We start from the raw sequence: 115343 nt of genomic DNA on the forward strand, positions 1-115343 counted from the left end.
GGACTTTTTTCCGCGAGAGCCAATGCGGCGGCGCAGATATCCGCCGTGCCGCGCATTGCCATCGTCGGGCGCGGCTTTTCCGGAATGATGATGGCGATTGCGCTGATGAAGGCGGTGCGCACGCCCTTCCACCTGCAGCTGTTCGACCCGAATTCGTCGGTCAGCGGCGGCCAGGCCCTGTCTTCGGCCCGTTCCTCCACGATCCTCAACACCCGCGTGCGCGATCTTTCGGTCTCGCTCGGCGACAACGACGATTTCAACGACTGGCTCTGTAGCAACGCCGCCTTCCGTGCCGCCGTGCCGGCCGCCATTCCCGGCTTCCGGCAGATCTTCGTGCCGAAGGAGATCTTCAGCGACTATGTCTACCAGCGATTTTCGGAGGCGCTTGCGGCCCGCAGGGATATTACCGTCCAGGTCTGCAACGATCCCGTCGTGGCGATCCGCAGGAGCCACGGCAACCGCTTCCTGCTCGAAAGCGCCAATCCCGCCAATCCGCTGTTCGATACCGTGATCCTCGCGACCGGCTACGGTATGAGCGATCAGGATGCCGGCGAACAGGAGCCTTCGCCGATCCGCGCCCAGCGCCTCGTCGCGCGGCCGCACACCGTGCTGCTCGGCAGCGGCATCCGCGTCGTCGACCAGCTGCTGCAGCTGCGCGATTCCGGCTATGCCGGCCAGGTGACGATCATTTCCCGGCGTGGCTTCCTGCCGCAGAGCCATACGCCGAATTCCGCCGATCCGGTCTTTCCGGCCGAAGCGCTGCCCGAGGGCTTGCCCGACATCGTGCGCTTCATCCGCCAGGCTTGCCGCGAGGCGGAGGAAGAGGGCCGGAGCTGGCAATCGGTGATGAATGGCTTGAGGAAACATGCCCGCTCGCTCTGGCGCTCATTGCCGGCACGCGAGAAGCACCAATTCAACCGGCATCTGCGGGCAATCTACGACAGCCATCGCAACCGGCTGCCGGAAGCTATGCACCTGCGGCTGGAACGCGAACTTGCCGAAGGCCGCACGCTGCTGCGACGCGGCCGGGCTGGCCGCCGGGGGCTGAGCGGCCTGTTCTTCACGCCGGCCGGCTCTTCCGTCGAAGAGATCATTCATGCCGAGCGCATCATCGATTGCCGCTGCCGGGCGCCCGATCTTTCCGCGCCGCTGATGCAGAGCCTGCTTTCCGCCGGCCTCGCCGTGCCGGATGAGCTCTCCCTCGGGCTTGCGGTCAATGCGCATGGCGAGCCCTTCCTCGAGGATGGTTCGACGGTCGCCGGTCTCTTTGCCGTCGGCCCGCTCGGCCTTGGCAGCCTGCCCGATATCGATCTCGTGCCCGAAATCGTCTCGCAGGCCTATGCCGCCGCAGAGCGTGTGGGCGAGCGGTTTTACCCTCAGGTCAAGGCCGTCTGAAAAAGTCCGATTTTTCCGGAACCATCCGCCTGCAGCCGCGTTATGTGCGCTGGTAACGCAGAGGGGCAGATGGAAGTGCTGGAGCGACATGACACGTCTCTTACCGAAGAGGGACGTTTTCGCCTTTTGGTCGATGCCATCACCGACTACGCCATCTATATGCTCAGCCCCGAAGGCATCATAACCAGCTGGAATACCGGAGCGCAGCGCTTCAAAGGCTACAAGCCTTCCGAAATACTGGGTGATCATTTTTCCCGTTTCTATCCGAAAGAAGACCGCGCCGCAGGCGTTCCGGAGCGGGCTCTCGCGACGGCGGCGGAGACCGGCCGGTTCGAAGGGGAGGGCTGGCGCGAGCGCAAGGATGGCAGCCGCTTCTGGGCTCATGTGATCATCGACCCGATCCGCCACCCCTCCGGCGAGCTCATCGGCTTTGCCAAGATCACCCGCGACCTGACCGAACGCAGGGCGGCCGAAAACGCCATTCGCCAGAGCGAGGAACAGTTCCGCCGCCTGATCCAGGGCGTTTCGGATTACGCGATCTACATGCTCGACCCAAAGGGCAATGTCAGCAGCTGGAATTTCGGCGCCGAGCGCATCAAGGGTTATCGGCCGGAAGAAATCATCGGCCGGCACTTCTCGACCTTCTATACCGAGGAGGACAAGGCAGCCGGTGTGCCGGAAACTGCGCTGAGCGTCGCGCGTGCCGAAGGCCGGTTCGAAAGGGAAGGCTGGCGCGTCCGCAAGGATGGAACCCGCTTCTGGGCCAGCGTCGTGATCGACGTTATCAGGGACGATGACGGCCATGTGGTCGGTTTTGCGAAGATCACCCGCGACATCACCGAAAAAATGGAAACCCAGAAGGCGTTGGAGCAGGCTCGCGAAGAGCTGTTCCAGTCGCAGAAAATGGAGGCGATCGGTCAACTGACCGGCGGCATAGCCCATGATTTCAACAATCTGCTGATGGCTATATCAGGCAGTCTCGAAATCCTGAGGAAACGCATGCCGCAGGATCTTGCGCTGACCTCGCTGGTCGACAACGCCATGCAGGGCGCTCAGCGCGGAGCGGCCTTGACGCAGCGCATGCTTGCCTTTTCCCGCCGGCAGGAACTGCATGTGGAGCTGATCGACGTTTCCGGCCTGGTCCGTGGCATGATGGATATGCTGAGCCGTTCGCTCGGCCCCCTCACCATGATCGAGACCTCTTTCCCCGTCAGGCTGCCGACGATCCAGACAGATCCGAACCAGCTGGAGATGGCGATCCTGAACCTCGTCGTCAACGCTCGCGACGCCATGCCGGCGGGCGGCAGGATCGTACTGCGCGCTTCCGAGGAAGCGGTGGCGTCGGGCAAGAGGCCTCTGTCGCCCGGCCGCTATATCAGGATCGCCGTGATCGACGAAGGCGAGGGCATGGATGCCAAGACGCTGGAACAGGCGGTGACACCCTTCTTCACCACCAAGGGCGTCGGCAAGGGCACCGGCCTCGGCCTTTCCATGGTGCAGGGCCTCGCGACCCAGTCCGGCGGCTGCCTCTTCCTGAAGAGCACGCCCGGCGAAGGCACGACGGCGGAATTATGGTTTCCGGTCGTGGCGGCCGAGCAGGCGATGGACGTCAACGCCGAACTGCAGCAGCGTCAGCAAGACGTGACCGACCGGCTGCGCGTTCTCGCCGTCGATGACGACGGTCTGGTGCTGATGAATACGACGCTTATGCTGGAAGATCTCGGCCATACCGTCCTCGAAGCAATGGCGGGGGCGGAGGCGCTCGACATCCTGCGCAAGGAGCAGGTCGATCTGGTGATCTGCGACCACGCCATGCCGCGCATGACGGGTGCCCAGCTTGCCCTGGCGATCCGAGAGGAGTGGCCGGAAATGCCGATCATCCTTGCGACCGGTTACGCCGAGCTTCCGGAAGGCGCCGGCATGATAAACCTGCCGCGCCTCGGCAAGCCTTTCTCGCAGGCTCAACTCGCCGAGGCGATCAATCGGGTCGCTTCTTAAGGAACGTGAATGAGGTGAGCGACTGCCGGCGCTCGATTGTCGGAAGCGTTCGAACGCTCGGGAACGCTGGAGAGCCTCTGCGCTATGCGCGAAGCTTCCCGTCGCCGTCATCCCGAATGACCTTGCGGCCGGCTTCCTCTATCGTGGCAGAAGGTGCGCCGCTGAGAAGGCGCTTTTCGGTCTCCTGCAGGTCGAGGATCGCCTGTTCGATCCTCGCGGCCGGAGCTTCCAGGGAGACCAGGCGCCACCGATGATGCTGCCAGAAGGTGACGAGCAGGCGCCGGCTCGGGACTTCTACCGTCTCATGGAGGAACCATGCTCCTCCCACTGCAACGAAAAGCGCTGCCGCGATGAGCGCCGGTTCGGGCATCAGGGTTTCAAAAGCCCGGTGGACGAGGAACATGATCGGGACGTGGAAAAGATAGAGGGAGAAGCTGATCGCCCCCAGAAACCTGACGGGTGCGGCCGCCAGGATATGGGATGCGATAGGAGCTTGCCGCGCGACCAGCGCCACAATGACGGCTGCGGCGAGCGCGCTCTGCAGGCCCCAGAATTCGGGGGAAAAATTCGCCAGGACATGTCTGTAGGTGAAGAACACCGCCAGAAGGACGAGAGTGAAAATTCCCGTCAGGGCGGATGGCGTCCATCTGTCCCAATAGGAATGCATCTTCCCGGCAAGCGCGCCGAAAAGAAAGTAAGGGAGCTTGGAAACGAGCAGGATTCCAGGCCCCGGCAATCCAAGCAGACCATCCACGACGACAGCCACCGCGAAGCCTGCGATCAGGCCGCCATAGCGGTCGGGGCGAGCCAGGCAGAGCCATAGGACCGGGAAGAGCAGATAGAATTGAATTTCGGGCGGAATCGACCAGAAAACGCCGCTCGAGCCCAGAAGAAAGACATGGCGCATAAAGTCCATGCCGCCGGTGATCGGCTGGACGAAATTCAGACCCTGTATGGCGGACAGCATCGCCACGAGCAGGACGGCAGCCAGATAGACCGGATAGATGCGGGCAAAGCGGCTCACAAGGAAATCCAGGACGCTTTCCCGGGTCACCGGGCGTGAACCGTAGAGATGGGCCATCAGAAAGCCGCTGAGGGCAAAGAACAACCCAACAGCCTCACTGCCCATCGTCATCAAATGCTGGGCTGTGCTCGGAAAGACAAGGCCGATATGGGCTTGAACGACCAGAAGCGCGGCGACACCGCGCAGGCCATCAAGACTGGGGATGTAATCCGGCCGGCTCATGTGCAGCTTTTGTATATTCTGGTCAGGCAAGCAGTAGCGGACATCGCTTTACAAGAGATTAATCCGCGGGGTCCAAGCCATCGCGGCGCGACGGCCGCCACAGCTTGCCTTATTCGCGCCGGCCTCTTCCGATCTCGCCGCGAAGGATGAACACCAGCAATGCCAGCACCATCGCCGCCAGCCCATACCAGGTGACCGCATAGACGAGGTGGTTATTCGGAAAATGGATGACCGTGAGGCCGCCGACGGGCAGGCCGCCCGGATTGGGTGTGGCGTCCGCGTCGATGAAATAGGGTGCGACCGCGTTGACGCCGCGTTTCTGCGCGATTGCCGCGACATCGCGCGAATACCAGCGGTCGGCGGCGATATCGTTGGCTTGCAGCAGCGACCCCTTCGGCTCGGTCATCCTGATAAGCCCGGTGATCTCGACCTGGCCCGGCAATTCGCCTTCGCGGCGCGAGGCCGTATCGCGCCTGTCGGTCGGCACGAAACCGCGATTGATGAGAATGGTTGCTCCGTCGGCAAGCATCAGCGGCGTCATCACCCAGTAGCCCGGGCCGAGCGCGGTCGAGGCATAGACCAGCGTTTCCTTGTCGTTCGCCAGCGTCCCGGTTGCCGTCACCCGCCGGTATTCGTCGCCGGCGGCATTGATTTTGCCCCAGTCGGCGGCCGGCGGGGCGGGCACGGGCACGGGCACCGCATGCACCCGCTCGTCGACGCGGGCGATGAGGTCGCGCTTCCAGGTGAGCCGCTGCACCTGCCAGGTGCCGAGGGCTGCGAGCGCCGCGGCCAGCAGCGCCAGGCAAAGGCAGAAGATCGCGACTTTCGCCGGCGAACGCTGTCTTTCCGATTTTTCCTGGAGAGCCTTGCTCATGTGCAGAACCGCCAAGGGCGGCGTTGCCGCCGCCCTTTTGCTACGATCACGGCATGTTTTTCATCATCTCGGGGCTCATCGGCATCATGTTCGTGTTGAGATGATGCATGACCCAGAGGGAGCCCGACAGCGCGATGGCAACGATGATGATGGTGAAGATCAGCGCCATCATCGTCCAGCCGCCCTCGCTCCTCGGGTTCATATGCAGGAAGAAGACCATGTGGACGACGATCTGGATGGCGCCGAGGCCCATGACCAGCACCGCCGTCACCGCCGGGCTTTCGAACACGCCCGACATGACGAGCCAGAAGGGAATGGCGGTCAGGATGACGGAGAGCACGAAGCCCGTCATATAGCTGCGGAAGGTGCCGTGGCCGGCCTGATGGCCGTGGCTGTGGCCGTGATGGGCCTCGTGGGCATCCTCATGCGCGGGTGCTTGCGAACTCATCCGAGAACTCCCAAGAGATAGACGAAGGAAAAGACGCCGATCCAGACGACGTCGAGGAAGTGCCAGAACATCGAAAGGCACATCAGGCGGCGGCGGTTGGCTTCGATCAGCCCGTGCATCGACACCTGCACCATGAGCGTGACCAGCCAGATGATGCCGAAGGTGACGTGCAGCCCGTGCGTTCCGACCAGCGTGAAGAAGGAGGAGAGGAAGGCGCTGCGCGTCGGTCCGGCGCCTTCATGGATCAGGTGGATGAACTCATAGAGTTCGAGCCCGATGAAGGCGGCGCCGAACAGGCCGGTCACGGCGAGCCAGAACAGCGTTTCCGCCTTGGCGTTCCGCTCCATCTGCAGCATGGCGAAGCCATAGGTGATGGAGGAGAAAAGCAGCATCGACGTGTTCAGCGCCACGATCGGCAGATCGAAGAGATCGGCGGGCGACGGCCCGGCGGCATAATTGCGCCCGAGCACGCCGTGCGTCGCAAACAGCACCGCGAAGATCAGGCAGTCGCTCATCAGGTAGAGCCAGAAGCCGAGATTGGTGCTGTTCTCCGGATGATGATCTTCCGTCAGGTAGAATTCAGGCTTTTCGGCCGTGTCGACAGTATGATCGCTCATGGTCTTACACCTGCTCGGCAAGCAGCGTCGTGCGCTTGCCTTCCGTTTCGGTGACTTCGTCGGCGGGGATGTAGAAGTCGCGCTTGTAGTTGAAGGTATGGCCGATCGCCACGACGATCAGGGCGACGAAGGAGACGACGACCAGCCACCACATGTACCAGATCAGGCCGAAGGCGAGTGCGACGCTGATGGCCGACAGGATCGCACCGGTGCCGGTATTCTTCGGCATGTGGATCGGCTTGAAGCCACCGAGCGGACGCTCGTAGCCGCGCCTCTTCATGTCGTACCAGCTGTCGTGATCGTGCACGACGGGCGTGAAGGCGAAGTTGTAATCCGGCGGGGGCGAAGAGGTCGACCATTCCAGCGTGCGGCCGTCCCAGGGGTCGCCGCTGTCATCACGCAATTCCTCGCGCTTCATGAAGCTGACGACGAGCTGGATCAGGAACGCGGCAAGGCCGAGCGCGATCAGGGCGACGCCGAAGGCGGCGATGATGAACCAGATCTGCAGCGACGGATCTTCGAACTGGCTCATGCGGCGGGTGACGCCCATCAGGCCGAGCACATAGAGCGGCATGAAGGCGAACCAGAAGCCGATCTGCCAGAACCAGAAGCTCATCTTGCCCCAGAACGGATCGAGCTTGAAGCCGAAGGCCTTGGGGAACCAGTAGTTCACGCCGGCGAACATGCCGAAGAGCACGCCGCCGATGATGACGTTGTGGAAGTGGGCGATGAGGAACAGCGAATTGTGCAGCACGAAATCGGCGGGAGGAACGGCCAGCATGACGCCGGTCATGCCGCCGATGACGAAGGTCACCATGAAGCCGACCGTCCACAGCATCGGCACCTCGTAGCGGATGCGGCCGCGATACATGGTGAAGAGCCAGTTGAATATCTTCGCTCCCGTCGGGATGGAGATAATCATCGTGGTGATGCCGAAGAACGAGTTGACGGAAGCGCCCGAGCCCATCGTGAAGAAGTGGTGCAGCCAGACGATGTAGGACAGGATCATGATCACGCAGGTGGCGTAGACCATGGAGGCGTAGCCGAAGAGGCGCTTGCCGGAGAAGGTGGCGACGACTTCCGAGAAGATGCCGAAGGCCGGCAGGACGAGGATGTAGACCTCCGGATGGCCCCAGATCCAGATGAGATTGATGTACATCATCGGATTGCCGCCGAGGTCGTTGGTAAAGAAGTTCGTCCCGGCATAGCGGTCGAGCGACAACAGCACGAGCGTTGCCGTCAGGATCGGGAAGGAGGCGACGATCAGTACGTTGGTGCAGAGCGCGGTCCAGGTGAAGACCGGCATCTTCATGAAGGTCATGCCCGGCGCGCGCATCTTGACGATGGTGGCGATCAGGTTGATGCCCGAAAGCGTCGTGCCGACGCCGGCCACCTGCAGACCCCAGATATAATAGTCGACGCCGACCCCGGGACTATAGGCGGCCCCCGACAGCGGCGGGTAGGCGAGCCAGCCGGTCTGGGCGAATTCGCCGATGAACAGCGACAGCATGATGATGATCGCGCCGGCCGTCGTCATCCAGAAGGAGAAGTTGTTCAGGAAGGGGAAGGAGACGTCGCGCGCGCCGATCTGCAGCGGTACCACGAAGTTCATCAGGCCGGTGACGAACGGCATCGCCACGAAGAAGATCATGATGACGCCGTGGGCCGTGAAGACCTGGTCGTAGTGGTGCGGCGGCAGGTAACCCTCCGACCCGTTGAAGGCGATCGCCTGCTGGATGCGCATCAGGATCGCGTCGGAAAAGCCGCGCAACAGCATGATGACCGCCAGGATCACATACATGATGCCGATCTTCTTGTGATCGACGCTGCAGATCCAGTCGCGCCAGAGCGGACCCCAGAATTTGAAATAGGTGATGGCGCCGAGCACGGCGAGACCGCCGATAACGACGCCGATGAAGGTCACGACCAGGATCGGCTCGTGATAGGGGATGGCATCGAGGGTCAACCGGCCGAAGATGAACTTCAGGAGGTCAGGATTGGAAAACATGGAACAACCCGTTCATTATGTCTTGCGACGCAAAGCGCCAGGTTAATTGTTGTTGTTGAGCTGCGCCGGCGCCGGATCGGCGCCATTGCTCATGCCGGGCATGGAATGACCCTCATGCTGCATGTCCTGCATCCCTGGCGTGCTTTGCATGCCGGGCATGTCGTGCTGCATGCTGCTGCCATCGGAATTGCGAGGCGGCTCGGCTCTTGCCGGAGCACCGGTCGCCGGCACGGTGGCCGCAGGCGCCACGACGCCTTCGTCGGCATGGCGGTTATCATATTGCAGCTTCTCGCGGTTCTCCGCGCTTTCCTTGCCGGCGCCGCCCATCATGTCGATATGCATCATCTCGTTCATGCACATCTTGCCCGGCGTGGCGCACATGTTGAGAATGGCGTTGTAAAGGTCGGCATCGGCGCCGGCGTAATAGCGCACCGGTTCCTTCTCGCTCGGCTTCTCCAGCTTCAGATAGGCGTCGCGGTTGAGCATCGTGCCCTGCTGCTTAACCTGCGCCACCCAGGCGTCGAAGCCTTCGCGGTTGAGGCCATGGAACTTGAAGCGCATATGGGAGAAGCCTGCGCCGCTGTAATTGGCGGAGAAGCCCTCATATTCGCCTTCCTTGTTGATGACGGCATGCAGCTTCGTCTCCATGCCGGGCATGGCATAGATCTGGCCGGCAAGGGCAGGGATGTAGAAGGAGTTCATCACCGAGGAGGCGGTGATCTTGAAATTGATCGGCACGTCGACCGGGGCCGCGAGTTCGTTGACGGTCGCAATGCCGAGCTCGGGATAGAAGAACAGCCACTTCCAGTCGAGCGCCACGACCTCGACGATCAGCGGCTTGGCGTCTGCCGGAATGGCGCGCTCGGCGTCGAGACGGTCGAGCGGACGATAGGGATCGAGCTTATGCGTGGAAATCCAGGTGACCGCGCCGAGCGCAATGATGATGGCGAGCGGTGCGGACCAGATCACGATTTCGAGGCGTGTGGAGTGATGCCATTCCGGCGCATAGGTCGCCGCCGTATTCGAGCGCCGATAGCGCCAGGCGAAAAACAGCGTGAGGAAAATCACCGGGACAATGATCAGCAGCATCAGCACCGTCGAGATGACGATGAGATCGCGCTGCTGCGCGGCGATGTCGCCGGAAGGCGCCATGACCACCATGTTGCATCCTGCCAGGAAAAGCAGCGGCAAGACGGATAGAAGGCGGGAAAACTTCGCGAGTTTTGGCACGTCTCTAAGCTCTTGTTGTTTCGTTTGTTCCGCGACTAAAGCACTGAACCCGATAGCGACATGAGGCGGAAGGTCGCAGTGCAGCATGCATGCCGCACTGCGGCAGAAATCATATGAGGCTACCGCCTTGAAATCCTGATGAAAACAGAAAGGATTTTCAGGGGCGCACGGTCGTTGCGATCAATATACCCGCAAGCACAGGACAGGCCAGCTTTCCCGGGAAAAATAGCCGGCCGGCGGCGCTATTTTTCCCCTCAGCCTGATTTTCAGCCGTGATGATGAACTATTTACATCTGACGGGCTTGATAAGCCTGCGGGTTTGATCAAGATCAGGCTGAGGCGCCTTGCCGGAAGCGCCTTAACGAGGAGGCGTTTCATGGCAACAGCATCACATTACGGACCGTCGTCGTCGTCGCTGGAACGCGATGCGCGGCGCATTCACGACGACAAGCCGGTTTCCCCGGGCAGCATCGCCATCGGCGTGGTGATCGGGCGCATGTCGGAATTCTTCGATTTCTTCGTCTACGGCCTCGCCTCCGTCCTGGTTTTTCCACAGCTGGTTTTCCCCTTCGCGCCGGACAGGCTGACGGCCACGCTCTATTCCTTCGCCGTCTTCTCGCTCGCCTTCCTGGCCCGCCCTGTCGGCTCCGTCGTCTTCATGACCATCGACCGGATGTACGGACGCGGCACGAAGCTGACGATCGCGCTCTTCCTGCTCGGCGGTTCCACGGCCTCGATCGCCTTCCTGCCGGGTTATAACGAGATCGGCGTCTGGTCGATCGCGCTTCTGGCGCTCTTCCGTCTCGGCCAGGGCTTCGCGCTCGGCGGCGCCTGGGACGGTCTTGCCTCGCTGCTCGCCCTCAATGCGCCGGCCAATCACCGCGGCTGGTATGCGATGATCCCGCAGCTCGGCGCGCCGATCGGCTTTGCGCTGGCGAGCATCCTGTTCGGCTATTTCGTCGCCAATCTTTCCAGTGAGGATTTCCTCTCCTGGGGCTGGCGCTATCCGTTCTTCGTCGCCTTCGCGATCAATGTCGTGGCGTTGTTTGCGCGTTTGCGTCTCGTCATGACTAAGGAATTCGGCACGCTGCTGGAGCAGCACGAGCTCGAAGCGGCCCCGATCCTGGACGTGCTGCGCATTCACGGCCGCGACATCCTGATCGGCGCCTTCGTGCCGCTCGCGAGCTTTGCCATGTTCCACCTCGTCACCATCTTCCCGCTCGGCTGGATGAGCCTCTACGGCAACCAGCCGATCGGCGCCTTCATGGTGGTGCAGGTGATCGGCGCCATGGTCGGCGTCGTCGCCATCATCACATCGGGCCTGATCGCCGATCGCATCGGCCGGCGTGCCCAGCTTGCCGTCTGCGCTGTCATCATCGCCATCTTCAGCTTTATCGGGCCGGTCCTGATCGCCTCCGGCAACAGCGGCCATGACGCCTTCGTCATCATCGGCTTCGGCGTGCTCGGCCTTTCCTTCGGCCAGGCGACGGGCTCGATCTCGTCCCGCTTCGGCCGCGGCTATCGTTATACCGGTGCAGCCTTCACCTCGGACCTCGCCTGGCTGATCGGCGCCGGTTTCGCACCGCTGGTGGCGCTCAGCCTCTCCAGCCGCTTCGGCCTGACCTTCGTCGGCTACTACCTGCTCTCCGGCGCCATCTGCACACTGGCGGCACTCGCCTTCAGTAAGGCGCTGGAACAGCGCGAATAGGCCGGCTTGAATGCGAAGCTTGCATGGGAAACCATGCAAGCTTCAGCTTGTTGGCTGCATCTCAATTATTGGATGCATTGCAATCTATAATTAATTGCATATGATCGCCATCAGCGAGGATATGCCCATGACCCCGGAAACCATCGATCATTCGACCCTTTCCCGCCTCGTCGAAGCAGGAGCGGTCGATGCCGCGCATGTCGTCGGCAAAACCGGCGGCTGGTCCGTCGTCATCCGTTACGGCAAGGCCGAGCGCCCGCTCGCCGCCCAGCGCAGCCGGCAGGTGCGTCTGTTCAAGCGCATGGATACCTTGGTTTCCTATCTCAAGGATGTCGGCATTTCGCACTTCGATGTCAATGCCGCCGATTACGCTCCCGAGACAGCTTCGCGGCCGGATCGGGCCGCCGCGTTGCGTCGGACCCATGAGGCGGCGGAATACGACAAGTGGTTTCGGGAACAGGTCGAGGAAGCGATCCGGGAAGCCGATGATCCGAATGCGGTCTGGATCAGTGCGGAGGATGCCGAAGAGCACATGGATAAGCTTCGGGCCGAACTGCTCGCGCAGCTGCAATCCGGAGATAAAGCTTGATTGTCAGATGGCTGGCGCAGGCTCTTGTGGATCGGGAAAGGCAGATCCGGCACATCTTTACCCAGAATCCAAAGGCTGCAATCGCACTGGATGATATCATCCGTCATCAGGCAAAAATGCTCGTCGATCACCCCGAAGCAGGACGCGCCGGCCGTCTCGAGGGAACGCGGGAACTGGTCATTCCACGTACCGCATTTCTGCTGATCTATCGCCTCGACAGACATGCGCGGAGAGTGGAAATACTGCGCCTTCTTCACGGCGCCCAGCAATGGCCGCCGAAACCCTGAAAGGCGTTTTACTGGGCCATCTGCGGCTGCTTTGCCGCCCGGGCTGCGGTCAGTTCCGCTGTGGTGTGGTTCAGACGGTCGGCGAGCACGCGCATGATTTCGACCGCCATTTCGGGGAAATCGCTGAGCAGCTTCAGGAAGTGCTCCTTGCTGATGCGCAGCACTTCGAGCGGCGAGGTGGCGCGCACCGTGGCCGTGCGCGAGACGTCGCAGAGAATGGCGATTTCGCCGACGATGGAATTGAGCTCGACATCGGCGACCTTGATCTCGCCAGCAGGCGAGGAGACGATGATGTCGGCGCTGCCGGAGAGGATGACATAGGCGGCGTCGCCGACGTCGCCCTGGTGAAAGAGATCCTGACCGGCCTTGTAGGTCATGCGATCGGAGGTGAAGGCCAAAAGCTTGAGCTTGGCCGGTGCAATCCTTGAAAAGATCGGCACCCGCCGCAGCATTTCGACTTCGTCTCTCAACAGCATGAGCGTTTCAATCCCCTGACATCGGGCCGCGAGACCAGACGCCTTCAAACTCCGGCATTCCCCCGGGAACACCTACCATCGCCGCCCCAATAGAATATTACGATAACAGTTCCTTGAACATACCGTTTTTCTCGGAAAGTTCCGGATAGTTGCCGGCTTCCGCCAGACCGCCGCGGTCGAACAGCAGGATCCGGTCGAACATCTCGGCGAGCCGCGCATTGGTGAGCACCCAGATGATCGCCGGCCGTTGGCCTTCCTCATGCAGGTCTTCGATGATGTTGCGGGTGATCTGATCCTGGACGCGCTGGTCGAGCGCCGAAAGCGGCCGGTTGAAGATGAAATAGTCCGAGCGCTTCAAAAGCGCGCGGGCGAGATTGAGCTTCTGTCGCTGCACCATGGTCAGCCGCTTGCCGCCGGAGCCGACGTCGAATTCGAGGCCGATCGACAGGACATCGTCATAAAGGTCGAGCGCGTCGAAGAGTTCGCCCATGATGGCGCGGATGCGGTCGGAGGCATCGGCCTGCTGATAGGCGATACGGCCGAAGAGCACATTGTCCATCAGGCTCGCCGAGGGCGTGAAACGTTCCGCGTCGTAGCGCTCGATCAGCTCGGCGAGGTCGGCCGGAATATGCTCGTGGAACTGCTTGCGGGCGCTGACGATCTTGTCCGTCAGCTCGTTCGTCAGCAAGCCGAAGCGGTGGCGCGGTTCGATATAGGCAAAGCTCAGCCGGATGATGGCGGAGCGTTCCTCCGGCGTGGCGTCCTCGAAGCGGCGGCTCTGCAGCTTCTGCAGCAGCGCCTGATAGGTCGGAATATCGTCCGCCGTCATGAAGGTCAGCTGCTGGAAGAAAGGATGGTCCGGCGGCAGGTCGTGGAAGAGTTCCACCGCGTTCTCGGCGATCTCGAGGCCCATGGCGTAGAGATCGGTGCTCAAGCCCGTCTCACGGAACAGCTGCTGGAAATAGGGATGCGCGGCCAGCCTGCGATTGGTCATCAGGGGCCGCTTCATCGTGCCGAAGAGCAGGTTCTCGCCAACCGTCGCCTGGGCGTTGTAGGCGTCGAAATCGAAAGGCACAACGATCCCGTCGAGCCCCTCGTCGCGCAGCCGGTCCCTGAGCGAGGCGCGCAAGGCCACGACATGGTCGCTGACGGCCACATGCACGTCGGTATTGACGTTCGAGCGCAGCGCCAGGTCGAGGATGTCCTGCGAGATCAGAACGGCGTCGAGCACCGGCCGGATCGCTTTCAACAGGTCTTCCGGCCCGCTGGCGCCGGCCGCCTTGTAGTCCACCCAGTCGCTGTTGAGGTCGAGCGTCGGATTGCCTGCCTTCACCGCCTCGGCGGAATGCCATTTATATTCCTGCGCTTCCTTCTCGTCATAGACGGGGTCGGTCATCGGCGCGTGCTTGAGGCCGTAGAGCAGGTTGCTGGCGAGCGAGCCGTGGAAGAAGAAAGTGTCGGCCGAAGCATAGGAGATGCGCCGTCCGGTGATCGATTCCGGCATATCGAGGAGATCGCGCCCATCGATGGTGATGCGGCCGGAATCCGGCCAGACCATGCGGCCGAGGGCTTCGGCGAAAGCTTCCGCGCCGCTGCCGTTCGGGCCGACGATCGCAACCGTTTCGTTCGGCTTGATCTCGGCGGAAACATGATCGACGAGGCGGGCGCCGCTGTCGTCGGAGACCGAGAGGTTGGTGACCACAAGCGCGCTCGTCAGCGCCCCGACCGGAGCCGTCTCGAGTTCTTGGATCTGGCTGTCGATCAGCGGCTCGACGTTGAATTGCTCATAGACCTGCTGGTACTTCACCTGCACGTCCTGGCGCATCTGGTCCCAGTCGATCAGTTCCTTCAGCGGCCCGGGCAGGTCCTTGTAGGCTGATATGACGGCGACGAGCTGGCCGATGTCGAGGCGGCCCTGCAGCGCCAGATAGCCGCCGATCGCGTAAAACAGGAAAGGCGTGACCTGGGCGAGGAAGTTGTTGATGAACTTCACCAGGAATTTCCACTGGTACAGGTCGTAGCGGATCGAGAAGATGCGGCCGAGCCGCCAGGCGATGTCGGCACGTTCGAGGTTGGACGTGTCGTTGCCGTGAATCGTGCCGATGCCATCGACGATCTCGCCGACGCGGCCGGAAAGCTCTCGCGCCGTCAGCTGCCGCTGGCGGCCGAGGTCCAGCAGGCGTTTCCGCATGCGCGGAATGACGACCGCCTGGACGCCGACGATGCCGGCGGCGATCATGCCGAGCCAGAAATTCTGCACGATGATGAAGGCAAGCGCGGTGATCGCCTGGCCGCCGAGGAGGGCGGGCGAGACGAAGGCATCGCCGGTGAAGCCGCCCATCGGCTCCACCTCGTCCTTGATCATGGTGGCGATCTCGGCTGATTTCACCCGCTTGAAATGAGCGGGCGGAAAACGCAGCACCCGGTCGATCAGCTCGAAGCGGATGCGCCGCAGCATGCGTTCGCCGAGCCGGCCCTTATAGGTGTTGATATAGAATTTGAAGAGGCCGTTCAGCACCACGAGCGCCAGGAACACCAGGCTGAGCGCCATCAGCATCTGGAAGCGGTTGAGCTCCAGGCCTTGAAAGAATTCGACATGGCCGATCAGCGGAATGTCGTAGGCGATGTGCATGAACTTCTGCGTGGCGCCCGGTCCCTCGAATCCATCGCCCTGGATCGGTCCGTTGACGATCTGCTTGGGCAGATCGAAGGACAGGAAATAGGGAATCATCGAGGCGGCGACGACAGCCAGGATCCACAGCTGCTGCAGCCGCGTGTTCTTCCAGATGTAGCGGGCGAGGCTTTTTTCCATGGCTAACCGTCAGCTTGCTGGGAAATTCCGGGGGCCGGGATGAGGAGGAATTCTGAGAACAGTACCATGCAGCCGGACCGCCGATATCGCAATGAATACAAGGCAAAGCGACCGGCTGCAGACGTGCCGATTCTCGCCGGAACATTGCTTATATCACAGGATTTTTGGATTGCAGCGCCGCGCGTCGGAAAAGACGCGCAAAAGAGGCGGCAAGGCTTGCAATTGCTGGATAATTTTATCCCCGAGTCGGTCTGCAATCATGCCGGGAACAACGCTGCGAGAAAGAAACCCCGGAAAATAATCCGGGGGCCGGTTATTGGTTCGGGCGGTCAGGTTCAAGCCGCGACGTCGCGAAGCACGGTATTAGGATCGGCATGGCTCATTGCTTCCGCGATCATATCGGCATCCTCATCGCCGATGCCGAACAAACCGAAGCGGAGCTGATAGCCCCAATTGGGGCCGACCCTCGTGAAGGCGAGCCGGCCGAGCAGCGACCGGATCGGGGTTTCCTCCGCAGGCTGCCAATCGACATCCCGCCGCCAGGGCCTGAAACCGCTTTCCATCTCCACCTGGTAAGGCACCCCGTCGCGGGCCGTGCCGATCGCGGTAAAAGCCTGAAGGCGGTCCTTGCCGCCAAAGACGGCGGTGGGCGAATAATAGATCACGCGATCCCCAGGCGTGATCCGCCTGAGGGGTGATGCCTTGCCGTGACAAACCTGCATGAAGCCGGCTTGACGGCCGATGCGGACATGCTCTGCGGAGGCGACGGCAACCCAGGCTTTGGCCATGGCTCAAACCTCCTCGGCCATGGTGTAGACGCGCAGGCGATGCCCATCGGGATCGGCGGCGACGAAGCTTCGGCCGAAATCGAGATCGGTCGGCGCCATGACAATATTCGCGCCCTTGGCCTGCCAGTCGGCGTGAGTCGCATCGACCTTGTCGGTCGCGGCGACCTTGAACCCAATTTCGGAGCCCCCGCCCGCCGCTGCCGGCGCGGGCTCGACGCCCGCCTTGCCCCAGAGACCGAGCCCCAGGCCGGAGGGCAGGATGAACATGGCGAAGGTCTCGCTTGCTTCCACGGGCTCCTTCCCGAGCAGCTTGGCGTAGAAGCGGGCGCTCGCCGGCGCGTCGTTCACGTAGAGAAGAATGCTGTTGCTGGCGGTCATAAGGGTCTCCCGTTGTTCGTTGGACAGCCGAACCTTATGACCTGACACTGCCAAATTCTGGCAGTATCATACGTCTCGATGCGATATTCCCTGGCTCTCGCGCCATTGTTTTAGCAGCGTCTGCCGGCGCTTCGGATAGCGCGCATCGAGCGGTTGCGCATGAACGATTCGATCCGTGCGAAACGAGCGGAAATCCTGACGGAGTTCGCACCAGCCGAGGAGGACGCGCACCTGGTCGAAAAAGGCGAGCGCGAACGGCCACACCACGCGCTCCGACGCCACGCCGGCGCCGTCGTTATAGGACAGGGAGAGCTTGCGTTCGGTGCGGATCGCCTTGCGCAGAAGCGCCGGATCGACCGAATCGATGGGGATTTTGGCGCCGGGCCCTACCAGAAGGGCGGATGCATCCAGTGCCTCGCGCAGTTCGGGCGGCAGCACGGCAGCGATCCGCGCCAGCGCATTTCGCGCTGCATCGCGCAGATGATCGTCGCCTCTGTCCGCTACCCACCGGGAACCGAGCACGAGAGCTTCTATCTCTTCCGGCGGAAACATCAGCGGCGGCAGGAGAAATCCAGGTTTCAGGACATAACCGACGCCCGGTTCGCCCTCGATTGCCGCGCCCTGGGCCTGAAGGCTGGCGATATCCCGATAGAGGGTGCGGATGCTGACGCCGATCTCGTCGGCCAGCACCCCGCCGCTGACCGGCCGGCGGTGGCGGCGCAATACCTGGAGAAGGTCGAGAAGGCGTTCGGAGCGGGACATGGGGTAAGCTTATACAGGCTTGCTGCTGCCAGATACTGGCAGGATGAGACTTGCCCGGCTTTGCCGAAACCTTGCGCCCACTTCTTTAGCCGCCTGCGCTCATTGAGATTCCCAAACCTTCGAATTGCCGGCCAGCATGGAGCGAATGATGCCGGCGGTTTTCTCGGCCCCGTCGAGATCGAGCGATACCGTGCCGCGCCCTGGCGCTGTGAGCGCCTTTTCGACGGCTTCCTTGACATGGCCGGACGTCAGTCCCGTTTCCGGCAGGATGTCGGCGAGATCGAGTGCCTGGAGCCGTTCGGCGCGCACCGTCTGCTCGGTCTCGCCGCCGGCGACGAAGGGAATGAGGATTGCCCGGCATTCGGTGCGCAAGAGGTCGCCGACCGTGTTGTAGCCCGCCTGCGAGATCGAGACCCTGGCGCCGCGCAGCAGCGAGGGAAAGTCCTTGCGGAAGCGCACCAGCCTCACATTTGGGGCCGCGTCCTGCGACAATGCGGCGAAATCGGCCTCCGGCAGGTTGGGGCCTGATATCAGCAGCCAGCGAAGATGATCCGGCAGCATCGCTGCCGCCTGTTTCGCCGCGCCGATCAGCTCGGCGCCGACCGCGCCGCCGCCCGCCGAGGCGATGATATCGAATGTCTCGCTCGGCTCCGGCGCCGGCGGCGGCGCGACGAGGCCGGTATAACGCAGCCTGTCGGCGATCTCGGCCGTCAGCGGGAAGGTGTCCTCGAGCCTGACAAAGTCCGGGTCGCCGTGGACCAGCACGGCGTCGAAATGGTCCCTGACCAGCGCGACCGTCTCGGCGTCGCGGCCGGCCTTGCGGTTTTCCTGCAGGATGTCGCGCACCGAGCTCAAGAGTTTCGGCCGCGGTTCGGCCTTGTCGATCGCCGCAAGCAGCGGCAGCAGTTCGAAGCGCATCTGCCGTCGGCCGAAGGGAAAGGCTTCGATGATCACGACATCGGGCCTTACGGCATGAAAGGCGTCGAGCAGCAGATCGCGGCGGGCCGCAAGGAAATCCTCGCCGGCCGGCCAGCCGTCGGCATCGGCAAGGCCGGAGAAACCGGCATTGCTGGCAACGACGGCCGGGAGCGCCACGGTCTTCACGCCTTCGCCCGGAAAGCCCGGCACCGGCAGGCCGCCGGTCACGACCGTGACGTCGAAACCGTCGCTGACAAGCGCATTGGCGATGCGGCTGGCACGGGCGATGTGGCCGATGCCGAGCAGGTGCTGGACATAAAAGAAGATACGCGGTGCCGTCATGACGCCTTCTGCCATTCGGCCTCGAACAGGCCGGTGAGCTGTCTGATGCTGGAGTGATAGTCGAACTCTTCGCGCACCCGTCTTTCGGCCGCATCGCCGAGACGCTTGCGCAACGCCGGATCGCGGATCGCCGCTTCCAGGGCTTTCGCCAGCAGCGCTGGATCCTCTGGCGCCACCACGAGGCCGTTTTCGCCGTCCCTCAGCAGTTCCGGCACGCCGGATACTTCGGTCGAAACACAGACGAGCCGCTGGCTCGAGGCTTCCACCAGCACGTTCGGCAGGCCGTCGCGATCGCCGTTGGCGGCGATCCGGCAGGCGAGCGCGAAGAGGTCGGCGCGGCGGTAGTGATCGAGCACGTCTTCCTGCGCCAGAGCGCCCTTCCAGGCGATGCGGCCGGAGAGGCCGAGTTCGCCGGCCAGCGCCTTCAGCTTCGCCAGCGCCTCGCCGCCGCCGATATGATCCATGCGCCAATGGAGGTCGGCGGGCAGGAGGGCGAGCGCGCGCAGCAGCACGTCGTAACCCTTTTTCTCGACGGCGCGGCCGACGCTCAGGATGAGGGCGGGATCGTCCGGGTCATTGCCGGTGCGCTGCGAACGCTCGCCGGCAAAGTGGCCGAAACGGGCGAGATCGAGACCGTGGTAACTCAAATGCACCGCATCCTTGCGCGATGTCAGCAGGCGCATGTGCTCATAACCCGTCCGGGTGCAAGTGACGGTCCAGCGGGCGCTTTTCAGCTTTTCAGTGAGCTCCCAGTCGGGCGACGTCCATATGTCCTTGGCATGCGCCGAGCAACTCCAGGGTGTTCCCGTCAGCATGCTCGCATATTCCGTCACCGAAGCCGGCGTATGGATGAAGTGGGCATGCAGCCACTCGCCTCCATCCGGCCATTCGCGCGCCAGCACCAGCGCCTGTCCGAGCCGGCGGAAGCGGTTGCGGGAGAGATCGCGCTTGAGGTCGGCGAGAAAGCGCTTCATCAGGGCGTTGAAGCCCGGCTTTGAAAAGCCGGCGATCAGGCCTTTCAGCACGCGGATCGGCTCCTCGTGCAGATATTCCGGCAGATAGACGACTCGCGCCTTGATCTCGTCATGTACGGGATGGCGCTTCTTGTCGGTCGGCCGGCGCATCGAAATCAGGGTCAGGTCAAAGCCGGCCTTTTCGAGGCCGAGCAGTTCCTGAGCGATGAAGGTTTCCGAAAGGCGGGGATAGCCTTTCAGCACGACGAGAATCTTGCGGCGTGGCGGCAAGGCTGTGCCCTATTCTGCGCCGACGAGGGCAAGGTGGCTGCCGCGCCCGTCGAGCCACCGGCCGACGGTCTGCGAAATGTGATCCAGCCCTTCGAGATGCATATTGCTGCCGCTCTTCGACGGCGGCAGGCGGGAGGGCAGACGCTTCAGCGCCTCGGCCATGACAGCCGGATCGGCAGATTGTTCCGGCAGCAGCATATCGATGAGGCCGAGCTCGCTGGCGCGTATGGCGCGCAGCAGCTGCTCCTCGCGCGGCTTGACGCGCGGTACGATGAGGGCCGGCTTGTCGAAGGAGAGGATCTCGCAATAGGTGTTGTAGCCGCCCATGGCGACGACGCCGGTCGCGCTGGCGATCAGCTCCTCCATGTGATTGTCGAACTCGATCACCTCGATATAGGGAATGGCTTCGCCCTTCTGCACCAGCTTGGCACGCTCGGCCGCCGGCATATAGGGGCCGAGCACGACGAGCGCCTTCTGCGTCAGCGTCGGATCGGCCTCGTAGGCGTTCATGACGTCATGGACGAGGTCGGAACCGTCGCCGCCGCCGCCAGTCGTGACGAGCAGGTAGTTGTCCTTGCGGGCGTTGATCGAGCTCTTGCCCTTGGAGACGCTGCGCTGCAGGAAGCCGACGAAATCCATCTTCCGGCGCAGGCTGGCCGGCACGTCGAGACCGATCAGCGGGTCGTAGAAGTCGGGCGGACCGTAGACCCAGACGCTGTCGTAATACTGGTCGATCTTCTGCATGATGCTGTTCTTTTTCCACTCGGCCTCGAGCAGATGCGGCGCATCCATGATCTCGCGCAGGCCGAGCACCAGCACCGTGCCGCGGGCCTTCAGATAGGCAAGCGTATCCTCGACCTCTCCCTTCAGCCCCATCGGCTCCTTGTCGACGATGAAGATATCGGGCTGGAAGGTCTCGGCCGTGTGGCGAATGCTGGATTCGCGCATCTTCAGCGTTTCGTGCAGGTCGATGTGGCTGGCGAGCGACGTATATTCGCCGTTGCGCAGCTTGATGACGCTCGGGATCTTCACGAAGTCGACGCGGGCGCGGTAGTCGAAGGCGCCGGCGATCGTGGCGCCCGAAATGATCAGGATATTGAGGCCGCGATAATCTTCCACCAGCGCGTGGGCGATGGTGCGACAGCGGCGCAGGTGGCCGAGCCCGAAGGTGTCGTGGCTGTACATGAGGATGCGTGCATCTTCGAGACGTCTGGCCATAGGCGTTCCCTCCGGGGTGAACAACATTGTTAGCACCCCCACCGTCCGGAGGCCACGAGGCGGGGGCGGTGCCGGAAGGCGCCGCCGAGCTTTCTGCTATTTGTAGGGATCTGCCGCATCACGCAAGCCGTCTCCCAGAAAGTTGAATGCCAAAATGACAAGAACAACAGGAATGATCGGAAAGAGCAGCCAAGGATAGAAGGCGATGACACTGACGCTTTTTGCTTCGGTCAGCAGGATGCCCCAGCTGGTGATCGGCGGGCGAAGGCCGAGGCCGAGGAAGGAGAGGGCAGTCTCGCCGAGAATCATGCCGGGGATCGAAATCGTCGCCGAGGCAATGAGATGCGACATGAAGCCAGGTACCAGATGCCGGCCGATGATGCGCGGCGTGCTGGCGCCCATCAGCTGTGCGGCCTGCACGTAATCCTCCTCGCGCAGCGCCAGCAGCTTGGAGCGCACGGCGCGGGCAAGACCCGTCCAGTCGATGATGCCGAGGATGACCGTTATGCCGAAATAGATGACGATTGGGCTCCATGTCACCGGCATGATGGCGGCCAGCGCCATCCACAGCGGCAGGCTCGGCAGGGACTGCAGCACCTCGATCAGGCGCTGGACGATGAGATCGAAAACTCCGCCCCAATAGCCGGCAAGGCCGCCGATGACGATGCCGAGGACGAAGCTGATCGCAATGCCGATGAGGCCGATCGTCAGCGAGATCCGCGCGCCGTAGAGGATCCGCGAAAGGACGTCACGGCCGAGCCGGTCGGTGCCGAGCAAGAACATCTGGCCGCCGATCGACGGGCAGACCAGATGATAGTTCGAAGCGGCGAGACCCCAGAACTTGTAGGAATCGCCGCGGCAGAAGAAACGGATCGGCTGCACGTCGTTCGGCCTGTCGGTATAGACGCGATGCAGCGTATCGAGATCGAGCGTCATGCTGCGGCCATAGACGAAGGGGCCGACGAAGCTGCCCTTGTCGAAGAAATGGACGCGCTGCGGCGGCGCATGGATGAAGTCGACGTTGCGGGTATGCAGGCCGTAGGGCGCCAGGAACTCGACGATCAGGATCATCAGATAGATGACGGCGAGAAAGATGCCGGAGATCAAGGCCAGCTTGTGCTGCTTGAACTTCCACCACATCAGCCGCTTCTGCGAAGCGAGATGGATGCGCGACTGCGCCGCCGTCATGGTTTCGGTGGCGTGCGGATCGAAAGGCGCGGTCGAGACGTAATGCGGAAGCGGCGCGCCGGGTGCGGGAAGGGGCGACATTATTTGGTGCTCCTGCCTTGCAGGCGGATGCGGGGATCGAGGAAGCCGAGCGCGATGTCCGAGATCAGCACGCCGATGACGTTGAGGAAGGCGAGGAACATCAGGAAAGAGCCGGCGAGATACATATCCTGGCTCTGCAGCGCCTTGATGAGCATCGGTCCCGTCGTCTCCAGCGACAGCACGATGGCGACGATCTCGGCGCCCGAAATGATCGAAGGCAGGATCGAGCCGATATCGGCGACGAAGAAGTTGAGCGCCATGCGCAGCGGATATTTGACCAGCGCCCGCATCGGATGCAGGCCCTTGGCGCGGGCGGTCGTCACATACTGCTTCTGCATCTCGTCGAGCAGGTTGGCGCGCAGCCGCCGGATCATGCCGGCCGTTCCGGCGGTGCCGACGATGATGACGGGAATCCAGAGATGGGCGAGGATCGACTTCGCCTTTTCCCAGCTCATCGGCGCGTTGAGATATTGCTGGTCCATCAGGTGGCCGATCGAGAGCCCGAACCAGACATTGGCGAAATACATCAGGATCAGCGCCAGCATGAAGTTCGGGATGGCGATGCCGAGCAGCCCGAGGAAAGTCAGTCCGTAATCGCCCCAGCTATACTGATGCGTGGCCGAATAGATGCCGATCGGAAAGGCGATCAGCCAGGTGAGCAGGATCGTCGTGAAAGAGACGAGGATCGTCAGCCACAGGCGGTCGCCGACCACGTCGGAAACCGGCAGCTGATATTCGAAGGAATAGCCGAAATCGCCGTGCAGCATGCCGCCGACCCAGTAGAAATAGCGCACGATCTCCGGCTTGTCGAAGCCGTATTGCTGGCGCATCTCCTCGATTTCCTGGAGGTTGGCGGTCTCGCCGGAGGCGCGCAGCTCGGCGATCTGGCTCTCGAAGAAATCGCCGGGCGGCAGTTCGATGATGGTGAAAACGAGCGCCGAAATGACGAAGAGCGTCGGCACCATGGCGGCGATGCGCCAGAGAATGTATCTGAGCACGCCTCAGGCCTCCTTGTACCAGAATGCATCCGGCATGTAGACGCCGAGATAGGAGGTGGGATCGAAGCCGTAGAGGGCTTTCGCCGGCAGGTTCTGCAGCTTGGCGGCGCGAAGGATCGGCTGCAGCGTGCTGTTGATCAGGCCGATCGAGAAGACCTGCTGCGTATAGAGCGCCAGCATCTTGTGCCAGATCACCTGACGCTCCTCGAATTTCGCCGTCGAGCCCCATTGCTTGAGAAGATCGACCAGTTCGGCCGCCTCCGGCAGATCGGGTGCCACGCCTTCTTGGCCCGCGGAGAGGTAATGCATGCCCCAGAGCGGCCATTGCAGCTGATCGTCGAGCGTCGGCGCAAGCCCGGAGGGCGACATGTCGGCGGTCGGCACGCCGTTGTCGAGGCCGTACCAGATCGACATCATGATCGTGCCGCTCATGGCGCGGTTGCGGAAGACGTCGCGCTGCGAGGTGCGGGTATAGAGCGCCAGGCCGACATTGGCCCAGTGATCGTGCACCAGCTCCAGCACGTCGGTATCGAGATTGCTCTCGCCGGCCGTTTCGACAGTGATCTCGGCGCGCCGCCCGTCGGGCAGCAGCCGGATGCCGTCATCGCCGCGCTTGGTCAGGCCGAGTTCGTCGAGCAGTCGGTTCGCCTCGTCCTGATCGAACTTCACATAGGCGTCGGCATATTCCTGCTTGAAGAGCGGGCTGTCGGGCAGGACCGTATCGGCGCTCGGCGTGCCGAGACCATAGAACGCGACCATGTTGATCTCGTGCCGATCGATCGCCAGAGACAAAGCGCGGCGCATGCGCACGTCGCGGAACAGGCCGCGCCACGCCTCGTCGGCGCAGTTGAGGTTCGGCAGCAGGGTGATGCGCGAACCGCGCGCGAGTTTCCAGAGATCGACCTTGACGGGGAAGCGCTTCTCCGCCTCCTTCAGGAAGGTGTAATCGTTGAAATCGATGCCTGTTGCCTGCAGGTCGGCTTCTCCCGCACCGGCCTTGGCGGCGATGATCGACGAGGAGGAAACGTTGAGAACGAAACGGTCGAGATAGGGAAGCTGCCTGCCGTTCTCGTCGACGCGGTGGAAGAAGGGATTGCGCTCGAAGACGAATTGTTCGGCCGGCAGCGCCGTCGTATTGCGCCAGGGATCCAGTGTCGGCAGGTTCGGATTTTCGGGGCGGTAGGAGCGTGCCATCTTGATGTGCAGATCCTGCCACTTCTTGACGCGGTAGGTCTTCATCATCTGTTCCATCTTCGCCTCGTCCGGCTGGAACTTCTTGTGAAACTGCTTGAGGTAATGTCCCGGGCCGAAGATGACGAGCGGCTGCGGGCCCGCCAGGCTCGGCAGGAACATCGGGTTGGGCTTTTCCCAGCTATAGCGCACGGTCAGCGGATCGAGCATCTCGAAGCGCGGCAGGTTGCCGTGCGGGCGCAGCTCCAGCGCGCCGCCGCCCGGCGTCAGCTTGTCGTTGAGGATGACGTCTTCCCACCAGTAACGGAAATCGTTGGCCGTGAACGGTTCTCCGTCGGACCATTTATGGCCCTCGCGCAGCGTGAAGGTGAAGACCGTGTCGTTCTCGGAACGGAAATCGGCGAGGATATCAGGCTGGAATTGCAGATGCTTGTCATAGCCGATCAGGCGGGAATAGCCGTAGATCGTCATGAAGCGGATGTCGCGCTGGCTGCCGATGATGGTGCGCACCGTGCCGCCATAGGCGCCGGGGGCAAGTCCCATCTCCGTCAGGTTGACCACACGCGGGCGCAGCGGAAGGCGCTCGGCCATACCAGGCAGGCCGCCGGCGGCGAGCCGCTCCTTCAGGAATTCCGGCTCGCCGATCTGCTCGGCCCGAAGCACAGCGGGTGCGATTGCCGCGCCGACGAGGCCGCCGAGGAAGGTGCGACGCGTCACCATCAGCGCAACTCCTTGATATCGGCGCCCTTGCGGGCGCGCACCAGATGGCCGTCGCCGAGGTCGGCATAGGCGAGTTCGGCCGCGTCGTCATGCTCTGCGGTGAAGGTCTTGCCCCAGTTCTGCTTGTCGGCGGCGCCGTTTTCCCGGAGCGCCTTGAAATCGAGCGGCCGGTCGAGATCGGGAAAGGGGACGGCGGCGAGCAGCGATTTCGTATAGGGATGCACCGGATCGCGCAGGATGATTTCGCGCGGCGCGATCTCGACGATGCGGCCCTTGCACATGACAGCGATGCGGTCGGCCATGTAATCGACGACCGCGAGATTATGCGAGATGAAGAGATAGGTCAGCCCCAGCTCCTTCTGCAGGTCCTTCAACAGGTTGAGGATCTGCGCCTGCACCGAGACGTCGAGGGCCGAGACCGGCTCGTCGAGGATCACGAGCTTCGGACCCAGCGCCAGAGCGCGCGCGATGCCGATGCGCTGGCGCTGGCCACCGGAGAAACTGTGCGGGTAACGGCTGAGATAACGCTTGTCGAGGCCGATCGCGCCCATCAGTCCCTCGACCTTGCGCTTGCGCTCGTCGCTGTCGCCGCGGTCGTGGATTTCGAGAGGTTCGCTCAGGATGTTGCGCACCGTCATGCGCGGCGAAAGCGAGGAGACCGGATCCTGGAAGACCATCTGGATCTTGGTGCGCATGTCCTGGAGTTCGGCGCCCTTGACGGAGAGGACGTCGATCACATCCTTGCCGTCGTTGAACACCACCGCGCCGGTATCCGGCGTGACGGCGCGCATCAGGATCTTGCTGAGCGTCGTCTTGCCGCAGCCGGATTCGCCGACCAGCCCGAGACATTCGCCGCGGCGGATGTCGAAGCTGACATCGTCGACCGCGTGCACGACGGTGGCTTCCTGCCTGCCGAGGAAACTACGCTTGCGCGTCTTGTAGGTCTTGGAAAGATTGGCGACCGAAAGCAGCACGCCGGGCGCTTCGGCCTGGACAGGTTTCTTCTTGCCGACGAGGGTTTCGAGATTGACCGGCACGTCGCGCAGCGCCTTCAGGCGCTCGCCGGGCTTCATGTCGAAATGTGGAACGGCGGCCATCAGCGCCTTGAGATAGGGATGCTGCGGATTGCGGAAGATGGCGTCGACCGGCCCAGCCTCCATGATCTCGCCGTGATAGATGACGACCACTTCGTCGGCCATGTTGGCGACGATGCCGAGATCGTGGGTGATGAGCAGCATCGCCATGCCGAGCTTGGCCTGCAGGTCGCGCAGCAATTCCAGGATCTGTGCCTGGATCGTCACGTCGAGCGCCGTCGTCGGCTCGTCCGCGATCAGCAGCGCCGGCTTGCAGATCAGCGCCATGGCGATCATCGCGCGCTGGCGCATGCCGCCGGACAGTTCGAACGGATACATGTCGTAGGTGCGGTGCGGATTGGAGAAGCCGACGAGGCCGAGCATCTCCTCGGTCCTGTTGCGCGCTTCCTCCTTGTCGACCTCCGTATGAATCAGCAGCGCTTCGCTGATCTGGTTGCCGACCGTATGCAGCGGCGAGAGCGAGGTCATCGGCTCCTGGAAGATCGTCGCCATGCGCCGGCCGCGCAGATCGCGCATCTCTTCGCTGTCGCGCGGCAGCGACAGGATATCGGTCGCGCTGCCGTCGAGCGGGTCGGTGAAGAGGATACGGCCGGAGGCCTTGGCCGGATTGGGCAGGATGCCCATGACGGCCTGGCTGATCACCGATTTGCCGGAGCCGGATTCACCGACGAGAGCGGTAACCTTGCCCGGAAGGATGCGGAGATTGGCTTCCTTTACGACACGGAGACGGTCGCCGAAAACCGAGAAGGAGACGTCGAGGTTCTCAATACGCAACAGATCGGCAGCAGACGCCATACCAATGAAATTCCCCAGTCTTCTATGTTCCCGTTAAGGCACACTATCGTACCGCAAACGGGGTGTCTAGTTGATGACAATCGCAGGGGAAACCACCGCGTTCCGCCGAAGTTCCCGGGGCGGAGCGCGCTCATTGGCAGGGGTTGCAGCTCTTACTGGATGAACTTCTCCATGGTTGTACGGCTGACCTGTTTCTTGGCGTCGCGATGCAGGAGAATGACCTGCTCCGCTTCGGAAAGCCCATTCTGTCCGGCCTCGCGGAAACTCTCGCCGGCGCTGATCTCGGGAGCCGGCGCGCGCGGCTGCAGCACCGTCACCTTCTGGCGGATGCCGCGCAGCTTTTCCTCGCCGAGCGTCGTCCATTCGCCGCCGCAATAGCCGGCGAAGGCCTGGCTGGCGACGACCTCGCGGCCGTATTTCTTGGTCAGGATCTGCAGGCGCTGGACCTCGTTGACCGCCGAGCCGAAGGCGGAGAAGGTCAGGCGGTCCTTGAGCCCGACATTGCCGAACATGACGTTGCCGACATGCAGGCCGATGCCGTAGCCGATCCTGGAGAGGCCTTTCTGCTCGCGGTCCCTGTTGAGCTCGGCGACCCGCGCCTGCGCCTGATGGACGGCCGAAAGCGCCGCTTCGCAGGCGATCTTCGAAGGGTCCTTATGGCGTCCGCATGGATAGACGGCGAGGAAGCCGTCGCCGAGGAAGCTCAGGATCTCACCGCCATTGCGGTTGAAGGGGGCGGCAATCGCGTCGAAGAACTGGTTCAGCGTGTCGATATAGGCCTGCCGGCCTTCCTTTTCGGCATACATGGTGGATTCGCGCATGTCGCCCATGACGAGGGCCGCGCGGATCGTCTCACCGTCGCCGCGGCGGATCTGGCCGTTCAGCACCCGCTTACCGGCGTCGCCGCCGAGATAGGTGGTCAGCATGTTGTTGGCGAGCTTGCCGAGCACGGCCATTTTGGCCGCGACCGCCAGATGGTCCTGCATCCGCAGCAATGCGTCGATCATGTCGTCGGAAAAGCCGTTGTGGTGGTCCGTCGACCATGAGCCCATCATGCCCTGCACCGAACCGTCGCCGAAAGGCTGCACGAAGGCGAGGTAGTCGGTGATGGCGTCCTTGCGCAGATCCTCGAAGATCGGGAATTCATTCGGCCCCTCCTGCATCAGCCGGCGGCGAATGTGCTGCAGGTTGTTGTCGAGCAGATAATAGTAGGGGCTTTGTAGGAAACGATCCGGCTTCTGGCCGGCGGGCATGCGGAAGCCTTCGATGGTGACGCCGCTGGCGCGCCGCCAGGTGAAGCTCAAGGCATCGTAGAGCGGGTGCAGCATCGAAAAACTGAGATGGACGCGCGCGATCGGCAGCCCCGCCGCAGCAATCCTCTCGCAGAAACCGCGCACGATGTTTTCGAGATCGTCACCTGCCAGCGAAGAGTTCGTCAGCCATTCGGCGACCCGGTCCAACAGGATGGAGGACACGCTGGATTCGATCGTGCTCATTCTCGGTATGATCCTCATAAAGCACGCCATCCCCAAGAACCAAAAATTCCTCTGCCGGCACATTTTCATGCGCAGGACACAAGGAAATCAGGATGTACGAGCGGTATTATTGTGTCAACGATCTGCCGGGAGCCCGGCAGCAGCACCCCTCAGCTCCCCGGTCGGAGATCGGACGGGCAGTCCTTTCATGGCGGTTTATTATCAAAAGTCAAAATAGGGATGCTGCAAGTGCGAAACAATGGGAGACGGAATTTTTTGTGCGCTCTAGTTGCAACAAAGGATTGTACCGGGGCATTTCGGCCACACCCGCCTAAGGGTCTTGGGAGGCAACCGACGCTGTTGCCGCAGGGGAGAGGAGGACCCCGGGTTTAATTCACCGCGATCATGCATTAGATCAGCTTCCTGAATGTCCCATTTGAAAGATCCCGCCTTGGCCACCTCCACCTTCGATACGCTTTTGCAGAAGATCGAAACCCGCGCGGCGCGCGCCGGCATCATCGGGCTCGGCTATGTCGGTCTGCCGCTGGCGATTGCCCTGGCGCGCAGCGGCTTTGCGGTGACCGGCTTCGACATCGACCCCGGAAAGATGGTGGCTCTCGAGGCCCGCCGTTCCTATATCGATGCTGTCAGCAACGAGGCGCTTGCCGTCGAGATCGATGCGGGCCGCTTCCAGGCGACCACCGATTTCGCCGGTCTTGCCGCCTGCGACGTCATCATCATCTGCGTGCCGACGCCGCTCACCAAACATCGCGATCCCGATCTCTCCTTCGTCGAGGCGACGTCGCGCTCGATCGCCGCGCATCTGCGCCCCGGTCAGCTCATCGCGCTGGAATCGACCACCTATCCCGGCACGACCGACGATATCGTCAAGGTCATTCTCGAAGGCACCGGGCTGAAATCCGGCTCCGACTTCTTCGTCGGCTTCTCGCCGGAGCGCGAGGACCCAGGTAATCAACACTATCATACGGCCACGATCCCGAAGGTCGTCGCCGGCGACGGTGCAGAGGCGCTGGCGCTGATGAAGGCTTTTTACGGTGCTGCGGTCTCGACCGTCGTTCCGGTCTCCTCGAATGCGACGGCCGAGGCGGTGAAGCTCACCGAAAACATCTTCCGTTCGGTCAACATCGCCCTCGTCAACGAGCTGAAGACCGTTTATGCGGCCATGGGCATCGATGTCTGGGAAGTGATCGATGCGGCCAAGACCAAGCCCTTCGGCTACATGCCCTTCTATCCCGGCCCCGGCCTCGGCGGCCACTGCATCCCGATCGATCCCTTCTACCTCACCTGGAAATCGCGCGAATACGAGCTGCCGACCCGCTTTATCGAGCTCGCCGGCGAGATCAATTCGGCGATGCCGCGTTATGTCGTCGGCAAGCTCGCCGAAGCGCTCGACATCCGCGCCGGCAAGGCGCTGAGCCGCAGCAAGGTGCTGGTGCTCGGGCTCGCCTACAAGAAGAACGTCGCCGATATAAGAGAAAGCCCGTCGCTGCGGCTGATCGAGATCATCGAGGAACGCGGCGGCCGGGCGGATTATCACGATCCCTTCGTCGCCGAGATCCCGCCGACGCGCGAATACCAGGCCCTGAAGGGCCGCAGATCGGTGGCGCTGACGCCGGAGGTTATAGGCGGCTATGATGCGGTGCTGGTCGCAACCGACCATGATAAGGTCGATTATGCGGCGCTTTCGAAAAGTGCTTCGCTCATCATCGATACACGCAACGTTTTCAACCGGCTCGGCCTCTCGGCCGATCATATCATCAAGGCGTGACCGATACGGCGGAAAGCGACTTGCCGGTCATCCGGCTGGCGGCCACGGCATAGCCGCCGGCCGCACCGTCGATGAAATGCATGTGGTCGCGTGAAATCGGCGTCGGCACGAAGCAGGTCATCAGCGCCGAGGACTGCCGGTGCAGGCCGTAGCGGGCGATGCCCTTCGCCCGCGCCTCTTCCAGCAGCGTCTCGATCCGCTTCAGGTGTGCGGTGTCGACGTCGACGGTCATTTTCAGCCCGTCGTCGAATTTGCGGAAATCGGAATTGCCGGCCACGTCGCGCTTGTAGCGGCGGGCGTCGAAGCGGCCGAGCGGGATGCCGAGCCGGAAGCACACCACGGTGATGGCGAGCTGCAGCAAGATGATGAACTTCTGCCGCAGCCGCCGGCCGGCCGGCGCGGTGGCCTTGGCCTCACGATTGATGCCGTGCAGCGAGAAGGCAAGATCCGGCCCGTCCGCCGGCACCGGATGGCTGTCGCGGTTCTGCTCGGTCGTGATGGCGACGATGCCGTTGACGAGATCGCGGAACTCCTGTCCCGGCCGGCCTTCACCGGGCACGGCGATGATCGAGACGATCTCGCCGTTGCGCGCATCGATCGGACTCCAGCGGCAGGAAAGCCCGGTCAGATCGGGCCGCGTTCCGGGGGCCGCGCGCTCGACGCCGTAGTGGCCGAGCTTCATCTGTCTTTCGGCCCAGCTCGTGCCGCCGCCCCAGAACATCGCATAGGTGACATGAGGGCTTGCGGAATAACGCGCGACGCGAACGTCGAGACCCTGTGTACGGGTATCGGCCACGGGAACGATGGCGATGCGTAGCGTCAGCCCCAGATCCTCCTCGACCCAGACCTGCACGGCGGCGAGCGCATCGCGCGCCGTCTTCTCCAGCGAACCGGGAAGCGCGATCAGCGCGCCGTCGCCGCCGAAGACGAAGGGATAGTCGCCCTTGCCGACGGAATTCAATACCGCCGAGATGACGCTGGCGCCCGCCATGTTGACGTCCTTGTAGCGGCCGCCGGCGATCGCCTGCGTCGAACCGACGATGTCGGCGAGCGCCAGCACCCACCCATCCGGAAGCGGCCTGTAGTTGGCGGCATCGGTCACGCCCTCGAACGCGCTGAAGAGCGGCATGGCGGCAAAGAAATCTTCGTCGGTCATAGTTGTCATGTCGTTCAGCTTAGCACAGACCCATGTTGCCACTGCAACGCCAATTCCCATTTACGGCAATCGACTTGGCAAGGTTTCATGTGTAAGCACCACAGAGTATTTTCATGACGGATACGGAATAGATGAGCCGCCTCGACAGCTTCATTCGCCGGTTGACGGCTCAACGCGATATTCTGAACGCGATTATCGATCTGGTAGAAGACATCGAAGGCCCGGTTTTGGAGTTCGGCCTCGGCAACGGCCGCACCTACGACCACCTGCGCGAGAAATTTCCCGAGCGCCGCATCGTCGCCTTCGACTGGGAAGTCCGCTCCTATTCGGCCTCGACACCGGCGCCGGAAGACATGGTCACCGGCAATATCCGCGAATCCGGCCAGGCCTTCCTCGGCATCGGCGCAGCACTCGCCCATGCCGATATCGGCACCGGGCATGACGAAATCGACGCGGTGACGCTGACCTGGCTGCCGCAACTGATGGCCGGCGTGCTCGCCCGCAACGGCATCGCCGTCAGCGGCCTGCCGCTTGAGCATGCCGAGCTTGTGGCATTGCCGCTGCCTGAAGGGATCAAGGAAGGGCGGTATTTCCTCTATCGGAGAAAATGAGCAATACTCCAGGCGTTTCCACGTCGGTCGTTTTGGCCGTCCGGACGCACTATAACCTCGAATGGACGTAAGGGCGTAATGACGAAACGCCTTAACTAATAAGCAGCTCTAAATTCTGAGCTTCGATAACCGCTTATTGCAATTTTTGCGCTTAAATTGTAGCTGTTTTCTATCCGGCACGACTGTCGTGGCAAGACGATGGTGAGTCGTCGGCGCGCTTGCAGCAAGCATAAATGGGGCATGGGTATGGGGTTTACTGAAGCTGTTCGGACGGTTCTAACGCAGAAATACGTCACCTTCTCCGGCAGGGCATCTCGCTCGGAATATTGGTGGTTTCAGTTGTTCAGTTGGGGGATAGGGGTCGCACTTTGGATTTTGAGCTTGTTGCTGACGCCGAACAGCGCTTCGTCAATGTCCAACCCTTTCTCGATAATCGGAGGATTGATTTCACTCGCATTCATTCTGCCACAGATAGCCCTTCAGGTTCGCCGCTTTCATGATCGCAACATTTCCGGTTGGTGGTATCTCGGACTTATCGTCGCGTGGATCATTCCTTTTGCTATTTTCATTTCGCTTATTGCGATTTTCGTGATCGATGTACTTCCGGGCACGCGGGGTCCGAACAAGTTCGGCGGGGATCCGCTGCGTCCGGAAGTCAGAGCAGAGGTCTTTGCCTAGAGCATGACCATTCGCAACGTCGGCCTGCTGGCGGCGCTATTTCTGGCCGCCTTGGCGCAATTTTCGCCTGTGCAAGCGCAGGTCAGCAGTCAGCAGGTCGAGGGCGGCGATCGTCAAAGGAGCGCGGCCGGGGCCGAATATGCCTCACAGTGCTTGCAGAATGGCCTGCGCTGCAGACTCGTCTATGGCGACGCTTCTGAAAAGGCCGAGCCGGCATCGAATACGACGTCGTCACCACCACAGCGCAGGCCGCTGACGATCCCGCGGGAGCCGGTCATCAGCGGTCCTTTGGCCGTGGTCGTCGTATTTTTTGGTCTCATCGTGGCCATCGTCCTGTGGCTGCGTTTCGGTAATGGCGGCGTGCTGCTGTCATCGGCCCCGCGCGAGATCAAACGGCGGGGAGAAGCGCCGGAAAGCTGGCGCACGTCGGCAGCCGAGGCTGCGGAAGGGACGAGCGATTTCCTGGAACGCATTGCCGCCATGGCGGATCGAAAGCAGGCGCTTGTGCTGCTGCTCAGGCATTGCCTGCTTCACGCGGCGGATATCACGGGAACGCGCCTTTTCCGCTCTGATACGGAACGCGCCGTTTTCGCCCGCCTGCCGGCAAACATGCCGGACCGCGATCGCCTGGAAAACCTGCTGACAGCGGTAGAACTCGTGCATTATGGCGGCCGCAGCTTTGCGGACAACCATTTCGGCGTCCTTCTCACGACCGCGCGCGGCTTGCTCTCGACAGGCAGACTGGCCCATGCGTAATTCTACCCCGCTTCTGTTTCTGGGACTGCTGCTTGCGCTGGCGGCACTGGCAATCTTTGCGCTGTCCAGGGGCAGCGATTACGACCGCTCTCCCCTCGGCAACAAGGGATTGGAATTGTGGCTGCAAGCCAAGGGCATACCAGTCCTCCGATCCGACCCTCATGTCAGCCAGGCGCATTCGGAAGTCTCGCTGCGCATCCTTCCCCTGTCGATACGCCAGGGCGAAGTTGCCGCGCCGCAGACGGACGAGGAACTGGGTAATGTAGGCCCGGAAAACCTCGTCCGGGAGGCAAATGAATATGATCTGCCGACGCTGATGATTTTGCCGAAATGGCGCGGCAACGTGTCGACGGATGGTGTCGCCAGCAAATCGGGACTGGTCGATCTCGTCGATCTCGGCCGCGAACTGGAAAAGATCGGTTATTCGGATTTCGGCTTCGCCCGCAGCGAGACGGGTTTCGAAGAGGCGCAGCTGGACCTGAAACCGGGCCAGCCGATCAAGATCGCCCTCTATCACGCCCAGGCCTTCGAGCGCTCGAGCATGCCTGAGGGCTGCGAAGAGATCGTCGGCATGCCGCTGGGTGCGCTGCTCGCGCGTTGCGAGGACAAGCCCAACGTCTACCTGCTGTCTGATCCGGATCTCTTGAACAATCACGGCCTGGCCCTGGCCGACAATGCCTCCTTCGCCGTGTCGCTCGTCACGCTGCTGCGCGGAGCGGCCGAGACACGGCCGGTCTATCTGGATACGGCCGGCCGGCCCCTGGATGACGAGGAGCGGATTGACGAGGGCCGCACCTATGAGCGCTCCGCCTCCGATCTCAAGCGATTTTTCGCTTATCCCCTATCGCTGATCTGGGGAACGCTGCTCGCCGTGGCGGCGATCTGCTTCTGGCGCGGCGCCTATCGCTTCGGGCCGGCCTTTCCGGAGGCGGCCGCAAACACCGAAATGTCGAAAACGACGGCGATCGAAGCCACGGCGCGTCTGTTGCGCCTGTCCGGCAATGACGGGCGGATGACCGAGCAGTTCGTTCTCCATCTGCTGGCCGACAAGGCGCAACTGCTCTTTGGCCCGGGGGCCGGAAATCAGGCGGGCATAGATCGGCTGTTTCAGCGCCTGGCGCGCCGCGATCAGGCGGCGGCGCGGGCATTGCATACGTCGGCGCAGGCGCTGATCGAACGCGGACATCTGATGACGCGGGCAAACCTGCATCGCAATCTCGAGACATTCAGAAAATCGCTGGGGAGCATGGACCTTGGATCTAGGTGAATTTCGCAATCTTATCGCTGCTGTTCGCGGTGAAATCGGCAAAGCGGTGCAGGGGCAGGATGCGATCATCGATCTCGTCCTGATCTCGATCTTTGCCGGCGGGCACTGCCTCGTCGAAGGCCCTCCCGGCACGGCCAAGACCTTGCTCGCCCGCTCCGTTTCCGCCGCCATGGCGCTGCAATACCGGCGTATCCAGTTCACGCCCGACCTGATGCCCGGCGATGTCCTGGGCGTCAATCTCTTCAATTTCCAAACCAATCAGTTCCATCTGACCAAGGGACCGGTCTTTACCGACATTCTTCTGGCCGACGAGATCAATCGCGCGCCGCCGAAAACGCAATCCGCTCTTCTGCAGGCGATGAACGAGCGGATGATCACGATCGACGGAACCGATTATTCGCTCGGGCCGGATTTCTTCGTGCTCGCCACGCAGAACCCGATCGAGCAGCAGGGCACGTACCCTCTGCCCGAAGCGCAGCTCGACCGCTTTCTCTTCAAGCTTATCGTCGATTTTCCTGACCGGGACACGGAAATCGCGATCCTTTCCCGACATGCGGACCAGGCGCTGAAATCGGATGTGCGTAATGCCGGCATCCGTCCGCTCGTCACGAGCGCGGCGCTCGCCGCCGGGCGAGCACTGATCGATTCCATCCACCTCGACAAGACGATCCTGACCTATGTCGTCGATCTCGTGCGCGCCACGCGCTCGGATCCCGATATTCTCTACGGCGCATCCACCCGCGCGGCCGACGCCCTTGCCTCGGCCGTGCGCGTGCGCGCGGCGTTCGAGGGCCGGGATTACGGCTTGCCGGATGATGTTCAGGCTCTGCTGGTCCCGGCATTGCGCCATCGCATCGTGCTTTCGCCTTCGGCGGAAATCGATGGCCGCACGCCGGACGAGGTGCTGCGCAACATCAAGAACCGCGTGGATGCGCCCCGTTAAATGCGGCCATCCCCATATCTGATCGCGCTCGTTCTGATTTGTGCCGCGGTGACGGTCTTCGCCAGCGTGTGGTGGCGCGACATGACCTATCCGCTGCTTCTCATGTGGCTTGCTCTTGCCGCCCTGACGGTCGCCGATCTGCTCATATCGAACCTGTCCGGCCGGATGATTGTCGATGTCGATCTGCCGCCGCAAGGCTTCGTCGGGCACATCACCGCGTTCACTGTCGACATCCGACCGCAGAAGGGCGCGCTGCCTGAGAAAATCGAGATCCGGCTCGATCTCGCGCCCGAGCTGGTCATCGGCGAAACCAGATGGCTGAAGCCGGCACCGGAGGCGGGAGAAAAACCTCTCAAGGCCTCTCTGGAGCTGCATCTGAAGCGGCGGGGACAGTTTCCGGTCAACGAGCTGTGGCTGAAATGGCCGTCGCGATTGAAGCTGCTCGAATTGATCGCCCGCATGCCGGTCGGCAAGGAAATCGCCGTCCAGCCTGACATATCGCCCGTGCTTTCAGGAGCGATCAAGACCCAGATCCTGCCGCTGGAAGCCGGCCAGAAGGATCTGCGCCTGCGTGGCGAGGGATCGGAGTTCCATCAGCTGCGGGAATTTGCCAGCGGCATGGACCCGCGCAGCATCGATTGGAAGCGGTCGGCGCGCATGCGCAGCCTCGTCGTGCGCGAAATGAGGGCCGAGCGAAACCACCAGATCATTCTATGCGTCGATTCCGGGCGGCTGATGGCCGAGCAGCTTGCCGGTTTCACCAAGCTCGATCGCGCCATCAACGCCGCGCTCGCCATGTGCTGGGGCGCGGGCCTTGCCGGAGATCTCGTCGGCTTCTACAGCTTCGATAGCCGCCCCCGTCTTTTCGTGCCGGCCCTGCCTGGGCGCGCGGCCTTTCCGCGGTTGCAGACGGTGTGCGCCAAGCTACGCTACGAAACCCAGGAAACCAACCACACGCTGGGGCTGACCCATCTGTCCGGACGCCTGAAGCGACGTTCGCTTATTGTGATATTCTCCGATTTCGTCGACACCATCACGGCGGAGCTGATGATCGAGAACATACAGGTGCTCGCCCGGCATCATTTCGTCGTCTATGTTGCCCTGCGTGATCCGATGCTGACGAAGTTCATCGAACCGGAGGAGACGACGCTCGATGCCGTCGCCCGCTCGGTTGCGGCGCGCCAGGTTCTGAACGAGAGGCGCGCGGTAATGGAAAAGCTGGCGCGCATGGGCGTACTCTGCCTCGACAGCACGCCGGAGGCGCTGACGTCGGATCTCATTGCGCGCTACATCGAAATCAAGTCCCGTGAGATGATATGATGGATATCGGTATCGACGGCAGAATAGATGCGGGCGCGACGGTGAATGTCGGCGCCGTCCAGAACGATACGCTCCGCTCGGCCCGTTTCCGGCTGGAGCGCGAGGCGCACTGGCGTCAGTTGGACCAGCTCGTGACGCGCGCCGAGAAGGGCGGCGCGGCCGCGCTCGGTTATGACGAGGTTCGCAACCTCGCGGCCGGCTACAGGCAGGCGATGAACTCGCTGAGCGTGGCGCGCGACATTTCTCTCGATCGCGCCCTCATCGCCTATCTGGAAAGCCTCTGCGCCCGGGCCTATCTCGTCGTCTATGCGCCGCAGGAAAGCCTCGGCGGCCTGGCCGCCCGGCTGCTGCTGCGGGGTATTCCGCAAGCGGTGCGCCGCTCGGCCCTGCCTCTGTTCATCGGGTTCCTGGCGCTTATCCTGGGCGCCCTCGCCGGCTATAAGCTCTGCCAAAACGATCCGAGCTGGTTCTATACTTTCGTGCCGCCGGAGCTTGCCGACCAGCGCACGCCCGATGCATCGGCCGATTATCTGCGTTCCACGATCTACGGCGATGAAGGGCATGACAGCGACAGGCTCGCCGCATTTTCCGCCTTTCTGTTTTCCCACAACACCACCATCGTCATCCTGATCTTCACGCTCGGCATCTTCGTGTCGGTGCCGAGCTTCATGCTGACCTTCTACAATGGTCTGATCCTCGGCGCGTTTTTCGCGATGTTTGCGCGCAAGGGACTTGGCTATGACGTCTTCGCCTGGCTCTCGATCCACGGCGTGACCGAGCTTGCTGCCATCGCCATTGCCTGCTCGGGCGGCGCGAGACTTGGCCTTGCCGTCCTCTTGCCCGGCGCGCGAACGCGTAAGGAGGCCTTGCGCCACCAGGCGCATGATGCCGTGAAACTCGCGCTGCTTGCGGCATTGATGCTCGTCGTTGCAGCCTTCATCGAAGGGTTTCTGCGCCAGCTGATACAGGATCCGGCCTGGCGCCTTGCCATCGGCTGGGGGATGGGCCTCTTCTGGGTCGGCTGGCTGCTGCTTGGAGGCCGCCAGGGCAAGGCTTCGCGTGAGGTGGCGCGATGAACCGGACAGACAAGGGCGGCAAGCGCGTCGAGCAGTTCATTCCGCCGGAGGGCGTGCCGATCGATTTCGCCATTGCCTCGCTCGGAACCCGTTTCGGCGCGCAAATCCTCGACATGATCTTCACCGTTCTCATCGTCGGCATCATTGCTTTTTTGATCCTGTACACCGGCCTGCTGCCGGCAAGCGCGGAAGCGATGCTGACGGTGCTGCTGGGCTATCTGGTGGGGGTCCCTTATTACGTCCTTTCGGAACTGATCTGGAACGGACGCACGCTCGGCAAAAGAATAACCGGCATCCGCGTCATCAACATGGACGGACGGCGGCTCACGCCGCATCAGGTGACCGCACGCAACCTCATGAAGGAGGTGGAGATCTTTGCCCCCATGGGACTGCTGGCCTCGGTCGGCACCCAGTCGGCCTGGGAAAACGGTCTGACCAGCCTCTGGCTTCTGGTGGTCGTGGTCGTGCCCTTTACCAATCGCCGCCGGCAAAGGCTCGGCGACATCATCGCCGGCACCCTAGTCGTCGACAATCCGCGCTCGGTGCTCCTCTCCGACCTCGCTTTGTCCGCCCCTGCCGCTGCGTCGTCGCAAGCAGCCTTCGAATTCCTGCCGGAACATCTCGATATCTACGGCAAATATGAACTCCAGACCCTGGAGGATGTCCTCCGCGACGCCACCAAGACGTCCAACACCAAGGAGATCGTCCAGATCGTCCGAACCATCACCCGCAGGATCCGCTACGAGGAGGCCGTGAAGCCCGGCCAGGAACTCACTTTCCTCAAAGAGTTCTACCGCGCCCAGCGCGAGCATCTGGAAAGCCTGAAGCTGTTCGGGACGCTGCGCGAGAACAAGTATCACGAGCATACTCGGACAGAGGCGAAGAAGCTTGTTTGAGGTGGGGTGAATTGCCCGCCAAGCAAACTTCCTCATTCCTATGCCCGTCACAGGAATCCAGCCGCCGCGCGTCGGCGCGGTGAATGACTCACCTCTCGTAACAGAAAAGAAAAGAGTTTCTACTGCCCAAGGACTTGGGCAGGCTGGATCTCTGTGACAAGCACAGAGATGAGGGGAGGCGCGGACTCGTCAGCGCGTAGACGGCTAGCCATTCTCCCCAACCAACTCCCATATATCCACCTTCTCAGCCCGCCCCTTCACCTGCGCGAGGCCGAGCGGCCGAAACGCGAAACGGTTCCCGACGGCGTCGTGGATGGCGGCGCTGACCAGGATCGACGTACCGAATTCCTTGTTCAATCCTTCCAAGCGGGAGGCGACATTGATCGTATCGCCCATGGCGGTGTACTGCTGGCGTGAAATCGCGCCGAAACTGCCGACGACGGCTGGACCGGTGTGCAGGCCGAAGCGTGTGATGAGCGCGGGACGGCTGTTCTTTTTGTTCTCCTCGTTCAGACTGTCGACGGCCGCTTTCATGGCGAGCGCGCAGCGACAGCCGTTTTCGGCATGTCTGGCATCGGGAACGGGGGCGTTCCACATGACGAAAATGGAATCGCCGAGATATTGCACGACCGTCCCGCCATTGCGCTCGGCGATGGTGTTCAGCAGTTCGAAATAGGCCGACAGCGTATCGACCACGTCTTCGGGCGAATTCTGCTCGGATATGGTGGTGAAGTCCCGGATGTCGGTGAAGAGCACCGTCACATCCTGCCGCTTGGCTTTGACGACCGCTCGACCTTCAGGGCTGACGATGCGCCGCACCACTTCACGCGGAACGTAGAGGGCGAACTGGCCGATGGCATGGCGGCTCGCCGAGAGCGCGGTGGCCAGCGTGTTGATCTCCGTTATCCAGGAATGCGACAAGGCCTTCTCGCCGAGATCGAGATCGCCGATCCGGCGCGCCTCGTCGGCAAGCCGGTAGAGAGAGCGGCTGACCATGCGGGACAGCACCACCGATGCGCCGACCCCCGCGATCAACAGGGCGCCGGCAATCAAGAGATTGCGCACGAGCAGCCGATTGGCCTCCTCCACCAGGTCCTCGAGCGGCACGACGATTGCGGCCGTACTTCCCTGAAACAGGCCGGAGACACTGACGGGGGCGATTTGCACCAGATGGCTTTCGCCATCGAGATCGAACCGCGCCAGACCGCCGCTTGCGAAGGCGGGATCTCTCCTCAGCCTGGCCACGGCTTCGAGGCTCCTGTCGAAACTGTTTGCCGTCGCGGCGAAGGCGCCTGATGTTCTGGCCCATAATCCGATGATCCTGCTCATGATCCGAGCGTCGGAATGAGCAACGAGATGGCCGCCGCCATCGATGATGTAGGCTCGGGCATGAGGAGAAATCGCCTGCGCATTCAGCAGGCGGCCGATCGTCTGCAGATGAATGTTGATACCGATGACCACCCGGCCGTCATCCTTCATCGGCGCCGCGATCGTCAGCGTGGGAACATTGAGCGTTCCCGTTACATAGGGCCCGACGGAAACCGGCACGCCGTCCTGGACGACGGATTGGTACCAGGGACGCTGGCGCGGATCGAAGGATGCATAATCGATGTCGCGCTCGCCGATCGGTCTTGCCCGGCTGTCGAGAAAACGAAGTGTCGATAGGACATCTGTGCTTTGTCTCTCCGCGATCGTTCTGACCGCGAAGGCCGCGCCATCAGGCGCCGCCAATGCCTGCCGGACATCCTTCCTCGCGGTGTTGATGACCTGCAGATAGGAGCCATCGGGATAGCCGGTATAGACGCTCGTCGCCTCGGGAACGTTTCGCAGAACCTCCAGAAAGAGTTCCTGTTTTGCCTTGATATCCTGAGACGGCGGGGAGATCAGCTGCGGCAGGGTCGATGCCAGCGACATCGCCTCGGTGCCGCCCCGCAGCGTATTGCGGTACCCCTCGACCAGCCGCAGGCTCATCTCGCGCATCTGCTGGGCGCCGGCGTTGACCGCAGCGGTGCTTCCCTGCTGGAATGCCATCCAGATGATCGGCATCGACGTGCAAATCAGCGACGCGACGACCAGGACGCCGAGATGCACTCTGAGCGGTTTGGACCAGCGCACGAGATCCCCCTCGAAATGCGGACACGTCCCGGCGCACCTATCGTCCCAATGCTCGTCCAGCCGTGCGAAATAAACGTCCCCAACGATATCAGCTAACTGCTTTTTTGAGGCTTGCACAAGGCGTTGATGTCAGCACTCCGGCCGTCGCGGATAGCTTGATGGTAGCTGCGAAAATTGCCCGTCAGTGGCTCCATCTCCTCGCAGGCCTCCACTTCTTCAGGCCGGTTGTTGGGCCGCGAACGAAGGGCCCGCGATTGAATAGCCTCCAAGCCTCTCGAAAATTCCCGGAGCCTTTCTATTTGCGCCATAGCCGGTATTTCATCGGTTCGCCGTTGAGGCGGCGAGGGATGATTTTGGATGGAGCCATTTTATTGATGCAAAATACTTCTCAGCCCAAGGCGGGCTGGACGCTGGCCGATTTTCTCGACACTTATCGTTATTGGGCCCTGTTTCTTGCCTCGCTGCTTGTAGGGCTCGGCGGAGAGGGGCTCAACACGGTCCTTCCGCTGATCTCGCGGGAGACCGGGAGCAGCCATCAGACTATTGCGATCTTCTATCTCGGCTCCAATGCAGGCTGGATCATCGGCGCCTTCCTCGCCTTCGTCGTTGCCAGCCGCCAGGGCCGGCCGGCGCTGATCGTGCCGCTTGTCGTCTGCGCCCTTGTCGCCGTCAGTGTCGTGGCAGCGCCGTCGCTCTGGGCCTCGCCGGTCTTTCTGTTTCTGTTCGGATTGTCATTCGGCACGGTCCGGGCCGTGTTTCCGCTTGCGATTGCCATATTCCTGGTCGGCGGGCGGCCCGGCAAGATCGACTTCGGCTGCGCGCTGACGCTGATGTCCGCAACAATCCTGGCCGCGGCCTTGGCGCCCATCGGCACCTCCTGGCTCTATCAAGGCGATCAAGGCGGGCTGCCTGTGATCCTCGGTTTCCTCGCCTGCCTGGTGATTGCCGTCATCCTGCTGCTGCCGGCGCGGCGCCTGTCTTTCGATGATATGCCGCGCCAGCGCCACAGGCCGCTCACGCCGCAAAAGCGATCGCCGCTCATGGTTGCCGCGATCCTGACCACGCCGCTGGCGCTGATCATTCTTCTCAGCCTCATCTACGGTTTTCAGGGCGATGATATCCAGGCGAGCGGCTATTTCGAGATCACGCTGATTTTCGCCCTGCTGGTGCTCGTCATTGCGATCGCCGCCTTCATCTACCTTGCCTACTGGTGCTATCGCATCCATGGCGAGCTTGCGGGCTTCGCACCCTCGCAGCGCCTGCTGACACCGCTTACCGCCATGCTGATCGCGATCCTCGTGCCGCTTGGTCTACCGATTCTGCTGATGACGCTCGGCGATCTCCTCAACGATCGCGGCCGCGAGAGCGGTCAAGGGCGCCTGATTTCGATTGCTTGGCTCGCGCTCTGGAGCTTCCTCTTCCCGCCGGTCGCCATCGCTTTGGTGCAGAACGCTGCGAACGGGAGCTATAATTGGGTTTCCCCGGAGGCCGCTTAGGGACGGGTAGGTCGCCTCGAAACAGCGTGGCTGGAGAACGTCGCGTGAAAGCAATATCGCGAGCATTCGCGAATATTTACGGCAAAAACAGCACGTTATACTGATCGAATTCGCCTGGCAGATCGCGAACCTTCATTTCCACTTCGCGATCCTCGAAGAGGACGAGGCAATCTTCGTAGAAGCCGGACAGCATCGAGATGAAAGCTTTCGTGCCCTCGGGACCATAGAAGAGCGGCGTGAATTCCATATAGAGCGGCACCCGGCGGGCAAGCAGCGGCTGCATCGACCGGCAGGCCATCGGCTCGTAGCCTTCGATGTCCATCCAGACAAGGCCGATCGCGGCCGGATCGATCGAAAGGCCGGACAGGATCTCGGACACCGGCTTTACCGGCACGCTGATCTTTTTGTCCGTCGGGCTCTGGCGGATGGCGCTGCTCTTGCCGTGATTGTTGAGGTTCAAGAAAAAGTCGATCTCGCCTTCGCTCTCGCCGGCGGCGCAATTGACGAGACGGACCTTCTCTTCCAGTCGGTTCTGGCGGATGTTGAGGACGAGCAGCGGGAAATTGCGCGGGTCGGGTTCGATGCTGACGATCTGGGCATAGGCGCCGCTCAGCGCGAAATAGACGGTTTGCGTCCCGATATTGCCGCCGATCTCGAGCAGCGTCGCCTCCTTACGAAGCAGGCCGCGCTCACGCAGGATGACGATCAGCCGGTCGACGGCGTCGCGCTCGAAATGGCCCTTCCGGAACACCTTGCGGCCGATGTAATCCGAGGGCGAGAAGGTCATCATATGGTCGCCGGCATCGACCGTCATCGAGACGACGCGCGGGCCGATATTCTCGATCAGCAGGCGGCGGCCGAAGCGGGTGTCGAAGAAGCGCGAAGCCGCGGCGTTGCGCGCTTTGCGCAGGCGGCGGCTCCAATATTTGGCGGTGAGCCACGGCTTGCCGGGCATTAGTCTTTTCCTTCGAGCGGTTCTGCCGCTTTCTCTCTCGGAATGACATAGACTTTCAAGGGCAAGGCACGGCCGCGCACGCTGATTTCACGGCTTTCGATGCCGGCGAGATCCGCGCCGGAAAGGTTTGCCACCGGCTCGGAGATGACGACCGCCGCTTCGAACTCCTTGGCGGCGGTCTCGAGCCGGCTCGCGACGTTCACGGTATCGCCGATCGCCGTCATGCTGCGCACCCGGCCGTAGCCCATCGTGCCGACCACGGCGGGGCCGGTGTGGATGCCGATGGCGATGCGCAGCGGCAGCGTCAGTTCGTCGGCAAGTTCTGCGGCGAGCTTATCGATCCCCGCGACGATCGCCGCCGCTGCGCTCAGCGCCTGGCGGCAGGCTTCGTCCGGTGCAGTGTTGAGGCCGAAGAGCGCCATAGCGCCATCGCCGATGAACTTGTCGAGCCGCCCGCCCGCCTGTTCCACCGCCTTGCCGATAATGGCGAAATAGCGGTTGAGCAGGAAGACGACATCGAAAGGCAGGCGCGTTTCCGTCAGTGTGGTGAAATGACGAATATCGACGAAAAGCACAGCGATGTCGCGCTCGCGGCCCGGGCTGGTTTCCTGGCTGTTGGGAGGAAGCGTCGGTTCGACCGCCGGCACGAGAAGCGGCGCCACCGTAATGTCGGCATTCGGGCGAAGTTGGCAGGCGAGCCGGACATCCGGGCCGGCCTTGATGCGCTTCAGCGTCGTCTGCTCCATCTTATCGGGAGGCGGCAGATTTTCGTAGTCGCCGAGGATCTGCACCCGGCAGGTGGAGCATTGGCCCTTCCCGCCACAGACGGAATAATGCGGCAGGCCGCCGAGGCGGCTGGCTTCCAGCACCGTGAAGCCGCGCGGCACACGAATAACCTCGCCACCCGGATAATGCACGGCCACCTGGTCGAGCCGCTCCTTCATCCTGCGCCGGGCACGGGCGGCGACGACGAGGAGCAGCGAGGCCGAGAAGGCGCCGTAGAGCCCGGCGCGGACCGTGGCGATCTGGCCGCGAACCTCGGGATCGGAGACATAATGGGCGTTGACGCTCTGCTCATAGGGATTGATCGTCAGCTGATAAGAAGGGTCGGCGAGCGTACGGCCCATCTGCACGAAGCCGAGAAGCGAAAGCACGGGTACGAGGATTGCCAGCGCCAGCAGCAGCGGCGTCAGGTCGATATACCATGGCCGGTAGCGGAGCCAGAAATGGATGCCGATGCAGCCATGGATCCATACCGCAAGCACGGCGAGAGCCTGTCGCATGCCTGTCGACGGCGACCTGATCCACTGCATGGTGACGATCGTCTCGTAGTCGTCGATGTAACCATAGAGTTCGTGGGCGACGCGTGTGCCGATGACATGGTCGATGAGAAGCAGCGGGATCAGCAGGCCGAGTGCGATCTGGGCTGTTTCCCCCTTCGGCATGACGAGGCTGCGGCGCATGTAGATGGCGCGCAGCACCAGGGTCATGTGGATCAGGACCGAGGAATAGAATACCGCCGTGCCGACGGGATTGCGCCATATGGCGAGAAAAAGGCCACGGGCCTTGTCGGCGGCGTCAAGCGAAATCAGCCCCAGCGCATGGTTCGACAAATGCAACAGGACGAAGATGAAGATGACGAGGCCGGAACCGAGCCTTGCCCTTCTGATCGCGCGTTCCGAAAAAATCCCTGTGGCCGAGACCGTTGTCATTCATTCCCATTCTTGTCGTGTCAGTTGAGGGGCCATAGAGATTGGGAACGAGGCGGAATTGCTTCGGTCGCGATCACATTTCATATGTTTATGCGCAACTTTTAGAGAAGGCGGCAATAACGGAATTTTTCGGCCGCAAGCCTGTGGTTTGCAACTATGCTGGCGTGCGCACGGCCTCAACCTCCATCGCTTTGATTTCATTACATGTGATCGCAGAGTGGGAAGGTCCGAGATCATCCGCCAACGGGTGTCGATGCGATTTGGAAACAGTGTGTCTTCTGTGAGGGGTACGAATGCGGGTGGCTTTCTATGCGCCGATGAAATCGCCGAACCATCCGGTGCCGTCGGGCGACCGGCTGATGGCCCGGCTGTTGATCCGGGCGCTGGAGCTTGCCGGCCATGAGGTCGAGGTCGTTTCCGAATTCCGCACCTATGCCGCGACACCGGAGGCGGCGGCGGAACTCGAACCCGCCATCGATGGCGAACGCGAGCGGCTGCGGCTGAAATGGAAGTCCGAGCCGCGACCCGAACTGTGGTTCTGCTATCATCCCTATTACAAATCGCCCGACCCTATCGGGCCTGCAATTTCCGCCGAATTCGCCATTCCCTATGTCACGGCCGAGGCCTCCTACGCGGCAAAACGCGACCGGACGGGCTGGGCTGCCCGGCAGAAGCCTGTCGGGGAGGCGATCATGCAGGCGGCGGTCAATATCAGCTTCACGGAGCGCGACCGGGCCGGGCTTGAAGCGGCCTTTCCTGGGGCGAAGCTCGCTGAGCTGAAACCGTTCATCGATACCGCGCTCTTCGACATGGTATCGCCGAAGCCCGATCCGCGCCGGCTGATGACGGTGGCGATGATGCGGGCCGGTGACAAGCTGGATAGCTACGCGATGCTTGCAAAGGCGCTCCGGCTGGTCGAAGACCGGCCCTGGACGCTTGCCGTCATCGGCGATGGGCCGATGCGGCCGCAGGTGCAGGCGCTGTTTGCCGGCCTTTCCGGCCGGATCGAATGGCTCGGCGAGCGGAATGCCGCCGAAATCGCTGCGCTGCTCGGGCAGGGCGGCATCTATGTCTGGCCCGGCTGCGGCGAGGCCTATGGGCTTGCCTATCTCGAGGCCCAGGCCGTTGGGCTGCCCGTTGTGGCGCAGAAAACGGCGGGAGTGCCGGCCGTGGTCGAGGACGGTGTGACGGGGCTGCTGACGCCTGACGGCGATGTCGCCGCCTATGCTGGTGCCGTGACGGCCCTGCTCGACGACAGGGAAAGGCGTGACGCCATGGGGCAGGCTGCTCGGCGTTTCGTGCTTGAGGAGCGCTCGCTTGCGATGGCGGCGCGCCTATTGGACGGGATTTTGCGGGATCAAGTGGGATTAGGAGCGATGTGATGACCGACAGGGTTTGGGACCCGCTGCACCGCGAGCTTGATCGCTGGCAGGCCGCCGGCCGGGTGGCGCGGTTCTGGCTGCGGGACGACGATGCTGTCGCGCCGACGCAGGCGCTGGAGACGCTGATGGCCGTGACCGGCGAGAGCCAAGTTCCGCTGACGCTCGCCGTCATCCCCGGACTGACCGGCGAGGCCCTGGCCACGCGCCTGGCGGAGGAGACCGCCGTCACCGTTGCGGTCCATGGTTGGTCTCATGCGAATCATGCCGGGCCGGAACGGAAAAAGCAGGAACTCGGAGGCGACCGGCCGGCCGAAACTGTGCTTGGCGAGTTGCGTGATGGGCTTCATCTCTTGGAGCGGCTGCATCCGGCCCGCTTCCTGGCGATGCTGGTGCCGCCGTGGAACCGGATCGACGCCGCACTCGTCCCGGCGCTGCCGGGGCTCGGATTTGCAGCGCTTTCCGTCTATGGCCGGGCGAGGCGGGATAGCCTGATGCCGCTCCTCAACACCCATGTCGATATCATCGACTGGCACGGCACCCGCGGCGGACGGAGCGAAGAGGAACTGGTGGCCGAGCTGGTGGCGGAGCTTCGCGACCGATTTTCTGGCAATGACGAACCTGTCGGCGTGCTCGCCCATCATCTGGTGCATGATGCTGCGGCGTGGAATTTCCTGTCGGCCTTGTTCGCGACGACGGGCCACCATCCGGCCGTCCTGTGGTCATCGGCAAGCGAACTTCTAAGGCCGCTCGAGATGTAGCGATTAGGCGGAGTGAACGCGCCCGAGGAACTCCCGCATGAGCGCCACGACTTCATCGAGATGGGTTTCGAGCAGCCAGTGCCCGCCGCCGAGCAGATGGAGCTCGGCATCCGGGAGATCGCGCAGATAGGCCCGCGCCGACTTTTCCGGCATGTAGTGGTCGTTGGGACCCCAAACGATCAGGGTGGGAGGCCGGTATTCCCTGAGGTATTTCCGGTGTTCCGGGAACCAGGCCCGGTTCTCCTTCAACCCGGCGATCAGGTCCACGGCAATTTCCTTGCGCCGCGGCGTAACCAGCGGCCAATGCAGCTTCCAGAGGTCGGGCGGGATGGTATCGGCAAGCGCGGGCGGCAGGTCGTTGAGAAACTCCTCCTTGAAGGCCTCTTCGCTGACGGCTTCTGCCAGCGCCTTCCTCATGTCCGGCCGCGGAAGCGTCCATGTCGTTTCGATATCCGCATATTTCGGTCCAAGCGCATCCTCATAGGGAATATCGCCGTTCTGGATGATGAGTGCGACGATGCGCCGAGGCGTCCTGATTGCCAGCCGGGCGCCGATAGGCGATCCGAAATCGTGGAGATAGAGCGCGAAACGATCGACTTTTACTGCATCGACAAAGGCCTCCAGCCAGGCGGCATAACCATCGAAACTGTAGTCGAAGTCATCAGGCGTACCGCTATAGCCTGCGCCCGGGAAATCCGGTGCAATCAGACGCCAGCGGTCGGCCAGACGCGGCATGAGGTTGCGGAATTCGTAGGACGAGCAGGGGTAGCCGTGCGGCAGCAGCAAGACTGGGGCATCTTGCCGCCCGGCCTCGCGATAGAAGGTCTCGATGCCTGCGACGGTGATCCGGCGATGCTGGACGAGAGTGTCCATCGGGAATCTCCTCTTCAGCGGTTCTTCGGTTTCCTCGGGCAGGCCTTTGAGGTGTGAGCCTACCTCCGGTCCTCTTCAAATTGCGCGGCGCCTTCCACCGGCCGCAGCCATGGTTCGCGGCGTTTGATCCAGAGTTCGTAGCTGGGAACAAGAGGCGTCGGAGCCTGCGAAAGCATGCCAAGCTTGATTTCCGCTTCCTTGTCATCCGCGGAAAACAGGCGCGAACCGCAGCGGGGGCAGAAACGCCTTCCCTGGAATTCGCCGGTTTCCCCGGCATGCTCAAATTGGCCGGCGGGCCAGACGCCATAGAAGGTAAAGGCCGAGCCGCTTTCCTTCCTGCAATCCATGCAATGGCAGATTCCGACGCGTAGCGGTTCGCCCCGAACAGAAACGTGCACCTGCCCGCAAAGGCACTTTCCGGAAAGCACGGCCATAACCGATCCCTGTTTTGTTGATTTCGCGCTGACAGGAGAACGGTCTGGCCCGGCATCGGTTCCGTCACGACGGCACACGTGAGCTTCACGGCATCAACAAGGTGAAGGCGGCCGGCGGCCGCCTGCTAGATCACCACGGTCTGATTGTCGCGCGCGGCAAAAGCTTCGGGGAAGGCGGCCTGCGCCTGTGCTTCCATCTGGGCCAGTTGTTCATCCGTGCGGGAAGGGGCGTGGTGGAACAGGGCGAAGCGCTTGGCGCCCGCCATCTTGGCGAGCTCGGTCCCGTGCTGCCAGGTCGAATGGCCGAAGCCCTTGAAGCGCTGCATCTCGTCTTCATTGTAGGTGCAGTCGTAGACGACGAGATCGGCGCCCTGCATCATTTCCAGCGAAACGGGATCGTAGCTGCCCGGGATATGTTCGATGTCATAGACGAGAGCGATCGACCGGCCCTGCCACTCGATGCGGTAGCCGATGGCTCCGCCCGGATGGTTGAGCATGAAAGTCTTGATCTCGATGCCCTCATGCGGCGCCAGGGACTGGCCGGGATGGAAGTCGCGGAAGTTCATCGTCGCCTGACAGATGTCGGTCTTGACGGGAAACCACGGCGGGCTGATGAACTGCTCGACCATTTCCCGCGTGCTCATCTTGCCGTCGAGATGGCCGGACCAGATGTTGACGTTGATCGAGGGATAGTAGATCGCCTTGAAGAAGGGCAGGCCGATAATGTGGTCGTAATGGCAATGGCTGAAGAAGAGATCGACATCGCTGACGCCATCGGCGAGCAACGACAGGCCCGCCTCGCGCAGGCCGGAGCCGGCGTCGAAGATCATCCGGTGCTTTCCGCAGCGGACCTCAATGCAGGATGTGTTACCGCCGTAGCGGTCGAACTCGGGACCTGACACGGGAATACTGCCGCGCACGCCCCAAAATTTAACTTGAAACAGTTCTGTCGTCATCGTTCTTCAAACCGGCCTTCCCGCATCGCCATCGTAACCATAGTTCTTCCCGATGCGAAGCAGCAGAATTCCACGGGTTTGCCTGCGTCCCCTTTCGTTCTCCTAACCGCTAGCGGAAGAAGAAGTACATTTTCCTAAGCAATCGGCTTTCGCCTCGGAAAGCAACCCAGTATGGTTGGTTTTCGGTAAATGGGCTTCTGTAGGCGGGGACATTTTCCCGTTATCATGCCTATTAGATGGTTGTGCGCGATTGAAAAAGCAAATCGCCCCCTGCCGCACCGCCATATCCTTGCCGACGAGCGCCTAAAGCGAAGCGGTAATCCCGCCGTCGATCATCAGCATATGGCCGTTGACGAAGGAAGAGGCGTCTGAGGCGAGGAAGACGGCCGCGCCGACAAGCTCCTTCACTTCGCCCCAGCGGCCGGCGGGCGTGCGGGTTTCCAGCCAGGCGGAGAATTTCGGATCGTCGACCAGCGCCTGGTTGAGCGGCGTCCTGAAATAGCCGGGCGCGATGGCATTGACCTGCAGGCCGTATTTCGCCCAGTCGGTCGCCATGCCGCGCGTCAGGTTCTTCACCGCGCCTTTGGTGGCGGTATAGGGCGCGATGCCGGGACGGGCGAGCTCGGCCTGAACGGAGGCGATATTGATGATCTTGCCGCGGCCGCGCGCTATCATCGCCTGGGCGACCGGCTGGCTGACATAGAACAGGCTGGAGACGTTGGTCTTGAAGATTTCGTCCCATTTGTTGACGGGGAAGGATTCCAGCGGTGTCCGGAACTGCATGCCGGCATTGTTGACGAGGATGTCGATCGGGCCGATTTCCGCCTCGATATAAGCGATGGCGCTGCGGCTCGCCTCGGCATCGGTGACGTCGAAGGCGGCGCTGACGGCATGGCGGTTATGGCTGCGAATATTCTCGGCGGCGGCTTCCGCCTTCTGCGCATTGCGTCCGTTGATGATGACGGAGGCGCCGTGCTCGGCAAGCCCGAGCGCTAGCGCATGGCCGATACCCTGGCTGGAGCCGGTGACGAGAGCGCGACGGCCGGAAAGATCGAAAAGGGGAAAGGTCAAGGGACTGTTCTCATCTTGGGACATCAGCTTGAAAAACATAGCACCTGGTGCTACTTAGAGTCATGGCGGAGCGGATATTTAAAACCGGTTGGTTTACCAAGGCGGCTCGCAAAGCGCGGATATCCGATTCCGAATTATTGAAAGCTATCAGGCAGGTTGCGGAAGGCAAGGCCGATGATCTAGGCGGGGGCGTATTCAAGAAGCGATTGAACGACAACCAGCATCGGTCGATCATCTTGGCGAAAGCTGGCCGATTTTGGGTTTACGAGTATTTATTCGCCAAAAAGGATAGGGCCAACATTGAAGACGACGAACTTGTGAAGTTTCGCAGACTTACCAAATCATATGCTGGTCTTTCCGATAACCAGCTTCAGGAGTTGATCGATATCGGTCATTTTGTGGAGATCGAACATGGCAAAAAGCCTTAAGTACAAGAGCGATGCGTTCGAAGCGATTCACATGTCCGCGGAGGCTCTCCATAAAATAGGAGCGATCGACAAGGAAACGATGCGCTCCTTCGATGAAAGCTGCCTCGCTTCGCCGGGCGCTCTCGATCCCGCAGAAATCAAGGCGTTGCGGGAAAGCAATCATGTCAGCCAACCCGTTTTCGCCCGCTATCTCAATACCAGCGAATCCACCGTGCAGAAGTGGGAAAGCGGCGCCAAGCGGCCCAGCGGAATTGCGCTGAAATTGCTCTCGATCGTGCAGAAGCACGGGCTCCAGGTCCTGAGCTAGGCGGTTCCAAGCCGCTTGATATTCGTCGTCAGCTCCTTTGCCAGCCGCAGGCTCGCGCCGGTTGCCATCGCCATTTGTGGCAGGAGCAGCCATTCGAGCGTCCAAGCGGCGCCCGAGCGCTCCTGTTCGTGGACGAGGGACTGGTGGATGCCGGACAGCGCCGTGGCGTTGAAGCGGGCGAGCGAGACCAGGACTTCGGCGGAAACTGGGTTCTGCTTGTGGGCCATGGCCGAGGAGGCGCCGCCGCCTGAGAGTTCGATCTCGCCACCGGCCTGGGCGAGCAGAGCGATATCCTGCCCCATCTTGCCGAGGCTGCCCGAGATCGAGGAGAACAGGCCAGCGATGTCGGCGATCGGCAGACGCCCGCTCTGCCAATGCGGCTGATCGGTAAGGCCGAGTTCCTGGGCGAGCGAGGCGCGGACGGCGGCGGCCTGCGGCCCGAACTTATCGAGGGTGCCGGCGGCGCCGCCGAACTGGACGGGAAAACTCTGCTCAGTCAGCCGGTCGCGATAGGTCGCGAGCGGCGCGCGCCAGGCATGGAGACGGTCGGAGACAGTGATCGGAATGGCCGCCTGCATGCGGGTATGGCCCATCAGCCGGTTGCCGCCGAACCGGCGCTCGAGCGCGTCGAGCCCAGTGAGGATGGCGGAAATCCGGCCGGCAAACTGGAAGGTGACGGCCTTCAAGCGGATCATCAGGCTGGTGTCGATGACATCCTGGCTGGTGGCGCCGAGATGAAGGCTTTTGGCCGCTTCCTCTCCGACTTCAGCGCGGAGCTGTTTGACCAGGTCGGGCACGACGACACCGTCTTTCGCCGTTGCCGAGCGAAGGCTGACGAGATCCGGAGAAAAACCGGCGCAGACTTCGGCAATCTTCCTTGCGGCTTCGCCGGCAATGAGGCCGTGTGCGGCTTCGGCGCGGGCGAGCGCGGCTTCGAAGGAGAGCATGGCGCGAATATCGGCTTCGGCCGAGAAGTAGGGCGCGATTTCATCGTCGCCGAGAAGGCCGGAGAGGAAAGGGTGGTCGAAGGGCGATGCGGTCATGGTCTGCTCTTTGTGACTGCGCCCCCTCATCCGGCCGCCGCCACCTTCTCCCCGAGGGGAGAAGGGACTTGGGGCGGCCCTCGACGCTTTATGAGCTGGCGATCTCGTATGGCACTGTTCCCCTCTCCCCTCGGGGAGAGGGTAGGGTGAGGGGGCTATTTGCGCAAGAGCCTTGGGAACAAGCTGGTTGCGCCCCTCAGATATCCAGAAACACACTCTCTTTCGGCCCCTGCAGATGGACATCGAAATGGCAGGTCGCGCCGTCGCGGGTGGCGATCATGGTTGAGACGCGCTCGCGATGTTCGATGCGCGACAGTAGCGGATCGGCGGCATTGGCTTCCGCTTCCTCCGGGAAATACATGCGCGTGTGCAGGCCGATATTGATGCCGCGGGCGACGATCCAGACGCTGATGTGCGGGGCTTGTCTGCGGCCGTCCTTGAAAGGGACCCGGCCTGGCTTGATGGTCTCGAAGCTATAGACGCCGTCCTCGGCGCGGGTCGGGCAGCGGCCCCAGCCTGAAAAATTCGGGTCGGCGGCGCCACGCATTTCCGACGGGCTGTTGTAGAGACCGGCGCTGTCGGCCTGCCAGATCTCGACGACGGCGTCGCGCACCGGTGCGCCGGCGCCGTCGAAGATCCGTCCGGTGACGGTGATGCGTTCGCCGAGCGTCTTGTCGTTGAGCATCGCCGTGCCGAGATCGCTGTCGTAGACGCCTGTTATGTCGCAGAAATTCGGCGTCAGGCCGATATGGACGTAAGGGCCTGCCGTCTGCGACGGGGTTTCCTTGAGGTAGCCGAGCTCTTGCATGGTCAATTGCCCTCCAGTCTGTTTTCGAACATCGTCGAGCGGCGGCCGCGCAGCACGATATCGAATTTATAGGCACGCGAATCCATCGGGATCGTGTTGCCCCAGTCGAGCGGCGCGATCAGCTGCTCGATCGCCGCCTTGTCGGGGATCGTGCCGACGATCGGACATTTCCAGATCATCGGATCGCCTTCGAAATACATCTGGGTGATCAGCCGCTGGGCAAAGCCATGGCCGAAGATCGAGAAATGGATATGGGCAGGGCGCCAGTCGTTGACGCCGTTCGGCCAGGGATAGGCGCCGGGGCGGATGGTGCGGAAATGATAGCGGCCTTCCTCATCGGTGATGGCGCGGCCGCAGCCGCCGAAATTCGGGTCGATCGCCGCGAGATAGGTTTCCTTCTTGTGGCGATAGCGCCCGCCGGCATTGGCCTGCCAGAATTCGACCAGCGCGCCGGCCACCGGCTTGGCGCGCTCATCGAGCACGCGGCCATGGACGATGATGCGCTCGCCGATGGCGCTTTCGCCGGGGCGCGCGTAATTCAGGATCAGGTCGTTGTCGAGCTCGCCGATCATCGAATGGCCGAAGACCGGGCCGGTGATTTCGGAGATCGTGCCGTCGAGCGAGAGCAGCGCGCGCTGCGGCGAGCGCAGCACCGAGGTCTTGTAGCCGGGGGTGAACGCCGGGGGATGCCAGGCGCGGTCCCGGGCAAAGAAGGCGCCGGTCTCGGGCTTGCGGTTGAATAGTTCGGACATTTTTCCCCCCTCAGGCCGCCTTTTCGGCGTCCATTTGTTCAAAGGCCTGCTTGGCGATCTTGATCGCGTGGTTGGCGGCGGGAACCCCGGCATAGATCGCGACATGCAGCAGCGCCTCGCAGATGTCTTCCCGCGATGCGCCGGTGTTGGCGGTGGCGCGCACATGCATGGCGACCTCGTCGTCCTGGCCGAGAGCGGCAAGCAGGGCGATCGTGACGATCGAGCGCTCGCGCTTCGTCAGGGCAGGGCGCGACCAGACATGGCCCCAGGCGGCTTCGGTGATCAGTTCCTGGAAGGGGCGGTCGAATTCGGTCGCGGCGGCTGAGGAGCGGTCGACATGGGCGTCGCCGAGCACGGCGCGGCGGGTCGCCATGCCCTGCCGATAGCGCTCGGAGGAGGACGCGGTCTCGTTCATCGGTTGGTTTCTCCAGGCGGAAGGGATGTGAGGAAGGCGCGGATGATCGCCGTCAGCGCCTCCGGCTGCTCGACGCAGGGAATGTGCGCACAATCTGGGATGACTTCGTAACGGGCGCCGGAAATGAGTCTTGCGGTCGAAAGCACCAAGTCGGGCGGGGTGGAGCCGTCCTGATCGCCGACGATGCAGATCGTCGGGACAGAGATCGTCTTGGCCGCTTCGGTGAAATCGGCATCGCGGATCGCAGCACAGGCGGCGACGTAGCCCTCGACCGGCTGGCGCGTCAGCATGTTGCAGTAACCGGCATAAGCGGTGTTCTCCGGCCGGCGGAAGGCGGGCGTGAACCAGCGCTCCATGACAGCGTCGACGATGCTGCCGATGCCGTTCTTCTCGACCGCCATAATGCGGGCATTCCAGCTTTCTGCCGTGCCGATCTTATGGGCGGTGTCGCTGAGGATCAGCGCGCGGACGAGATCCGGCCGGCGCTGGTAGAGCGATTGGGCGATGAGGCCGCCGACGGAGAGGCCACAGATGACGGCATCCTTCACCGACAGCAGATCGAGCAGGCCGGCAAGGTCGGTCGCGTGGTCCTCGATCGATGCGGGAACCTGGCCGACATCGGAAAGACCGTGGCCGCGCTTGTCGTAGAGCACGATGGCGAAATCGCCGGCAAGCCGCACCACGACATCGCGCCAGATGCGGAAATCCGTTCCGAGCGAATTGATAAAGACGATCACCGGCCTGTCAGCGGGCGCGCCGATGACCTGATAGTGGATCGTCACATCGTTGATACGGGCGAATTGCACGTCGCTTCCTCCTGTCTGGTGAAATTGAATGGTTGATCCGGTTAAGTAAAATGATATTTAATGGGTTTTCGATAACCCTGGAGTTATGCGAGCAATGATCGATAGCCGCGTCAAGTTTCGCCATCTGCAGACCTTTGTCGAGGTGGCGCGGCAGAAGAGCGTGATGAAGGCGGCCGAACTGCTGCATGTCAGCCAGCCGGCGGTGACGAAGACCATCCGCGAACTGGAGCAGGTGCTTGGCGTCGGTGTGTTCGAGCGCGACGGCCGGGGCATCAAGATCACCCGCTACGGCGAGGTCTTCCTGCGCCACGCCGGGGCGGCGCTGACGGCGCTGCGCCAGGGTCTCGATTCCGTGTCGCAGGAGCAGTTCGCCGATGCTCCGCCGATCCGCATCGGCGCTCTGCCGACAGTGTCGTCGCGCATCATGCCGCGGGCGATGGAGCTTTTTCTCAAGGAAAAGACCTTGAGCCGGGTGAAGATCGTCACCGGCGAGAATGCCGTTCTTTTGGAGCAGCTTCGCGTCGGAGATCTCGACATCGTCGTCGGCCGTCTGGCAAGCGCCGAGAAGATGGCCGGCTTTTCCTTCGAGCATCTCTATTCCGAGCAGGTGGTGTTTGCCGTGCGCGCCGGCCACCCGCTGCTCGACGGCAGGCAATCGCCATTCGCCGGTTTTGCCAATTACACCGTGCTGATGCCGACGCGAGGTTCGATCATTCGGCCCGTGGTCGAGAACTTCCTCATCGCCAACGGCGTTTCCAGCCTGCCGAACCAGATCGAGACGGTTTCGGATTCCTTCGGTCGCGCGTTTCTGAGGGCAAGCGACGCAATCTGGATCATTTCCAACGGCGTGGTGGCCGACGATGTCGCCGACGGGCTGCTGGCGCTTCTGCCGGTCGATACCGGCGAGACCAAAGGACCTGTCGGATTGACGATGCGAGCCGATGCGGCGCCGTCGCTGCCGCAATCGATCCTGATGCAGACGATCCGGGAAGCGGCGGGCGAAATTTCCGGTAAACCGTGATCGGGACGATGCGGTTGTGCGGCCTACTGTCCGCAGGATATTTTCTCGGCGGGCGACCCTTTAAATTTGCTTGATGAATGCCCAGATTTGGACTAAGTCTATTTCAAGACAGGAGGCCTTCATGCAGCATGCCAGACAGTCTGAGCAAGCGGACGGCCAAGGGCCGCAGCGGCTGGATACTGGGCGCTTCGCCCCGGCAAACCGCAGGAGGCTGAGCGCGCCGGCATTGCGGACCTTCCTGGCGATCGCCGATCTTTGGGGCCTCACCGAAGAGCAGCGCCTGCTCGTGCTCGGTTATCCATCCCGCTCGACCTACCATAATTGGGCCAAGCAGGCGCGCGAGCACGGCGCTTTCACGCTGGATGTCGATACGCTGACCCGGATCTCGGCCGTGCTTGGCATCCACCAGGCGCTCGGTGTGCTTTTTGCCGACGAACGCGCCGGCGTCGCCTGGCTGCGCATGCCGCATAAGGCGCCGGTTTTCGGCGGGCAGCCGCCGCTTGACGTGGTGACGAACGGCACCCAGGACGGACTGATGACCGTGCGGCGATTTCTCGATGGCGCCCGCGGCGGTGTCTATATGCAGCCGAATGTGCTGGACGAAGCATTCACGCCCTACGAAGCTGCGGACATCGTGTTCCGGTGAGTGACCGTTTTGCCCAGGCGCCGCGTCCGTCCTACCGGCTGATCCCGTCGCAATTTCCGCCGATCGGTCTTTTCGACACGGTGACGCGGGCGGCCGATCTCGATGCCGTGATGGATCTTGTCGGCTGGACCAACGACCGCCTCGTCGCCGATCGCATCCAGCGGCTTCCGCAACACGAGTGGGTCTATGGCATGCCGAACGCCAGTATCGTGATGGCGTCGTTCCTGCATGTCGCGCCCGGTGGGATGCGGTTCAACGGTCCCGATCTCGGCGCCTGGTATGCGGCCGACAATCTCAAGACGGCCGCCGCCGAGGTTGGCCATCATCTCCGGCGCGAGGCCGTTGCGCGCGGGGTCTCCGCGATGGCGCGCACCTACAGATGCTATGCGGCCACTCTGCTTGGCGACTACCTCGATATTCGCAGAGAACAGGCGCTGCGGCCCGAGATCTATGACGGCACCAGCTACGCCGCGTCGCAGGTGTTCGGCGAGCAGGTGCGTTCGAAAGGCGGCGCCGGCATCCTCTATGACAGCGTCCGGCTCAGAGGCGGGGTGAATATCGTCGCGCACCGGCCGCGCAACATTCGGGACGTCGTGCAGGCCGATCATTTCGAAATTGCCGTTTCGGCCACCGACCGCCGCATCGACGTCAGGAAACTCGCGGCCTGACGACGCAATCCGGTTTTCAAACCGGCAGGCGGTCGGCCCACGCCCTTACCGCCTTCGCCATCGTGGCGAGGTGATCGGCGCTGGAGAAACCGGAGATCTTCTTGCGCGGCTTGAGGTCATGGTCGCCGTCCTCGAGCCAGAGTATCTCGATCCTGTCGGAAAGATCGTAGCCCGGCACCTCGTCCCGCGTGCCGAATTCGTCGCGTGTTCCCTGGCAGATCAGCGCGGGCGTCGCCAGCCCCTCGAGATGGGCGGTGCGCAGCTTCTCCGGCTGGCCGGGCGGATGAAAGGGATAGCCGAGGCAGAGCAGGCCGGCAATCTTTCCCCTGTCATACAGATCGTCGGCGATCATGCTGGCAACCCTGCCGCCCATCGACTTGCCGCCGATGATCAGAGGGCCGCCGGCGCCGAGCTCGGCAATGGCTGCTTCATATTCTGGATTGAGCGTTTCGGCGCGCGGCGGCGGCTTGCGGCCATCCGAGGTGCGGCGGGCGGCCATATAGGCGAATTCGAAGCGGGCGACACGAAAGCCGGCGCCGGCAAGCGCCTCCGCCGTGGATGTCATCGACGCAGAATCCATCGGCGCGCCGGCGCCATGCGCGAGAAGGATCGTGAAGCGCGCATCCGAAGGCCCCTGCAGCAGAAACCTGTCCATCATCGGCATCCTCTATCCCGTCACCGGAACCATGTCGGTGGTCGTGACTTCTTCCTTGAAAGGAGACGGACCATGCCGACGAATGATGCAAACGTAAAGCCCGAACAGCGCCGCCCCCGCGATGTCAGGCCCATTCCTGAAAAGCCGGAGCCTGCCGACGCGGAATCCATGGCAACGCCGGTCGTCCAGCCGGGCGGCGTCAAGGACAAAAGCGAGCGGCCGGTGGTCAATCCCGTCACCGGCGTTGCCTTTTAGCGGCCGGTCGTAAACTAGAGCATGATGCCGAAAAGTGTAGGCGGTTTTCGGACGACATCATGCTCTAACTCTTTAATTTAGAACAGGATTCAGATTTCAGGCCAACCGGGCCTAAAATCATCCTGTTCTAGGGTGCAGAACGCCCCTTGAAACCCGGTCGTAAAAGGTACATATAGCGGCCCTGCCTGAAAAACGGATGCGTGGGGTATCGACGTCGTCGAGCCGTTCGCCGTCCGACAGGATAAGGGCGCTCCCCGAAAGGGTCGAGCGCCCTTTTTGCTTTTGGCTCCGCCTAGAGCATGATGCCGAAAAGTGTGAGCGGTTTTCGGCATCATGCTCTAACTCTATAATTTAGAACAGGATTCAGATTTTAGGCCGACCGGGTCTAAAATCATCCTGTTCTAGGCGGATTTTTCGCGCCTTGTTGTCGATTTTCGCATCTGTCGTTCGTCATTCCAATGATGTGCCGAAATTCCTTTGCGATTTCAGCACGTCTGCCAACAGAAGGAGGATATCGTCATGGATAATCAGCATCTGGTACCCGCCGCCGTGCTCGCGGCGAAGAACGGCGTTCGGTTCCCCAATGAGAGCGAGGCCTATCGCAGCGCCCGCGATGCGCTGCTCGCCGAAGAGATCGAATTGCGCCGGCACATCGAGCGCGTGGCGAGACAGCGCCGGGCACTGCCGCCGGGCGGCGAGGTGAAGAAAGATTATCGTTTCGAAGGCAGCAATGGGCCAGTCTCCTTCAGCGAGCTCTTCGCCGACAAGGACACGCTCGTCGTCTACAGTTACATGTACGGACGTGAACGCGAGCGCCCATGCCCGATGTGCACCTCGCTGCTGTCGGCCTGGGACGGTGAAGTGCCCGATATGCAGCAGCGCGTGGCGCTTGCCATCGTCGCCCGCTCGCCGATCGAGAGGCTGCTCGCCTTCAAGAAGGAGCGCGGATGGCATCACCTGCCGCTCTATTCGGATATGACCGATGAATACAGCCGCGATTATCACGCGATCGGCAGGGACGGCAGCGATGGCGCCGCCTTCAACATCTTCACGCGGCGCGACGGCACCATCCGTCATTTCTGGAGCGAGGAGATGGGCGAGGCGACGGCCGATCCCGGCGAGGATCCGCGCGGCGCGCCTGATCTGATGCCGCTCTGGACCGTGCTCGACGCGACGCCGGAAGGCCGGGCGCCGGACTGGTATCCGAAGCTGTCTTATTGAGGCCGTGGGCCGTCAGCCGGTGGAGCGGTTTCTGGAGGTCTCGATCCATTCGAGATTGGCGACCGCGGCCTCCGGCAGCGGTGACGGATCGACGTCGTAGACATAACCGGCGAGCATATCGGCGGCGCGTTCCGCTGCCTTGATCTTCGCCTCGGTTTCCGCGACCGCCTTGCCGATCGCTTCGATGCGGGCGCGGAACATGTGAGCGAGCACATCTCGGCCGGACTGTTTTTCGAGCCGTTCCAGATGCAGCCCGATTCGCGCGGCGTGACGCTCCAGTTCGCTCTTGCTGAAACGCGCCTTGCGCAATTCCTCCGAGAGGCTGTCCTGCATGACCGCGACGGGATCAAAACTTCCCGGCGCCCGCTCGTCGAGCACCGCATCGGTGACGAGCTTCTCGATCATGACAAGCGCCTGCAGCTCGGCCGCATCGGCGAATTCGACGTCGTAGCCGGTATCGTCGTAAACCTTGCGGCGGACGGGATCGAGAAGCAGCGCATAGGCCTTCTGCAAATTGGCGAAGGCGTCCGTATCGCCGCCTGAATCGGGGTGGGCGACCTTGGCGAGGCGCCGGTAGGCGGCCTTCAGCTTTGCCTCGTCCGCATCGCGGTCAACGCCGAGAATTTCGTATGGATCCGTCACGCCTTCTCCCTTGCTGCCCCTGGAGCTGCGGGCAGTCTAGGTCTTCTTTTGCATCACAAAGGCAAAGTTTAGACCGAAAGCGGGAATGACGTCCATGGCCCGAGATGAGATCGAACGGTGTGGGCACCTGCAAAACCCGGATATTGCTGTAGTTTTCCAATATGTTACAGGAATATCAGCCGGCGGTGATCGAGGCGAGATAACATTTCGCGTTGCCGTCGATTTCAAGTTCGGCTCCGGCCGCATTTTCGATCAGCAACGCATCGCCGGCTGCCAGCGCGCCGGTCTCATCGCCCCGCCGGAATGACAATGCGCCGCTGTGGCAGAGCAACAGGCATGTCGGTGCTGGAAGCCCCATGCTGCTGCTGCCGTCGAGTTCGATCCGGCTGAGCGTATGGGCGAGCCCTCCGCGGCGCGTCATGACGTTGAGATCGGTGATCGCGCCGTCCTGAAGCCTGGCTCCGACCGGGATATCGGCCGGGAAGGCGAGCGGATCGCTCGCCACCGTCAGCAGTACCGGTGCGCTGCCTTCGATGTCGAGCACCATGCCGTTGCCGTCGAGAATCACAAGCGTGCGGTCGATGCCGGGAAAGATCGAAAACGGTCCGTCCGTTGCGACGGTCGCCATGCTGACGCGCCAGTCGAAGCCGGCAAGGCCGGCCTCTTCGGGCGAAACGGCGATCTCCACCGTTTCGCCGCCGCCGTTTTTCCACGGCATGCGCTTATGATCGCTGGCGCGCAGGATCCGCATGCGGCCTCAGTTCCCGAGAATGCCGGGCAGGCGCAGGCCCTTGTCCCGGGCGCAGTCGAGGGCGATGTCGTAGCCGGCATCGGCGTGGCGCATGACGCCGGTCGCCGGGTCGTTCCAGAGTACCCGCTCGAGGCGCTTGGCCGCATCGTCGGTACCATCGGCACAGATGACGACGCCCGAATGCTGGGAGAAGCCCATGCCGACGCCGCCGCCGTGATGCAGCGATACCCAGGTGGCGCCCGAGGCGGTGTTGAGCAGGGCGTTCAGCAGCGGCCAGTCGGAGACGGCGTCGGAGCCGTCCTTCATCGCTTCCGTTTCGCGGTTCGGCGAGGCGACGGAGCCCGAGTCGAGATGGTCGCGGCCGATGACGATCGGAGCCGAAAGCTCGCCGTTTTTGACCATTTCATTGAAGGCCAGAGCCAGGCGGTGGCGATCGCCGAGACCGACCCAGCAGATGCGCGCCGGCAGGCCCTGGAAGGAAATGCGCTCCCTGGCCATATCGAGCCAATTGTGCAGATGCTTGTTGTCGGGCAGCAGTTCCTTCACCTTGGCGTCGGTCTTGTAGATATCCTCCGGATTGCCCGACAGGGCGGCCCAGCGGAAGGGGCCGACGCCGCGGCAGAACAGCGGTCTTATATAGGCCGGCACGAAGCCCGGGAAGGCGAAGGCGTTTTCGAGGCCTTCGTCCTTGGCGACCTGACGGATATTGTTGCCGTAGTCGAGGGTCGGAATGCCGGCGTCCCAGAAGGCGATCATCGCTTCGACATGTTCGCGCATCGAGGCGCGCGCCGCCTTTTCCACCGCCTTCGGATCGCTTTCGCGCTTGGCCTTCCATTCGGCCATCGTCCAGCCCTTCGGCAGGTAGCCGTTGATCGGGTCATGCGCCGAGGTCTGGTCGGTGACGATATCGGGGCGGATGCCGCGGCGGACCATTTCCGGCAGGATTTCGGCGGCATTGCCGAGCAGGCCGACGGACTTGGCTTCGCCGGCCTTGGTCCAGCGGTCGATCATCTCGAGCGCTTCGTCGAGCGTCTCGGCCTTGGCGTCGAGATAGCGGGTGCGCAGGCGGAAATCGATCGAGTCAGGATTGCATTCGACGGCAAGGCAGCAGGCGCCGGCCATGACGGCGGCGAGCGGCTGGGCGCCGCCCATGCCGCCAAGGCCGCCGGTCAGGATCCATTTGCCCTTGAGATTGCCGCCGTAATGCTGACGGCCGGCCTCGACGAAGGTCTCGTAGGTGCCCTGCACGATGCCCTGCGTGCCGATATAGATCCACGAGCCGGCCGTCATCTGGCCGTACATGGCAAGGCCCTTCTTATCCAGCTCGTTGAAATGATCCCAGGTCGCCCAATGCGGCACGAGGTTGGAATTGGCGATCAGCACGCGCGGCGCATCCTTGTGGGTACGGAAGACGCCGACCGGCTTGCCGGATTGCACCAGCAGGGTTTCTTCTTCCGTCAGCGTCTTCAGCGTCGCGACGATGCGGTCGAAATCCTCCCAGGTGCGGGCGGCGCGGCCGATGCCGCCATAGACGACGAGCTCGTTCGGATTTTCCGCGACATCGGGATCGAGATTGTTCATCAGCATGCGCAGCGGCGCTTCGGTCATCCAGCTCTTGGCATTGAGCTCGTTGCCGCGGGGTGCGCGGATTTCGCGGATGTTATGGCGTGGATTGCTCATGGCGGTTCCCCTGTCGAGTGATCGTTATCGTTTCAGGCCGGGTGCGATCTGCTCGATGCGCACCAGAATGTCTTTGAGATGGCTGCGAAGCCGGTCCGCTCTAGCGGTGTCGTAGGCAAAGGGCGGCGCTTCCGTCTGCAGATGGGTCGATTGCGCGAGCTCCATCTGGATCGCATGCACGCCGGTCTCCGGCTTGCCGTAATGGCGGGTCGTCCAGCCGCCTTTGAAGCGGCCGTTGAGCACGCTGTCATAGCCTTCTGCGGCTTCGACGACGGTCAGCGTCGCCTGCTCGATGGCGCCGTCGCAGGTCTTGCCCATGTCGGTGCCGATGTTGAAATCCGGCAGCTTGCCTTCGAAGAGGAAGGGAATGTGCGAGCGGATCGAGTGGCAATCATAGAGGATCGCGACACCGTGGATCGCTCTGACGCGCTCGATCTCGGCGGCAAGCGCCGCATGATAGGGCGCATGAAAGTCCCGGAGCCGCGCTGCGATATCGGCCGCATCGGGCGCCTGCCCATCCTTCCAGATCGCCTTGCCGTCGAAATCCGTTTCCGGAACGAGGCCAGTGGTGTTCTGGCCGGGATAGAGGCTGACACCGGCCGGATCGCGGTTGGCGTCGATCACGTAGCGGTGGAAGGTGGCGCGCACGGTCGTGGCGTCATCGAGCAGCCCGGCATAGAGCTCGTGGATGTGCCAGTCGGTATCGGCGAGGATCCGGCCGTTGTCGTTGAGGCGGTCGTAGATCGCGGGCGGGACCTCGGTGCCGGTGTGGGGGAAAGCGAGGATGACGGGGGAGGTGCCCTGGTGGATTTCGTATGGTGTGGTCATGGCAAAAACCCCTCCCCAACCCCTCCCCACAAGGGGGAGGGACTAAGCTGTGGCACCGGCTCGCAAAACAACAAGCCGGCTGCATATGCTGCGCTCAAGAGTGAATACGGCGAGGGCCGCAGGTTAAGCCCCTCCCCCTTGTGGGGAGGGGTTGGGGAGGGGACTTTTTCTTTGCCTGTCATCTCAACCCTCCAAAACCGGCAGGATGCCCGATGAAACAGCAGCATTCAGCGCCCCCGTCGCCACCAGTTCGGCGGCGGCGGCGAGGTCGTTTGCCATGTAGCGGTCGACGTCGAGGCTCGGCACCTTGCCGCGGATCGCGGCGATTGCCTTCAAAAGCTCCGGGCTCGTCGACAGCGGCGCGCGCAGTTCGACGCCTTGGGCGGCGGTCAGCGCCTCGATGCCGATGATGGAAAACAGGTTTTCGGTCATCTGCAGAAGGCGGCGGGCGCCGTGGCAGGCCATCGAGACATGGTCTTCCTGGTTGGCCGAGGTCGGCGTCGAATCGACCGAGGCGGGGTGCGACATCTGCTTATTCTCAGACATCAGCGCCGCCGAGGTGACTTCGGCGATCATCAGGCCGGAATTCAGGCCGGGCCTCTTGGCGAGGAAGGCCGGCAGGCCATAGGACAGCGTCGGATCGACCAGCAGCGCGATGCGGCGCTGCGAGATGGCGCCGATCTCGCAGATGGCGAGCGCGATCTGGTCGGCGGCGAAGGCGACCGGTTCGGCGTGGAAATTGCCGCCCGAGACGACTGAGTTGTCCGACAGAACCAGCGGATTGTCGGTGACGGCATTAGCCTCGATTTCGAGCGTGCGGGCGACCGAGCGCAGGAGATCAAGGCAGGCCCCGTCGACCTGCGGCTGGCAGCGGATGCAATAGGGATCCTGCACGCGCTCGTCGCCCTCGATATGGCTCTGGCGGATGACGGAGCTTTCGAGCAGGGCGCGAAGCGCGGCTGCGGTATCGATCTGTCCCTTATGGCCGCGCAGTGTATGGATATCGGCGTGGAAGGGCGCCGAAGAGCCCATCGCCGCATCGGTCGACATGGCGCCGGTGATGAGCGCCGACTGCGCGGCACGATGCGCGCGGAAAAGGCCGGCGAGCGCCAGCGCCGTCGAGGTCTGCGTGCCGTTGATCAGCGCCAGGCCCTCCTTGGCGGCGAGCACGACCGGCTTCAGCCCGGCCCTTGCAAGGGCTTCGGCGCCTGACAGACGTTCTCCGGCGAAGAAGGCTTCGGCTTCGCCCATCATCACCGCCGCGAAATGGGCGAGCGGGGCGAGATCGCCGGAGGCGCCGACCGAGCCCTTTTCCGGAATCAGCGGGATGACGCCCTTGTCGAGCATGCCTTCGATCAGGCGCACCAGCTCCAGCCGCACGCCGGAGGCGCCGCGGCCGAGCGAGACCAGCTTCAGCGCCATGATCAGCCGGACGATATTTTCCGGCAGCGGCGCACCGACGCCGCAGCAATGCGACAGGATGAGATTGCGCTGCAGCGTGGCGACATCGGCGCTGTCGATCTTGATCGAAGCCAGTTTGCCGAAGCCGGTGTTGATGCCATAGACCGGCGCATTGCCGGCGGCGATCTCGGCGATGCGGGCGGCGGCCTTGGCGATGCCGGCATCGAAGGCGGGATCGAGCCTTGCCGGCTCACCCGTCCAGTAAATGATCTCGAGATCCTTAAGCGAGACGGAGCCCGGGTGGAGCGTAATGGTCATCGGCCGTTCCTTTCGCCCTTGAAGACGCGTGCATGAAGTGGGTTGAAGCCGATGCGGTAGACGAGCTCGGCGAGGCTCTCGACATCCCAGACGGCAAGGTCGGCCGACTTGCCGGCTTCGAGCGTTCCGGTCTCGCCGATGAGGCCGAGCGCGCGGGCGCCCTCGCGGGTGGCGCCGGCGATGCATTCCTCGACGGTGAGGCCGAAAAGCGTCGCCGACATGTTCATGGTCAGCAGCATCGAGGTGAGCGGCGAGGTGCCAGGATTGCAATCGGTGGCGATCGCGATCGGCACGCCGGCCCGGCGCAGCGCGTCTACCGGCGGCTTCTGCTTCTCATGGATGGCGTAGAAGGCGCCGGGCAGCAGCACGGCGACAGTGCCGGCGGCAGCCATCGCGGCAACGCCGTCCGCGTCGAGATATTCGAGATGATCGGCGGAAAGCGCGCCATAGGCGGCCGCCAGCTTGGCGCCGCCGAGATTGGAGAGCTGCTCGGCATGCAGCTTGACCGGCAGGCCGAGCGCCTTCGCCTTGTCGAAGACGAGGGCGATCTCGGTCGTGGAAAAGGCGATGCCTTCACAGAAGCCGTCGACGGCATCGGCCAGGCCGAGATTATGCACGTCATCAAGGCCGGGCAGCACGACATCGTCGAGATAGTCGCCGTTGCGGCCCTTGTACTCCACCGGCGTCGCATGGGCGCCGAGATAGCTGGTGGCGACCCGGATCGGCCTGATGTGGCCGAGAAGGCGGGCGCCCTGCAGCATCTTCACTTCGCCGAGCCTGCTCAGCCCATAGCCGGATTTGATCTCGATCGTGGTCACGCCTTCGGCAAGCAAAGTGTCGAGCCGCGGCAGGGCCTCGGCGACGAGTTCTTCGACCGACAGCGCATTGGTCGCCTTGACCGAGGAGACGATGCCGCCGCCGGCGCGTGCGATCTCCTCATAGGTCGCGCCCTCCAGGCGCATCTCGAACTCGCGGGCGCGATTGCCGCCGTGAACGATATGGGTGTGGCAGTCGACGAGGCCGGGCGTCACCCAGCGGCCTTCGAGATCGACGATCTCGGATCGTTCGATGGCCGATGCCGGCAGCTCGCTTTCGGCACCGGCAAAGGCGATGCGGCCGCTTTCAGTGAGCAAGGCGCCCTTTTCGATGATGCCGAGCCCTGCTTTGTCAGGCCTGAGGGTCGCCAGCCGCGCCTTGCGCCAGAGCACCGGCCTTGCCTCGGCGGATGGGGTACGTTCAGAAAAATTGTTCCCGGTCATCAGCTTTGCGCCTTTCCTTATGCCAAAACATGTATATACATAATCGACAGGTGACAAGAGAAATTTTGCGCGCTTTTCTGGAAAAGAAAGATCGGCGGCGCGGCAGGAGGAAGGGAAAGTTCATGACCACACTTCACGCAGGCATGGCGCTGACGCCGCAAGGCTGGCAGAAGAATGTGCGGCTGACGCTCGAAGCCGGACGCATCACGCGGCTGGCAGCGGGCGTTTCTCCGGAGGCCGGCGATGAGCGCCATGCTCTGATCGTTCCTGCCATGGGCAATCTGCACAGCCACGCCTTCCAGCGGGCGATGGCAGGTCTTGCCGAAGTGCGCGGCCCGGCAAACGACAGCTTCTGGAGCTGGCGCACCGTCATGTACAAGTTCGCCCTGGCGATGATGCCGGAGCATGTCGAGGCGGTCGCGGCCAAGCTCTATACGGAGATGCTCGAGGCGGGCTTTTCGCGCGTCGGCGAGTTCCACTATCTCCATCATGACAAGGACGGTGCGGCCTACGCCAATATTGCCGAGCTTGCCGAGCGCATCGGCGCGGCAAGCGAAGAGACCGGCATCGGCCTGACCCTGCTGCCGGTCTTCTATGCCCATTCCGGCTTCGGCGGTGCAGCGCCGATCGACGGCCAGCGGCGCTTCATCAATTCACTCGATAGCTTCGAGAAGCTGATGGACGGATGCCGGGCGGTGACCGGCCGGCTCGACGGCGCCGAACTCGGGCTCGCGCCGCACAGCCTGCGCGCCGCAACGCCTGAGGAATTGGCGAAGCTCGTGCCGATGGCGGGCGACGGGCCGATCCACATCCATGTCGCCGAGCAGGTGAAGGAGGTCGAGGACTGCGTTGCCTGGTCAGGCGCACGGCCGGTCGAATGGCTGCTCGATCATATGTCTGTGGATGAGCGCTGGTGCCTGATCCATGCGACGCATATGACCGAGGACGAGACGCGGCGGATGGCGAAGAGCGGAGCGATAGCCGGCCTCTGCCCGATCACCGAAGCCAATCTCGGCGACGGGGCCTTTGCCGCGCCGCTTTTCCTCGAAGAAGGCGGACGTTACGGAATCGGTTCGGATTCCAACGTGCTGATCTCGGTGCCGGAGGAACTGCGCCAGCTCGAATATTCGCAGCGCCTGGCGCTGCGCGCCCGCAACGTCGTCGCAGCCCCCGGCGGCTCGACGGCGCTTCGTCTGTTCACAGAGGCGCTTGCCGGCGGCGGCGCGGCGCTCAAGGCCCCGGCCGGTCTCGCCGAAGGCCATCACGCCGATCTCGTTTCGCTCGATATTTCGGCCGTTCCCTATCTCTCCGGCGATCAGATCCTCGATCACTGGCTGTTTGCCGGCGGCGTTTCCGTCGATTGCGTCTGGGCGCGCGGCCGCAAGCAGGTGGAAGGCGGCCGTCATCTCAAGCGCGAGGCGATCGACCGCCGTTTCCTTGCCGCGATGGGCGAATTGCTGGCTGCCTGAAAAAGAGCTTTTCACAGCCGGGTATTGGATTTAGATCGGGGGACCAATCGGAACGTGGCGATGAACCAAAGCAGGGATCCCACCTTGCACCAGCGCATCCTGGGCGAGATCGAGGGCCGTATCGTCTCGGGCGAATGGCCGCCGGGGCATCGCATTCCCTTCGAGGTCGATCTCGCCACCCAGTATGACTGTTCCCGCATGACGGTGAACAAGGTGTTGACCCAACTCGCAAAGGCCGGCCTCATCGAGCGCCGCAAGAAATCCGGCAGTTTCGTCACCCAGCCGCAGGCGCAATCGGCCATTCTCGAAATCCACGACATCAAGGCCGAGGTGCAGTCGCTGAACCTGCCTTATTCCTATGCGGTTTCGAAGAAAGTGAGCCGCAAGGCCAAGGCGGAAGACAGCCGCCGGCTGGAACTGCCGGCCGCCTCCTCGGTCGTCGAGGTGGTCTGCATCCATAATGCCGGCATGCGGCCCTTCTGCCTGGAGGAGCGGCTGATCAGCCTCGAGACCGTGCCGGAGGCTGCCGATGCCGACTTCCTGGCGGTGGCGCCGGGACCCTGGCTGCTCAATCAGGTGCCGTGGAGTGCCGCCGAGCACCGGATCCATGCCATTTCGGCGACTGCCGAAGTGGCGGCTGCCCTCGACATTGCGCGAAACACCGCCTGCCTCGTCGTCGAACGCCGCACCTGGAGCGGCGCCGGGCCGGTCACGCATGTTCGCTTCACCTATCCCGGCGATCGTCATGCGCTGGTGGCGCGTTTTACGCCGGCGTCGCAGTAGGTTCCATATACAAGATATCCGGTGTTTTACTCTTCGAACATCTTGCCGCTGCGCGCTTCCAGCCGATAGCGATAGCCGGGATAGACGAGGCGGGCGGTCGAGACCACCTGTTTTGCCGACCATGTGCGCCGCCGGATCGTCAGGCACGGCTCGGTCTTCAGGATGGTCAGCAGTTTGCATTCCCAGGCCTGCGGCATCGCCGCCTCGACCACGTGCTCGGAGCCGCTGAGTGGCGCCGCCGCCGTCAGATAGGCGTTCGGCGTCAGCGTCGTGAAATCCTGCTCGAGATATTCGGGAGCGGCCTCGGGATGAACGAAGCGGTCCTCGATCTGCACCGGGACGCCGTTCTCGCTGTGCACGATCAGCGAGTGAAAAACCGCCGCGCCGATGGGAAGCTCCAGCGCGTCCGCCACCTCCGGAGACGCCGTTTCCCGGGCCAGAACGACGACCGACGCCTGGTGCTCATGGCCGCGCTCGGCGATTTCCTCGGCAATGTTGCGCACCTCGAACAGCGCCGAATAGCCCTTGCGCTCGGCAACGAACGAACCGACGCCCTGGATGCGGACGAGCTCGCCTTCATTGGCGAGTTCGCGCAGCGCCCGGTTGGCGGTCATCTTGCTGACGCCGAGCTCGACCACCAGCTCGTTTTCCGACGGCACCCGATATTTCGGCGGCCATTCGCCGCTATGGATGCGGTCGAGGATCACCTGTTTGACGCCGGCATAAAGGGGCGTGCTGTCATTTCCCGCCAGCTCGCGCTTCATCTCCCCGGAACGCTTCATTGCCTATTCCTTTTGCACGAATGGAATTCGCCACATAAACCGACTTTCCTCTTGCATATCACAAAATATCTCATATGGTACCATATACAACCTACCAATCGGTCCTTGAGAGATAAATAGGGCTGAGAGGGCAAGCCGGCGAAGATCGGCGATGGTGCCGCACGGTCAGTTTCAACATCAGAGGAGAATTCATCGATGAAATTCAGCGCCATTCTGTTTTGCGGCGTCGCCGCCCTTTCTACCTTTGCAGCGCCCGCCTTCGCCAAGGACTGGACGAAGGCCACCATCACGCTCGAAGGCGCCTATGCGCCGTGGAACCTCACCAATGCCGACGGCACGCTCGGCGGCTTCGAGCCGGAGCTTGCCAAGGTGCTCTGCGAGCGCGCCAAAATCGAATGCACGCTCGTCGCTTCCGACTGGGACGGCATGATCCCGGCGCTCAACGCCGGCAAGTTCGATGTCATCATGGATGCGCTGTCGATCACCGAAGAGCGCAAGCAGATCATCGACTTCACCATTCCCTATGCCGCCACGCCCGCTGCCTTCGCCACGGCCAAGGACAGCCCGGTGGCCAACGCCGCCGGCACCGGCGCCACGATCAAGATGACGCCCGGCCAGACCGGCGTGAAGGAGATCGACGCGCTGAAGGAACTCTTCAAGGGCAAGACGATCGGCATCCAGGCGGCCACCGTCTACGCCAAGTTCGTCTATGACAACTTCGGCGACATTGCCGAGATCCGCGAATACAAGACCGGCGCCGACCGTGACCTCGACCTGCAGAACGGCCGTATCGACCTCGGCTTCGATGACGCCGTCTATTTCGCCAATGCCTTCCAGACCGCCAACGGCGCGCTTGCCTTCACCGGTCCGGAGATCGTCGGCCCGATCTGGGGCGAGGGCGAAGGCCTTGGACTGCGCAAGGCCGATACGGACCTGCGCGACAAGTTCAACGTGGCGATCAAGTCGGCGCTTGCCGACGGCACGGTCAAGGACCTCTCGATGAAGTGGTTCAAGATGGACGTCAGCCCGCAGCAGTAAGCGTTTCGGCCTTTCGGCCGCAGACACGGGTCTCCGGCTTTATCGCCGGAGACTGCGTGTTATTGTCAATCCACAAAACACTGCCGCGGACGGGGAACGGACGATATGGCAAGTTTGGAACTGCTTGGCTTCGGCTCGACGGGATGGGGCGCGCTGCTCATTTTCGCCGCCTTGATGACGCTGGCCGTCACCGCGACGGCGCTTGCGATCGGCGCGGTGCTGGGCGCGATCGTGGCGGGTGCGAAACTCTCCGGCAATCCCATCTTCGTGGCGCTCGGCAATGTCTATACGACAGTGTTCCGCGGCGTGCCGGAATTGCTGATCATCTATCTCATCTATTTCGGCGGTTCTTCGGCCGTGACCTCGATCGGCAAGGCGATGGGTTACGAAGGGTTCCTCGGCCTGCCGTCCTTTGCCGCCGGCGCGCTTGCCGTCGGCATCATCTCCGGCGCCTATCAGGCAGAAGTGTTCCGCGGTGCGTTCCTGGCCATTTCCAAGGGTGAGCTCGAAGCGGCCTCGGCGATCGGCATGCATCGTGCCATGCGCTTTCGCCGCATCATCATGCCGCAGGTGCTGCGGCTGGCCATTCCCGGCCTCGGCAATGTCTGGCAGCTCAGCCTCAAGGATTCGGCGCTGATCTCCGTCACCGGCCTTGCCGAACTGATGCGCACCAGCCAAGTGGCGGCGGGTTCGACGCGGCAATATTTCCTGTTCTTCATCGCCGGCGGCTGCCTCTATCTGATCCTGACCAGCCTTTCGGACCGCATCTTCAACGGTGCGGAACGACGCGCCAACCGCAGCATGCCGGCATCCGCCATGGGCCAGGCGTAAGGAGGCGACGATGGATTTCACCTTTCTCGCATCGACCATGGTGACGCTGCTGAAGGCCGTGCCGACGACGCTGATCCTGTTTTCGCTGTCGATCTTCTTCGGCGGCCTGCTGGCGCTCGTCATCGTCTCGATGCGGGTCAGCGGCGACCCTGTGCTGTCGGGCTTCGCCAAGGGCTATATCTTCGTCTTCCGCGGCTCGCCGCTCTTGATCCAGATGTTCCTGGTGTTCTACGGCCTCGGCCAGTTCGGCGTCATCCGTTATTCCTTCCTCTGGCCCTTCCTGCGCGAGCCGATGGTCTGCGCCGTGCTGTCGCTGGCGCTCTGCACCGCCGGCTATACGGCGGAGATTTTCCGCGGCGGCATTCGCGCCGTTTCGCCGAAGGAGATCGAGGCGGCCCGCTCGATCGGCATGTCCGGTTTCCTGATGGTGCGCCGTATCCTGGCGCCGATCGCCTTCCGTCACGCGCTGCCGGCCTATTCCACCGAGATCGTGCTGATGATGAAGTCGACGGCGCTCGCCAGCCTCGTCACCGTCTGGGAGGTCACCGGCGTCGCCCAGCGACTGATCTCGCAGACCTACCGCACGATGGAGGTCTTCCTCTGCGCGGCGATCATCTATCTCGTCCTGAACTTCATCATCCTGCAGGGCATGGCCCTGCTCGAATATTCGCTGTCCCGACACCGCCGCGCGGCCCCGCAGCCGCTGAAGGCGTAAGCGGTTTTTGAAGATTGGAGCAACCATGCCAGGCGTTACCCGACTTTCGGTCCGCAACATCCGCAAGAGCTTCGGCACGCACGAGGTGCTGCGCGGCATTTCCCTCGATGCGGAAGACGGCGATGTGATTTCGCTGCTCGGTGCCTCCGGCTCCGGCAAATCCACCTTTCTGCGCTGCATCAACCTGCTGGAAACCGCAAGCGATGGTGAGATCTGGGTCGATGGCGAACACATCGAGATGCTGCACAAGAACGGCAAGACAAGGCCGGCGAGCCAGAAGCAGGTCGACCATATAAGATCCGAACTCGGTATGGTGTTCCAGTCCTTCAATCTCTGGTCCCACATGACGATCCTGCAGAACGTCATCGAGGGGCCTATCCATGTGCTGAAGCGGCCGCGCGCCGAGTGCGTCGCCGAGGCCGAAGCGCTGCTCGAAAAGGTCGGCATCGCGGACAAGCGCCATGCCTATCCCGCCCATCTTTCCGGCGGCCAGCAGCAGCGCGCGGCAATCGCCCGGGCGCTGGCGATGAAACCGAAGGTCATGCTCTTCGACGAGCCGACATCCGCACTCGATCCGGAACTGGTCGGCGAGGTGCTGCGAGTCATGCGCGCGCTCGCCGAAGAGGGCATGACCATGCTGGTCGTCACCCACGAGATGAGCTTTGCCCGCAACGTCTCGAACCGCGTCGTCTTCATGCGCGAAGGGCTGGTCGAAAGCAGCGGCAAGCCGGACGATATGTTCGGCGGCGGCGCGTCGCCGGCCTTCCGCCAGTTCATCGGCCATTTCGGAACGGGGCAATGACGATCACCATCGATAGAGTGCTGACCTGGCGCGATGTCGCACGCGTCGGGGCAGGGGAGGCGCTTGCGCTGTCGCCGGCCGCCTGGGCCCGCGTCGAGCAGGCAAGCCGCATCGTCGAGCGCATCGTCGAGACGGGCGTGCGCGCCTATGGCGTCAACACCGGTGTCGGGGCGCTGGCCGATACGGTGGTCGACCGTCCCTCGCAGAGCCTGTTGTCACGCAGTATCGTGCTCAGCCATGCCTGCGGTGTGGGACCACTGCTCGCCGCCCGCGAAGTCCGCGCCATCATCGCCGCTCAGATCGCCAATTTTGCCCACGGCCATTCCGGCGTGCGCCGCGAGATCGTCCAGCATCTCGCGGCCTTGCTGGAGCATGACTGCATTCCTGACGTGCCGTCGAAAGGCTCGGCCGGTTATCTCACCCACAATGCCCATACGGCACTCGTTGTGATCGGCGAAGGCAGCGCGACGCTTGCCGGCCGGCGCATGAGCGGCCGAGAGGCGCTGGCGGCGATCGGCCTCGAGCCGCTGGTGCTCGGCGCCAAGGAAGGCCTGAGCCTCGTCAACGGCACGGCCTGCGCCACCGGCCTGACCGCCGTGGCGCTCTCTCGCGCCGAACGGCTGCTCGACTGGGCCGATGCCGCCGCGGCGCTGACGCTGGAAGCGGCAGGCTGCCAGATCGCTGCCTTCGATCAGGCGGTGCTGGCGCTGCGCCCGTCTGCCGGGATCGAGAGGGTCGGGGCCTCACTGCGCGCCCGGCTGCACGGTAGCGGCTTGGTCGCTGCCGCCCTCGGCCGGCGCACCCAGGATGCGCTCAGCCTCCGATCGGTGCCTCATGCGCATGGCGCCGCACGCGATGTCTTCGACAATTCCGCCCGCATCGCCGATCAGGAGCTTGCCTCGGTGACGGACAATCCCGCTGTGTCAGGCACGCCGGAGCAACCGATCGTTTCCTCCGAGGCCCATGCCGTGGCGCCGGCGCTCGGGCAGGCGGCCGACAGCCTCGCGATTGCTCTGGCGCAGATCGGCGCGATCAGCGAACGGCGCATGGACCGGCTGGTCAATCCGCTGGTGAGCGGCCTGCCGCCCTTCCTGGCGAGCGATGCCGGCAGCCATTCCGGTTTCATGATCGCCCAATATACTGCGGCCGCGCTCAGCAACGAGAACCGCCGGCTTGCCGCGCCAGCGGCCATGGATGGCGGCCTGACCTCCGGCCTGCAGGAGGATTTCCTCGCCCATCCGACGGCGGCCGCCGGCAAGCTGCTCGCGATCATCGACAATGCCGAATATATCCTGGCGATCGAACTGATGTCCGCCGCGCAGGCCCATGATTTCCTGGCGGCGACGGCGCCGCGGGCGGCAGGCACCGACCTTATCTACAAGACTGTGCGGGCCCATGTCTCTCATTACGGCGACGAGCGGCCGCTCAATGGCGATATTGAGGCGGTGCGCAATCTGATCCGCGACGCCGCACCGCCGGCCGGCTGAGCATCTCCTCAGAACGGTTTGCTGGTCGCTGAATCCTGCTTGGCCGGTTCCCCGGCTTCCAGCCGCTTGAGGCATTGCGCGAAGGTCGGATAGAGCTGGTCTACCCGCGAGATCGGCAGGGTCCAGTCGCCTTCGTCGCCGGCAAAGGTCAGTTGCACGTCGGGGGTTCCGGCAAAGGAATTCTTGATGATCTTTTTCAGGCCGGCGCTTCCCTTGCTGCCAATGGGCCAGAGGCGCAGCGTGTTCTTGTCGAAGAATTCGGCGGCGACCGCTTTCGTCACGTCGCGATCGGTCAGCGTCACCTCGGTCTTGGTGCCGGCCGGAATGTCCCAGCTGTTCTTGGCGACCAGCCAGAAGGTCTCGCTGGCGCTCTGGCGGAACTCCATGGTCTTGCCGATCTCGCTATCCCAGCGCAGGCGGCAATAGGACTGCGGGCCCTGGTTCTCAAAACCGACCGACCATTGTCTCGCGCCGCCCATCCATTCCGTCTCGCCCAAAGCCGAAGCCGGCTGCAGGGCCGCCGCCATCAGAACCATCGCGGTCAGAATTTTCATCGCCGAACCATCTCCAGGACAATCGGCTCCAGCCATAGCAAAAGAAGGTTGAGCCTTTGCTACCGGTCGTTTCCGACACCGGTCGAAGGTGGCCGCAACTCCCTTTGAACGCCGCAAGGTCTTGAATTTGCGGCCGACCTTGCCGATGTGGCGAGGATCGACATGATGTGAAAGGAGTTCGACGGCGGCATGAGCGAGATTCAACGACGCGGATTTTTGGCAAGGCTCACCGCATATGAGCCGCTGACGCTGATCACGCTGGCATTGGTCGCAGGCGGGCTGTTCGTGCTGCAGCGGCTGACGAGCGAGGTTCTCGAGGGCGAGACCTTTCGTTTCGATGAGGCGATCCTGCTGGCGCTGCGCCAGCCGGGCAATCTTGCCGTGCCGATCGGTCCCGCCTGGCTGACGCATGCCGTCGACGATATCACCAGCCTCGGCGGCGTCACCGTGCTGACGCTGCTGACCGTCCTCATTACCGTCTATCTTCTGCTCGACCGGCGCTGGCAGATCGCGCTCTTCGTCTTTTCTTCGGTGCTGACTGGCTGGCTGGCAAGCACGCTCCTGAAAATCCTGGTGGCGCGGCCGCGCCCGGATGTCGTGCCGCATCTCGTCGAAGTGAGCGATCTGAGCTTCCCCTCCGGACACGCCATGGTCTCAGCGGTGACCTATCTGACGCTGGGGGCGCTGGTGGCGCGCACGCAGCGTTACCGCTCTACCCGGATCTTCGTCATGGGCGCCGGCGTCTTCCTGGCCGTGATCGTCGGTCTCAGCCGGGTCTATCTCGGCGTCCACTACCCGACGGATGTTTTCGCCGGATGGTGCGCCGGCGCGCTCTGGGCGCTCGGCTGCTGGCTGATCTCGAAACGGTTCATTCCAAGCCGCGCCTCCAACGATGCCGCCGAAACCGGAAACGGCGACAACGGGTAACACTTGCAGCGCCGCGCATCCTTTCAGACACGCGGCGCTGCAAAACTTTCAATCCTCGCGCCGTATCAGGTGCGCGGCTTCAGATTTTCCGGGTCGTAGATCGGCTTGTAGCCGACGCCGACGACCTCCACCGGATAGGTCTCGTCGAAATACTCGACATTCAGCTTGCGTCCGACCTGGCAATGCGACCAGGGCAGGTAGGCCAGAGCAATGTTCTTGCCGACCGTCGGGCCGTAGGCGATCGAGGTCGTGTAGGAGCGGCGGCCGAGCTCGTCGACCAGCACCTCTCCGGTGGCGGGATCGACGACCGGCAGGTTGCCGAGCGGATAACGCTTCACGCCCGCTTTGTCGGTATTCTCCGTCATCACGAGTGTGCAGAGCATGGCCGGCTGGTGCTCACGCGCCTTGTATTCCAGATGTTTTGCCTTGCCGCGGAAATCGGCTTCCTTGACCTTCGGACGGGCGAGATCGGCTTCGATCAGGTTGTACTGGGTCAAGAGGTCGGCGTTCTGCAGGCGCAGGCTCTTTTCCATGCGGCGCGAGTTGGCATAGGTCTCGACGCCGAAGGCCATAACGCCGGTCGCGCGCAGCGCATCCCAGACGGCGAGGCCGTCTTCGTACTTCATGTGCAGTTCCCAGCCCTGCTCGCCGACATAGGAGATGCGGAAAGCGGTGACGGACTTGCCGGCGATTTCGATCGGTTTGATCGCTGCGAAGGCGAAGTTTTCCTGATCGAGGCCGGCCGGATCGGCCACGGCCTTTTTCAGCGTGTCGCGGGCGTTCGGACCCCAGATACCGATCGTCACGAATTTCTCCGAGACGTCGGTGATGGTCACGTCGAGGCCGCGGTCTTCGGCGACGCGCTTCATATAGTACAGGTCGCGCGGGCCGGCATCGGCGCCGTTGACGAGGCGGCAGCGGTCGGCCATGCGGAAGACGGTGAAGTCGGCGCGGACCATGCCTTCGTCGTCGAGGAAGTGGGTGTAAACGCCCTTGCCGATGTTGGCATCGCCGCCGACCTTGGCGGCGCACAGCCACTCCATCAGCTCGATATGGTCAGGCCCCTCGATATCGACCATGTGGAAGTGGCTGAGATTGACGATGCCGCAATCCTCGCTCATCGCCAGATGCTCGGCATTCGATACGCGCCAGAAATGGCGGCTGTCCCATTCGTTCTCACGGACCGGCACGCGGTCGCCGTATTTCTCCAGAAGGTGCTCGTTGGCGGCGTAGCCGTGCGCACGCTCCCAGCCGCCCAGCTCCATGAAGTAGCCGCCGAGTTCCTTTTCGCGCTCATAGAAGGGCGAGCGCTTGGCGTTGCGGCCGGATACATAGGGTTCGCGGGTGTGAACAGCCGGGAAATAGATCTTCTGGGCGGCTTCGTAGCAGCGGCCCTCGATGAACTCTTCCGTCAGCTGATGCGGATAGAAGCGGGCGTAGTCGATGCTGTTGTGATCGATTTCGGTGCGGCCATCGGTCATCCAGTCGGCGATCAGCTTGCCGTAGCCCGGGCCGTCCTTGACCCAGATGGCAACGCAATACCAGAGACCCCTGACCTTTTGGCTCTCGCCGCAGGATGCGCCGCCGCTGGCGGAAACCTGCAGCAGGCCGTTGAAGGAGTGGCCTTCGTTATAACCGAGCTCGCCGAGGATCGGCGTCAGTTCCATGGCGCGCTCGAGCGGCTCGATGATCTGTTCCATCTCGAGGTCGCGCTGCGACGGCGAAAGGCGCGCTTCGTGCTTTTCGAGAATATCGCGCGGATGGCACATGCGCGGATTGTTGGCTTCGTAATAGCCCCACTCGATCTGGCCGCCCTCGGTCGTCGCCGGGTCGCCGGTATCGCGCATATAGGCGGAGTTGCCCTGGTCGCGCAGCAGCGGGAAGCCGATTTCCTTGCCGGTGCCTTCGAACTCGTTATAGGGACCGAAGAAGGTGAGCGGGTGATCGACCGGCATGACCGGCAGGTCTTCGCCGACCATTTCGGCGATCAGGCGTCCCCAGAGGCCGGCGCAGACGATGACGTGGTCGGCCATGATCGTGCCGCGATGGGTGACGACGCCCTTGATGCGGCCGCCTTCGACGATCAGCGACTTCGCCGGCGTGTTGCCGAAGACCTTGAGCTTGCCGGCCTTTTCGGCGGCATCGACCAGCTTGCCGGCAACGGTCTGCGAGCGCGGGATGACAAGGCCGGCATCCGGATCGAAGAGACCGCCCATCACCTGATCTTCCTCGATCAGCGGGAATTTCTCCTTGATCTCGGAGGGGCTGACATAATGGGCGCGCGTGCCGAAAGCGCGGGCCGAGGACAGCTTGCGCTTGATTTCCTCCATCCAGGCGTCGTCGCCGGTGCGGGCCACTTCAAGGCCGCCGATGCGGGCGTAGTGGCCCATCTTCTCGTAGAAATCGATCGAATATTGCGTCGTCCAGACCGACAGATAGTCGTGGCTCGTGGTGTAACAGAAGTCCGAGGCATGGGCGGTCGAGCCGATATCGGTCGGGATGCCCGACTTGTCGATGCCGACGATATCGTCCCATCCACGCTCGACCAGATGGTGAGCGATGGAGGCTCCGACGATGCCGCCGAGCCCGATGATGACGACCTTTGCCTTTTCCGGAAATGCTGCCACGTGCTGTTCCTTCTACTTATGGCACGAATTAAAATAACCTAGCCGCGCTGGGTTTGCGCTTCACGCATGAGATCCAGGAGCCAGTCAGCCTCGTAACCGTGTCACGTTTACCGAAGCTGCAAACCCCCTAAGGCCTCTTCGCATGGAAGCTGCGATGAGGGCATTATGCCTAAGGCTCATGATCGTCATTGGTCCTACGCCGCCGAGTAACGGCGCAATTACGCCAGTCCGGATCGCCGCTGAAGCAAAGAGCTTCATCGTCACGGCGCAGAAATCGCCTTGAGCCGGTCGATATCCACCAGCACGATCTCTTCCGAAACCGGTTCGCGATTGTGTAGGCGGAACCATTCCATCGCCTCCCGCACGCGCTCTCCATGCGGCGATGGATAGGCGCCCAGACCGAGAACCCATTCGCGCACGGTCTCGCGCTCCATCCGCCCGGCCCGGTATCGGTCGCAGACGGTTTTCGCCGAGGCGACGAGATCATTGATGCTTTTCACGGGGCTACCCTCAATGCACGGAAGGCTCTTCATCTTCGAGAAAGGACCGGATGCCGTCGCGCGCCACCACAGCCAGGAATTCGTCGAAGGCCTCCCGGTCCGTCGCAAACGGCTCGTCCCAGCGGATCAGGTCCTCCGCCTGGGTGACGACTTCCATCGTCCAGTCCTCGTTGCTGCCGGAGGTTCGAAAGATATCGACGAGCACCGTAACCCCGTCCTCTGTGAATTCCCCCGCCAGTTCGGAGTGCTCAAATTTCTGCTTCTTTGCCATTCATCCGCCAGCCCCGGGCGGGGCGTCGTTTTTGAGATGTTCTTCGTATTGAACCGTCTCGGTTTCGTTCGTGTCGATCGAGGCATTCGCGCGTTTCGCCAGGCGAACGCCGGCCCCGCCGCCATTCTCCGGTATGAAAAGCACGCCTGCCGTCTCCAAGCTACGCGTCATATCCTGCAGGATTCGGTCGGGCGGGGAAAGTATCCCGGCCTCGAAATCGGCAATCGTCTCTGTAGCGATTTTCGAGGCGGAGGACAGCTCATCCCGAGACCATCCGATGAGAGCACGCGCGGCGCGGCACTGAGCTGGAAGTAGAGACAAAATAACCACCTGGCATTGAAACTTCGATCCTTGCTGGGGTCAGCGCTATGAAGATGTGCCCCGAGGCGAAGAAGGCAAGCACATGTCCTGTGCGCTCCGGAATCGCGCTTGCTTACCCGTTCCTCACCCCGTCAGGCCGGGCGCTGAACAGGCACGAAATTCCTGCGGCCTTTATATCTACCCTCTTTGGGCGATGGGCAGGGTTGATTGACTGAATATCATGAAGGCCTAATTTAAGGTCTCTTTGTCACGCGAGGGGAGGCTACGATGCGTGAGCCGGATATGCAGAAACTCGATGCGCTTGTCGGTCGTCTTGTCGGCGACGTCGGCGCCGCCATGTCGGGCGCCTTGGTCGTGCTCGGCGACAAGGTGGGACTCTACAAGGCGATGGCTGACGGAAAGCCGATGAGCGTTGAGCAGCTTGCCGCCAAAACCGGGGTGAAGGAACGTTACCTCAGGGAATGGCTGAGCGCCCAGGCGGCGGCCGATTATGTCACTTACGATGCAAAGACCGATCGTTTCAGCCTGACGGCGGAGCAGGCGATGGTGTTCGCCGAAGAAAACAGCCCGGCCTTCTTCGTCGGCGCCTTCGAGGTGGTGCAATCCATGTGGATGGACGAGCCGAAAGTGGCCGAAGCCTTCCGCACCGGCCAGGGTCTTGGTTGGCATGAGCACAGCACCTGTCTCTTCCGCGGCACCGAGCGCTTCTTCCGCCCGGGCTACAACAGCCATCTCGTCAATGAATGGATCCCGGCGCTTGCCGGCATGGATGAAAAACTGAAAGCCGGCGCCAGCGTCGCCGATGTCGGCTGCGGTCACGGTGCATCGACCATCCTGATGGCGCAGGCCTATCCCGCCTCCCGCTTTACCGGCTTCGATTATCACGGGCCATCGATCGAGAAAGCCAAGGCCGCCGCGCAAGAGGCGGGCGTTGCGGATCGTGTGACCTTCGAACAGGGCAAGGCCGCCGAATTTCCGGGGCGCGGCTATGACATGGTCGCCATGTTCGATTGCCTCCACGATATGGGCGACCCGGTCGGCGCCGGCCGGCATGTCAGGGAAACGCTTGCGCCGGACGGCACGTGGCTGATCGTCGAGCCCTTTGCCCATGACCATCTCAAGGACAATCTCAACCCGGTGGGCCGCGTCTATTACGGCGCGTCGACGATGATCTGCACGCCGGCATCGCTTTCCCAGGAGGTGGGGCTCGGGCTCGGCGCGCAGGCGGGGGAAATGAAGCTGCGCAAGGTGGCGCTCGACGCCGGCTTCAAGCATTTCCGCCGGGCGACGGAGACGCCGTTCAACATGGTGTTCGAGGTGCGGGCCTGATTATTTCGGCTTGCCGATGCTGGCATACATGCCGGTCGTGCGGAATTCCGTCGGGTTGGTGCCGTAGACGCGGCGGAAGACTTTCGAGAAATAATTGGCGTCCTCGAAGCCGCACATGATGGCGACCTCCTTGACCGGCAGGAAGTCCGCCTTGGTCAGCAGCTTGACGGCGCGCTGCAGCCGCTGCTGCAGCACGAATTCGGCCGGCGGCACGCCCTCACTCTCGGCGAAGCTGCGGGAGAAATGCGCCCGGCTGAGGCCGACGATGGCGGCGAGTTCATTGACCGGCAGCGGCTTGTCGAGATTGGCGTTGATATGGTCGATCACCGGCTGCATCGGACTGAGCTCGGCGGCAAAGGCCGGCGAGCCGAAGACGTCGTCATAGAGCGCCATCGCCGCTTCATAGGCGATCGCCGAGGCAGCCCCCGGCGAGGTTGCGCCCTTGACGAGACGCAGGCTGCAATCGGCCAGGTGATCGACGGTCGAAGGCTGCAGTTTCAAGACCGGGCCGGCTGTCGAAAGCACCAGCTGATGGATGCGCAGGGTTTCCTCGCCGTTCATCGAGATCCAGAAATACTCCCAGCGTTCGCCCTTCTCCAGCCAGTAGCGATGATTGTGGGGCACGAGCACCAGCAGCGTGTCGCCGCCCTGGAGGCGATAATTGCGGTTCTGGTAGCGCAGCCGGCCGGTGCCGCTGATCGTGTGCTGCAGCACGGTGAAGGGGGTTTGGCCGCGCTTTCGGCCGTCCCAGTCATAGGTTTCGTTTTCGCGCACCTCATAGCCGGCGCTGGTCGGCATGGCGTGCAATCGCTGGCGGCCGCGGGGCAGGGAAACCGTCCTCATCGACTGTCCGTTGGCGATCAAATCCTGCAGCACAAAATTACCCCTGAAAGCATAATCCTTCTCTGGTCGGCCTGCCGAATTCGGGCATAATCCCGGTCGACAAGAAGAAGGGACGACGGCCGGAATTAGCGGCCGGGAGGAAAACAGGCAGGTTTTTCGGCTTTTTCAACCACATGCGCCGGCATGCGGCCTGATCCTCCATAGCCATATTTTCTCTAGCATTCGATTGGGTCGAGGTGAAGATCATGAGTTTCAAAATCGCTATCATCGGTGCGGGCAGCGTCGGTTTCACCAAGAAGCTGTTCACCGACATATTGTGCGTTCCGGAGTTCCGCGACATTGAATTCGCGCTGACGGATCTCAGCGAACACAATCTCGAAATGATCAAGGCGATCCTCGATCGCATCGTCGAGGCGAACGGGCTGCCGACCAAGGTGACGGCGACGACCGACCGGCGCCAGGCGCTGGCAGGCGCGCGCTACATTATCAGCTGCGTGCGCGTCGGCGGGCTCGAGGCCTATGCCGACGATATCAGAATTCCGCTGAAATACGGCATCGACCAGTGCGTCGGTGATACGATCTGCGCCGGCGGCATCCTCTACGGCCAGCGCAACATTCCCGTCATCCTCGATTTCTGCAAGGACATAAGGGAAGTCGCCGAGCCGGGCGCGAAATTCCTGAACTATGCCAACCCGATGGCGATGAACACCTGGGCGGCGATCGAATACGGCAAGGTCGATACGGTCGGCCTTTGCCACGGCGTCCAGCACGGTGCCGAACAGATCGCCGAGGTGCTCGGCGCCAAGTCGGTGCGCGAGCTCGACTATGTCTGCTCCGGCATTAACCACCAGACCTGGTTCATCGACCTGCGCCTCAACGGCCGCAAGATCGGCAAGGACGAGCTGGTGGCCGCCTTCGAGGCGCATCCTGTTTATTCGCAGCAGGAGAAACTGCGCATCGACGTGCTGAAGCGTTTCGGCGTCTATTCCACCGAGAGCAACGGTCACCTCTCCGAATACCTGCCCTGGTACCGCAAGCGGCCGGAGGAAATCACCCGCTGGATCGACATGTCCGACTGGATCCACGGCGAGACCGGCGGCTACCTCCGCTATTCCACCGAAACGCGCAACTGGTTCGAGACGGAATTTCCGCAATTCCTGGAATCCGCCGGCAAGCCGATCGATCCCGCCAAGCGCTCGAACGAACATGCGAGCCATATTCTCGAGGCCTTGGAAACCAACCGGGTCTATCGCGGCCATTTCAACGTCAAGAACAACGGCGTCATCACCAACCTGCCGGCCGATGCGATCATCGAATCGCCCGGTTTCGTCGACCGCTTCGGCATCAATATGGTCTCCGGCGTCACCTTGCCGGAAGCCTGCGCGGCCACCTGCATTGCCTCGATCAACGTCCAGCGCATGTCGGTGCATGCCGCCATCTCGGGCGACATCGACCTGTTGAAGCTCGCCGTGCTGCACGATCCGCTGGTCGGGGCCGTCTCGACGCCGGAGGAGGTCTGGCAGATGGTCGACGAGATGGTCGTTGCCCAGGCGCGCTGGCTGCCGCAATATGCCGATGCCGTGCCGGCCGCCAAGGAGCGGCTGTCGAAATCGAAGGTGCAGACCCGCGACTGGGCGGGGGCCGCACGCCGCAACGTCCGCTCGATCGAAGAGCTGCGCGCGGAAAAGGCGGCGCTGAAGCAGGCCGTCTGATTTTCGTGGAGGATGGGCGTCATGGATTTCCGGGAGGGAAATCCATGACATCAGCCCGCCGTCACGCCGTTCGAGGAGAAAGGAGCCGGCTGCGCCCGCGCTCCGGAACAAGAGGGAGAAACGATGATGAATTTCCGCAAAGCAGGCATTCTCGCCGGACTGGCGCTCGGCGTCTCGGTCTTGGCGCTGAACGCCTATGCCGCCGAGGCAACCGTTCCGCCGGTGCCGCCGGAATTCCCGGCCGAAGGCAAGATCAATTATGTCGCGCGCGACTCCATCCTGGAGTTCAAGGCGCTGCCCGAATATCACGAGCCCGACTGGGTCACGAAGAATTTCGTTGCCACCGGCAAGCTGCCGCCGGTGAAAGATCGCCTGCCGAAGGAGCCGCTGGTCTTCAAGACGGGCAATATGCCTGACGGCATCGGGGTCTACGGCGATACGATGCGCCACGTCATCGGTGGCCGGCCGGAAGGCTGGAACTATGGCGCCGGCCAGACCCAGGGCTGGGGCGGCATCGATATCGGGCTTTCCGAATGCCTGACGCGCACCGCCCCGCTCTTCCAGGTGGAAGCCAAGGATACCGAGCCGCTGCCGAACCTTGCCAAGAGCTGGGATTGGTCCGAGGACGGCCACAAGCTGACCATGCATCTGATCGAAGGCGCCAAGTGGTCTGACGGCGCTCCGTTCAATGCCGACGACATCATGTTTTATTGGGACGACGAAGTCATCGATCCCAACGTCTCGCCGCTCGGCGGCGGCGCTTCGCCTGAGGCTTTCGGTGTCGGCACGACGCTGAAGAAGATCGACGACTACACCGTCGAATGGACCTTCAAGGAGGCCTTCCCGAAGCAATATCTCTATACGATGGCCTACCCGAACTTCTGCCCGGGTCCGTCGCATATCCTGAAACCCCAGCATCCGAAATATTCGAAGAACACCTACGACCAGTTCAAGAATGCCTTCCCGCCGGAATACATGAACATGCCGGTCATGGGCGCCTGGGTGCCGGTGGAATATCGCTCCGACGACATCATCGTGCTCCGCCGCAACCCCTATTACTGGAAGGTCGACGAGAAGGGCAATCAGCTGCCTTATCTCAACGAACTGCACTACAAGCTCTCGACCTGGGCCGACCGCGACGTGCAGGCGGTGGCGGGCTCCGCCGACTTCTCGAACCTCGAACAGCCGGAAAACTTCGTCGCCTCGCTGAAGCGCGCCGCTGAGAAGACCGCGCCCGCCCGCCTGGCTTTCGGCCCGCGCCTGATCGGCTATAACCTGCGCATGAACTTCTCCGCCAATGGCTGGGGCAACCCGGATGAGCGCGGCCAGGCGATCCGCGAGTTGAACCGCAACGAGGACTTCCGCAAGGCCGTCACCATGGCGCTCGACCGCAAGGCGATCGGCGACTCGCTGGTCAAGGGGCCGTTCACGGCGATCTATCCGGGCGGGCTCTCCTCCGGCACCAGCTTTTACGACCGCACATCCACCGTCTACTATCCCTTCGATCTCGAGGGCGCCAAGGCGGAGCTCGCCAAGGCTGGCCTCAAGGATACGGATGGCAACGGCATCGTAAACTTCCCGGCCGGCACGGCGGGCGGCAAGGATGTCGAAATCGTCATGCTGATCAACAATCAGTACACGACCGACAAGAGCCTTGCCGAAGGTGTCGTGGCTCAGATGGAGAAGCTCGGGCTGAAGATCGTCATCAACGCGCTCGACGGCGCCAAGCGTGACGACGCCCATTATGCCGGCCGCTTCGACTGGCTGATCCAGCGCAACACCACGGAACTGTCGTCGGTGGTGCAGAATACCGAGCAGCTTGCCCCGGTCGGCCCGCGTACCAGCTGGCAGCATCGCGCCGGCAAGGATGATCAGCTCGATCTGATGCCCTTCGAAAATGAGCTTGTCGATGTCGTCAACAAGTTCAGGACGAGCCAGGACAATGACGAGCGCGTCAATCTGATGAAGCAGTATCAGAAGATCTCGACGGAACACGTCAATACCGTGGGCCTGACGGAATATCCGGGCGCGCTGATCATCAACAAGCGCTTCTCGAATGTGCCGCAGGGAACGCCGATCATGATGTTCAACTGGGCTGAAGACTCGGTCATCCGCGAACGCCTGTGGGTGGCTGCCGACAAGCAGGGCAAATACGAGCTGTTCCCCGAGCAGCTGCCCGGCAAACCCGGCGACAAAGGCCCGATAAACTGATGCATCGCATCAGGAAATAAAGAGCAAAAGCGTCGCATGTTGTGCGACGCTCTGGAGAGCTCCCTCCCAGCTGAAGTGAGCTTCCGGCCGCGCGTGGCGCGCGGCCGGACAAGACCAACGAGCCGGCCGCGCTGACAAGGAGCGACTGGCGGCAAGGAGAAGCGAACCGTTCAATGTTACGATTCCTGCTCGTGCGCATAGCCTCCGCGATCCCCGTTCTCTTCATCCTGAGCGTGGTGACCTTCGCGATCATCCAGGCCCCGCCCGGCGACTACGCCGATTATATTAGATCGCAGCTGATCAACCAGGGCGGCGCATCTTACGCCCAGGCCGAAGCCCAGGCGCAGGCCTACAGGATCGAGCACGGGCTCGATAAGCCGCTGGTCGTCCAATACGTCAACTGGATCGGCGGGATCGTGACGCGCGGCGATTTCGGATACAGCATGTTCTACAACAAGCCGGTCGCCGACGTCGTCGCAGAGCGCCTGCCGCGGACCTTGCTTCTCGCGCTCGTCTGCCACATCTTCGCCTCGGTGCTCGGCATCGGCTTCGGCATCTGGGCGGCAACGCGCCAATACAGCTGGATCGACAGCGCGCTTTCAGCGGTTTCCTTTCTCGGCATGACGGTGCCGCGCTTCCTGATGGCGCTGATCATCGTCTATCTCCTGGTCTTCCAGTTCAATGTGACCGAGATCGGCAGCTTCTTCTCGCCGCAATATGGCGGGGCGCCCTGGTCCTGGGCGAAATTCGTCGATCTCGTCAGCCATGTCTGGCCTGTTGTGGCGATCGCCACCTTCGGCGGGCTCGCCTACAACATGCGCGTCATGCGCGGCAATCTGCTCGATACTTTGAATGCCCAATATGTCGAGACGGCCAAGGCCAAGGGGCTTTCCGGCGGCGCTGTCGTGATGCGCCATGCCGTGCCGAATGCGCTGCATCCGCTGGTCATGTATCAGGGCGTCGTGCTGCCTTACATGCTGACCGGCGAGATCGAAACCGCCATCATCTTCGCGCTGCCGACTGTCGGCCCGGCGATCGTCGGCTCGATGGCGATCGGCGACGTCTATGTCACCGCCACTTTCATGATGGTGCTGTCGGCGACGCTGATCGTCGGCAATATCATCGCCGACATGCTGCTCGCCTTGCTCGATCCGCGCGTGCGCCAGTTCGGAGGAGCCTGATATGCTTGCTTTCGACTCGTCCGACACGCCGCCGACCACCGAACCGGCAATCAAAAAACCGTCGCATGGCAGCGAAAGCTATCTCGCGCTCGTCTGGCGCCGGCTGCGGCGCTCCTGGACCGGCATGGCCGGGCTCATCCTGGTCGGGCTGCTGCTGCTCATGGCGGTCTTTGCCGATTTCTTCGCGCCGATGGATCCGAAGGCGACCGATGTCGGCTTCGCCCCGCCGCAGGTGATGAGCTTCCACGACAAGGACGGCAATTTCGTCTTCCAGCCGCGCGTCTATGCGCTGTCGGATTCCGAGGAGCTCGATCCGGTCACCTTCCAGCCGATCGTCGGCATGGATTACGACAATCCGCGCCTGCTCGGCTTCTTCGTCAAGGGCGCCGAATACAAGCTGTTCGGCCTGATCCCGGCCGACCGCCACTTCTTCGGTTCGACCGATGGCCAGCCGGTGCACTTCCTCGGCACCGACAAATTCGGCCGCGACGTGCTGTCGCGCGCCATCATCGGCTCGCGCATCTCGCTGATGATCGCGCTGACCGTCGTCTTCATCGTCACGCTGATCGGCACGACCGTCGGCATGGTCTCGGGCTATTTCGGCGGCACCTTCGATATCTGGCTGCAGCGCTTCGTCGAACTGGTGCTGGCTTTCCCGCAATTGCCGCTCTATCTGGCGCTGACCTCGCTCATCCCGGTGACGGCGCCGACCAATGTCTTCCTCGCCTTCGTCATCTTCGTCATGTCGGCGCTCGGCTGGGCGCAGATGTCGCGCGAGGTGCGCGGCAAGACCCTGGCGCTCGCGCGCATCGATTATGTCAGGGCGGCGATGGCCGTCGGCGCCACCGACCGGCGCATCATCATCCAGCATATCCTGCCGAATGTGATGAGCCACGTCATCGTCGCGGTGACGCTGCACATACCGAGCGTCGTGCTCTTGGAATCCTTCCTCGGCTTCCTCGGCTTTGCCGTCAAGCCGCCGCTGATTTCCTGGGGGCTGATGCTGCAGGATACGGCGACCTATTCGGTCATCGGCTCCTATCCCTGGATTCTCTCCCCCGTCGGCTTCGTGCTCGTCACCGTCTTCGCCTTCAATGCGCTCGGCGACGGACTGCGCGACGCGGTCGATCCTTATTGAGGTGATTGATATGGCTCTTGCACTGGTCAATTCCTTCGCCCCGCCCGTACGCCACGATCATGATGGCCGCTCCGAGACGCCGATCATCGACGCCCGCAATGTGGCGGTGAATTTCAAGGTCGAGGATGGCATGGTCGAAGCCGTCAAGGACGTCTCCTTCCAGCTCTATCGCGGCGAGACGATCGCGATCGTCGGCGAATCCGGCTCCGGCAAATCGGTGACGGCGCGGACGGTGATGGGGCTGTTGTCGAAGCGCGCCGTCGTCTCGGAGAAATCGACGGTTTCTTATGACGGCAGCAATATCCTCAAATTTTCCGAGCGGGCGCGCCGCAAGCTGCGCGGCGACCGCATCTCGATGATTTTCCAGGAGCCGATGAGCTCGCTGAACCCGATCTATACGATCGGCAGCCAGATCGTCGAGGCGATCCGCGTCCACCGTCGCATGAGCCGCAGGGATGCCGAAAAGCGGGCGCTGGAACTGCTCGAACATGTGCAGATCCCCGATCCCGCCGCGCGGCTGAAGCAATATCCGCATCAACTTTCCGGCGGCCAGCGCCAGCGCGTGATGATCGCCATGGCGCTCGCCAACGATCCCGACGTGCTGATTGCCGACGAGCCGACGACGGCGCTCGACGTCACCGTGCAGGCGCAGATCCTCAACCTGATCCGCAACCTGCAGAAAGAGTTGGGGATGGCCGTCATCCTCATCACGCACGATCTGACCGTCGTGCGGCAGTTTTCCGATTACGTCTACGTGATGCAGCACGGCGAGGTGCGCGAGCACAACGTCACCGAAGCGCTGTTTGCCAATCCGCAGCACGCCTATACCAGGCACCTGCTCGCCTCCGAACCGCGCGGCGAGGCCAATCCGCTGCCGGAGGGATCGGATATCATCCTCGATGCCAAGGGCGTGCGCGTCTCCTTCATGATGCGCCACGGCACATTCCTCAAGCCCGAGATGCGCGAGCTCGTTGCCGTCGACAGTCTTGGCCTGACGCTGCGCCGCCACGAGACGCTCGGTCTCGTCGGCGAATCCGGCTCCGGCAAGACGACCTTCGGCCAGGCGATCCTGCGGCTGAACAATGCCCAGGCCGGCGAAATCCATTTCGACCGGCAGCCGATCCATGGCCTGTCGCGGGCCGAGATGCGGCCGCTGCGCGCCCGCATGCAGGTGGTGTTCCAGGATCCGTTCTCATCGCTCAACCCGCGCATGACGATCGGCCAGATCATCGAGGAGGGGCTCGTCGTCAACCGGCTCGGCGCCACCAGGGGCGAGCGGCAGGATCGGGTGCGCGAGGCGCTGGTTGCCGCCGGCATGCCGGGCAATATCCTCTCGCGTTTCCCGCATGAATTTTCCGGCGGCCAGCGCCAGCGCATCGCGATCGCCCGCGCCATCGCGCTGGAGCCGGAATTCATCCTGCTCGACGAGCCGACATCGGCGCTCGATCTTTCCGTCCAGGCCCAGATCATCGAGCTCCTGCGCAAGCTGCAGGACGAGCGGGGCCTGAGCTACCTCTTCATTTCTCACGATCTCAAGGTCGTGAGGGCGCTCTGCCATCGCGTCATCGTCATGCAGCATGGCAGGATCGTCGAAGAGGGTCCCGTCAACGAAGTTCTCACCCATCCCAAGACCGCCTACACCGAACGGCTCGTCAAGGCCGCTTTCGAGGTAGCATGATTGACCCGCATGCCGGAGGTTATAATGGCAGCAAATCCCAAAATCACTTTCATCGGAGCTGGCTCCACCGTCTTCATGAAGAACATCATCGGCGACGTTCTGCAGCGGCCGGCGCTTTCGGGCGCCACGATCGCGTTGATGGATCTCAACCCGCAGCGGCTTGAAGAAAGCGCCGTCGTCGTCAACAAGCTGATCTCGACGCTCGGCGTCAAGGCCAAGGCCGAGACCTATTCCGACCAGCGCAAGGCATTGGCCGGCGCCGATTTCGTCGTCGTCGCCTTCCAGATCGGCGGCTATGAACCCTGCACCGTCACCGATTTCGAGGTGCCGAAGAAATACGGGCTGCGCCAGACGATCGCCGACACGCTCGGCGTCGGCGGCATCATGCGCGGGCTTCGCACCGTGCCGCATCTCTGGAAGGTCTGCGAGGACATGCTCGCCGTCTGCCCCGAGGCGATCATGCTGCAATATGTCAACCCGATGGCGATCAACACCTGGGCGATCTCGGAGAAATATCCGACCATCCGCCAGGTCGGCCTCTGCCACTCGGTGCAGGGCACGGCGATGGAGCTGGCCCATGACCTCGACATTCCCTACGAGGAAATCCGCTACCGCGCGGCCGGCATCAACCACATGGCCTTCTATCTCAAATTCGAGCATCGCCAGGCCGACGGCTCCTACCGGAACCTCTATCCCGATCTCCTGCGCGCCTATCGCGAGGGCAGGGCGCCGAAGCCCGGCTGGAACCCGCGCTGCCCGAACAAGGTGCGCTACGAGATGCTGACGCGGCTCGGCTATTTCGTCACCGAAAGCTCCGAGCATTTCGCCGAATACACGCCCTATTTCATCAAGGAAGGCCGCGAGGACCTGATCGAGAAATTCGGCATTCCGCTCGACGAATATCCCAAGCGCTGCATCGAGCAGATCGAGCGCTGGAAGGGACAGGCGGAAGCCTATCGCAGCGCCGACAAGATCGAGGTGCAGCCGTCGAAGGAATATGCCTCCTCGATCATCAACTCGGTCTGGACCGGCGAGCCCTCCGTCATTTACGGCAATGTCCGCAACAATGGCTGCATCACCTCGCTGCCAGAAAATTGCGCCGCCGAAGTGCCCTGCCTGGTCGACGCCTCCGGCATCCAGCCGACCTTCATCGGCGACCTGCCGCCGCAGCTGACCGCGCTGATCCGCACCAATATCAACGTGCAGGAACTGACGGTGCAGGCGCTGATGACGGAAAATCGCGAGCACATCTACCACGCCGCGATGATGGACCCGCACACCGCAGCCGAACTCGATCTCGACCAGATCTGGTCGCTGGTCGACGACCTGCTCGCCACCCACGGCGACTGGCTGCCGGAATGGGCCCGCACATCCAAGAAAGTTCAGGCCGCCTGACCTCTTTCTCCCAGGTTAGGCATCAAGGAGCCCCGCGGTGTGGCAACGACCGCGGGGCTTTTGTTTGGGACAAATGCCAGCATTCAATTGCAGGAAATTCTAGATTCCGGAGCCATCGAGCTGCTGGGCGTCGTCGCCTTCCCAGGGTGAAGGCATCGAGGTGCGATTGGCCGAGGGCATCGGCATCCAACACTTCAATTCCGGCTCGGCATATTCGATGATGTGCCCGGGCGAGGAATCGGAGGCGCGCCAGCCTTCTCCTGCGAATTGATCGCCATGCGACCAATAGGCGAGATCAACTTCCGCCGGCCCCTGTTCGGACGCGCGGATCGTCACCAGAATCCGGCTGCCGTCTTTTGGTGCGCTTGCCATCTGGCGCCAGCGATCTGGGTCATCCATTGCTTCCTCCTGCCTTGCTGCGAGTTGAAGTGTCGCTTCGCTATCGGAAACGGTCAATTGAAACTTTGCGAACCCCCGTCGCTTGTTGATGCTCAGCCGTGATGCATCCGATCGTTCCTCACCCAGCCATTGCTGATCAATTCTCTTCAAATGGAGGATGCAAGCGCGTATCTGAACCGAACTGGCCGTGCTACGCATCGGACATGGGATTCGGGGTTTTCATCCACCGCTCAGATTCGATCTATGACGACAGCCCGGCAGAACAATATCAGTTCCCGCGCCAGTATCTCGGTCGTGTGCAAGCCTGCCTCGGAGAATGGATCATTTACTACGAGCCGCGCAAGGTTGCGGCGAGCCGCGGCTATTTCGCCATCGCCAAGGTGGCCCAAGTCATTCCGGATCCGAAGGCGCCCGGCATGTATCTGGCACTTATCGAGCCAGGCAGCTACCTCGATTTCATCAACGCTGTTCCGTTCAGTGGGCCGGACGGTGTCATTGAGCGAGGGGTGTTGAATGAGGAGGGGCGGATTTCCGGTAGGGCTCAAGCTGCGGTGCGCCCAATATCCGCGACGGATTTCAATCGTATCGTGTCGATTGGGCTGGATGAGCACGAGCCCGAACTGCCTCGGCTGCCGGGAGTAACGCTTCCTGCCTACGGATTTGCCGACGGTGCTCAAGCGCCGTTCACATTTGAGCAGGAGCGCGACCGGGTTACGCAACTCTCGTCACGGATCGTTCGCAATCGACTATTTCGGCGGCTGGTTCTGCAGGCCTATGACAAGCGGTGCGCGATCACTGGTCTGAAGCTGATAAACGGCGGCGGGCGTGCTGAAGTTGATGCTGCGCATATCCGCCCCGTGGAGACAAACGGACCCGATATCCTCACCAACGGCATTGCTCTGTCTGGCACCGCACACTGGATGTTCGACCGCGGGTTGATCAGCCTCTCGGACGATCTCGATATTCTGATCTCGCGGCAAGCCAACGATCCGGAAAGCATCCGAGGACTGATCAACAAGTCTGGAAGGGCGATCGTGCCTTCAAGACCGTTCGAGCGGCCCCATCCTCATTTTCTCCAGTGGCATCGCCAAAATTGCTTTAAGCACTAGCAAGGAATGATCCAAGCCGGTTGCCCCGATCCGGGCTTTGAATGTCGACTACAACGTGCGCGTTCGCCGAACGACCGCAGCAAAAGATTGAGAGAGACGGCGACTTTGTCGATGTCGCGAATGTCCTGCGAATATTGGCCGGTGTAGAGTTTCACAATCATGCTGTCGCGAGCAGAGCCCCTGGGTTCGAAATAGAGGTTCAGGTAGTAGGCTTGCTTATCGCCGCCGCGAAGCTGAGAGAGCTTGTCTCGTTCCTTTTTTCAGCGCAGCGACTCGGTCGAGCGCCGTATTGCTGATCTGCCTCGAGCGAAGCGAGGATCGAGCGATTGACACGCGGATTTCTGATCTCTGCGAGAGACCGTCCGCCTTTGGCCGGGCTGCCACCTTGAGGGGCTCTTCTGCAATCGTGCCGTCGATCGGTGCATTGACGACAGCGAAACCGCGTTGACCGTACCGTCAGGCTCGTGAAGCCGATGATCGCTGGCAATGAGACGACAGTGATGAGCGCCAGCAGCAGCCTACGGTGATGCGTGCCTGTGATATTCGCGAGCTACCTTGGAGCGGCCTTTGCCCGGGTGTCCATTTTCCGTGCACGATCTTCGCGACGCTCGGGGCGACGCCGTAGGGAGTGCGCGATGACACGAAAGGGAGAGGTTTCGAACGTCTGCGGCTGTAGCCCCTAGGAACCAAATAAGTCACGACGCCGGTGGCGCGTAGTGATCGATGACTTTGACAATTCGGTCGAGCAAAGGGTTAAACCCGCTGAAATCGATTTTGGCAGCGTTGGCTTTTACGACGCTAGTAGCAAAAACCTCCTTCCCATATTCTTTCGTGATGTCGATCTTGTTGCTCGGATTGAACTTTTTGCCGTTGAGCACGATCGTGGTCCAGCTCTTAGGAAACATACTTTCCATTGAGCTTTTGCCGCCCGCTTCAGGCGTCTTTACGACATATAGGTTCTCGCAGACGTGATAGAAGTCTTGGGTACTCGTTACCGACATTCCCACGTTGAAGTTCTTCTTGATGGTCCCCGCGACGTCACCCAACCCATCATCGTTATCGAGAACCATGATAACCGGGAATTTCATCGGCTTATGCTGCATGGGCTTTCTGTCAGATTTCGATGAGTCTAGGTTTCGCAGGTAGTCGAGGGGGATCGATTTCAGGTCCCCCGTTCCTCCTCCTAGATCCATGATCTCATGAGATTTTCCGCCGTAGTTAAAAAATGACAATGAGAATTTGAAGCCATTCACTGTCGGCTCTCCCAACCGCGGCTGCCAAGAGGGGAGATGTCTAATAGCCTCACGAAGGTAGACGGGATCTGTCTTTCCTTCCGTGACAATCAGGGGAGCCTCTAGCGCAATGAAGCGCTTATAAAAAAGGAAGCGGCGATAGAGCGATCGGATGGCGCGTGGCGCCGAACGTTGATCTTGTACGGACCGCCGTTCTTCCGTCTGAGTCACTGAATAGATATGATTTAGGATACCTTCCAATGGAGCAAGATTATCCGTCATCTCTGGTATTGGTGTGCCTCCAGCAACTGTGGGCGTCTGATGAGAGTGAAAATAGGCACCCTGCCGAAAAACGCTGTCGCACATCGCGCGGGCGTTTCGATAATACTCGCTGCGAATGTTGACCTTTTCATTTACTATAAGGCCCGTCACCATCTGACGGCTACCCCGACAATGCATGCGCGTCTTCGTAAAATTGATGGCGAAACCACAATCGTCTATCCGGCTTGCTAGTTCCTTCCCGATCACCCAGGTGGACGGGTCCGTTTGGTTCACTCGTGCAATATCGGCTGGAAATTCTCTTCGGTTCGTAGAAAAAGTAATATCGTCGGCATAGCGCGAGTATCGTAAGCCATACGTTCTCGCGAGCCTTAGAAGTCGCACATCTAGTATGTGGCAGATCAATTCTGAGATTACCGGAGAACATGGGCTGCCCTGCGGAAGGGCGACGCCATCACAGGCGATCTGGGCAATGGTAGTCGCCACCTCGTTCGTTAGTGCAAAGGACGTGTCTTTCAGGAAAAAGCCGCGAACCCGCCCGAAGTTGAATGTGGGGAAGAAGTCGGCGAGATCCAAGTTCAGAACGAACCTTTTGCGTTTGTGGATTTTTGCATTGCCCTCAATCCCGCGACCTTTGCGAAATCCGTAAGACACGGATTTCGCATCAAAGTTTTGTTCAATCTCGGCGAGGCATCCGTAGAGAACATGCGCAAGGTGAGTTTGGAGTTTTTTGAGTTTTGGGAACGGGGCTTTAATAACTCGTTTGCCGCCAGATTTTTTTGGGATTTCGAATTCCGTATACTTCGCCGCCGGCATCGTCTGATAAACGATCGATGTCATTGCGCTCGGCGTGAAACCTAACAACCTCGCAAGATCTTTACGATCTTTTGTTGCTTTCAATTTCGCTAAATAACTCAATCAAATTCTCGGACAAAATAGGACTTGCAGGCACTCTTACGCGAGCACGGCGATGAACCAATAGGCAGGTCCAGTAACCGCAATATGGACCAGGGAAGCACAAGAGGCCCCCTAGCGTTGAATCTTATGTCTCGAATCCGGACAACAAGTCTGCCTGCAAGCCCTGACCAAGGGCTACCATTTCGAGTTGCGATTTCCAAGGCCTACTTGGTTTAACGCATGAAAATCGAAACGTTCGATGAAAACGGTCTATTCTTGCGTTTGGAGGAACCGCGCAGGACCGGCCATAATTTCCGTTTGACCTTCCTTCACGTCGATTTCAGTCCGTTCCCTACAGCTTGTTCAAGGACTTCGGTCGCTCAAATTCCCGGCCGAGTGCGCGAGGTCGTTGATGCTGATACGGACCAAGAAGACATGCGCTGCCGGTCGGAAGAAAGTGTTCTCCACCTTGCAAAGACTCCCTCTATTGCCACTCTCATCAAGGTAGAAGCCCGCGAGCTTTTCCGCATCTCAGTAGAAAATCTTACGTACGGAGAGGAAAACAAAATCTCCAAGCCACTGGAACATTAAGACTTTAATCTACCGCGCCGCTTCAAGCTAAACGGGTTGACAGTTCGTATCCGTTCATCTGCGCCAGAAATCAAATGACAGGGCTCCGCTCCCAATCAAAGGCAACCAATTCTCCAGCCACTTGCGCGGTGATTACGAGCGCTGCCGATTTGTCGTGCCGTGGTTAGCTGACTTGAACGAATGAACACCCTTTTCCCGTCGGCCACTCCGCTTGCACCTACCCCACCGCACCAAAATCCGCCGCCAACACCGCATCCTTCAGCGCCCGCGAATACGCATGCTGCGGATTATCCAACACCGCCCGCGCCTGTCCCCGCTCGACGATCTCGCCCTTCCGCATGATGATAATATTGTCGCTGACGTAATAGGCGGTCGCGAGATCATGGGTGATGTAGATGATCGAAAGGCCGAGTTCGTTTTTCAGGCGGCCGAAGAGGTTGACGATGGCCATGCGGAGCGATGCGTCGACCATTGAGACCGGTTCGTCGGCGACCAGCAGGCGGGGTTGGGGGATGAGGGCGCGGGCGATGGCGACACGCTGGAGCTGGCCGCCGGAGAGTTCGTGGGGGAAGCGGCCTTTCACCTCTTCAAGCGTCAGGCCGACGTGATGGAGGGCGGCGTCCGCCATGCGCTCGGCCTCCTGCTTGTCCGGCCGTTTTCCCGAGGCCGCGAAATTGCGGGCGGTTTCGAAGAGGTAGCGGTCGACCCGCTTCAGCGGATTGAAGGCTTCGAAGGGGTTTTGCAGAACCGGCTGGACCTCCTTCATGAAGGCCTTGCGTTCGGCTCTGTTATGGATGGCGACGGTGCTGCCAGCGAATTGAAGCTCTCCTTCCGTCGGCTCGGTCTGGCCGAGGATCATCGCCGCGACGGTCGATTTTCCTGAGCCGGATTCGCCGACGATCGACAAGATTTCCGGTTCCTCGCCGAGTTCGAAGCTGACGTCCTTGACGGCGGTGATCAGGCGCCGGCCGAGCATGCCGCCCTGGCGGTAGATTTTGGTGACATGCGAGAGGCTGAGCAGAGCGGTCAAACCTGATCTCCCGTAACGGCAAAACACGCGACCCGCCGCTGCGGCCCGACGGTGACGAGCGGCGGAACCTTCTGCGAGCAGATCTCCATGCGCTTCGGACAGCGCGGGTGAAACCGGCAGCCTTCCGGCGGCATGGCGAGGTTCGGCGGGCGGCCTTCCAGCGAGGGACGTGTCGTGGGGTCGCCGATCTTCGGCAGGCTGCCGACCAGATGCTGCGTATAGGGGTGGAGCGGCATGCTGAAGAGCTTGGCGGTCGGCGCCTCCTCGACGAGACGCCCGGCATAGACGATGCCGATGCGGTCGGAGACCGTCGCGTGAACCCCCATGTCATGGGTGACGAACAGGAAGGACGAGCCCATCTCGCGCTGGATGTCGCGGATCATCGTCAGCACATCGCGCTGCACGATGACGTCGAGCGCGGTCGTCGGCTCGTCGGCGATGATGAATTCCGGCGTCAGGATCGTGGCGAGCGCAATGGTCATGCGCTGGCGCATGCCGCCAGAGAGTTCGTGCGGATAGGCGTCGAGCAGCTGCGGATCGAGCTTCAGCCTCTGCAGGTGCGCGGCCACCTTTTCGAAGAAGATGCTCTTGCTCACCTTCATGTGGCGGAAGGCGAAATCGGTGAAGGAATGCCGGATCCGGCGCACCGGATTGAGCACGTTCATCGAGCCCTGCATGATATAGGACAGATGCCGCCAGCGCAGCGCCATGCGCTCCTCCGGCTTCATCGCGTAGATATCCTGGGTGCCGCCGGCGAAATGGAATTTCACGTTGCCCGACACGACCCTAAGCGGCGGGCGGATGGCGCCGGCGATCGTCTTGATCAGTGTCGTCTTGCCGCTGCTCGATTCTCCGGCGACGCCGTAGACCTCGCCGCGGCCGATCGTCAGGCTGATATCGTCGACGGCGCGCACCTCGCGATCGACGCCGTAAAGGAAGGCGCGGTAATAGGCTTTCAGATTCTGGATTTCGACCAAAGCATCCATTCTAACTTCCCATCCGGTTCAGCCGGCTGCGCGGATCATTGTATTCGTTCATCGACATCGACAGCAGGAAAAGCGCCAGGAAGAGGATGACGATGACGGCGACGGGGGCGGCCACCCACCACCATATTCCCGAGATCAGCGCCGAATGCGCATTGGCCCAGTAGATCATCATGCCCATGGTCGGCGTCTCGATATCGGTGAAGCCGAGCACCGAGAGCGTGATTTCCATGCCGATCGACCAGATCATGTTGTTCATGGTGGTGGCGAAGACGATCGGCAGCACATAGGGCAGGTGCTCTTCGACCAGGATCTTGCTCGTGCTCATGCCGGAGTAGACGCTCTGGGTGGTGAACGGCCTCGTCTTCAGGCCGATCGCCACCGAGCGGATCAGGCGGGCGTCATAAGACCAGCCGAGCGAGGCCATGATGACGATCAGCGTCACCCAGGTCATGTTATCCTTCAGCACGAAATAGAAGAGGATCAGCAGCGGAAATTGCGGGATGACCATGACGCTGTCGTTGATGGCCATCAGCACCCGGTCGACCGCCCCGCCGGCGTAACCGGCGACAAGGCCGACGACCAGCGAGATGATGCGCGAGAGAAAGGCGACGCCGATGCCGAAATAGAGCGTGTTGCGCAGCCCCGTCGTCAGTTGCCAGAACACATCCTGGCCGCGTGATGTCGTGCCGAGCCAATATTCGCCGTCCGGCGGCATGTCGGGCGGCAGCAGATAGATGTCGGTCGCGCCATAGGGCGAGAAATAAGACAGGATCACCAGGCCGACGATGACGGCGAAGAGCAGCAGGCCACAGAGGAATTCCATGTTGTGGCGCGAGAGGTCGCGGACGATGGTAAACATGTTCTATTCCACCTTGATGCGCGGATCGATCAGCGGGCTGAGCACGTCGATGATGAAGACGGCGGCGGCGACGCCGACGATCGACAGGGCGCTGAGGCCGAGCACCAGGCTGTAGTCGCCGGCATGCACCGCTTCGATCAGCAGATTGCCGATGCCGGGATAACCGAAGACGATTTCGGTGATGACGGTGCCGTTGAAAATCGCGCCGAGCGACATGGCAAGCCCGGTGAACTGCGGCACCATGGCGTTGCGGGCGATGTAGGAGCGCAGGATCTTCCCCTTCGGCACGCCGCCGAGCTCGGCAAAGACGACGTAATCGTCGGTGATGATGTTGGAAACCAGCGCCCGCATGCCGATCAGCCAGCTGCCGGCGCCGACCAAGATCAACGACAAAGCCGGCAGGATGGAATGTTTGAGGATATCGAGGACGAGCGCGAAGGAGAGGTCCAGATTGGCGTTCATCTCATAGCCGCCATTGATCGGCAGCACCGGCCAGATGAAGCCGAAGACGATGAGAAGCACGAAGGCGAGGATATAGTAGGGGATGGGCAGCAGCGCGATGAAGACGAGGCTGACTGCCTTCAGCACCATGTCCTTGCGGTAATAGCCGGCGAGCGCGCCGATGGCGTTGCCGAGCACGAAGGTGATCAGCGTCGACACCGTCATCAAGCCGATCGTCCAGGGGAGAGATCGCAGGATGATGGTGGAGACGGGGGTCGGAAAGGCCGAGAGCGAGGGGCCGAGATCGCCGGTCGCAAGCCGCAGCCAGAAATGCAGATATTGCTCCCAGATCGAGCCCTGCATTCCATATAGCTCGCGCAGCGACTGGCGCATCAGTTCGATCGCATTCGGATCGGACTGACCCATTTGCGTGATGGCGCCTATGCTTTCTTCGACCGGATCGATCGGGGTCAGGTGGGTGACGAAGAAGGTGATCGTCACGCCGAGGAATACGACGAGCAGAAACTGACCGAACCGCTTCAGCACAAAGATCAGATAGGGCGTCATAAGGCGTTGGTTCCTCTCAGGTTCCCTTTCAAAGCAAGGAAAGGATCGACGGGCATTTGCCCGTCGATAAGGGGGCCGGCGCGATGGCTGCGCGCCGGCTTTGGGAGGATTATTTCGGTTGTGCCGGCTTCAGCTTGACCATCATGAGCCTGGAATTCGCCCAATTCGGCACCGGATCGGTATAGGGATCCTTGATCGTCGGATAGCCGGTCCAATAGGTCGTATCCATCGAGGTGAAGACGTTATAGGACATGAGCGGGATCGTCGGCATTTCGCGGGCGACCAGCTTCAGATAATCCTTGCCGAGCTCGATGCCCTTGGGATCGTCGGCGCTGATGCCGCGGATGTTCTCGATGATCTTGTCGAGTTCCGGATTGGACCAGCGCTGCCAGTTGCGCGGCGGCTGAACGTCACCCTTCTTCGCCACGAACTGCGAGTGCCAGCTGTCGAGGAAGAAGGAGAGGTCGGGATCGCCGCCCCAGGTTTCGACGCTCCAGGCGATTGCCACCTGGAAATCGCCGGGCTGCAGCGCCGTCTGCCAAAGTTTCGCGGCGGGCACGGCTTTCGCGTCGATACCGAAGGCCGCCCATTGCTGGGCAATCAGCGTGCCGGCGCGGGTGAAGACCGACCGTGTGTCGCCTTCGACCGTCATCCGGATCTTGAAGGGCTGTCCATCAGGGGTCAGCCATTTGCCGCCGGATTTCTTGAAGCCTGCCTTTTCCAGAAGTTCGCCGGCCGCTTTCGGATCCGGTTTCCACCAGCCATAGCCGAAGGCACCGCTGATCGCCTGCGGATCGGTCGGGATCTGGTCCTTGAACTTCGGCTGCTTACGCAGGATATCGGCGATCTGCTGGCCGATGGTCGGGTCATAGGGCTTGATCTTGCTCTTGCCGGTATCGATCTCGAAGTCCTTCAGCCAATCCTGCATCGGCGCCTGATAGTCTTTCATCGTGGCCGCCGTCGGCGGCACGCCGAGTGCGGACAGCGTCGCCGCGCCGCGGTAGCTCGCCATGTCGACCGCCTTGATGTCGATCAGGAGCGCCAGCGCCCAGCGAACATCGGCATTGTCGAAGGGCGGATTCTGGGTGTTGAAGATGACGGCCGGCAGCGTCGGATCCGGATGGGCGAAGGGGAAGCCCGGGAACCACGTGTCGATGGTCTTCGACTTCTCCTTGAGGGTGAACATGCCCTCCGGCGTGTTATCGTGAATGATATCGAGGTTGTGCTCGAGCTGGGCGATCGTCCGCTTATCCGGCGGGCCTGGATCGGTATAGGTCACATATTTCGGGGCCGGCTCGCCGAAGCGGGCAAGAGAGGTCCGCTGCCAGTCGTCGCGCTTCTCCCAAGTATACCATTTGCCCTGAGGGTCATAGGCCTTCAGCTTATAGGCGCCGAGCGAGACCGGGTTGGCGAAATCATAACGAAGCGGATCCTCCACCTTCTCGAACACGTGCTTCGGCATGATCCAGGCGCCGTTCCAGCGCACGGTGAAAATGGCGTGGAAGCGCGAATTCGGCTTCTTCAGCTTGAACACGACCGTCTGGGGATCGGTCGCCTCGACGCTTGCCACCTGCACGGAGAAGGCCGCGCTCCAGACCATGCCGGGGTGGTCCATCTGCGTCTTGACGGTATAGACCACGTCGTCGGCCGTGAACTCGACGCCGTCGCTCCAGAAGAGCCCCTTGCGCAGTTTCACGGTCATCTCGGTGAAGTCGGCATTGTATTGCGGTTTGTCGGCGGCGAGCGAATTGTCCCAGGCCGCGCCGCCGAGCCCCTGTTCGGGGTCGATATACCAGAGCGTATCCATGGTCAGCTGCTGCAGGCCGGTCGAAACACCGCCGCCGCCATTGACCCAGATGTTGAACCAGCCGGGATTCTTGATCGTCCCTTCCGGATTTTCGACGATGAGCGTCTCCTTGCGCGGCAAGGAGGTGTAGTCATCGGCCTTGGCCGCCGCCGTCAGGCCGAGTGCGGCCAGCGCGACGCCAAATGCGAGCCTCTTCCACTGTTGCATGAACTCCTCCCTAGAAAGCGACGATCTGGCGGCCGCAAAGGCACGCATGGGCACGTCGCGGTTGTCGGTTTGCGGTGGCGTCGGGACCCTCAGTCCAGCGCTCCAGCGAACCATCCCTCCGGCCCGCCTGCCTCCTCGCAGGTGAGCCGAATTTGCTCAGCCGGGATTACCCGGCGGCGGCTGTCACACGGACAGCCGGATGACGTTGTAGGACAGCGGCTTCAGCGCCGTCCGCAACCTTCCATCCTCGATCTTGGCGCTCTCGACATTGACGGGAGCGACCGTCTGCGGCCGTGCTGCCGTGTTGACGGCTTCGAGATCGCCATGGGTCATTTCCACCTGCTCGATCAGGCGGGCGCCGCCAAACCCTTCCAGCCGCACGTCGAGATCGAGCGCCGTCTGGGGGTGGCGGTTGACGGCAAAGAAGGTGAGCGTCCTGCCGTCTTCGGAATGAACCGCCGATACGTCGAGATAGGGAACGTCGTTCTCCTCGTCGCCATCATAGGTCGGGCCGTCGACGACCAGCTGCAGCGCCGCGCCGCGGCCATAGCGGGAGGCATAATAGAACGGGTAATAGATGGTCTGCCGCCAGGCAGCGCCGCCGTCCTCGGTCATGATCGGCGCGATGACGTTGACGAGCTGGGCGATGCAGGCGATGCGCACCCGGTCGGAGCGGCGGATGAAGGTGTTCAGGATGCCGCCGACCTGCAGCACGTCCTCGAAATTGTAGACGTCTTCCAGAAGGTGCGGCGCATCCGGCCACTCGTCGCGCGCTAGGATCTCCTTGTCCTGCTGGTTGGAGTGGTACCAGACGTTCCATTCGTCGAAGGAAATGCCGATCGTCTTCTTCGAGCGCTTCTTCGCCTTGATGTAATCGATCACGCCGCCGATCGTGGTGATGTAGCGGTCGAGTTTGGTCGCGCGGGCGAGGTAGTTGAGCGTATTCTTCTCGCGATTGGCGAAATACATATGCAGCGAGATGTAATCGGCGCTGTCATAGCACTGCTCGAGAACCTGGGCCTCCCAATCGGGATAGGTCTTCATATCGGAATTGGACGAGCCGCAGACCACGAGTTCGAGCGACTTGTCGAAGCCGCGCATGGCCTTGGCCGTCTCATCCGCCAGCCGACCATATTCATAGGCCGACTTGTGGCCGACCTGCCAGGGGCCGTCCATCTCGTTGCCGAGGCACCACAATTTGACATCGTGCGGATTGGCCCAGCCGTGCTTGCGGCGCAGGTCCGACCAATAGGTGCCGCCGGGATGGTTGCAATATTCCAGGAAATTGCGGGCCGCATCCAGGCCGCGTGAGCCGAGATTGACGGCGAGCATCGGCTTGGTATTCGCCTTCTTGCACCAGTCGACGAATTCGTTGACGCCGATCTGATTGGCTTCGCGGGTGCGCCAGGCAAGGTCGAGACGAACGGGGCGCTCGGAGCGCGGCCCGACGCCATCCTCCCAATTATAGGCTGAGACGAAGTTGCCGCCGGGATAACGGCAATAGGACGTGTCGAGATCGCGGACCAGATCGAGCACGTCGCGGCGGAAGCCATCTTCGTCGGCTGTGGGATGTCCGGGCTCGTAAATGCCCCCGTAGATCGCTCTGCCGAGATGCTCGAGGAATGAACTGTAGAGCCTGGCATCAATGGTCGCGATGCGAAAATCGCGGTGGGCAACGACATTCGTCTTCAACGGATCCTCCCGTTTATGTATCAAGATTTTTGTTTTCTTGCCTCTAACTTGATATCAGGAATGTCGTGCTGTCAACCGAGTCACGCTTTTTATCATACTAATTTCAATTTCGATAAAAGCCTTTTAATAACAGATAGTTGAAGACATTTTTCAGTCCCCGACGCTAAGCGGACGTGCTTTTTATAAATCAAAATTTCCGATATCATGTAATCACACATGCAGCCGCATGATGATGTCGCGGCCGTGATTTCCGAAGCCGCGGCCGAAAATATTGACGCCGCCGGTATGGCCGGCATTTTCCGCGATGCCGACGCGGAGCCGAATGGAGGAGTGCTGACCGAGCGCGAGATCGGCGAGCGTGACATTCGATGCGGCGACACCGTCGATGAAGGTGCCGCGCGTCGAGATCCGCCAGGTCTTCATCATCCCATATTGCGAGCCCTCGAGCTTCCACCAGGCCGGCGTGAAGGCGCCGCGCTTGTCGCCGTAATCGCCGGGCGACGTCCAGGTGCCGATCGCCATGCCGTTGACCCAGAGCGTGATGTCGGACGGCCAGTCCGGATTGGTGCCGGGCACCTCAGACGACAGCTCCAGCGAAAATTCGATGGCGCGGATATCCTTGTTCAAGACCTTGGCATTGTTAGGAAATTTGTACTCGACATAGCCCCGCCCGAACCAGACGAGCCCGGCCTGCATGCGCTGCGGATCGAGGAAATAGTCGGGCACATCGAGGGGGCCGATGACGCTCTCGGTAGAGCAAAGACCGCATGGCGCATGCACGTCGCAGCTGGTGTACAGGCCCACCGGCATCTCGACTTCGATGATATTATTGGCCCGCTGGGCCGCACTTTCCTCGAAGCTGATCAGGATCTCGCTGTAGATCGCCGAGCAGATCTTCTGGTTCCCTTTCCGAGCCTTCGCCAGCTGCGAATCGACAAGCCGCGCATCTTCCAAAATCTGAATGCCGGTTGCGACCGTGGATTGGGGGAGGAAAAGCGCGCGGGCGATATCATTGATATTCATCGGCCCTTTGGCGCAGAGCAGCTTGAGTATCTCGATGCGCGCCGGTGCCGAAAGCGCGCGTATCGCATCACTATTCTCGCCGGCGGCAATCGTCAAAAACGAACGTTCCATCACTTCCCCATAATTTCCGATGTCATGATGTATATCAGAAATTATGATACAGCAAGAGGTCGATCTGAATGAGGTCGGTATCGAAAATAATCGCAGGTGATATTGGTTGCATGACCTTTGGCGCAGTAGTGGAAGTGAGCGGCAGGGGCGTGAGCTTGTTCCTCCATCACGGAGCCCGAGAGGCTCACGCGCTTCCCGCGTAGAAGGCGACAAAGAAGGATGGATGATATCCTTTCCGGCTAGCCTGCCGACCCGTGGGCGTGGTTGCTCGATTGGCCCACCGAGAACTGCTGGAATTGTTGACCTTCGTCACCGCCGCATCCGCTCACCGAAATCAGCTCCAACGCGATTCAGGAATGATGAACTGAGGCGGCATTATCGGCGGCGCTCGATCGCCGTCGGAAAAGCGTTCACCTCCCGAAGGCCAGCATCTAGGCGTGGCCCCTCGCCATTTACCCTAAAAGGTAAGGTAAATTCAGTGCGCTTCTATGTCGCGCAGAAGTCCAATTGACTCATAAAACTTGGAGATATAAGTGATTCGGATAAAATTTTGAGAATCAAGTAGAATTTATGCATCATCTAGGCGCCGCTGTAATACAGAGAAAAAAAGAAAAGTTGATTGGAATAGTAAGGAAGTTCGTAAAGCCTGGGCAACCTTACATTATAGTGGACTTTCCTTCAGATAAAGATCCGGGGCATCATGCAAGTTGGCTCGGGTTGTCGCGAGTATTAAAAGAAGTAACGGGGCGGATGCCCGTGCTTACTTGTAGCACTTCCCAAAGTCTAGACGAGATAAAAGCAACGCCGGGCGACGCTCCAATATTCATTTGTGGCTGGAGCGATTTTGGAGATCTGCGGGCGGGCAGGGATGATATTCGCTGCCGTTTGATGTGGAAATATCCGGATCGGACGATCATCCAGATGCCGCAATCGATTCACTTCGCAAACGAGGCGCTCAAGGAATACGCCAAACGCACCATTGGAAGGCATCGCAACTTTTTTTGCATGACGCGCGATGACGAGAGCTTTGAGCTGGCGAGAGCCAACTTTGATTGTGAGGTTGAGCCGGGCCCCGATACCGCATTCGGTATCGAGAGGCTCAAACCCTTCGAAGCTGACCCCCTGAGAGTGTTGTATGTGATGCAGCCGCTCGGCGATGCCGACGTCGATATTGCCGCAGCGCGGGCGATCGTCGATGGGCCTTTGACGAATTGGATCAATGGTCCAAACCGTTTGTCGCGTATGCGCAAGTCGAGCATCGTCAGCTCAACGATGCGGCATGGCTTCAGCCGCGCAGCAATAGTGGCTCAGCACCGCGAGGAGGTTGCTTCTCGATATGTCGACTATGGCGTGAAGCTCTTGTCCGGCGCCCAGCGGATAATCACCAACCACCTACACGGCCATATTCTCTGTCTTTTGCTCAATAAGCCGCATGTTGCGGTCGCGAGGGACGGAAGCAGCCTTCACGCTTTCATCAGTAGCCGGACTGGCGACAGCCCTCTGGTGGAGAAGGCGACCACCGCCAGCGAAATTTTCGCAGCAATGTCTCGGCTGCCCTATGTGATCGGCGGAACCTGGTACAAGTCGAGCCGCCCCATGAATCTGGGTCACAGCATTCCCACCCCCGATCTAGTCCCTCAACCTTCGATAGTCTGATTATCGGTAGGAGCTCAGTTTGTCGGTTTTGCAAGACGATATTCTCTTTAGCCATGTCAGTGAGAACCGGTCCGCCGCAGCCGTAAAGGGTGCTTTCTGGTCGGCACTAAGTACGCTTATTCCAACAATCCTCACCTTCGCTGTTTTTGTGGTCACGTCTCGGGTTCTCCAGCCTCAGGACTTCGGTCTTGTCGCGCTGTCATTCAGCATCGTCTCGTTTGCAGGCAGTTTTGGGCCCACTGCTTTTGGCGAAGCGATCATCCAGAGAGCCGAGATAAGGCGGAGCCATCTCGACACGATATTTCTGCTCTCGCTTGCTTTTTCGTTTTTGATCTACGGCGCTTTATGCATAGCCGCTTCCTCGATCGCGGCTTACGTCGGACACAAGGAAGTAACCTACCTCATTTACATCATGGGATTGAAGGTATTCTTCGACTTCACGGCCGTCGTTCCGAATGCGATTGTGAACAGGAAAATGTCTTTCCATTTGGTGGCCGTACGTACAGTTATAGCTACCATCACATCTGCTTGCATTTGCCTTGTTCTCGTTCTCGCAGGTTTCGGCTTATGGGGGCTTGCAATTGCACAGATCGCCGCCACCGCCGCATCGTGCGGCGCCGCTTTCTGGGGTGCGGGTTGGTTTCCGGGACTCAAAGTAAAGAGAGCAAGTCTCAACGATCTCCTTCACTATGGCTTCTTTGCATCCGGCACCCGCTTTTTGCAGACGATGAGCTTGGATAACTTGCTCATCGGAGTGCTCCTGAGCCCATCAGCGCTAGGGATCTATAACTTTTCGAAGCGTCTGTTTGACATGATCAACAACGTCATCGCCGGCGGCTTGACGTCGGTGACGCACGTGCTTCTTTCTTCACTGAGGGCCGATCCGAAGAAAGTCCGGGAAGCATTTCTGATGGCGACGTTTGGTTGCGCTCTGGTTTCGTACCCCGTATTCATCGGCCTCGCGGCAGTTGCCGATGATGCGATCACGACAATTTTCGGTGCGCACTGGATCGAGGCCGTTTGGCCGGTCCGATTCTACTGCGTGATTGGGTTGATGGCTGGGATCGGCTACGTACAGGCATCCCTGATTAAGAGCCAGGGAGAGATGGACTGGTGGTTTTACTACCAGTTGGCACGCAATCTCCTCACGCTCCTGACCATCGCAGTTCTCTATCCTTATGGCGTGACGACGATCGTTTTCGCCATCATGGTCGAGGTTTTGTTGTTTTGGCCGATCACCAGCTGGAAGGTTTCGCAACATATAGAGCTGAGTGTCCCGGCATATTTGGCGCAGTTCCTGCGGCCTACCATGGCGAGTGCAGCGATGGTGGCTGTCGTCTTGTTCCTCCATGAACTGCTGCTTCATTGGTCGCCCTACCCACGTCTGGCCATAGAAGTCCTGGCAGGTGGCATCACTTACTGCAGCTTGATATTCGTTCTGTGCAGAGCTCGTTTGAATGTTTTAATCGGCAGCATCAAGCAAGCTCGGCAACGCAAGGGCAATACGAGCGTAATGGCCACCCCGACGTGATTTCCCGATTCCGCGGCGGAGATCGTTTCGCGGCTCGAATTTGATTCCCAAACGGCCTTCAGCCGCAAGCGTTAGGACAATCGACAAGATGCTGATCTTGAGCGCGGTTCTTCGTCACCGGCTATCCACAGTGCAGATGCTTCGATCAGGGGGCGCAGCCGCTTTTACACTCTCGATGCAATGCGTGGGTTTGCCGCTATATGCGTTGTTGCCACACACTTCCAAGAGAGATACGCCCCATCAGCTTATCTAGCGGTGGACTTTTTCTTCGTTCTCAGCGGGTTCACTATCGCCGACATTTATGGAAGGCGCCTTTCGCACGGTCTACCGTTCCAGTCATTCATGAAAGCCCGCATCAAAGGCCTTTATCCGCTCTACTTGATCGGGATTTTGGTTGGTCTCATACAGATCATTTTGTTAACGAGTTGGGGGCTGCGAGCTCAAAGCGACGAGTGATCCGGCGACTGTTGCGGTGGTGAGGGGCAGCAGCCCGACGTGATGGCAACTGCGTCGCGCCTCATCACCTCGTGGATCTGGCTGAATAATGCATGGCTTTTAGTTCGAGTCCTTCCGAAAGCATGACAAACATTTGTCGCGCTTAGTTGTCGTTGCGTCAGTGCACGCTCACCTCCGGCAGCAGATCGGCATCCGTCAGCGTCCCCAGGAAGGCGACGATATCGTCGATCTCCGGATCGGTCAGGGCAGGCGCATCGCCGGGCTTCCGGCCGAAAGGTGGGTCTTGGTTGAGGTTGGCCCAATAGGCTTGCGGCAGGTCGTCGTACTTGCGGATCGTGCCGTCGGCATTTTTCGGGTACCAGCGACCGGGATCGCTGTCGCGGGTGGCATAGAAGGAGACGACGTCGCGCAGCGAGTGGAAGTAGCCGTTGTGGAAGAAGCTCTTCTTCAGCGCGACGTTGCGCAGGGTCGGTGTGCGGAAAAGGCCGCAATATTCGCTGTGTCCGGCAAGATCTGTACGCTGCGGGCCGCAGAGGCCGAGGTCGTGATATCCAGGGTCTGTATTGGCCGGGATCGCCATGTTGCGCGGTGCGGCAAGCCCGAGAAAGCCGAAATCGGAAAATTGCGGCGGCTCGCCATCATTGGCGGGTTCGCTTAAGTGGCAGCTCGAACAGTTACCCTTTTCGGCATCCTCGAACAGCTGGCGGCCGTGCAGCTCCTGCGCGCTCAGTGTCGCCTTGCCGGCGAGAAATGCGTCGTAGCGGCTGGAGTAGGGATAGAAGTCCGGGCCGCTTTGCTCGAAGGTGGCGAGCGCTTCGGCGGCGGCGTCGAACGTATCTGCGGGGTTGTCGAATATCGTCGCGCCGAAGGCGGCCTTGATCTCGTCGGCATAGGGCGCCTTGCGTAGTTTCGCTGCCACCTCGGCGGCGTCCTTGTTGCCCATCTCGAAGGGCGAGAGCAGCGGGATTTTCGCCTGGTCGGCGCCGTGATCGACCCGGCCGTCCCAGGTCAGGCCGCCGGTCGGGCCGTTGTCGACGCTCTCGTCACCCTCGTCTTCGGAATCGTAATAATGCTCGGTGAAAGCAGGCACCGATTGTAGGTAACGCAGCGTCGGAACGGCGCGCAGGCCCGGCTGGTCCATATCTCGGCCGCCGATTTCGACGGGTGCCGCCGATGCCGGGCCGAAGGCGTGAGCGGGATCATGGCAGGACGCGCAGGCCTGCAGTCCCGAAGTTGACAGCGAGGGATCGAAGAACATCTTGCGGCCGAGCGCGGTCAGCGTCTCGGCCCGGGCGAAGGCCTCGGCGCGCGACATCGGGCCGGGATGCACGCCAGAAGCAACCGCCGCGCTGCTTTGCCGCAGCGGCAGAATGGCCAGACAGAGCGCCGCAGCACCCAGGCTGACCGCCAAACCGGAGCGCAGCAGCCAGAACGTCTTTGTCGTCATGATAGGAATTCCAATGGTTTAGCACCTGCTTCCACCATGATCGAACCTCGCTGCAACAATTTGATGACGTGTCTTCTCCTGCGCCCCTACGGCAAGCCCGACGTCACAAAGTTGATAGATGGCGGGACTAGCGTCGATGCGCCCCGAGCGATCCCCGCTCCCTCTAGCCAATGCCCCCAGCCATGAGGTTACACCCGTGAATAGACTGAACCTCCTCAAACCAATCTGTCTCGCCGGATCGGCGATGATGCCGCTCGCGATAGTGACGGCAGTCCACGCCACGCCTGCCAGTTACGACAAGATCGACAATATCGTCGTCATCTATGCCGAAAACCGGAGCTTCGATAATCTCTACGGCAGCTTTCCCGGCGCCAACGGACTTGCTGATGTCAGCGCCGATCAGGCACGCCAGCTCGACCGCGACGGCCAGCCGCTTTCCGAACTGCCGCCGGCCTGGGGCGGTCTCACCGCCAAGGGTGTCACGCCCGCCGTCACCGAAGCCCAGTCGGCGCATCTTGCCAATGCCGCCTTCGCAATCGACGATCCCAAGGGTTTCGCGCAGGCGCCTTCGGTCATCACCCGTGACCTCTGGCACCGCTTCTACCAGGAGCAGATGCAGATCGACGGCGGCAAGAACGACAAGTTCGTCGCCTGGGCCGATTCCGGCAGTCTCGTCATGGGCCATTATGACGGCTCCATCCTGCCGATGTGGCAGATCGCGAAGAAATACGTCCTTGCCGACAACTTCTTCCAGGGCGCCTTCGGCGGCTCGTTCCTCAATCACTTCGAGCTGGTCTGCGCCTGCGCGCCCTATTATCCGGATGCCGACAAGAGCCCGGCCAAGCCCACCATCGCCAAGGTCGATCCCGACGGCACGTCTCTGACGGTTGCGGAGAACGGTCCGAAGTCGGCCCTGGAAGGCGCGCCGAAATTCGTCTCCGACGGCAACCTGACGCCCGATTTCTATGCGGTCAAGACCATGCAGCCACCCTACGAGCCGAGCGCTAATCCGCCGGCCAAGGACGGCGATCCGGCCTATGCCGATCCCACCGCGGCCACGACGCTGCCGCCGCAGCATGCGGTGACGATTGGCGATCTCCTGTCGCTGAAGGGCGTCAGCTGGGCATGGTACAGCGGCGCTTGGCGGGCGGCACTCGACGGCAAGAATGCCACCCCGGTGCCGAACTTCCAGTTCCACCACCAGCCTTTCAACTATTTCGCCAATTTCGCGCCCGGCACGCCGGCGCGCGCCGAACATCTGAAAGACGGCGGCTTGGCGGGCGACGCCTTCCTGAAGGATATTGACGACGGCAAGCTGCCGGCCGTTTCCTTCTACAAGCCGCAGGGCAACCTCAATGAACATGGCGGTTATGCCGATGTCGCAAGCGGCGACCAGCATCTTGCCGATATCGTCTCGCATCTCGAGAAGAGCCCGCAATGGGGCCATATGCTGGTGATCGTCACCTATGACGAAAACGGCGGCTTCTGGGATCATGTCGCGCCACCGAAGGCCGACCGTTGGGGGCCGGGCAACCGCATTCCGGCCTTCATCATCTCGCCGTTCGCCAAGGGCGGCACCGTCGATCATACCCAGTACGACACGACGTCGATCATCCGCCTGATCACCGCGCGCTACGATCTGCCGGTGCTGCCGGGCATCGTCGCCCGCGACAAGGCGCTTGCTGATAACGGCCGCCCGCCGATGGGTGACCTGACCGCCGCGCTCGACCTGACGCACTAAGGATTTGAAGCGGCTCCGGTGTTGGCCGGAGCCGTCCTTTTTCGTGCTTGCCTTCACCGGCGCAGCAGCGGCCGCAAGGCGGCCTGCGTTTCCTTCAGCAATGGCAGATAGCGCTCCTTCATCTCCGCGGCCGGGACGAGGGCGGCCGGGGCGCCGATATTGATCGCCGCGACCGTTTGGCCGCGGTCGTTTTCGATGGGGACGGCGATGGAGCAGAGACCGATTTCCAGCTCCTGATCGATGATGGCGTAACCCTCTGCGCGCACGCGCCGGAACTCGGCGACGAGCTCCTCAGGGTCGATCTTGGTATTCGGCGTGTTTTGCTTCAACTCGCTGCGGGCAAGGATGGCGCGCGTCTCGTTCTCGGGGAGGGCCGCGAGCAGCACCCGGCCCATCGAGGCGCAATAGGCGGGCAGGCGGCTGCCGGGGGTGAGATTGATCGACATGACACGGCGCTGCGAGGCCCGGGCGATATAGACGATTTCCGTGCCGTCGAGCACCGAGGCCGAGGCGCTCTGGCCGGCGCGTTCCGAGAGAAGATCGAGATGCGGCTGGAGCAGCGCCGGAAGCGGCGTCGCCGCGAGATAGGCATGGCCGAGGCGCAGGATCTTCGGCGTCAATGTGAAGAACTTGCCGTCATAATCGGCATATCCGAGCTCGGCGAGCGTCAGCAGCGAGCGGCGCACGGTGGCGCGATCGAGCTCCGTCAGCTTCGAGGCTTCGGCGATGGAAAGCCGCTGTCGCGTCTCGCCGAAGGCTTCGATGACTTTAAGGCCGCGGGCAAAGCCGCTGACGAAATCCGTTTCGTGCATCGGTGGGTTCCTGTGGTTCGGTGGTTGTCTAACCAAATTCTGTACCGCTCCGCCCTTCGCTTGCGCTTCGGGCATTCGTCGCCGCAATCGATTCACTGGATCGATTGCTCGGGCTGCGCCCGACCACTCCTCATTGTGCGATATATGAACAAATGTCAAATAACGCACAAAATATCTTGCCGCGAGGTCTGCCGCATCTTATTCCTGAGCCCGGAGGACGGGAGGACCAGTTTCCGACCGCTTAGCCAAGGAGATATCCTGCATGGACAAGACAGTCGGGAGCACGGCGGAGGCCGTCTCTGAGATCGGTGACGGCGCGACCGTCATGATCGGTGGTTTCGGCGGTTCGGGCGCGCCGATCGAACTCATTCATGCCTTGATCGACAAGGGGCCCAAGAACCTCACCGTCATCAACAACAATGCCGGCAACGGCCGCATCGGCATCGCCGCGATGATCGATGCCGGCATGGTCAGGAAGATGATCTGCTCATTCCCGCGCTCGTCGGATCCGCGCGCTTTCACGGACAAATATCTGGCCGGCGAGATCGAGCTCGAACTGGTGCCGCAGGGAACGCTTGCCGAGCGCATCCGCGCCGGCGGGGCCGGCATTCCGGCCTTCTACACGCCGACGGCCTATGGCACCGAACTGGCCGCGGGCAAGGTCATCGCCGAATTCGACGGCCGCCACTATGTGCAGGAACGCTGGCTGAAGGCCGATTTCGCCATCGTCAAGGCGGAGATCGGCGATGTCCATGGCAACCTCACCTACAAGAAGGCCGGCCGCAACTTCAATCCGCTGATGTGCATGGCCGCGGCAAAGACGATCGTTCAGGTCTCATCGATCGTGCCGGCCGGCGGCATCGATCCCGAGCATGCGGTGACCCCCGGCATCTTCGTCGACCGCGTCGTCGCCGTTCCCAATCCCCAGCAGGAAGAAGAGCTCATTCGAGCCGGAGTGGCCTACGTATGACCGTCGATACCCGCCCTATAAACACTCGTGAGGACATCAAGCTCACCAATGCGCAGATCGCCTGGCGCGCCGCGCAGGATATCGCCGACGGCGCCTATGTGAACCTCGGCATCGGCTTTCCGGAAATGGTCGCCCGCTATCAGCCGCCCGGCCGCGAAGCGATCTTCCACACCGAAAACGGCATCCTGAATTTCGGCGAGCCGCCGGCGGAGGGCGAAGAAGACTGGGATCTGATCAATGCCGGCAAGAAGGCGGTGACGCTGAAGCCGGGTGCGGCCTTCTTCCACCACGCCGACAGTTTCGCCATGGTGCGCGGCGGCCATCTCGACGTCGCCATTCTCGGCGCCTATCAGGTGGCGCAGAATGGCGATCTCGCCAACTGGCGGGTGGGCAGCAAGGGCGTGCCGGCAGTCGGCGGCGCCATGGATCTCGTTCACGGCGCCAAGCAGGTCTGCGTCATCACCGAGCACGTCACCAAGACGGGCGAGCCGAAGCTGGTGGAGAAATGTACCTTCCCGCTGACCGGCGTCGCCTGCATTACCCGCGTCTACACCAGCCATGCCGTCATCGACATCGTCGATGGGCGCTTCGTCCTGCGGGAGAAGCTGGCCGCGATGTCCGAGGAGGAACTGCAGGCGATGACCGGTGCGCCGCTGCATCTCGACGGGCCGGTTGCCGATCTCGTCGTTCCGAAACTCTAAAGGAAAAGCCATGACCGAAGCCTTTATCTGCGACTATATCAGGACGCCGATCGGCCGCTTCGCCGGCTCGCTCTCCCAGGTGCGCGCCGACGATCTCGGCGCCATCCCGCTGAAGGCGCTGATGGAGCGCAATGGCGCCGTCGACTGGGAAGCCGTCGACGATGTGATCTTCGGCTGCGCCAACCAGGCGGGCGAGGACAACCGCAACGTGGCGCGCATGTCCGCGCTCTTGGCCGGCCTGCCGATCGCCGTCTCGGGCACGACGATCAACCGGCTCTGCGGCTCCGGCATGGATGCGGTGATCATCGCGGCGCGCGCCATCCGCGCCGGCGAGGCCGAGCTGATGATAGCAGGCGGCGTCGAAAGCATGTCGCGCGCGCCCTTCGTCATGCCGAAGGCCGAGACCGCCTTTTCGCGCACGGCCGAAATCCACGACACCACGATCGGCTGGCGTTTCGTCAACCCTCTCATGAAGAAGCAGTACGGGGTCGATTCCATGCCGGAAACCGGCGAGAACGTCGCTGAGGATTATAAGATTAGCCGCGAGGATCAGGATGCCTTTGCCGTGCGCAGCCAGGCAAAGGCCGCGGCCGCCCAGGCGAGCGGACGGTTGGCGAAGGAGATCGTCCCGGTCACCATCCCGCAGCGCAAGGGGGATCCCGTCATCGTCGAGAGGGACGAACATCCGCGCGCGACGACGATCGAGGCTTTGGCGAAACTCGCCACGCCGTTCAAGAAGGAAGGCGGCACGGTGACCGCAGGCAATGCCTCTGGTGTTAATGACGGGGCGGCGGCGCTGATTGTCGCCTCCGAAGCGGCGGCGCGGAAATACGGCCTGACGCCGATCGCCCGCATCCTCGGCGGCGCGGCTGCCGCCGTTCCGCCGCGGGTGATGGGCGTCGGCCCGATCCCGGCCTCGCGCAAGCTGATGGCCCGGCTCGGCGTGACCCAGGAACAGTTCGACGTCATCGAACTCAACGAGGCCTTTGCCAGCCAGGGCCTGGCGGTGCTGCGCGCGCTCGGCATTGCCGACGACGACGCGCGGGTGAACCGCAATGGCGGCGCGATCGCGCTCGGTCATCCCTTGGGCATGTCGGGCGCCCGCATCACCGGCACGGCGGCGCTGGAGCTTCAGGAAACCGGCGGGAAATATTCGCTGTCGACCATGTGCATCGGC

The 115343-nt window shown here is 61.9% G+C and carries 105 protein-coding genes and 3 pseudogenes (2 of these 108 only partly in view); 48 read left to right on the plus strand and 60 right to left on the minus strand.

What is annotated here, in order from left to right; all coding sequences use genetic code 11:
- Positions 1–1395, plus strand: the 3' portion of a protein-coding gene (locus CO670_RS01290; RefSeq protein ID WP_097588609.1) for an FAD/NAD(P)-binding protein. Its footprint begins 12 nt before the window's first position; 1395 of the gene's 1407 nt are visible here — the last part of the coding sequence; the start codon falls outside the window, past its left edge; its stop codon occupies positions 1393–1395.
- A gap of 69 nt (positions 1396–1464) precedes the next feature.
- Positions 1465–3393, plus strand: coding sequence for a PAS domain-containing sensor histidine kinase (locus CO670_RS01295; protein WP_097588610.1), 1929 nt, complete (start codon positions 1465–1467; stop codon positions 3391–3393).
- Positions 3394–3475: 82 nt separating this feature from the next.
- On the opposite strand, the gene CO670_RS01300 is transcribed toward CO670_RS01295, so the two are convergent.
- The 6 genes from CO670_RS01300 to cyoA form a co-directional block, all read right to left on the minus strand.
- Complete coding sequence (locus tag CO670_RS01300) at positions 3476–4639, minus strand: acyltransferase (RefSeq protein ID WP_097588611.1); 1164 nt, start codon at positions 4637–4639, stop codon at positions 3476–3478.
- A gap of 109 nt (positions 4640–4748) precedes the next feature.
- Positions 4749–5513: an SURF1 family protein gene (locus CO670_RS01305; RefSeq protein ID WP_097588612.1), complete on the minus strand. Its 765-nt coding sequence runs from the start codon at positions 5511–5513 to the stop codon at positions 4749–4751.
- A 46-nt stretch (positions 5514–5559) separates the two neighbouring features.
- On the minus strand, positions 5560–5961 hold the full coding sequence (gene cyoD / locus CO670_RS01310; RefSeq protein WP_097588613.1) for a cytochrome o ubiquinol oxidase subunit IV: 402 nt from the start codon (positions 5959–5961) through the stop codon (positions 5560–5562).
- Positions 5958–6578: a cytochrome o ubiquinol oxidase subunit III gene (cyoC, locus tag CO670_RS01315; protein ID WP_088689807.1), complete on the minus strand. Its 621-nt coding sequence runs from the start codon at positions 6576–6578 to the stop codon at positions 5958–5960. Before cyoC ends, cyoD begins: the two co-directional genes overlap by 4 nt.
- A gap of 4 nt (positions 6579–6582) precedes the next feature.
- Entirely contained in the window at positions 6583–8586 is a 2004-nt protein-coding gene (gene cyoB / locus CO670_RS01320) for a cytochrome o ubiquinol oxidase subunit I (protein ID WP_097588614.1), read from the minus strand.
- A gap of 42 nt (positions 8587–8628) precedes the next feature.
- Entirely contained in the window at positions 8629–9816 is a 1188-nt protein-coding gene (cyoA, locus tag CO670_RS01325) for a ubiquinol oxidase subunit II (protein WP_097588615.1), read from the minus strand.
- A 376-nt stretch (positions 9817–10192) separates the two neighbouring features.
- Here cyoA and CO670_RS01330 point away from each other — a divergent pair, with 376 nt between their 5' ends.
- The 3 genes from CO670_RS01330 (at position 10193) to CO670_RS01340 (ending at position 12400) form a co-directional block, all read left to right on the plus strand.
- On the plus strand, positions 10193–11524 hold the full coding sequence (locus CO670_RS01330; protein WP_097588616.1) for an MFS transporter: 1332 nt from the start codon (positions 10193–10195) through the stop codon (positions 11522–11524).
- A gap of 127 nt (positions 11525–11651) precedes the next feature.
- Positions 11652–12113 (plus strand): hypothetical protein, encoded by a 462-nt coding sequence (locus CO670_RS01335; RefSeq protein ID WP_097588736.1) that lies wholly within the window; start codon positions 11652–11654, stop codon positions 12111–12113.
- On the plus strand, positions 12110–12400 hold the full coding sequence (locus tag CO670_RS01340; RefSeq protein WP_097588617.1) for a type II toxin-antitoxin system RelE/ParE family toxin: 291 nt from the start codon (positions 12110–12112) through the stop codon (positions 12398–12400). Before CO670_RS01335 ends, CO670_RS01340 begins: the two co-directional genes overlap by 4 nt.
- An 8-nt stretch (positions 12401–12408) precedes the next feature.
- Here the strand turns inward: CO670_RS01340 and CO670_RS01345 are convergent, their stop codons facing one another.
- The 14 genes from CO670_RS01345 to CO670_RS01405 all read right to left on the minus strand — a co-directional run bounded on the left by CO670_RS01345 (position 12409) and on the right by CO670_RS01405 (position 28901).
- Positions 12409–12876, minus strand: a complete 468-nt coding sequence (locus CO670_RS01345) for a cyclic nucleotide-binding domain-containing protein (RefSeq protein ID WP_004679746.1) — start codon at positions 12874–12876, stop codon at positions 12409–12411.
- 97 nt (positions 12877–12973) lie between these two features.
- Entirely contained in the window at positions 12974–15688 is a 2715-nt protein-coding gene (locus CO670_RS01350) for an ABC transporter ATP-binding protein (RefSeq protein ID WP_097588618.1), read from the minus strand.
- A gap of 153 nt (positions 15689–15841) precedes the next feature.
- Positions 15842–16027, minus strand: a complete 186-nt coding sequence (locus CO670_RS32425) for a hypothetical protein (RefSeq protein WP_141502209.1) — start codon at positions 16025–16027, stop codon at positions 15842–15844.
- Complete coding sequence (locus CO670_RS01355; protein ID WP_097588619.1) at positions 16024–16476, minus strand: EVE domain-containing protein; 453 nt, start codon at positions 16474–16476, stop codon at positions 16024–16026. Before CO670_RS01355 ends, CO670_RS32425 begins: the two co-directional genes overlap by 4 nt.
- A gap of 3 nt (positions 16477–16479) precedes the next feature.
- The gene (locus tag CO670_RS01360; protein ID WP_097588620.1) at positions 16480–16854 is read right to left on the minus strand and encodes a VOC family protein; all 375 of its coding nucleotides are present in this window, start codon (positions 16852–16854) and stop codon (positions 16480–16482) included.
- Between the two features lie 66 nt (positions 16855–16920).
- Entirely contained in the window at positions 16921–17616 is a 696-nt protein-coding gene (locus tag CO670_RS01365) for a YafY family protein (RefSeq protein ID WP_097588621.1), read from the minus strand.
- A gap of 99 nt (positions 17617–17715) precedes the next feature.
- The gene (locus CO670_RS01370; protein ID WP_097588737.1) at positions 17716–18876 is read right to left on the minus strand and encodes a glycosyltransferase; all 1161 of its coding nucleotides are present in this window, start codon (positions 18874–18876) and stop codon (positions 17716–17718) included.
- Positions 18873–20120 (minus strand): glycosyltransferase, encoded by a 1248-nt coding sequence (locus CO670_RS01375; protein ID WP_097588622.1) that lies wholly within the window; start codon positions 20118–20120, stop codon positions 18873–18875. The genes CO670_RS01370 and CO670_RS01375 overlap by 4 nt, the downstream gene beginning before the upstream one ends.
- Before the next feature lie 9 nt (positions 20121–20129).
- Entirely contained in the window at positions 20130–21338 is a 1209-nt protein-coding gene (locus tag CO670_RS01380) for a glycosyltransferase family protein (RefSeq protein ID WP_097588623.1), read from the minus strand.
- A 96-nt stretch (positions 21339–21434) separates the two neighbouring features.
- Entirely contained in the window at positions 21435–22607 is a 1173-nt protein-coding gene (locus CO670_RS01385) for an ABC transporter permease (protein ID WP_176538851.1), read from the minus strand.
- Complete coding sequence (locus CO670_RS01390) at positions 22607–23605, minus strand: ABC transporter permease (RefSeq protein WP_088689796.1); 999 nt, start codon at positions 23603–23605, stop codon at positions 22607–22609. Before CO670_RS01390 ends, CO670_RS01385 begins: the two co-directional genes overlap by 1 nt.
- Before the next feature lie 3 nt (positions 23606–23608).
- On the minus strand, positions 23609–25516 hold the full coding sequence (locus tag CO670_RS01395; protein WP_097588625.1) for an ABC transporter substrate-binding protein: 1908 nt from the start codon (positions 25514–25516) through the stop codon (positions 23609–23611).
- A complete protein-coding gene (locus tag CO670_RS01400) occupies positions 25516–27405 on the minus strand; it encodes an ABC transporter ATP-binding protein (RefSeq protein ID WP_097588626.1) in 1890 nt (629 codons plus the stop codon). The genes CO670_RS01395 and CO670_RS01400 overlap by 1 nt, the downstream gene beginning before the upstream one ends.
- Positions 27406–27557: 152 nt before the next feature.
- Positions 27558–28901, minus strand: coding sequence for an adenylate/guanylate cyclase domain-containing protein (locus CO670_RS01405; protein ID WP_097588627.1), 1344 nt, complete (start codon positions 28899–28901; stop codon positions 27558–27560).
- Positions 28902–29331: 430 nt separating this feature from the next.
- On the opposite strand from CO670_RS01405, the gene CO670_RS01410 reads away from it, so the two are divergent.
- A complete protein-coding gene (locus CO670_RS01410; RefSeq protein WP_097588628.1) occupies positions 29332–30669 on the plus strand; it encodes a nucleotide sugar dehydrogenase in 1338 nt (445 codons plus the stop codon).
- Here CO670_RS01410 and CO670_RS01415 read toward each other — a convergent pair.
- Positions 30659–31834 carry a DUF3095 domain-containing protein gene (locus CO670_RS01415; protein WP_097588629.1) on the minus strand — a complete coding sequence of 392 codons (1176 nt, stop codon included), beginning with the start codon at positions 31832–31834 and terminating at the stop codon, positions 30659–30661. The two genes, CO670_RS01410 and CO670_RS01415, sit on opposite strands and share 11 nt — an antisense overlap.
- A 122-nt stretch (positions 31835–31956) precedes the next feature.
- Here CO670_RS01415 and CO670_RS01420 point away from each other — a divergent pair, with 122 nt between their 5' ends.
- The 8 genes from CO670_RS01420 to CO670_RS01455 all read left to right on the plus strand — a co-directional run bounded on the left by CO670_RS01420 (position 31957) and on the right by CO670_RS01455 (position 39372).
- Complete coding sequence (locus CO670_RS01420; RefSeq protein WP_097588630.1) at positions 31957–32436, plus strand: class I SAM-dependent methyltransferase; 480 nt, start codon at positions 31957–31959, stop codon at positions 32434–32436.
- Between the two features lie 246 nt (positions 32437–32682).
- A complete protein-coding gene (locus CO670_RS01425; RefSeq protein ID WP_088689980.1) occupies positions 32683–33114 on the plus strand; it encodes a DUF805 domain-containing protein in 432 nt (143 codons plus the stop codon).
- Between the two features lie 3 nt (positions 33115–33117).
- Positions 33118–33870: a hypothetical protein gene (locus CO670_RS01430; RefSeq protein ID WP_097588631.1), complete on the plus strand. Its 753-nt coding sequence runs from the start codon at positions 33118–33120 to the stop codon at positions 33868–33870.
- A complete protein-coding gene (locus tag CO670_RS01435; protein WP_097588632.1) occupies positions 33863–35137 on the plus strand; it encodes a hypothetical protein in 1275 nt (424 codons plus the stop codon). Before CO670_RS01430 ends, CO670_RS01435 begins: the two co-directional genes overlap by 8 nt.
- Positions 35124–36080 (plus strand): MoxR family ATPase, encoded by a 957-nt coding sequence (locus tag CO670_RS01440; protein WP_097588633.1) that lies wholly within the window; start codon positions 35124–35126, stop codon positions 36078–36080. The genes CO670_RS01435 and CO670_RS01440 overlap by 14 nt, the downstream gene beginning before the upstream one ends.
- Positions 36081–37400 (plus strand): DUF58 domain-containing protein, encoded by a 1320-nt coding sequence (locus CO670_RS01445; protein ID WP_097588634.1) that lies wholly within the window; start codon positions 36081–36083, stop codon positions 37398–37400.
- On the plus strand, positions 37400–38476 hold the full coding sequence (locus CO670_RS01450; protein ID WP_097588635.1) for a stage II sporulation protein M: 1077 nt from the start codon (positions 37400–37402) through the stop codon (positions 38474–38476). The genes CO670_RS01445 and CO670_RS01450 overlap by 1 nt, the downstream gene beginning before the upstream one ends.
- Positions 38473–39372, plus strand: a complete 900-nt coding sequence (locus CO670_RS01455; RefSeq protein ID WP_097588636.1) for an RDD family protein — start codon at positions 38473–38475, stop codon at positions 39370–39372. The genes CO670_RS01450 and CO670_RS01455 overlap by 4 nt, the downstream gene beginning before the upstream one ends.
- Positions 39373–39576: 204 nt before the next feature.
- Here CO670_RS01455 and CO670_RS01460 read toward each other — a convergent pair whose 3' ends face one another.
- Positions 39577–41487, minus strand: a complete 1911-nt coding sequence (locus CO670_RS01460; protein WP_097588637.1) for an adenylate/guanylate cyclase domain-containing protein — start codon at positions 41485–41487, stop codon at positions 39577–39579.
- Positions 41488–41861: 374 nt separating this feature from the next.
- Between CO670_RS01460 and CO670_RS01470 the strand changes: the two genes are divergently transcribed.
- Positions 41862–42983: a hypothetical protein gene (locus CO670_RS01470; RefSeq protein WP_097588639.1), complete on the plus strand. Its 1122-nt coding sequence runs from the start codon at positions 41862–41864 to the stop codon at positions 42981–42983.
- A 76-nt stretch (positions 42984–43059) separates the two neighbouring features.
- On the opposite strand, the gene CO670_RS01475 is transcribed toward CO670_RS01470, so the two are convergent.
- Both CO670_RS01475 and CO670_RS01480 read right to left on the minus strand, forming a co-directional pair.
- Positions 43060–43938, minus strand: coding sequence for an FkbM family methyltransferase (locus CO670_RS01475; RefSeq protein WP_097588640.1), 879 nt, complete (start codon positions 43936–43938; stop codon positions 43060–43062).
- Positions 43938–45650, minus strand: coding sequence for an adenylate/guanylate cyclase domain-containing protein (locus CO670_RS01480; protein WP_097588641.1), 1713 nt, complete (start codon positions 45648–45650; stop codon positions 43938–43940). Before CO670_RS01480 ends, CO670_RS01475 begins: the two co-directional genes overlap by 1 nt.
- A gap of 293 nt (positions 45651–45943) precedes the next feature.
- On the opposite strand from CO670_RS01480, the gene CO670_RS01485 reads away from it, so the two are divergent.
- Complete coding sequence (locus CO670_RS01485; RefSeq protein WP_097588642.1) at positions 45944–47032, plus strand: glycosyltransferase family 4 protein; 1089 nt, start codon at positions 45944–45946, stop codon at positions 47030–47032.
- Positions 47032–47790: a polysaccharide deacetylase family protein gene (locus CO670_RS01490; protein WP_097588643.1), complete on the plus strand. Its 759-nt coding sequence runs from the start codon at positions 47032–47034 to the stop codon at positions 47788–47790. The genes CO670_RS01485 and CO670_RS01490 overlap by 1 nt, the downstream gene beginning before the upstream one ends.
- 3 nt (positions 47791–47793) lie before the next feature.
- Here CO670_RS01490 and CO670_RS01495 read toward each other — a convergent pair whose 3' ends face one another.
- The 4 genes from CO670_RS01495 to CO670_RS01510 all read right to left on the minus strand — a co-directional run bounded on the left by CO670_RS01495 (position 47794) and on the right by CO670_RS01510 (position 51124).
- Positions 47794–48663: an alpha/beta hydrolase gene (locus CO670_RS01495; RefSeq protein ID WP_097588644.1), complete on the minus strand. Its 870-nt coding sequence runs from the start codon at positions 48661–48663 to the stop codon at positions 47794–47796.
- Between the two features lie 59 nt (positions 48664–48722).
- Complete coding sequence (locus tag CO670_RS01500) at positions 48723–49097, minus strand: GFA family protein (protein ID WP_097588645.1); 375 nt, start codon at positions 49095–49097, stop codon at positions 48723–48725.
- A gap of 125 nt (positions 49098–49222) precedes the next feature.
- Positions 49223–50053, minus strand: coding sequence for an MBL fold metallo-hydrolase (locus tag CO670_RS01505; RefSeq protein WP_088676244.1), 831 nt, complete (start codon positions 50051–50053; stop codon positions 49223–49225).
- Positions 50054–50356: 303 nt separating this feature from the next.
- Positions 50357–51124, minus strand: coding sequence for an SDR family oxidoreductase (locus CO670_RS01510; protein ID WP_097588738.1), 768 nt, complete (start codon positions 51122–51124; stop codon positions 50357–50359).
- Positions 51125–51186: 62 nt separating this feature from the next.
- Between CO670_RS01510 and CO670_RS01515 the strand changes: the two genes are divergently transcribed.
- Together CO670_RS01515 and CO670_RS01520 are read left to right on the plus strand one after the other, a co-directional pair.
- Positions 51187–51552 carry a type II toxin-antitoxin system RelE/ParE family toxin gene (locus tag CO670_RS01515; protein WP_097588646.1) on the plus strand — a complete coding sequence of 122 codons (366 nt, stop codon included), beginning with the start codon at positions 51187–51189 and terminating at the stop codon, positions 51550–51552.
- The gene (locus CO670_RS01520) at positions 51536–51859 is read left to right on the plus strand and encodes a DNA-binding transcriptional regulator (protein ID WP_088689771.1); all 324 of its coding nucleotides are present in this window, start codon (positions 51536–51538) and stop codon (positions 51857–51859) included. Before CO670_RS01515 ends, CO670_RS01520 begins: the two co-directional genes overlap by 17 nt.
- Here CO670_RS01520 and CO670_RS01525 read toward each other — a convergent pair.
- The 5 genes from CO670_RS01525 to pcaD all read right to left on the minus strand — a co-directional run bounded on the left by CO670_RS01525 (position 51856) and on the right by pcaD (position 55683).
- Positions 51856–52902, minus strand: a complete 1047-nt coding sequence (locus tag CO670_RS01525) for a 3-carboxy-cis,cis-muconate cycloisomerase (protein WP_097588647.1) — start codon at positions 52900–52902, stop codon at positions 51856–51858. The genes CO670_RS01520 and CO670_RS01525 overlap by 4 nt on opposite strands.
- A gap of 196 nt (positions 52903–53098) precedes the next feature.
- Entirely contained in the window at positions 53099–53710 is a 612-nt protein-coding gene (pcaG, locus tag CO670_RS01530) for a protocatechuate 3,4-dioxygenase subunit alpha (protein ID WP_097588648.1), read from the minus strand.
- A 2-nt stretch (positions 53711–53712) separates the two neighbouring features.
- A complete protein-coding gene (gene pcaH / locus CO670_RS01535; RefSeq protein WP_097588649.1) occupies positions 53713–54462 on the minus strand; it encodes a protocatechuate 3,4-dioxygenase subunit beta in 750 nt (249 codons plus the stop codon).
- A 10-nt stretch (positions 54463–54472) separates the two neighbouring features.
- Positions 54473–54877 carry a 4-carboxymuconolactone decarboxylase gene (gene pcaC / locus CO670_RS01540; RefSeq protein ID WP_088676240.1) on the minus strand — a complete coding sequence of 135 codons (405 nt, stop codon included), beginning with the start codon at positions 54875–54877 and terminating at the stop codon, positions 54473–54475.
- Positions 54874–55683 (minus strand): 3-oxoadipate enol-lactonase, encoded by an 810-nt coding sequence (gene pcaD / locus CO670_RS01545; protein WP_097588650.1) that lies wholly within the window; start codon positions 55681–55683, stop codon positions 54874–54876. The genes pcaC and pcaD overlap by 4 nt, the downstream gene beginning before the upstream one ends.
- 94 nt (positions 55684–55777) lie before the next feature.
- Between pcaD and pcaQ the strand changes: the two genes are divergently transcribed.
- The 3 genes from pcaQ (at position 55778) to CO670_RS01560 (ending at position 58018) form a co-directional block, all read left to right on the plus strand.
- Complete coding sequence (gene pcaQ / locus CO670_RS01550) at positions 55778–56704, plus strand: pca operon transcription factor PcaQ (RefSeq protein ID WP_097588651.1); 927 nt, start codon at positions 55778–55780, stop codon at positions 56702–56704.
- Positions 56705–56825: 121 nt separating this feature from the next.
- Positions 56826–57350 carry an MbcA/ParS/Xre antitoxin family protein gene (locus CO670_RS01555; protein WP_097588652.1) on the plus strand — a complete coding sequence of 175 codons (525 nt, stop codon included), beginning with the start codon at positions 56826–56828 and terminating at the stop codon, positions 57348–57350.
- A complete protein-coding gene (locus CO670_RS01560; protein WP_097588653.1) occupies positions 57347–58018 on the plus strand; it encodes an RES family NAD+ phosphorylase in 672 nt (223 codons plus the stop codon). The genes CO670_RS01555 and CO670_RS01560 overlap by 4 nt, the downstream gene beginning before the upstream one ends.
- Before the next feature lie 16 nt (positions 58019–58034).
- On the opposite strand, the gene CO670_RS01565 is transcribed toward CO670_RS01560, so the two are convergent.
- Positions 58035–58676 (minus strand): alpha/beta fold hydrolase, encoded by a 642-nt coding sequence (locus CO670_RS01565; protein WP_097588739.1) that lies wholly within the window; start codon positions 58674–58676, stop codon positions 58035–58037.
- A gap of 69 nt (positions 58677–58745) precedes the next feature.
- On the opposite strand from CO670_RS01565, the gene CO670_RS01570 reads away from it, so the two are divergent.
- Positions 58746–58928: a hypothetical protein gene (locus CO670_RS01570; protein ID WP_097588654.1), complete on the plus strand. Its 183-nt coding sequence runs from the start codon at positions 58746–58748 to the stop codon at positions 58926–58928.
- Positions 58929–59447: 519 nt separating this feature from the next.
- On the plus strand, positions 59448–60149 hold the full coding sequence (locus CO670_RS01575; protein ID WP_097588655.1) for a DUF899 family protein: 702 nt from the start codon (positions 59448–59450) through the stop codon (positions 60147–60149).
- Positions 60150–60161: 12 nt separating this feature from the next.
- Here CO670_RS01575 and CO670_RS01580 read toward each other — a convergent pair whose 3' ends face one another.
- The 6 genes from CO670_RS01580 to hutI form a co-directional block, all read right to left on the minus strand.
- Positions 60162–60791, minus strand: coding sequence for a J domain-containing protein (locus tag CO670_RS01580; RefSeq protein WP_097588656.1), 630 nt, complete (start codon positions 60789–60791; stop codon positions 60162–60164).
- A gap of 175 nt (positions 60792–60966) precedes the next feature.
- Positions 60967–61542, minus strand: a complete 576-nt coding sequence (locus tag CO670_RS01585; RefSeq protein WP_097588657.1) for a HutD family protein — start codon at positions 61540–61542, stop codon at positions 60967–60969.
- Between the two features lie 6 nt (positions 61543–61548).
- Positions 61549–63222: a urocanate hydratase gene (gene hutU, locus CO670_RS01590; protein WP_097588658.1), complete on the minus strand. Its 1674-nt coding sequence runs from the start codon at positions 63220–63222 to the stop codon at positions 61549–61551.
- A 24-nt stretch (positions 63223–63246) separates the two neighbouring features.
- Entirely contained in the window at positions 63247–64050 is an 804-nt protein-coding gene (gene hutG / locus CO670_RS01595; protein WP_097588659.1) for an N-formylglutamate deformylase, read from the minus strand.
- Between the two features lie 183 nt (positions 64051–64233).
- A complete protein-coding gene (gene hutH / locus CO670_RS01600) occupies positions 64234–65769 on the minus strand; it encodes a histidine ammonia-lyase (RefSeq protein WP_097588660.1) in 1536 nt (511 codons plus the stop codon).
- Complete coding sequence (gene hutI, locus CO670_RS01605; protein ID WP_097588661.1) at positions 65766–67028, minus strand: imidazolonepropionase; 1263 nt, start codon at positions 67026–67028, stop codon at positions 65766–65768. Before hutI ends, hutH (CO670_RS01600) begins: the two co-directional genes overlap by 4 nt.
- Positions 67029–67150: 122 nt before the next feature.
- On the opposite strand from hutI, the gene CO670_RS01610 reads away from it, so the two are divergent.
- Together CO670_RS01610 and hutC (CO670_RS01615) are read left to right on the plus strand one after the other, a co-directional pair.
- Positions 67151–68497 (plus strand): formimidoylglutamate deiminase, encoded by a 1347-nt coding sequence (locus tag CO670_RS01610; protein WP_097588662.1) that lies wholly within the window; start codon positions 67151–67153, stop codon positions 68495–68497.
- 60 nt (positions 68498–68557) lie between these two features.
- Entirely contained in the window at positions 68558–69280 is a 723-nt protein-coding gene (hutC, locus tag CO670_RS01615; RefSeq protein WP_097588663.1) for a histidine utilization repressor, read from the plus strand.
- 26 nt (positions 69281–69306) lie between these two features.
- Here the strand turns inward: hutC (CO670_RS01615) and hutC (CO670_RS01620) are convergent, their stop codons facing one another.
- Positions 69307–70062: a histidine utilization repressor gene (gene hutC, locus CO670_RS01620; protein WP_097588664.1), complete on the minus strand. Its 756-nt coding sequence runs from the start codon at positions 70060–70062 to the stop codon at positions 69307–69309.
- A gap of 195 nt (positions 70063–70257) precedes the next feature.
- On the opposite strand from hutC (CO670_RS01620), the gene CO670_RS01625 reads away from it, so the two are divergent.
- The 5 genes from CO670_RS01625 (at position 70258) to hutH (CO670_RS01645) (ending at position 74935) form a co-directional block, all read left to right on the plus strand.
- Positions 70258–71100, plus strand: coding sequence for a transporter substrate-binding domain-containing protein (locus CO670_RS01625; RefSeq protein WP_097588665.1), 843 nt, complete (start codon positions 70258–70260; stop codon positions 71098–71100).
- 105 nt (positions 71101–71205) lie between these two features.
- Positions 71206–71931, plus strand: a complete 726-nt coding sequence (locus tag CO670_RS01630) for an ABC transporter permease subunit (RefSeq protein ID WP_097588666.1) — start codon at positions 71206–71208, stop codon at positions 71929–71931.
- A 10-nt stretch (positions 71932–71941) separates the two neighbouring features.
- Positions 71942–72646: an ABC transporter permease subunit gene (locus CO670_RS01635; protein WP_097588667.1), complete on the plus strand. Its 705-nt coding sequence runs from the start codon at positions 71942–71944 to the stop codon at positions 72644–72646.
- A 25-nt stretch (positions 72647–72671) separates the two neighbouring features.
- Positions 72672–73448 (plus strand): ATP-binding cassette domain-containing protein, encoded by a 777-nt coding sequence (locus CO670_RS01640; protein ID WP_097588668.1) that lies wholly within the window; start codon positions 72672–72674, stop codon positions 73446–73448.
- On the plus strand, positions 73445–74935 hold the full coding sequence (gene hutH / locus CO670_RS01645; protein WP_097588669.1) for a histidine ammonia-lyase: 1491 nt from the start codon (positions 73445–73447) through the stop codon (positions 74933–74935). The genes CO670_RS01640 and hutH (CO670_RS01645) overlap by 4 nt, the downstream gene beginning before the upstream one ends.
- Positions 74936–74943: 8 nt before the next feature.
- Here hutH (CO670_RS01645) and CO670_RS01650 read toward each other — a convergent pair whose 3' ends face one another.
- On the minus strand, positions 74944–75489 hold the full coding sequence (locus CO670_RS01650) for a hypothetical protein (RefSeq protein ID WP_097588670.1): 546 nt from the start codon (positions 75487–75489) through the stop codon (positions 74944–74946).
- Positions 75490–75678: 189 nt separating this feature from the next.
- On the opposite strand from CO670_RS01650, the gene CO670_RS01655 reads away from it, so the two are divergent.
- Complete coding sequence (locus CO670_RS01655) at positions 75679–76416, plus strand: phosphatase PAP2 family protein (protein WP_097588671.1); 738 nt, start codon at positions 75679–75681, stop codon at positions 76414–76416.
- Positions 76417–76481: 65 nt separating this feature from the next.
- Here the strand turns inward: CO670_RS01655 and CO670_RS01660 are convergent, their stop codons facing one another.
- The 4 genes from CO670_RS01660 to CO670_RS33310 form a co-directional block, all read right to left on the minus strand.
- Positions 76482–79043 (minus strand): FAD-dependent oxidoreductase, encoded by a 2562-nt coding sequence (locus CO670_RS01660; protein ID WP_097588672.1) that lies wholly within the window; start codon positions 79041–79043, stop codon positions 76482–76484.
- 260 nt (positions 79044–79303) lie between these two features.
- On the minus strand, positions 79304–79543 hold the full coding sequence (locus CO670_RS01665; protein WP_088674712.1) for a hypothetical protein: 240 nt from the start codon (positions 79541–79543) through the stop codon (positions 79304–79306).
- 10 nt (positions 79544–79553) lie between these two features.
- Entirely contained in the window at positions 79554–79814 is a 261-nt protein-coding gene (locus CO670_RS01670; RefSeq protein WP_097588673.1) for a hypothetical protein, read from the minus strand.
- Positions 79815–80135: a helix-turn-helix transcriptional regulator gene (locus CO670_RS33310; protein WP_097588740.1), complete on the minus strand. Its 321-nt coding sequence runs from the start codon at positions 80133–80135 to the stop codon at positions 79815–79817.
- A gap of 267 nt (positions 80136–80402) precedes the next feature.
- Between CO670_RS33310 and CO670_RS01680 the strand changes: the two genes are divergently transcribed.
- Positions 80403–81464, plus strand: a complete 1062-nt coding sequence (locus tag CO670_RS01680) for a class I SAM-dependent methyltransferase (RefSeq protein ID WP_097588674.1) — start codon at positions 80403–80405, stop codon at positions 81462–81464.
- Here the strand turns inward: CO670_RS01680 and CO670_RS01685 are convergent, their stop codons facing one another.
- Positions 81465–82307: an AraC family transcriptional regulator gene (locus tag CO670_RS01685; RefSeq protein ID WP_097588741.1), complete on the minus strand. Its 843-nt coding sequence runs from the start codon at positions 82305–82307 to the stop codon at positions 81465–81467.
- Between the two features lie 245 nt (positions 82308–82552).
- On the opposite strand from CO670_RS01685, the gene CO670_RS01695 reads away from it, so the two are divergent.
- From CO670_RS01695 to CO670_RS01720, 6 genes are all read left to right on the plus strand, one after another.
- Positions 82553–84019, plus strand: a complete 1467-nt coding sequence (locus CO670_RS01695; protein WP_097588676.1) for an alpha-glucosidase/alpha-galactosidase — start codon at positions 82553–82555, stop codon at positions 84017–84019.
- A gap of 123 nt (positions 84020–84142) precedes the next feature.
- Positions 84143–86230 carry an ABC transporter substrate-binding protein gene (locus CO670_RS01700; protein ID WP_097588677.1) on the plus strand — a complete coding sequence of 696 codons (2088 nt, stop codon included), beginning with the start codon at positions 84143–84145 and terminating at the stop codon, positions 86228–86230.
- Positions 86231–86403: 173 nt separating this feature from the next.
- Positions 86404–87411 (plus strand): ABC transporter permease, encoded by a 1008-nt coding sequence (locus CO670_RS01705; RefSeq protein WP_088674707.1) that lies wholly within the window; start codon positions 86404–86406, stop codon positions 87409–87411.
- 1 nt (position 87412) lies between these two features.
- Positions 87413–88549 carry an ABC transporter permease gene (locus CO670_RS01710; RefSeq protein WP_097588678.1) on the plus strand — a complete coding sequence of 379 codons (1137 nt, stop codon included), beginning with the start codon at positions 87413–87415 and terminating at the stop codon, positions 88547–88549.
- A gap of 10 nt (positions 88550–88559) precedes the next feature.
- A complete protein-coding gene (locus CO670_RS01715) occupies positions 88560–90227 on the plus strand; it encodes an ABC transporter ATP-binding protein (RefSeq protein ID WP_097588679.1) in 1668 nt (555 codons plus the stop codon).
- A gap of 24 nt (positions 90228–90251) precedes the next feature.
- Entirely contained in the window at positions 90252–91622 is a 1371-nt protein-coding gene (locus CO670_RS01720; protein WP_097588680.1) for an alpha-glucosidase/alpha-galactosidase, read from the plus strand.
- Between the two features lie 99 nt (positions 91623–91721).
- Here CO670_RS01720 and CO670_RS01725 read toward each other — a convergent pair whose 3' ends face one another.
- Positions 91722–92021, minus strand: coding sequence for a hypothetical protein (locus tag CO670_RS01725; RefSeq protein ID WP_088674703.1), 300 nt, complete (start codon positions 92019–92021; stop codon positions 91722–91724).
- Between the two features lie 203 nt (positions 92022–92224).
- On the opposite strand from CO670_RS01725, the gene CO670_RS01730 reads away from it, so the two are divergent.
- Complete coding sequence (locus CO670_RS01730) at positions 92225–93130, plus strand: HNH endonuclease (RefSeq protein WP_097588681.1); 906 nt, start codon at positions 92225–92227, stop codon at positions 93128–93130.
- Here the strand turns inward: CO670_RS01730 and CO670_RS33315 are convergent.
- The 3 genes and pseudogenes from CO670_RS33315 to CO670_RS01740 all read right to left on the minus strand — a co-directional run.
- A pseudogene (locus CO670_RS33315) lies at positions 93127–93354 on the minus strand (hypothetical protein); the annotation flags it as partial. The gene CO670_RS01730 and the pseudogene CO670_RS33315 sit on opposite strands and share 4 nt — an antisense overlap.
- Before the next feature lies 1 nt (position 93355).
- A pseudogene (locus CO670_RS33715) lies at positions 93356–93671 on the minus strand (hemolysin D); the annotation flags it as partial.
- Between the two features lie 154 nt (positions 93672–93825).
- Positions 93826–95559: a retron Ec67 family RNA-directed DNA polymerase/endonuclease gene (locus tag CO670_RS01740; RefSeq protein ID WP_097588682.1), complete on the minus strand. Its 1734-nt coding sequence runs from the start codon at positions 95557–95559 to the stop codon at positions 93826–93828.
- A gap of 219 nt (positions 95560–95778) precedes the next feature.
- Between CO670_RS01740 and CO670_RS01745 the strand changes: the two genes are divergently transcribed.
- Positions 95779–96129, plus strand: a complete 351-nt coding sequence (locus tag CO670_RS01745; RefSeq protein ID WP_097588683.1) for a hypothetical protein — start codon at positions 95779–95781, stop codon at positions 96127–96129.
- 217 nt (positions 96130–96346) lie between these two features.
- On the opposite strand, the gene CO670_RS01750 is transcribed toward CO670_RS01745, so the two are convergent.
- From CO670_RS01750 to CO670_RS01780, 7 genes are all read right to left on the minus strand, one after another.
- Positions 96347–97159 carry an ABC transporter ATP-binding protein gene (locus CO670_RS01750; RefSeq protein ID WP_097588684.1) on the minus strand — a complete coding sequence of 271 codons (813 nt, stop codon included), beginning with the start codon at positions 97157–97159 and terminating at the stop codon, positions 96347–96349.
- Positions 97156–98145: an ABC transporter ATP-binding protein gene (locus CO670_RS01755; RefSeq protein WP_097588685.1), complete on the minus strand. Its 990-nt coding sequence runs from the start codon at positions 98143–98145 to the stop codon at positions 97156–97158. The genes CO670_RS01750 and CO670_RS01755 overlap by 4 nt, the downstream gene beginning before the upstream one ends.
- A 1-nt stretch (position 98146) precedes the next feature.
- Entirely contained in the window at positions 98147–99004 is an 858-nt protein-coding gene (locus tag CO670_RS01760; protein WP_097588686.1) for an ABC transporter permease, read from the minus strand.
- 3 nt (positions 99005–99007) lie between these two features.
- The gene (locus tag CO670_RS01765) at positions 99008–100012 is read right to left on the minus strand and encodes an ABC transporter permease (RefSeq protein WP_088674696.1); all 1005 of its coding nucleotides are present in this window, start codon (positions 100010–100012) and stop codon (positions 99008–99010) included.
- A 109-nt stretch (positions 100013–100121) separates the two neighbouring features.
- Positions 100122–102026, minus strand: a complete 1905-nt coding sequence (locus CO670_RS01770; protein ID WP_097588687.1) for an ABC transporter substrate-binding protein — start codon at positions 102024–102026, stop codon at positions 100122–100124.
- A 183-nt stretch (positions 102027–102209) separates the two neighbouring features.
- Positions 102210–103718: an alpha-N-arabinofuranosidase gene (locus CO670_RS01775; RefSeq protein ID WP_097588688.1), complete on the minus strand. Its 1509-nt coding sequence runs from the start codon at positions 103716–103718 to the stop codon at positions 102210–102212.
- A 210-nt stretch (positions 103719–103928) separates the two neighbouring features.
- A complete protein-coding gene (locus CO670_RS01780) occupies positions 103929–104852 on the minus strand; it encodes an ArsR family transcriptional regulator (RefSeq protein WP_097588689.1) in 924 nt (307 codons plus the stop codon).
- 570 nt (positions 104853–105422) lie between these two features.
- Here CO670_RS01780 and CO670_RS01785 point away from each other — a divergent pair.
- The 3 genes and pseudogenes from CO670_RS01785 to CO670_RS01795 all read left to right on the plus strand — a co-directional run.
- Positions 105423–106508 carry a polysaccharide pyruvyl transferase family protein gene (locus tag CO670_RS01785; protein WP_097588690.1) on the plus strand — a complete coding sequence of 362 codons (1086 nt, stop codon included), beginning with the start codon at positions 105423–105425 and terminating at the stop codon, positions 106506–106508.
- Between the two features lie 19 nt (positions 106509–106527).
- A complete protein-coding gene (locus CO670_RS01790; RefSeq protein ID WP_097588691.1) occupies positions 106528–108039 on the plus strand; it encodes a lipopolysaccharide biosynthesis protein in 1512 nt (503 codons plus the stop codon).
- Positions 108040–108162: 123 nt separating this feature from the next.
- Positions 108163–108486, plus strand: a pseudogene (locus CO670_RS01795) (acyltransferase family protein); the annotation flags it as partial.
- A 166-nt stretch (positions 108487–108652) separates the two neighbouring features.
- Here the strand turns inward: CO670_RS01795 and CO670_RS01800 are convergent.
- On the minus strand, positions 108653–109942 hold the full coding sequence (locus tag CO670_RS01800; protein WP_097588692.1) for a cytochrome-c peroxidase: 1290 nt from the start codon (positions 109940–109942) through the stop codon (positions 108653–108655).
- A 196-nt stretch (positions 109943–110138) separates the two neighbouring features.
- On the opposite strand from CO670_RS01800, the gene CO670_RS01805 reads away from it, so the two are divergent.
- On the plus strand, positions 110139–111683 hold the full coding sequence (locus CO670_RS01805; RefSeq protein ID WP_097588693.1) for an acid phosphatase: 1545 nt from the start codon (positions 110139–110141) through the stop codon (positions 111681–111683).
- A gap of 53 nt (positions 111684–111736) precedes the next feature.
- Here CO670_RS01805 and CO670_RS01810 read toward each other — a convergent pair whose 3' ends face one another.
- Entirely contained in the window at positions 111737–112495 is a 759-nt protein-coding gene (locus CO670_RS01810) for an IclR family transcriptional regulator (RefSeq protein WP_097588694.1), read from the minus strand.
- Between the two features lie 262 nt (positions 112496–112757).
- On the opposite strand from CO670_RS01810, the gene CO670_RS01815 reads away from it, so the two are divergent.
- The 3 genes in view from CO670_RS01815 to pcaF are tightly spaced (at most 10 nt apart) and all read left to right on the plus strand, a layout consistent with a single transcriptional unit that may run on beyond the window.
- Positions 112758–113465, plus strand: coding sequence for a 3-oxoacid CoA-transferase subunit A (locus CO670_RS01815; protein ID WP_097588695.1), 708 nt, complete (start codon positions 112758–112760; stop codon positions 113463–113465).
- Entirely contained in the window at positions 113462–114166 is a 705-nt protein-coding gene (locus CO670_RS01820; protein WP_097588696.1) for a CoA transferase subunit B, read from the plus strand. The genes CO670_RS01815 and CO670_RS01820 overlap by 4 nt, the downstream gene beginning before the upstream one ends.
- Positions 114167–114176: 10 nt before the next feature.
- On the plus strand, positions 114177–115343 hold the 5' portion of the coding sequence (pcaF, locus tag CO670_RS01825; RefSeq protein WP_097588697.1) for a 3-oxoadipyl-CoA thiolase. It continues 39 nt past the right edge of the window; the window shows 1167 of its 1206 coding nt (coding positions 1–1167); its start codon is at positions 114177–114179; its stop codon lies beyond the right edge, outside the window.

The sequence above is a fragment of the Rhizobium sp. J15 genome (genome assembly GCF_002531825.1).
GTDB lineage: Bacteria > Pseudomonadota > Alphaproteobacteria > Rhizobiales > Rhizobiaceae > Rhizobium.

Coding starts and splice junctions, on each gene's coding strand:
- CO670_RS01520 (WP_088689771.1), top strand. CDS start 51,536: ATGGCAAAAAGCCTTAAGTACAAGAGCGATGCGTTCGAAGCGATTCAC.
- CO670_RS01365 (WP_097588621.1), bottom strand. CDS start 17,616: ATGTCCCGCTCCGAACGCCTTCTCGACCTTCTCCAGGTATTGCGCCGC.
- CO670_RS01685 (WP_097588741.1), bottom strand. CDS start 82,307: ATGAGGACGGTTTCCCTGCCCCGCGGCCGCCAGCGATTGCACGCCATG.
- CO670_RS01295 (WP_097588610.1), top strand. CDS start 1,465: ATGGAAGTGCTGGAGCGACATGACACGTCTCTTACCGAAGAGGGACGT.
- CO670_RS01345 (WP_004679746.1), bottom strand. CDS start 12,876: ATGCTGTTGAGAGACGAAGTCGAAATGCTGCGGCGGGTGCCGATCTTT.
- CO670_RS01585 (WP_097588657.1), bottom strand. CDS start 61,542: ATGCGGATCCTGCGCGCCAGCGATCATAAGCGCATGCCGTGGAAAAAC.
- CO670_RS01710 (WP_097588678.1), top strand. CDS start 87,413: ATGCTTGCTTTCGACTCGTCCGACACGCCGCCGACCACCGAACCGGCA.
- CO670_RS01705 (WP_088674707.1), top strand. CDS start 86,404: ATGTTACGATTCCTGCTCGTGCGCATAGCCTCCGCGATCCCCGTTCTC.
- CO670_RS01715 (WP_097588679.1), top strand. CDS start 88,560: ATGGCTCTTGCACTGGTCAATTCCTTCGCCCCGCCCGTACGCCACGAT.
- CO670_RS01555 (WP_097588652.1), top strand. CDS start 56,826: ATGCAGCATGCCAGACAGTCTGAGCAAGCGGACGGCCAAGGGCCGCAG.
- CO670_RS01370 (WP_097588737.1), bottom strand. CDS start 18,876: ATGACGGCACCGCGTATCTTCTTTTATGTCCAGCACCTGCTCGGCATC.
- CO670_RS01490 (WP_097588643.1), top strand. CDS start 47,032: ATGACCGACAGGGTTTGGGACCCGCTGCACCGCGAGCTTGATCGCTGG.
- hutI (WP_097588661.1), bottom strand. CDS start 67,028: ATGACCGGGAACAATTTTTCTGAACGTACCCCATCCGCCGAGGCAAGG.
- CO670_RS01575 (WP_097588655.1), top strand. CDS start 59,448: ATGGATAATCAGCATCTGGTACCCGCCGCCGTGCTCGCGGCGAAGAAC.
- pcaH (WP_097588649.1), bottom strand. CDS start 54,462: ATGTCCGAACTATTCAACCGCAAGCCCGAGACCGGCGCCTTCTTTGCC.
- CO670_RS01625 (WP_097588665.1), top strand. CDS start 70,258: ATGAAATTCAGCGCCATTCTGTTTTGCGGCGTCGCCGCCCTTTCTACC.
- CO670_RS01415 (WP_097588629.1), bottom strand. CDS start 31,834: ATGACAACTATGACCGACGAAGATTTCTTTGCCGCCATGCCGCTCTTC.
- CO670_RS01335 (WP_097588736.1), top strand. CDS start 11,652: ATGACCCCGGAAACCATCGATCATTCGACCCTTTCCCGCCTCGTCGAA.
- hutC (WP_097588663.1), top strand. CDS start 68,558: ATGAACCAAAGCAGGGATCCCACCTTGCACCAGCGCATCCTGGGCGAG.
- CO670_RS01470 (WP_097588639.1), top strand. CDS start 41,862: ATGCAAAATACTTCTCAGCCCAAGGCGGGCTGGACGCTGGCCGATTTT.
- pcaG (WP_097588648.1), bottom strand. CDS start 53,710: ATGCAAGAGCTCGGCTACCTCAAGGAAACCCCGTCGCAGACGGCAGGC.
- CO670_RS01400 (WP_097588626.1), bottom strand. CDS start 27,405: ATGGCGTCTGCTGCCGATCTGTTGCGTATTGAGAACCTCGACGTCTCC.
- hutU (WP_097588658.1), bottom strand. CDS start 63,222: ATGAGCAATCCACGCCATAACATCCGCGAAATCCGCGCACCCCGCGGC.
- CO670_RS01670 (WP_097588673.1), bottom strand. CDS start 79,814: ATGGCAAAGAAGCAGAAATTTGAGCACTCCGAACTGGCGGGGGAATTC.
- CO670_RS01800 (WP_097588692.1), bottom strand. CDS start 109,942: ATGACGACAAAGACGTTCTGGCTGCTGCGCTCCGGTTTGGCGGTCAGC.
- cyoC (WP_088689807.1), bottom strand. CDS start 6,578: ATGAGCGATCATACTGTCGACACGGCCGAAAAGCCTGAATTCTACCTG.
- CO670_RS01405 (WP_097588627.1), bottom strand. CDS start 28,901: ATGAGCACGATCGAATCCAGCGTGTCCTCCATCCTGTTGGACCGGGTC.
- CO670_RS01355 (WP_097588619.1), bottom strand. CDS start 16,476: ATGGCCAAAGCCTGGGTTGCCGTCGCCTCCGCAGAGCATGTCCGCATC.
- CO670_RS01760 (WP_097588686.1), bottom strand. CDS start 99,004: ATGTTTACCATCGTCCGCGACCTCTCGCGCCACAACATGGAATTCCTC.
- CO670_RS01720 (WP_097588680.1), top strand. CDS start 90,252: ATGGCAGCAAATCCCAAAATCACTTTCATCGGAGCTGGCTCCACCGTC.
- hutH (WP_097588669.1), top strand. CDS start 73,445: ATGACGATCACCATCGATAGAGTGCTGACCTGGCGCGATGTCGCACGC.
- CO670_RS01725 (WP_088674703.1), bottom strand. CDS start 92,021: ATGGATGACCCAGATCGCTGGCGCCAGATGGCAAGCGCACCAAAAGAC.
- CO670_RS01455 (WP_097588636.1), top strand. CDS start 38,473: ATGAACCGGACAGACAAGGGCGGCAAGCGCGTCGAGCAGTTCATTCCG.
- CO670_RS01480 (WP_097588641.1), bottom strand. CDS start 45,650: ATGACAACGGTCTCGGCCACAGGGATTTTTTCGGAACGCGCGATCAGA.
- pcaQ (WP_097588651.1), top strand. CDS start 55,778: ATGATCGATAGCCGCGTCAAGTTTCGCCATCTGCAGACCTTTGTCGAG.
- pcaC (WP_088676240.1), bottom strand. CDS start 54,877: ATGAACGAGACCGCGTCCTCCTCCGAGCGCTATCGGCAGGGCATGGCG.
- CO670_RS01430 (WP_097588631.1), top strand. CDS start 33,118: ATGACCATTCGCAACGTCGGCCTGCTGGCGGCGCTATTTCTGGCCGCC.
- CO670_RS01385 (WP_176538851.1), bottom strand. CDS start 22,607: ATGTCGCCCCTTCCCGCACCCGGCGCGCCGCTTCCGCATTACGTCTCG.
- cyoD (WP_097588613.1), bottom strand. CDS start 5,961: ATGAGTTCGCAAGCACCCGCGCATGAGGATGCCCACGAGGCCCATCAC.
- CO670_RS01635 (WP_097588667.1), top strand. CDS start 71,942: ATGGATTTCACCTTTCTCGCATCGACCATGGTGACGCTGCTGAAGGCC.
- CO670_RS01420 (WP_097588630.1), top strand. CDS start 31,957: ATGAGCCGCCTCGACAGCTTCATTCGCCGGTTGACGGCTCAACGCGAT.
- CO670_RS01350 (WP_097588618.1), bottom strand. CDS start 15,688: ATGGAAAAAAGCCTCGCCCGCTACATCTGGAAGAACACGCGGCTGCAG.
- CO670_RS01820 (WP_097588696.1), top strand. CDS start 113,462: ATGACCGTCGATACCCGCCCTATAAACACTCGTGAGGACATCAAGCTC.
- CO670_RS01765 (WP_088674696.1), bottom strand. CDS start 100,012: ATGACGCCCTATCTGATCTTTGTGCTGAAGCGGTTCGGTCAGTTTCTG.
- CO670_RS01485 (WP_097588642.1), top strand. CDS start 45,944: ATGCGGGTGGCTTTCTATGCGCCGATGAAATCGCCGAACCATCCGGTG.
- CO670_RS01610 (WP_097588662.1), top strand. CDS start 67,151: ATGACCACACTTCACGCAGGCATGGCGCTGACGCCGCAAGGCTGGCAG.
- CO670_RS01425 (WP_088689980.1), top strand. CDS start 32,683: ATGGGGTTTACTGAAGCTGTTCGGACGGTTCTAACGCAGAAATACGTC.
- CO670_RS01305 (WP_097588612.1), bottom strand. CDS start 5,513: ATGAGCAAGGCTCTCCAGGAAAAATCGGAAAGACAGCGTTCGCCGGCG.
- CO670_RS01700 (WP_097588677.1), top strand. CDS start 84,143: ATGATGAATTTCCGCAAAGCAGGCATTCTCGCCGGACTGGCGCTCGGC.
- CO670_RS01525 (WP_097588647.1), bottom strand. CDS start 52,902: ATGACCGCATCGCCCTTCGACCACCCTTTCCTCTCCGGCCTTCTCGGC.
- CO670_RS01780 (WP_097588689.1), bottom strand. CDS start 104,852: ATGGAACGTTCGTTTTTGACGATTGCCGCCGGCGAGAATAGTGATGCG.
- CO670_RS01450 (WP_097588635.1), top strand. CDS start 37,400: ATGGATATCGGTATCGACGGCAGAATAGATGCGGGCGCGACGGTGAAT.
- CO670_RS01495 (WP_097588644.1), bottom strand. CDS start 48,663: ATGGACACTCTCGTCCAGCATCGCCGGATCACCGTCGCAGGCATCGAG.
- CO670_RS01785 (WP_097588690.1), top strand. CDS start 105,423: ATGCATCATCTAGGCGCCGCTGTAATACAGAGAAAAAAAGAAAAGTTG.
- CO670_RS01755 (WP_097588685.1), bottom strand. CDS start 98,145: ATGGATGCTTTGGTCGAAATCCAGAATCTGAAAGCCTATTACCGCGCC.
- CO670_RS01815 (WP_097588695.1), top strand. CDS start 112,758: ATGGACAAGACAGTCGGGAGCACGGCGGAGGCCGTCTCTGAGATCGGT.
- CO670_RS01810 (WP_097588694.1), bottom strand. CDS start 112,495: ATGCACGAAACGGATTTCGTCAGCGGCTTTGCCCGCGGCCTTAAAGTC.
- CO670_RS01630 (WP_097588666.1), top strand. CDS start 71,206: ATGGCAAGTTTGGAACTGCTTGGCTTCGGCTCGACGGGATGGGGCGCG.
- CO670_RS01475 (WP_097588640.1), bottom strand. CDS start 43,938: ATGCCCGGCAAGCCGTGGCTCACCGCCAAATATTGGAGCCGCCGCCTG.
- CO670_RS01570 (WP_097588654.1), top strand. CDS start 58,746: ATGCCGACGAATGATGCAAACGTAAAGCCCGAACAGCGCCGCCCCCGC.
- CO670_RS01380 (WP_097588623.1), bottom strand. CDS start 21,338: ATGGCCAGACGTCTCGAAGATGCACGCATCCTCATGTACAGCCACGAC.
- hutG (WP_097588659.1), bottom strand. CDS start 64,050: ATGACCACACCATACGAAATCCACCAGGGCACCTCCCCCGTCATCCTC.
- CO670_RS01330 (WP_097588616.1), top strand. CDS start 10,193: ATGGCAACAGCATCACATTACGGACCGTCGTCGTCGTCGCTGGAACGC.
- CO670_RS01640 (WP_097588668.1), top strand. CDS start 72,672: ATGCCAGGCGTTACCCGACTTTCGGTCCGCAACATCCGCAAGAGCTTC.
- CO670_RS01745 (WP_097588683.1), top strand. CDS start 95,779: ATGAAAATCGAAACGTTCGATGAAAACGGTCTATTCTTGCGTTTGGAG.
- CO670_RS01730 (WP_097588681.1), top strand. CDS start 92,225: ATGGGATTCGGGGTTTTCATCCACCGCTCAGATTCGATCTATGACGAC.
- CO670_RS01505 (WP_088676244.1), bottom strand. CDS start 50,053: ATGACGACAGAACTGTTTCAAGTTAAATTTTGGGGCGTGCGCGGCAGT.
- CO670_RS01680 (WP_097588674.1), top strand. CDS start 80,403: ATGCGTGAGCCGGATATGCAGAAACTCGATGCGCTTGTCGGTCGTCTT.
- hutC (WP_097588664.1), bottom strand. CDS start 70,062: ATGAAGCGTTCCGGGGAGATGAAGCGCGAGCTGGCGGGAAATGACAGC.
- hutH (WP_097588660.1), bottom strand. CDS start 65,769: ATGACCATTACGCTCCACCCGGGCTCCGTCTCGCTTAAGGATCTCGAG.
- CO670_RS01655 (WP_097588671.1), top strand. CDS start 75,679: ATGAGCGAGATTCAACGACGCGGATTTTTGGCAAGGCTCACCGCATAT.
- CO670_RS01515 (WP_097588646.1), top strand. CDS start 51,187: ATGGCGGAGCGGATATTTAAAACCGGTTGGTTTACCAAGGCGGCTCGC.
- CO670_RS01695 (WP_097588676.1), top strand. CDS start 82,553: ATGAGTTTCAAAATCGCTATCATCGGTGCGGGCAGCGTCGGTTTCACC.
- CO670_RS01565 (WP_097588739.1), bottom strand. CDS start 58,676: ATGATGGACAGGTTTCTGCTGCAGGGGCCTTCGGATGCGCGCTTCACG.
- CO670_RS01395 (WP_097588625.1), bottom strand. CDS start 25,516: ATGGTGACGCGTCGCACCTTCCTCGGCGGCCTCGTCGGCGCGGCAATC.
- CO670_RS01500 (WP_097588645.1), bottom strand. CDS start 49,097: ATGGCCGTGCTTTCCGGAAAGTGCCTTTGCGGGCAGGTGCACGTTTCT.
- CO670_RS01650 (WP_097588670.1), bottom strand. CDS start 75,489: ATGAAAATTCTGACCGCGATGGTTCTGATGGCGGCGGCCCTGCAGCCG.
- CO670_RS01300 (WP_097588611.1), bottom strand. CDS start 4,639: ATGAGCCGGCCGGATTACATCCCCAGTCTTGATGGCCTGCGCGGTGTC.
- CO670_RS01435 (WP_097588632.1), top strand. CDS start 33,863: ATGCGTAATTCTACCCCGCTTCTGTTTCTGGGACTGCTGCTTGCGCTG.
- cyoB (WP_097588614.1), bottom strand. CDS start 8,586: ATGTTTTCCAATCCTGACCTCCTGAAGTTCATCTTCGGCCGGTTGACC.
- CO670_RS01445 (WP_097588634.1), top strand. CDS start 36,081: ATGCGGCCATCCCCATATCTGATCGCGCTCGTTCTGATTTGTGCCGCG.
- CO670_RS01360 (WP_097588620.1), bottom strand. CDS start 16,854: ATGACCGCCAGCAACAGCATTCTTCTCTACGTGAACGACGCGCCGGCG.
- CO670_RS01770 (WP_097588687.1), bottom strand. CDS start 102,026: ATGCAACAGTGGAAGAGGCTCGCATTTGGCGTCGCGCTGGCCGCACTC.